The sequence below is a fragment of the Streptomyces sp. NPDC014801 genome (genome assembly GCF_043082085.1).
Taxonomy (GTDB): Bacteria; Actinomycetota; Actinomycetes; order Streptomycetales; family Streptomycetaceae; genus Streptomyces.
In genome coordinates, this window is the sequence record NZ_JBIBXG010000005.1 from 229,215 (window position 1) to 343,991 (window position 114,777).

The following is a 114,777-nucleotide window of genomic DNA, read 5'->3' on the forward strand; positions in this document are numbered from 1 at the left end:
ACGGTTGGCCCGGGGGGGGGTGGGGTTCTGTTTTTTGTGGGGGGGGGGGGGGTGCTCGCCCGTTACCGGGCCCGTTCCCCACCGCGCCGGGGCGGCGCCCGCCGGGGCCCCCCCCACGACCCGGTTTCCCCTGTTGAAACGCGACTTCACGCGACTTCACTATTCGGGCGGGTGTGCGGCAACAACTGAGAAGAGTGAATGCGACGATACGCTCGTAGCCTCATTACTCCCTCCTCGTTACAGGTGATGCGATCCGCAACGCTGGGATCGCTTTTGCCAACAAGGAGGAATAATGATCAAGAAGGTCGTCGCTGCTGCGGCTGCCACCGGTGGGCTGGTTCTCGCGGGCGCGGGCCTGGCCGTCGCCGACTCCGGTGCCCAGGGTGCCGCCGTGCAGTCCCCGGGCGTCGTGTCCGGCAACGTCATCCAGGTGCCCGTGCACGTCCCGGTGAACGTGTGCGGCAACACGATCAACGTGATCGGGCTCCTGAACCCCGCCTTCGGCAACACCTGCGTCAACAACTGACGTCCCCGTCCCAGGGGTTGGTCCCGTGCGGGCCGGCCTCGGAGGGTCGTCCACACCGCCGGTCCCGGAGCGCGTGCCATGCGCTCCGGGACCGTCCGGTCTTTTGCGCGTTAGACGGTTGCGACTTCAGTTGCTTGTTGATGTGTGAGTCATCGCGGAAGGCAGGGATTTCAGTAATGCGACAGGTCACCCGCAAAGGCCTCATGACAGTGGCGGCCGCGACCGGTGTGCTCGCCGCCGCCGGCGGATACGCGCACGCCGACTCGGGCGCGAGCGGTTCCGCCACGAACTCGCCGGGCGTGCTGTCCGGCAACTCCGTCCAGGTCCCGGTGAACGCGCCGGTGAACGTGTGCGGCAACACCGTCGACGTCGTCGGGGCGCTCAACCCGGCGATGGGCAACGCCTGCGTCAACCACGGCGGCGGCCACGGGGGCTCCGGGGGTCACGGAGGCTCCGGTGGCCACGGGGGCTCCGGCGGCCAGAGCGGCTCCGGGGGCTCCGGGGGCGCGCACGCCGGCGGACACACCGGCGACTCGGCCGGTGTCGGCTCGGGCAACCACGTCGAGGTGCCCGTCGACGCACCGGTGAACGTGTGCGGCAACAGCGTCGACGTCATCGGGGCGCTCAACCCGGCCTCCGGCAACGACTGTGCCAACGGCGGCGGCCACACCACGCCTCCCGGCAACCCCGGCACTCCGGGCCACCCCGGCAACCCGGGCACTCCGGGCCACCCCGGCACCCCCGGTCACCCGGGACACCCGGGCACGCCCGGCCACCCCGGTACGCCGGGCCACCCGGGCACGCCGGTCACCGAGACCCCGGGCACGCCCGGGCACCCGAGCCACCCCGGCACCTCGTCGGTCACCCGCCCCGCGGGCTCGGCCCAGCTCGCCCACACCGGCAGCGAGCTGCCCATGGGCGTCGTCCTGCCCGCGGGCGCCGGAGCGCTGCTCGCCGGCGCGGTGATCTACCGCAAGGCCCGCCGCGCCTCGGTCTGACCCCCGCGCTCCTCGGCGCGAACGACACAGCGGGCCCCGCGTCGGCGGGGCCCGCTCGGTCTGCCCGGCGTCACCACGTGGCGCGCACCTGGCGGATGATCCTCACCACGTGGCGCGCACCTGGCGGATGATCCGCCGCCGCAGTCGCACCCTGCGGCTGCCGTCGCGCATCAGGCTCAGGCGGTACAACTCCCAGTGTCCGTACTCGGCATGGTCGGTCAGCAGACGTGCCGTCTCCTTGCGGGAGAGCCCGCGCGGTACATACACGTCGACAAATTCGTATTCCGGCATCGCATCTATTGTGCGGGCTGGGGCCCGGTACGGATAGCGTCTGCACTATGTCTGATGCTGCGCAGCCCACCGCTGCCGAGGTACGCGCCGCCGCCGAGGCGGTCAAGACCGCGCTCGACCGCCACCTGGCCGCGGTCGAACGCAGGTCCGGCGAGGACGACCCGGATGTCTACGAGGCCTTCAACCAGCTGGCCGCGGCCGCCGAGGCGTACGACGAGCTGCTCTACGACCGCTACGACGAGGTCACGCCCTTCGAGATCCCGGGGGCGGAGGACTCCCTGCCGCCCTACACGGGCCCCGAGGAGCCGAACGCGCTGAGCGTGCTGATCCGCCGCGACTACGCCGTCGCGCAGCCGCAGCGGCTGCGGGCGCAGGCCCAGCGGATCGAGACGGCGGACGACGACAGCGCGGGCGAGGGGGTCTCCGCGACCGTGCACGGCGCGCTGGGCATCCTGTTCGGCGAATTCGAACCGGACGAGATCGCCTCCCGGCACAAGGAGTTCGGCCTGGAGGAGGGCGACTCCACGCTGTGGGTGGTCGCCGCCGACGAACCGGCCGAGCCCGGCGAGTGGCTGGAGGCGCCGTTCGAGCAGGCCGACCCGCAGCGGGTCGTCTGCCGGTTCGACGTCAGCGCGGTGTTCGACGACGACCTCGACGAGGACGACGACGAGGACACCGACGTCCGCCACCCAAACCTCGACGGGGACGACGACGAGGACCTGGAGCCGCTGGACGCCGACCGCTGAGGCGAGAACGCCCACGGATGATCCGCCACCGGCCCGGGACGAGACGTCCCGGGCCGTGTGCGTTCCCCGCGCTCAGCCCGCCGAGCGCGTTCCCGGCGCTCAGCCCGCCGGCGGGACCTGGCCGCGCAGGAGGACCGGCAGCCGGGTCGTGCGGGGCTTGGGCGGTACCTCGGCGACCGCCCTCGGCAGGGCCTGCTCCACCCCGTGGACCACGGACAGATGGCGCTCGGCCCGGCCGAAGGCCGTGTAGACCCACGGCCGGCTGAGCACCTGCGCGGCGTCGCCCGGCAGCACCACGACCGCCGCCGGCCACCGGCTGCCCACCGCCTGGTGCGCGGTCAGCGCCCACCCGTGCCGCACGCTCTGCTCCACCCGCTCGCGCGGTACGACGACGGGGGCGCCCGCGCACGTCAGGTGCAGCCCGTCGGCGTCGGCCCCTGTCACCTGGCCCGGCACCGTACGGCCCGGGGCGGGGGAGTAGGCGATCCGGTCGCCCGGGTCGAAACCGCCGAACCGCCCGGGACCGGGGTTCAGCCGCTCCTTGAGGGCGGCGTTCAGCGCCCGCGTCCCGGCCGCGCCGCCGTGACCCGGCGTGATCACGACCGTCTGCTCGGCGGGCACGCCCAGGGCCCGCGGCACCGAGTCCGCCACCAGCTGCACGGTGCGGTGCACGGCCTCGCCGGCGTCCCGCACCGGCACGATCACGAGCTCCTTGCCGGGCGCGTCGACCTGGTTCAGCTCGCCCACGCCGATCCCCGAGACCAGCTCGCCGAGGGGGCCGGGGTCCGGGGTGCGGGAGGCGACCTGCGGGCAGGTGCGCGCGGCCAGCAGATCGGCGAACACCCGCCCGGGCCCCGCCGACCACAGCACCGCCGGGTCGCCGCTGAGCACCAGCCGCGCCCCGTCCGGCAGCGACTCCACCACCATCGCCGCGCTCTCCACGTCCAGTTGCGGTGCGTCCAGCACCACCAGCAGGTCCAGGGCGAGCGCGCCGTCGGCGTCCCGGCCGGGGCCCTCGGCGCCGGAGAGCAGCCCGGCCAGCGTGACGGCGGCCTCCGGGGCCGCGTCCTCGGGGAGCAGCGCGGCGAAGCGGCGCCGGCCGTCGGGCGTGTGGCAGGCGGCGACGGCCCGCAGACCGAGCGCGCGGGCGGCGGCGACCAGGGCCGCGGGCTCCGCGCGGGCCGCCTCGCCGCCGGTGTGCAGCACCAGGCCGTGCCCGGCGACGGCGCGGATCAGCTCGGCCGCGCTGCCGGACGCCGACGCGGCGGCCGGGGCCCAGTCCACGCCGTCGTCCTTGGCCAGGGAGTTGACCACCCGGGCGAGACCGTCGGCGAGGCTCTCCTCGGCGAGCGCGTACCGCTCCAGGCCGATGAGGACCCGTACCGGACGCTCCGCCTCCTCCTCGTCGCCCTCCTCGGCACCGGCGGCGGCGCCGGGGGCGGCAGGGGCAGCGGCGGCGGCCGGCGGCTCGTCGAGCGCGTCCTGGAAGGCCAGCGCCTCGCCCTCGGCGATCGCGCTCTGCAAGGCGGCGTCCGGGTCGGGCACCCCGCGCTGGGCCAGCGCGGCGGTGAGCGCGGCCGGTTCCAGGGCGGTGTGCCCGGCCACGGCGGCCTGCTCCAGCAGCCAGCCGGTCAGCGCCCGGCCCCGCCGTTCGTCGCCGGGACCGCAGTCCGGGCCGAGCAGGGCGCGGGCGAAGGTGTCCGCCTGCTCCGGGCGCACGCCGGTGATCCGCAGCAGCTGCCAGGGGTCGGCGCGCAGCACCTCGGCCGCGCCCTCGCCGAGCGCCGTGGCGGCCTGCGGGGCCAGCGCCTCGGGGGCGCCCGCGTCGGCCAGCAGCCGGGCCACGGCGGCGACGGTCTCCGCCGGGGCGGGCGCGGGAGCCGGCGGCGCGGCCTCGGCCGGCACCGGCTGCGGCCGCCGTACCGGCTCGGGGGCCGGGCGGCGCGGGGCGGCCGGTTCGCTGAAGACGGTCTGCGGGGGCTTCTGGCCGCTCTCCACGGCCCGTACGGCGGCGAGCAGGTCGGCCGCCGTGCCGCTCAGCTTTGCCCCGCTGTCGATCGGCGCCTTCTTCTCGGCCTTGCGCCGCTCGATCCGCTCCCGCTCCAGGCGCTGCGCCAGCAGCTCGGCCTCCGCCTCGGACAACTCACCGGCAGCCTTGTCACCACCGGCGTCACCACCGGCGGCATCGCCCCCGGCAGCCTCACCGCCCTCGCCGCCCTCGCCGCCCTCGGCCCCGGCAACGACGTCCCCGTCACCGGCCGCGCCCGCCGAGCCGTCCTCGCCGTCACCGGCCGGCCCGTCACCGGCCGGCCCGTCACCGGCCGGCCCGTCGCCGTCCGCGCCCGCCGTGCCGCCGCCGACGCCGGAGCCCGCGGCCCCTGCCGGACCGTCCGCACCGCCGGTGTCCGGGGCTCCCGTGTCCCCGCCCCCGGCGGCCGATGCCGTGCCCCCCTCGGGGGCGGTGGTCTCCGCCCCGGTGTCCGGCGTCCCCGGCTCGGCGTCCTCCGTGGTCTCCGGCTCCGTGCTCACAGCGTGCTCCAGTCGTGATCGGGATAGCGGTGCACGGGCGCCGACACATCGTCCAGCGCCCGGCAGATCTCGTCAGGAAGACTAAGCGTCTCCACTGACAACGCCGCCGTGAGCTGCTGCGCCGTGCGCGCGCCGACGATCGGCGCGGTCACCCCGGGCCGGTCGCGCACCCATGCCAGGGCCACCTGGAGCGGGGTGACCGCGAGCCCGTCGGCGGCCGTGGCCACGGCGTCCACGATCCGGCTCGCGGTGTCGTCCAGGTAGGGCGCGACGAAGCGCGCCATGTGCTCGGAGGCGCCCCGGGAGCCGGCCGGCAGGGCGTCCCCCCGGTACTTGCCGGTGAGCACCCCGCGGCCCAGCGGCGAGGAGGGCAGCAGCCCGATGCCCAGGTCTCGGGCGGCCGGCAGCACCTCGCGCTCGACGCCGCGCTGCAGCAGCGAGTACTCCATCTGCGTACTGGCCAGCCGGGTGCGCGTGCCCGGCGCGGCCAGCTGCCAGGTGCCCGCCTTGGCGAGCTGCCAGCCGCAGAAGTTGGACACCCCGGCGTAGCGCGCGCGGCCGCTGCTCACCGCGATGTCGAGGGCCTGCAGCGTCTCCTCCAGCGGTGTGTGCGGGTCGTAGGCGTGCAGGTGCCACACGTCGACGTGGTCGGTGCCGAGCCGGGCCAGCGAGGCGTCCAGCGCGGACAGCAGGTGCCCCCGCGAGCCGTCGAAACGCCGGTCGGGGTCGGGCACGCTGCCCGCTTTCGTGGAGATGACCAGATCCCGGCGCGGGACCAGCCCCTCCATCAGCCGCCCGAGCAGATACTCGGCCTCCCCGTCGCCGTACACGTCGGCCGTGTCGACGAGGGTGCCGCCCGCCTCCCAGAACGTCTTCAGCAGGTCCGCGGCGTCGTGCTCGTCGGTGTCCCGGCCCCAGGTCAGGGTGCCGAGCCCGATCCGGGACACACGCAGGCCGGTGCGGCCGAGATGCCTCTGCTCCATGGACGCCGAGATTACTGGCCAGGGATGCGCCGTGGGTTGCCTGTGGACAACGGATTTCCCGCTTGTCCACAGGGGTTGCGGCGGGCGCGCGGGCGATGCTCGCCACACCGCCGCCCCACCACCCTGCCCCTGCCGGGAACCCCGCGCTAAGGTCGGCGCACACGGGACATTACTGATCGGTAAGGGGAGCGGGCATGCAGCTCGGGATCAACCTCGGTTACTGGGGCGCCGGGATGGACGCGGACAACCTGGCCGTCGCCCAGGAGGCCGACCGGCTCGGCTACGCGGTCTGCTGGGCCGCCGAGGCCTACGGCTCGGACGCGGCGACCGTGCTCAGCTGGGTCGCCGCCCAGACCGAGCGCATCGACGTCGGCTCGGCCATCTTCCAGATCCCGGCCCGGCAGCCGGCGATGACCGCGATGACGGCCGCGACGCTCGACTCGCTGTCCGGCGGGCGCTTCCGGCTCGGCCTCGGCGTCTCCGGCCCGCAGGTCTCCGAGGGCTGGTACGGCGTCAAGTTCGACAAGCCGCTGGCCCGCACCCGCGAGTACGTCGAGATCGTGCGCCGGGCGATGAGCCGCGAGCGGCTGTCCTTCGAGGGCGAGCACTGGACGCTGCCGCTGCCCGGCGGCCCCGGCAAGCCGATCAAGCTGACCGTGCACCCGGAGCGCGAGCACATCCCGCTGTACATCGCGGCGATCGGCCCGAAGAACCTGGAGCAGACCGGCGAGATCGCCGACGGCGCCCTGCTCATCTTCCCCTCCGCCGACCACCTGGAGGAGACCGCGATCCGCCATCTGCGCGCCGGACGCGAGAAGGCCGGCCTGACCATGGACGGCTTCGACGTCGCCCCCACGCTGCCGCTCCACCTCGGCGACGACAAGGACGTGGCCGCCCTCGCCGACGCCTTCCGGCCCTACACCGCGCTGTACGTGGGCGGCATGGGCAGCGCCAAGCAGAACTTCTACAACCAGCTCGCCCGCCGCATGGGCTACGAGCAGGCGGCCGCCGAGGTCCAGGAGAAGTACCTCTCCGGCGACAAGCAGGGCGCCGCGGCCGCCGTACCGCACGACCTGATCGACGCGACCACGCTGCTCGGGTCCGTGGACCGGATCGCCGACCGGATGAAGGCCTACGCGGCGGCCGGGGTCACCACCCTCAACCTCAACCCGGCCGGCTTCACCCTGGACGAGCGGGTCGCCGCGCTGCGCGCCGGCGTCGAGGCGCTGGAGCGCGCGGGCCTGGCGTAACCGCGAAGAAAGTCACCACGGCCGTGGTGGGGGCTCGGGGGTCTTCCCCGCCACGGCCGTCACCGGGAACAACGCGCCGCGCCCGCCCCGGGTTACGGCCGGTGCGCGAGCCGCGCCGTCCTCCTTTCGGCGCAGCGGTCCGACACCCGTGTTGCGGCACCCCTCCGGTGGCATTTGACTCGTTCTTTGCGGAGTCCTGCAGAGAGGTGTCCCAGATGCTTTCGGCGAAGAGTCTGTTCCAGGAGATCCTCGACAACGACGAGTCGTTCGCGCTGTTCTGCTCGATCGCCGCCGGTGGGGAGTCGCAGGGCGGCTGGGAGAACGGCCGTATCGCCGCGCTGGTGCCGGAGAGCGAACGCGCCCTCGCCCCCAAGATCACCCGGCACGGGGCCGACGAGGACAAGCACGGCCGCATCTTCAACGCCCTGATGCGCAAGCGCGGCCTCCGACCGGTCCCGGTCCCGCCGGAGACCGACTACACGATGCTGCTGGAACGGCAGGGCATCGGCCTCGCGCACGACAAGCTCAAGGCCGACCGGACGCTCACCGTGCGGGACATCGTCGTCTACCTCGCCCACAGCCGGGTCACCGAGCAGCGCGCCGCCGAGCAGATGCAGCTGCTGCGCCGCTGCTTCGCCGACCACCCCGAGGTCGGCAAGGCCGTGCGGATGATCTCCGCCGACGAGGACAACCACCTGGCGTACGCCCACGAGGAGCTGCTGCGGCTCGCGGCCGCCGGACACGGCCGGCTCATCCAGCGCACCCTGCGCGAGTGCGCCCTCGCCGAGATCCGCGTCTACCGCGACGTCAGCCTCGCCGTCATGGCGCACATGGGCCGCATCCTCGGCTGGTCCCGCGCCAGGGCGGCCCTGCTCGCGGCCGGCATCCACGCCGTGTACGCCTGGGAGCGCCTCGCGGGCTGGCACCGGATGGTCTCGCTGCGGATGCCCCAGCGGCGCGACGCCCTCGGCGGCCCCGCCACCACGGCCCCCGAGTTCGCCTGACGACCCGGCACCCGGCCCTCACCCGCGGGCGGCCCACGGCCCGCCGGGTCACATCCAGCCGCGCCGTTTGAACAACCGGTACAGCAGGAGCACCAGGGAGACCATCAGCGCGATCACCACCGGGTACGACCACACCCAGTGCAGCTCGGGCATGTGGTCGAAGTTCATGCCGTAGATCCCCGCGATCATCGTCGGGACCGCCGCCATGGCCGCCCACGCCGAGATCTTCCGCATGTCGTCGTTCTGCCGCACGCTCATCTGCGCCAGATGCGCCGACAGGATGTCCGACACCAGCCGGTCCAGGCCCTCCACGGACTCGTTCACGCGCGTGAGGTGGTCGCTGACGTCCCGGAAGAAGGGCCGCGCCTTGTCGTCGACGAACGGGACGCTCACGCCGAACGGGCCCGTCCCCGCGAGCTTGCTCAACGGCATCGCCAGCGGCACCGTCGCCCGCCGGAACTCCAGGATCTGCCGCTTGAAGGAGTAGATCCGCGACGCCGTGTGCCGCGAACCGCCGCTCGTGGGGGAGAACACCTCCGCCTCCAGCTCCTCCAGGTCGGTCTGCAGCTCCGTCGACACGTCCAGGTAGTGGTCCACGACGGCGTCGGCTATCGCGTACAGCACCGACGTCGGCCCCTTGCCGAGCAGCTCCGGCTCGTGCTCCAGCCGCTTGCGCACCGCCCCGAGCGGCGAGCCCTCGCCGTGCCGCACGGTCACCACGAAGCCGTCGCCGAGGAAGACCATGACCTCGCCGGCCGAGACCGTGTCCCCCTCCGGCTCGTACACGACCGGCTTGAGCACCAGGAACAGCGAGTCGTCGTACACCTCCAGCTTCGGCCGCTGGTGCGCCTTCAGGGCGTCCTCCACCGCCAGCGGGTGCAGCCCGAACTCCTCGGTGACATGGTCGAACTCCCGCTCGGTCGGCTCGTACAGGCCCACCCACACGAAGCCGCCCGCGGCCCGCGCCTCGTCCAGGGCCTCGGAGAAGTCGCCGGGGCCCTCCGTCCGGCGGCCGTCGCGGTAGATGGCGCAATCGACGATCACGAAGCGCATTCTCCTTCCTGGGGGCCGCCACCGCAGCCCTCCGTACGCCTACCCTGGTGCGCATGCCCACGCTGATCCTCGTAAGGCACGGACGTTCCACCGCCAACACCGAGGGCCTCCTCGCCGGCTGGACCCCGGGCGTCGCCCTCGACGAACGCGGCGCCGCGCAGGCCGCCGCTCTCCCCGGGAGGCTGGCGGGGCTGCCGCTCGCCGAGGTCGTCACCAGCCCGCTGCAGCGCTGCCAGGAGACCCTGCGGCCGCTGCTCGACGCCCGCCCCGGCCTCACCGCCCACGTCGAGGAGCGGATCGGCGAGTGCCACTACGGCGACTGGTCCGGCCGCAAGCTCGCCGAACTCAAGGACGAGCCGCTGATGGAGGTCGTCCAGGCCCACCCCTCCGCGGCCGCCTTCCCCGGCGGCGAGTCCATGCGCGCCATGCAGACCCGCGCCGCCGAGGCGGTGCGCGAGTGGAACGCGCGCGTGGAGCGCGACCACGGCCCCGACGCGGTGTACCTGATGTGCTCCCACGGCGACATCATCAAGTCGCTCGTGGCGGACGCCCTCGGCCTGCATCTGGACCTCTTCCAGCGGATCTCCGTCGAACCGTGTTCCATCACCGCGATCCGCTACACCCGCCTGCGCCCCTTCCTCGTGCGCCTCGGCGACACCGGCGACTTCGCCTCCCTCGCGCCGCGCGAGGAGCCGCCGGGCGACGACGCGACCGTCGGGGGTGGTGCGGGCGCACCGTGATCGTCGACCGCAGTAGGGTGAAGCGGTCGCAGCAGCACCGCGACTGCCCACCACGATTTCTCTGGAGCTGGACGTGTCCCGTCAGGTGTTCCTCTACGACCAACCGGACCGCTTCGTGGCCGGTACGGTCGGACTGCCCGGGCGCCGTACCTTCTTTCTGCAGGCCAGCGCCGGCTCCCGGGTGACCAGCGTGGCCCTGGAGAAGACCCAGGTCGCCGCGCTCGCCGAGCGCATGGACGAACTTCTCGACGAGGTCGTGCGGCGCAGCGGGGGCAGTGCCTCCGTCCCGGCCGTCGCGCCCGCGGAGATCGCCGACACCGAGCCGCTGGAGACCCCCGTCGAGGAGGAGTTCCGGGTCGGCACCATGGCCCTGGCCTGGGACGGCGAGGATCAGTGCATGATCGTCGAGGCGCAGGCCCTCGTGGAACTCGACGCCGAGTCCGAGGAGGACCTCGCCGAGGCCGAGGAGCGGCTGCTCCAGGACGAGGAGAACGGGCCCCCGATGCTGCGGGTCCGCCTCACCGGCGCCCAGGCTCGGGCCTTCGCCAAGCGCGCCCTCGACGTCGTCAACGCCGGCCGGCCGCCCTGCCCGCTGTGCAGCCTGCCGCTCGACCCGGAGGGACACGTATGTCCGCGCCAGAACGGATACCGCCGCGGAGCATGACCTCCGCCCGGCTCCTCGCCGAGGGGGAGCTGACCGTGCGGGGCCGCATCCGGGAGGCCTCCAACGCGGCCCTGTACTGCACGGTGTCGTACGACGGCCAGGAGGCCGCCTGCGTCTACAAGCCGGTCGCGGGGGAGCGCCCCCTGTGGGACTTCCCCGACGGCACCCTCGCCGCCCGTGAGGTCGCCGCCTACGAGGTCTCGGAGGCGACCGGCTGGCAGCTCGTCCCGCCGACCGTGCTGCGCGACGGGCCGTACGGCGAGGGCATGTGCCAGCTGTGGATCGACGTCGAGCCCGAGGGCGCCGAACTCCTCGCCCTCGTCGACGGCGACGAACCGGAACCCGGCTGGAAGGCCATCGGCTTCGCCGAGGTCGGCGAGGGCCGCACCGCCCTGCTCGTGCACGCCGACGACCCGCGGCTGCGCCGGCTCGCCGTCCTGGACGCCGTCATCAACAACGCCGACCGCAAGGGCGGCCACCTGCTGCCCGCCCCCGGGGGCCGGCTGTACGGCATCGACCACGGCGTCACCTTCAACGTCGAGAACAAGCTGCGCACCCTGCTGTGGGGCTGGGCGGGCGAACCGCTGACCGAGGAGGCCGTGGAGGTCCTCACCCGGCTGCGCGCCGAGCTGAAGGAGGGCGCGACGCTCGCCGAGCGGCTCACTGGGCTGATCACACCGGCCGAGCTCGACGCCACACGCGCGCGTGTCGAGGCGCTGCTCACCTCCGGCCGGCATCCCGAGCCGGGCGGCGAATGGCCGGCGATTCCGTGGCCACCCGTGTAGGAGACGCCGCCGCACGGCCCCCGCGCCACCGGCGGACACCGGCCGCGCCCACCGGCCCGCACGGGCCGTACCGGCCGCGCGCGGCCCGCACCGGCCGCGCGAGCGCACCCTGCACACCGGCCGGGAAGACGCAAGAGCGCCTTCCCGGCCATCCGGCCCGCTCCGGTTCGTACACCGAACCCCGGTCCGGTTAGGCTCATGACATGCATGCCTGGCCCGCTTCCGAAGTCCCCGCCCTGCCCGGTCAGGGCCGCGACCTGAGGATCCACGACACCGCGACCGGCCAGCTGGTCACCCTCCAGCCCGGTCCCGTCGCCCGCATCTACGTCTGCGGCATCACCCCGTACGACGCCACCCACATGGGGCACGCGGCCACCTACAACGCGTTCGACCTCGTGCAGCGCGTGTGGCTCGACACCAAGCGGCAGGTCCACTACGTCCAGAACGTCACCGACGTCGACGACCCGCTGCTGGAGCGCGCGGAGAGGGACGGCGTCGACTGGGTCGCCCTCGCCGAGAAGGAGACGGCCCTCTTCCGCGAGGACATGACCGCGCTGCGCATGCTCCCGCCGCGGCAGTACATAGGCGCGGTCGAGGCGATACCCGGCATCGTGCCGCTCGTCGAGCGGCTGCGCGACCTCGGCGCCGCCTACGAGCTCGACGGGGACATCTACTTCTCCGTCGAGTCCGACCCGCACTTCGGCAAGGTCTCCGGCCTCGACGCCGCCGCCATGCGGCTGCTGTCCGCCGAGCGCGGCGGCGACCCGGACCGCCCGGGCAAGAAGAACCCGCTCGACCCGATGCTGTGGATGGCCGCGCGTGAGGGCGAGCCCAGCTGGGACGGCGGCACGCTGGGCCGTGGCCGGCCCGGCTGGCACATCGAGTGCGTCGCCATCGCCCTGGACCACCTCGGCATGGGCTTCGACGTCCAGGGCGGCGGAAGCGACCTCGCCTTCCCGCACCACGAGATGGGCGCCTCGCACGCCCAGGTGCTCACCGGCGAGTTCCCCATGGCCAAGGCGTACGTCCACGCCGGCATGGTCGCCCTGCACGGCGAGAAGATGTCCAAGTCCAAGGGCAACCTGGTCTTCGTCTCCCAGCTGCGCCGCGACGGCGTCGACCCGGTCGCCATCCGGCTCGCGCTGCTCGCCCACCACTACCGCGCCGACTGGGAGTGGACCGACCAGGTCCTCGCCGACGCCCTGGCCCGGCTCGGCCGGTGGCGCGCGGCCGTCTCCCGGCCCGACGGCCCGTCCGCGGACGCGCTCGTCGAGGAGATCCGCGACGCCCTCGCAAGCGACCTCGACGCCCCGGCCGCGCTGGCCGCCGTCGACCGCTGGGTGACGCTCCAGGAGGAGCAGGGTGGCACGGACACCGGCGCCCCCGGCGTCGTCTCCCGCGCGGTGGACGCGCTGCTGGGCGTGGCGCTCTAGTGGCGCTCTGAGCGTCGAGAAGGGGCGCTTCCCCACGCGGGAAGCGCCCCTTCTCCGTACCTCGGTCGTGCCGTGCCTCGGTCCCCGGCGTCGTCGCTTCGGACCTCAGTCCTCGGTGTCGTCCTCGTCGTCCTTGGCGCCGCCGCCCGCAGCCGGCGGTCTCGGCTTCCCGCCCGGAGGGCTGACGTCCCGGCGCCGCAGATACCGCTCGAACTCCCGGGCGATCGCCTCGCCCGACGCCTCCGGCAGCTCCGCCGTGTCGCGGGCCTCCTCCAGGGTCTGGACGTACTCGGCGACCTCGCTGTCCTCCGCGGCCAGCTGATCCACCCCGACCTGCCAGGCGCGCGCGTCCTCGGGCAGCTCGCCCAGCGGGATGCGCACGTCGATCAGGTCCTCCAGGCGGTTCAGCAGGGCCAGCGTGGCCTTCGGGTTGGGCGGCTGCGACACGTAGTGCGGCACGGCCGCCCACAGCGACACCGCGGGGACCCCCGCGTGCGTGCAGGCCTCCTGCAGGACGCCGACGATCCCGGTGGGACCCTCGTACTTGGTCTCCTCCAGATCCATGCGGCGCGCCAGGTCCGGATCCGACGTGGTGCCGCTGATCGGCACCGGGCGCGTGTGCGGGGTGTCCCCGAGCAGCGCGCCCAGGATGACCACCAGCTCCACGCCCAACTCGTGCGCGAAGCCCAGCAGCTCGTTGCAGAACGAGCGCCAGCGCATGGACGGTTCGATGCCGCGGACCAGGACCAGGTCGCGCGGCTTGTCGCCGCCGACGCGGACCACGGACAGCCTCGTCGTGGGCCAGGTGATCTTGCGCACGCCGCCGTCCATGAACACCGTGGGGCGGTTCACCTGGAAGTCGTAGTAGTCCTCGGCGTCCAGCGCCGCGAACACCTCGCCCTTCCACTCCCTCTCCAGATGCGCGACCGCGGTGGAGGCGGCGTCGCCGGCATCGTTCCAGCCCTCGAACGCGGCCACCATGACCGGGTCGATCAGCTCGGGAACCCCCTCGAGCTCGATCACCCAGTGCCTCCTTCCGACGTGCCCTCGCTTGACCACCCAACCTTACGGCGTGCGGCGGGGGCGCCCGCAGCCCCCTTGCACGGGGGATGAACGGATCACTGCCCCGTTCCCCACCCCCGAACACCCGGACTTCACGTACCCGGGGCGTCGAACCACTCCTTGCCGGCCGCCCAGTGCCGCACCCAGCCGGTGAAGCCCGACGTGGCGGTCGTATGGCCGAACTCGGCCCCGAAGGGCAGCGCGCCCACGTCCGTGACCTGCCAGACATGACCGCGGTGGGGTCCGCTGACCACCAGGTGCCAGTCCATGGCACAGCCGTCCGTGCCGAGGACGACCGAGCCGTGGTGGAGGACCCGGTCGACGGCGGCGTCCCGCTCGGCGTCGTCCTCGCCCTCGTCCTCCTCCCACAGCCAGGCCTCGGTCAGCGGGAACGGCTTGCCGAGGTCACGCTCCGCCGCCTCGCCGCCCCAGTCGCCGGGCAGCTCGGCCAGTCCCAGCAGCCCGTAGGCGGGCGGGCCCTGGCGGGAGCCGTCGGTGATCTCCGCGACGAAGGTGCGGTACGGCTCGGGCAGGACGATCCCGTGCTCCGCCTCGAAGGCGTGCACGGCCTCCCAGCCGAGCGCCGGGGCACCGCCCTCGCCGACTCCGAAAGCGGCCCGCAGGAAGGCGAGTTCGGCCGGGTCCGCGTGATCGTTGTTCATGTCCCCTGCATATCAGCCGGCACTGACAACGCCGACGACAGGCGAAAGGGGCGGCTCTGTGCGGGGAGCCGCCCCTTGCGCGTCGTAGGACCGTCCGGCCGTCGATTCCTGCCGGTCCTACTTCTTCTCGAGCAGGTCCTGGACCTTCGTGCGCACCTCGTCCGTGGCCAGGCCCCGGATCGTCAGCGTGGTGCGGCGGCGCAGCACGTCGTCCGCCGTCTCGGCCCACTCGTGGTCACGGGCGTAGACGACCTGCGCCCAGATCTCCGGGGCGTCGGGGTGGACGCGCTCGGCGAGCTCGGGGTTGTCGTTGGCCAGGCGGGCGATGTCGAAGGCCAGCGAACCGTAGTGCGTCGCCAGGTGCCTGGCGGTGTCCGCCGCCATGCGCGGGCCCGGCGCCGGACGGTCCACCAGCAGCCGGTGCGCGACCGCGCGCGGGTTGGCGACGCCCGGCAGCGGCAGCTTCTTCGGCAGCGAGGAGATCGGCTCGAAGTCGTCGCCCAGCGGGTGGCCCGGCAGCGACTCCAGCTTCTGCATCACGGTCCGGCCGATGTGGCGGAAGGTGGTCCACTTGCCGCCCGCGACGGACAGCATGCCGCCCTTGCCCTCGGTCACCACCGTCTCGCGCTTGGCCTTGGCGGTGTCGCCGGGGCCGCCGGGCAGCACCCGCAGGCCCGCGAAGGAGTACGTGATCAGGTCCCGGCTCAGCTGCTGGTCCCGGATGGAGAACGCGGCCTCGTCCAGGATCTGGGCTATGTCCTTGTCGTTGACCGCGACGTCCGCCGGGTCGCCCTCGTACTCCTCGTCGGTCGTGCCGAGCAGCAGCATGTCCTCCCAGGGGAGGGCGAAGGTGATGCGGTACTTGTCGATCGGGGTGGCCAGCGCGGCCTTCCACGGCGAGGTGCGCTTGAGCACCAGGTGCGCGCCCTTGGACAGACGGATGGAGGGCGCCGCGTTCGGGTCCTCCATCTTGCGCAGGTGGTCGACCCACGGGCCGGTCGCGTTCAGCACCAGGCGGGCGTTCACGCCGAACTCGTCGCCGCTCAGACGGTCCTTGAGGTCGGCGCCGGTCACCCGGCCCTTGGTGAAGCGCAGGCCCGTCACCTCGGCGTGGTTGAGGACGACCGCGCCCGCGTCGACGGCCGCGCGGACCGTCATCAGCGCCATGCGCGCGTCGTTCATCTGGTCGTCGCCGTACACGGCCACGGCCTTGAGGTTCTCGGTGCGCAGCTCCGGCACGTCCTGCGCCGCCTTGGCCGGCGAGAGCAGGTGGCCGACGCCGTCACCGAACGCGGAGAGCGCGGAGTAGGCGAAGACGCCCGCGCCCAGCTTCGCCGCGCCGTGCGGCCCGCCCTTGTACACGGGGAGGTAGAAGGTGAGCGGGTTCGCCAGGTGGGGGGCCACCTGACGGGAGACCGCACGGCGCTCGAAGTGGTTCTCCGCCACCAGCTTCACCGCGCCGGTCTGCAGGTAGCGCAGACCGCCGTGGAGCAGCTTGGAGGAGGCGGAGGAGGTGGCGCCGGCGAAGTCGCCGGCGTCGACCAGAGCCACCCTGAGGCCGGACTGCGCGGCGTGCCAGGCCGTCGAGATGCCGAGGATGCCGCCGCCGATCACGAGCAGGTCGTACGACGCCTTGGAGAGCTGCTCCCGGGTCTCGGCTCGGCTCGGGTTCGAGCCGGAGGCCGGGTGGGTGCCCAGGGCAGGGACGGAACTCAGGGTGGACTGCGTGGTCATAACGGGTCTTACTCCTCGTCCTCGAGCCAGCCCATGGTCCGCTCGACGGCCTTGAGCCAGTTCTTGTACTCACGGTCGCGGGTTTCCGCGTCCATGCGGGGGGTCCACTCGGCGGCCCGGCGCCAGTTGGCGCGCAGGTCGTCGGTGCTGTTCCAGAAGCCGACGGCGAGGCCGGCGGCGTAGGCGGCGCCGAGGCAGGTGGTCTCGGCGACCATCGGGCGCACCACGGGTGCGTCCAGGACGTCCGAGAGCGTCTGCATCAGCAGGTTGTTGGCGGTCATGCCGCCGTCGACCTTGAGGGTCACCAGCTCGACGCCGGAGTCCTTCACCATGGCGTCGGCGATCTCCCGCGTCTGCCAGGCGGTGGCCTCCAGGACGGCGCGCGCGAGGTGCGCCTTGGTGACGTACCGGGTCAGGCCGGCGATCACACCGCGGGCGTCGGAGCGCCAGTGCGGGGCGAACAGGCCGGAGAAGGCCGGCACGAAGTACGCGCCGCCGTTGTCCTCGACGGACAGCGCGAGCGTCTCGATCTCGGCCGCGGTCGAGATCAGGCCCATCTGGTCGCGCATCCACTGCACCAGCGAGCCGGTGACGGCGATCGAGCCCTCCAGGGCGTAGACCGTGTCCTGTTCGCCGATCTTGTAGCCGACGGTGGTGAGCAGACCGGCGTAGGAGTTGATGATCTTGTCGCCGGTGTTCATCACCATGAAGGTGCCGGTGCCGTAGGTCGACTTGGTCTCGCCCTCGGCGAAGCAGGTCTGGCCGAACAGGGCCGCCTGCTGGTCGCCGAGCGCCGAGGCCACCGGGATGCCACCGAGCAGGTCGCCCAGCTTGCCGCCCGTGATCTCGCCGTAGACCTCGGCGGAGGAGCGGATCTCGGGCAGGATCTGCAGCGGCACGCCGATGGACTCGGCGATCTTCTCGTCCCACTCCATGGTGTGGAGGTTCATCAGCATGGTGCGGGAGGCGTTGGTGACGTCGGTGACGTGCTTGCCGCCGTCGACACCACCGGTCAGGTTCCAGATGACCCAGGTGTCCATGGTGCCGAAGAGGATGTCCCCGGCCTCGGCGCGCTCCTTGAGGCCCTCGACGTTGTCGAGCAGCCAGCGGGCCTTGGGCCCGGCGAAGTAGGAGGCGAGGGGGAGACCGGTCTCGCGGCGGAAGCGGTCCTGGCCGACGTTGCGGCCCAGCTCGCGGCAGAGGGCGTCGGTGCGGGTGTCCTGCCAGACGATGGCGTTGTGGACGGGCTCACCGGTGTTCTTGTCCCACAGCACGGTGGTCTCGCGCTGGTTGGTGATGCCGATGGCCTTGATGTCGTCGCGGGTGATGCCGGCCTTGGCGACGGCGCCGGCGACGACCTCCTGGACGTTGGTCCAGATCTCGGTGGCGTTGTGCTCGACCCAGCCCGGCTTCGGGAAGATCTGCTCGTGCTCCTTCTGGTCGACGGAGACGATCCGGCCGTCCCGGTCGAAGATGATGCAGCGGCTCGAGGTGGTGCCCTGGTCGATGGCGGCGATGAAGGGGCCGGCGGTGTGGGCGTCGGTCACTGTGTGCTCCTGGAAGATCCGTCGTTGGGGGGCTGCTGGATACGGCGCGTGCGGTGCTCGATGCCGGTCGGGAGCCGTGTGGTGCTCCCGGACAACATCCTGAGCTGGCTGCTAGGCGAATGCGACGTTGTAGAGGCCTGCGGCGATCGCGCCGCCGATCAGCGGGCCGACCACCGGGATCCAGGCGTAGCCCCAGTCGGAGCCGCCCTTGTTGGGCAGCGGCAGCAGGGCGTGCACGATGCGCGGACCGAGGTCGCGGGCCGGGTTGATGGCGTAACCCGTGGGACCGCCGAGGGACAGACCGATCGAGACGACCACCAGCGCGGTGATCAGACCGCCCAGGATGCCCAGGCCGTTGCCCTTGTCGTTGAGGCCCTGCGTGAGGACCGCGAGGATCAGCACGACCGTGCCGATGATCTCCGTGAGCAGGTTCTGCACCGTGTTCCGGATCTCCGGACCGGTGGAGAAGACGCCCAGGACCGGGCCGGCCCCCTTCTCCTGCGCCTCGACCGCCTTCGCGCTGGTGGCCTGCGCGCCCGGACCGCCGACGATCTCCTTGTCGGTCAGGTGCGCGTGGAACTGGCCGTAGTAGGCGACCCAGACCAGCGCGGCGCCGATCATCGCGCCCAGCAGCTGGCCGGCGAAGTAGACCGGGACGTTCGTCCAGTCGCTGTCCTTGATGGCCAGGGCGACGGTGACGGCCGGGTTGAGGTGGGCCCCGGAGAGCGGGCCGGAGATGTAGACCGCCGTCATCACGGCGAAACCCCAGCCGAAGGCGATGGCGAGCCAGCCGGCATTGCGGGCCTTGGAGGCCTTCAGGGTCACGGCGGCGCAGACGCCGCCGCCGAGGAGGATGAGTATGGCGGTACCGATGGTCTCGCCGATGAAGATGTCGGAGCTGGACACCCGCGACTCCTTTGTCCTTCGTCCAGGGGGGAAGCCGAACGCCCGGGTCCCGCCGGGGTTGCGGCGCCCTCGGGGGTGAGAGCGAATCCGGTCCCTTGGCGTTGTCACACTCTAACGCTTATTGCCGGTAGGTGTTCGACAATGCCGACCGATGGACGGGAGTCTTGCTTTGGCCCGAGCTACCCGTCAAGAGGTCTGTTATCGAAAGCACGATCGTTATTGATCGCTTGCGGCTATCACAGGTACGCGCGGGTGCGGCGCGCCTCCGTGCGGGGGTGCCGACGGGCCTGGGGACGGCGGCGCACAGGGGTGCCGACGGGCCTGGGGACGGCCGCGCACAGGGCTGCGACGGGCCTGAGGGCGGTCGCGCACAGGGCTGCGACGGGCCTGAGGGCGACCGCGCGCCCGTCCGGGGGCGGACACGGCACAGGGCCGGGACGCCGCCACGGCGTCCCGGCCCTGTGCCGTGTGTCAGAAGCGCCCGGCGCCCAGGTCGCGCGAGACCGCGCGGGCGCAGTCCCGCACCGCCGCGATCAGCTCCGGGCGCAGCTCCCCGTCCCGGCGCACCCGCTCCACGGCCCCGGTGATGCCCACCGCGCCCACCGGCATCCGCCGCCGGTCGTGGATCGGCGCGGCGATGGACGCCACGCCCTCCCAGGTCTCCTCCACGTCGGCCGCGTAACCCCGCGCACGGGTGATGTCGAGGATGTGTTCGAAGGCGTCCAGGTCGCACACCGTGCGGTCGGTGAAGGCCTTGCGGTCGGACTCCAGCGCCTCGCTGTGCGCCACCGGGTCGTACGCCGACAGCACCTTGCCCAGGGCGGTGGAGTGCAGCGGCTGCATGGCGCCGATCTCCAGCACTTGCCGGCTGTCGTCCGGCCGGAAGACATGGTGCACGATCAGCACGCCCTGCTGGTGCAGCACGCCGAGGTAGACGCTCTCCCCGCTGGAGCGGGCCAGGTCGTCCGTCCACACCAGGGCACGCGCCCGCAGTTCGTGCACGTCGAGGTAGGTGGTGCCCAGGCGCAGCAGCTCCGCGCCCAGCTGGTAGCGCCCCGAGGCCTCGTCCTGCTCCACGAACCCCTCCTGCTGGAGGGTGCGCAGGATGCCGTGCGCGGTGCCCTTGGCGAGGCCGAGCGCCGAGGCGATGTCCGACAGGCCCAGTCGTCGCTCGCCGCCGCCGAGCAGCCGCAGCATCGCGGCCGCCCGCTCGAGCGACTGGATGTTCCGTGCCATCGCCGTCCTGCCTCCGTCCCCATCGACCGCTCACGCACGGTGTATCACCGGCGTTCGGCAATGTCGAACACTACCGGTCCATGCCGACCTCTCGCCAATGGTCGGACGGTACTTGTTACGTCATGCGCGGTGTATCGGTCACCCGGGGGCCCTGTGCAAGGGCACCCGTCCGGCCCGTGGACTGCCTGCCCATCCTCGCCGAGTCCCGGTTACGCTGGCGCCGTGCGCCTCGCCGGGAACGGCCGGGAAGCCGCATAGCCGACAGCCGTCGCATCAAAGGGAGCCCCTTCATGGCCTCGTCGCCGCTGACCCCTTCCGCCGACAGCCGGACCCGTGTGTCCGCGCTCCGAGAGGCGTTCGCCACCCGTGTGGTGGTCGCCGACGGAGCGATGGGCACCATGCTCCAGGCACAGGAGCCCACCCTCGAGGACTTCCAGAACCTCGAGGGCTGCAACGAGATCCTCAACGTCACCCGCCCGGACATCGTCCGTTCGGTCCACTCCGCCTACTTCGACGCCGGTGTCGACTGCGTCGAGACGAACACCTTCGGCGCCAACCTCACCGCCCTCGGCGAGTACGACATCCCCGAACGCATCGCCGAGCTGTCCGAGGCCGGGGCGCGGATCGCGCGGGAGACGGCGGACGAGTTCGCGGCGCGGGACGGCAGGCAGCGCTGGGTGCTGGGCTCGATGGGCCCGGGCACCAAGCTGCCCACCCTCGGCCACACCACCTTCGACGCCATCCGCGACGCCTACCAGGCCAATGCCGAGGGGCTGCTGGCCGGCGGCGCCGACGCGCTGCTCGTGGAGACCACCCAGGACCTGCTGCAGACCAAGGCGTCCGTGATCGCGGCCCGCCGGGCGATGGAGACGGCCGGCTACGACGTCCCGCTGATCGTGTCGGTGACGGTGGAGACCACCGGGACGATGCTGCTGGGCTCGGAGATCGGTGCGGCACTGACCGCGCTGGAGCCGCTGGGCATCGACATGATCGGCCTGAACTGTGCGACCGGTCCGGCGGAGATGAGCGAGCACCTGCGCTACCTCGCCCGCCACGCGCGCATCCAGCTCTCCTGCATGCCGAACGCCGGCCTGCCCGTCCTGACCAAGGACGGCGCCCACTACCCGCTGACCGCGCCCGAGCTGGCCGACGCCCAGGAGAACTTCGTCCGCGACTACGGGCTGTCCCTGGTGGGCGGCTGCTGCGGCACCACGCCCGAGCACCTGCGGCAGGTCGTCGAGCGGGTGCACGGCCTCGCCCCCGGTGAGCGTGATCCGCGTCCGGAGCCGGGTGCGGCGTCGTTGTATCAGTCGGTGCCGTTCCGGCAGGACACGTCGTATCTGGCGATCGGTGAGCGGACGAACGCGAACGGGTCGAAGAAGTTCCGTGAGGCGATGCTGGAGGGCCGCTGGGACGACTGTGTGGAGATGGCCCGCGAGCAGATTCGTGAGGGCGCGCACCTGCTGGATCTGTGTGTGGACTATGTCGGCCGGGACGGTGTGGCGGACATGCGGGAGCTGGCGGGCCGGTTCGCGACGGCCTCGACGCTGCCGATCGTGCTGGACTCCACCGAGGTGGAGGTGATCCAGGCGGGGCTGGAGAAGCTGGGTGGTCGTGCGGTGATCAACTCGGTGAACTACGAGGACGGTGACGGCCCCGAGTCCCGCTTCGCCCGCGTCACCCGGCTGGCCCGGGAGCACGGCGCGGCGCTGATCGCGTTGACGATCGACGAGGAGGGCCAGGCCCGCACGCCTCAGAAGAAGGTGGAGATCGCCGAGCGGCTGATCGGGGATCTGACGGGGAACTGGGGCATCCGTGAGGAGGACATCCTCATCGACACCCTGACCTTCACCATCTGCACGGGTCAGGAGGAGTCCCGCAAGGACGGTGTGGCCACGATCGAGGCGATCCGTGAGCTCAAGCGCCGCCACCCGGCCGTGCAGACCACGCTGGGGTTGTCGAACATCTCCTTCGGGCTGAACCCGGCCGCGCGGATCCTGCTGAACAGTGTGTTCCTGGACGAGTGTGTGAAGGCGGGTCTGGACTCGGCGATCGTGCACGCCTCGAAGATCCTGCCGATCGCCCGGTTCAGCGAGGAGGAGGTCGCCACCGCCCTGGACCTGATCTACGACCGCCGCGCCGAGGGCTATGACCCGCTGCAGAAGCTGATGCAGCTGTTCGAGGGGGCGACGGCGAAGTCGCTGAAGGCGTCCAAGGCGCAGGAGCTGGCCGCGCTGTCTTTGGAGGAGCGGCTCAAGCGGCGCATCATCGACGGCGAGCGCAACGGCCTGGAGGCCGACCTGGACGAGGCCCTGTCCCAGCGGCCGGCGTTGGAGATCGTCAACGAGACGCTGCTGGACGGCATGAAGGTGGTCGGTGAGCTGTTCGGCTCCGGGCAGATGCAGCTGCCGTTCGTGCTGCAGTCGGCGGAGGTGATGAAGACCGCGGTGGCCTATCTGGAGCCGCACATGGAGAAGACCGACGAGGCCGGCAAGGGCACCATCGTGCTGGCCACCGTGCGCGGCGACGTGCACGACATCGGCAAGAACCTGGTCGACATCATCCTGTCCAACAACGGCTACAACGTGGTCAACCTGGGCATCAAGCAGCCCGTCTCCGCGATCCTGGAGGCCGCCGAGGAACACCGGGCGGACGTGATCGGCATGTCCGGGCTGCTGGTGAAGTCCACGGTGATCATGAAGGAGAACCTGGAGGAGCTCAACACCCGCAACCTGGCCGGCAAGTACCCCGTCATCCTCGGCGGCGCCGCACTCACCCGCGCCTACGTCGAGCAGGACCTGCACGAGATCTACCAGGGCGAGGTCCGCTACGCCCGCGACGCCTTCGAGGGCCTGCGGCTGATGGACGCCCTGATCGGCATCAAGCGCGGCGTGCCCGGCGCGAAGCTGCCCGAGCTGAAGCAGCGCCGGGTGCGGGCCGCCACCGTCCAGGTGGAGGAGCGGCCCGAGGAGGGGCACGTCCGCTCCGACGTGGCCACCGACAACCCGATCCCGGAACCGCCGTTCTGGGGCACCCGCGTCGTCAAGGGCATCCAGCTCAAGGAGTACGCCTCCTGGCTCGACGAAGGCGCCCTGTTCAAGGGTCAGTGGGGGCTGAAGCAGGCCCGGACCGGTGAGGGCCCGACCTACGAGGAACTGGTCGAGACCGAGGGCCGGCCGCGGCTGCGCGGCCTGCTGGAGCGGCTGCAGACGGAGAACATGCTGGAGGCGGCCGTCGTCTACGGCTACTTCCCCTGCGTGTCCAAGGACGACGACCTGATCATCCTCGACGAGGCCGGTCACGAGCGCACCCGCTTCACCTTCCCCCGCCAGCGCCGGGGCCGCCGCCTGTGTCTGGCCGACTTCTTCCGCCCGGAGGAGTCCGGCGAGACGGATGTCGTGGGCCTGCAGGTCGTCACCGTCGGCTCGCGCATCGGCGAGGAGACCGCCCGGCTCTTCGAGGCCAACGCCTACCGCGACTACCTGGAGCTGCACGGCCTGTCCGTCCAGCTCGCCGAGGCCCTCGCCGAGTACTGGCACGCCCGCGTGCGCGGCGAACTGGGCTTCGCCGGGGAGGACCCGGCGGAGATCGAGGGCATGTTCGAGCTGAAGTACCGAGGGGCCCGCTTCTCGCTCGGCTACGGCGCCTGCCCCGACCTGGAGGACCGCGCCAAGATCGCGGACCTGCTCCAGCCGGAGCGGATCGGCGTCCACCTGTCCGAGGAGTTCCAGCTGCACCCCGAGCAGTCCACGGACGCCATCGTGATCCACCACCCGGAGGCGAAGTACTTCAACGCCCGCTGAGCCCGGCTCCGGGCGCCACCCCGGGCCCCGCGGCACGCCGAAGCGCCGCCCCGACCGGCCCTCTCGGGCCCGGGGTGTGCCGAAGCGCCACCCGGTCTGCGCCGGGGGTGTCTGGAGGGGCACTCCGGCGCACGAGGGATAAAGGAGGCGCTTCGGGCGTCGGCGACGTACACTGGTCGGTCCACTGCAGGCCGGTTCCCGTCCGGGAACCGGCCTGATGGTCCCCAAGGAGGTGCGCCCGTGACCAGTACGGTCCCCGCGCTCGGTACCCGCACGGCCGAGGGCTCCGCCCTGCAGGCCGTACTCCTCGACATGGACGGAACCCTGGTGGACACCGAGGGCTTCTGGTGGGACGTCGAGGTGGAGGTGTTCGCCTCGCTCGGCCACACCCTCGACGACTCCTGGCGCCATGTCGTGGTCGGCGGCCCCATGACCCGCAGCGCGGGGTTCCTGATCGAGGCCACGGGCGCGGACATCACCCTCGCCGAGCTGACCCTGCTGCTGAACCAGGGCTTCGAGGCCCGGATCGGCACTTCCCTGCCGCTGATGCCGGGCGCCGCCCGGCTGCTGGCCGAGCTGCACCGGCACGGCATCCCCACCGCCCTGGTCTCCGCCTCGCACCGGCGGATCATCGACCGGGTGCTGACCACGCTCGGCCCGCACCACTTCTCCCTGAGCATCGCGGGCGACGAGGTCTCCCGGACCAAGCCGCACCCCGACCCCTATCTGCTCGCGGCGGCCGGCCTCGGCGCCGACCCGACCCGCTGCGCGGTGATCGAGGACACCGCCACCGGTGTCGCGTCGGCCGAGGCGGCGGGCTGCCAGGTCGTCGCCGTGCCCTCGGTCGCCCCGATCAGCCCGGCCCTGCGGCGCACCGTCGTCGGCTCGCTGGAAGAAGTCGATCTCGCCTTTCTGCGGGGTCTGATGACCGAAATGCTGTAACCGTTCACCCTGCGTGTCCCGCCCATTGGCCGGAATTCCACGATGCCGCGACACGGCCCCCGGACGCGGAATTCCGGCCGTGCGGCCCGCCGAATTCCGGCCTGCCCGCCCACCCGCACGGGTGTGACGTTCCCCACCCCGGGCGGGCTCGACACGTGCGGGGCGATGTGCTGAACGCCCCCGAGGCGGCCCCCGGGGCACACCCTTGTGTCCCGATTGATGAAACCCTGCACGAATCCTTCCGGTGTCGGGTTTTCGTTGCGTCCCCGCCCGGTTTCGCTGCGTGATGGGGGCTCAACTCCGGTGCCTGTGAACCCGGCTGCGGGCGCGGACTAATCTCATCGCGAGAACATCGCCCCTTACCCCCGTGATCCGCCGCGACACCCCTGCATGCCGGATACACGGAGTCAGACGCTCTGGAGAAACTCGAGCATGAACCGCAAGACTCTGGTGCTGCCGGCCATGGCCGGCCTGCTCGCACCCGTGCTCGCCGCCTGTGGCGGGACCGACAGCGGCAGCGGCGGCGGGAACACCATCGCCGTCGGCACCACCGACCGGTTCACCGCCACGAAGGACGCTCCGGCACCGCTCGACCCCGCCTACGCCTACGACGTCGGCAGCTGGAACATCCTGCGCCAGACCGTGCAGACCCTGATGACGCTGCCCAAGGGCGGCGGCCAGCCGGTGCCCGAGGCGGCCCAGAGCTGCGGCTTCACCGACAGCGGCAACGAGCGCTACGCCTGCAAGCTGCGCGACGGACTGAAGTTCGCGAACGGCGACCCCGTCACCGCGAACGCCGTGAAGTACTCCATCGACCGCGCCCGCGCCATCCAGGCGGACTCCGGCGTCGCCGCCCTGCTCTCCACCATCGACACCGTCGAGACGCAGGGCGACAGCGAGGTCGTCTTCCACCTCAAGACCGCCGACGCGACCTTCCCGTACAAGCTGTCCACCCCGGTCGCCGGCATCGTCAACCCGGCCGACTACCCCAAGGACAAGCTGCGCGACGGCTTCGACGTCGACGGCTCCGGCCCGTACACCCTCAAGGCCGAGACCAAGGGCGACGCCATCGTCAAGGCCGTGTTCACCAAGAACCCCTCCTACAAGGGGTCCCTGACCGTGAACAACAGCAAGGTCGAGCTGGTCTCCTTCGACGACGCCGACGCCATGGGCGCGGCGCTGGAGAAGGGCGACATCGACCTGATGACCCGCACCATGACGCCGGACCAGGTCCGCAAGCTCTCGGGCGGCTCCGTCAAGAACATCGACCTCGTCGAGTCGCCCGGCCTGGAGATCCGCTACCTCGCCTTCAACACCGACGCGCCGTCGGTGAAGAGCAAGGCCGTGCGCCAGGCCGTCGCCCAGCTCGTCGACCGCCCCGCCCTGGTCTCCCAGGTCTACGGCACGCAGGCCGAGCCGCTGTACTCGCTGGTCCCGGCGACCGTCACCGGCCACTCCAACTCGTTCTTCAACAAGTACGGCGAGCCCAGCACCGCGAAGGCCAAGTCGCTGCTGGAGAAGGCCGGCGTCTCCACCCCGGTCAAGCTGACGCTGCACTACACCACCGACCACTACGGCGCCGCCACCAAGCGGGAGTTCGAGGTCCTGCAGCAGCAGCTCAACGCGAGCGGCCTGTTCGACGTCCAGATCCAGGGCACCCCCTGGGACGCCTTCGTCCCGGCCGAGCGCAAGGGCGCCTACGACGTGTGGGGCATGGGCTGGTTCCCGGACTTCCCGGACGCCGACAACTACCTCGCGCCGTTCCTCGACAAGGACAACTTCCTGAAGTCGCCGTACCGCAACAGCGACGTCATCGACAAGCTGATCCCGCAGTCCCGGCGGGAGGCCGACCGACTGGCCGCCTCCTCCAGCCTGACGGACATCCAGGACATCGTGGCCGCCGACGTGCCCGTCCTGCCGCTGTGGCAGGGTAAGCAGTACGTCGCCGCGCGGGACGACGTCACGGGCACCGCGTACGCGCTGAACAACACCTCGACCCTGCAGTTGTGGGAGCTCGGCCGCGGTGTGAGCGGCTGACGCACCCTTGCCCGGGGCCCGTCGACGGGCCCCGGGTCGTTCGGAGAACCGAAGACAAGGCACACGTAAGTGAACATGCGCAACCAGTGGCCGGTCCTGCCCCTCGTGGCGGGGCTGGCCTCCGGCCTGTTGACCGGATGTGGAACGGAGAACGGCGATTCCGGGGGGACCGGCTCCGCCGTGGTGATGGGGATGTCCGACGACGTCCTGGCCACGGACCCCGCCTCCGGATACGACCCCGGCTCCTGGCTGTTGTTCAACAACGTCTTCCAGTCGCTGCTCAGCTTCCCCGAGGGAGCGACCGAGCCGCAGCCGGAGGCGGCGAAGAGTTGCGGCTTCACCGACACCCAGGCCCAGGTCTACCGGTGCACCCTGAAGGACGGCCTGAAGTTCAGCAACGGTGACGCCCTCACCTCGAAGGACGTGAAGTTCTCCTTCGACCGCATGCTGAAGATCAACGACCCGGCCGGCCCGGCGATCATGTTCCCCTCGCTCGGCTCGGTCGAGACGCCGGACGACAAGACGGTCGTCTTCCAGCTCAAGACCTCCGACGCGACCTTCCCCAGCAAGATCGCCTCCGGTGCCGGCTCGATCGTCGACCACCGCCAGTACGACGCGAACGGCCTGCGCAAGGACGGCAAGGCCGTCGGCTCCGGCCCGTACAAGCTGGACTCCTTCAACGACGAGGAGGCCGTCTTCTCGGTCAACGGCAACTACCAGGGCACCGCCAAGGTGAAGAACTCCGGCGTCACGCTGAAGTTCTTCCACGGCGACCAGAGCGCCCTGAAGATGGCCCTCCTCGACGGCCAGGTGGACGCCGCCTACCGAGGCCTGAGCGCCACCGACGTCGCCGACATCGAGAAGAACGGCACCGGTTCGGGCGTCGACGTCGTCGAGGGCAGCAGCGCCGAGGTCCAGCACCTGGTGTTCAACATGAACGACCCGGTCGCCGGCAAGGCGGGCGTGCGCAAGGCCATCGCCTACCTGCTCGACCGCGACGCCCTCATCCGGGACGTCTACCAGGGCACCGCTACGCCGCTGTACTCGATCGTCCCGGCCGGCATCGCGGGCCACAACACGGCCTTCTTCAACACCTACGGCGCCCGACCCTCGCAGGCCAAGGCCAAGCACGCCCTGCGCGAGGACGGCATCACCGGCAAGGTGAAGCTCACCCTGTGGTCCACGCCGTCCCGTTACGGCCCCTCCACCGACCAGGAGCTGAAGGCGATAGCCGGCCAGCTGAACGCCAGCGGGCTGTTCGAGGCCGATGTGAAGTCCGTGGCGTTCGACCAGTACGAGAAGGACATCGAGGCCGGCAAGTACGGCGTCTACGTCAAGGGCTGGGTGCCCGACTACCCGGACGCCGACAACTTCACCGCGCCGTTCTTCGGCAAGGACAACGTGCTGGGCAACAACTACACCAACAAGACGATCACCGGCACGCTCATCCCGCGCACCGCGGCGCAGAGCGACCGCTCCTCCACCGGCAAGGAGTACGGCGAGCTGCAGGACATCGTCGCCGACGAGGTGCCGATCCTGCCCATCTGGCAGGGCAAGCAGTACGCGGTGGTCCGCGACGGCGTCTACGGCCTGGAGTACTGCCTCGACGCCTCGACGGTGTTCCGCTTCTGGGAGCTGCACAAGGGCTGAGCGGCCCGCTCCCACGGCACCACGCACAAGGGCGCCCCTTCCCCCGGATCACCCGGGAGGAGGGGCGCCCTCGCGTCCTGCCTGCGTCTACTGGGCGCCGGGGCGCACCAGACCGCTCTCGTACGCGTACACCGCGGCCTGCACACGGTCGCGCAGCCCCAGCTTCGTCAGCACATGGCCCACATGCGTCTTCACGGTCGTCTCGCTGACGAACAGGTCCGCGGCGATCTCGGCGTTCGACAGGCCACGGGCGACCAGCTTCAGCACCTCGACCTCACGGTCGGTCAGCGTGTGCAGCGTGTCCGGGACCGGCTCCTCCCCGGAGGGCAGATGCGTGGCGTACTTGTCCAGCAGCCGCCGGGTGATGCTCGGCGCCAGCATCGCCTCGCCGCCCGCCACCACCCGGATCGCCTGCACCAGTTCGTTGGCGGGCGCGTCCTTCAGCAGGAAGCCGCTGGCCCCCGCGCGCAGCGCCTCCACCACGTACTCGTCCAGATCGAAGGTGGTCAGCACCAGCACCTTCGCCGGGCCGTCGCGCTCCGGCCCGGTGATCTGCCGGGTCGCCTCCACACCGTCCATCCGGGGCATGCGGATGTCCATCAGCACCACGTCGGGCTGCAGGGCGCGCACCTGGTCGAGCGCCTGCAGGCCGTCCCCGGCCTCGCCGACGACCGCGATGTCCTGCTCGGCCTCCAGGATCATCCGGAAGCCCGTGCGCAGCAGCGGCTGGTCGTCGACCAGTAGGACACGGATGGCCACGTCAGTCTCCTTCGCTCGTCCGGCCCCATTCTGCCCTGAGCCGCCGCACCGGTCCGCCTCCGGGGCGATCCGGAAGGATCACGCGTCGCCGGGCCCGGCCACGCGCACCGGCAGTGGATACGGCGGGGGAGTGCCGCCGAACTCCGGGCAGTGCGCCTGGTGGTCGCACCAGCCGCACAGCTTCGTCGGCCGGGGCCGCCAGTCGCCGGTCTCGGTGGCATGGCGGATCGCCTCCCACAGCGCCAGCAGCTTGCGCTCCACCCGCTCCAGGTCCGCGCGGACCGGGTCGTAGGTCAGCACGTCACCGCTGCCGAGGTAGACCAGTTGCAGCCGTCGCGGGATCACCTGCTTCAGACGCCAGACCACGAGGGCGTAGAACTTCATCTGGAACAGGGCGCCCTCGGCGTACTCCGGCCGCGGTGCCTTGCCGGTCTTGTAGTCGACGATGCGCACCTCGCCGGTGGGCGCCACGTCCACCCGGTCGATGATGCCGCGCAGGGTCAGCCCCGACTCCAGCTCCGTCTCCACGAAGAGCTCCCGCTCGGCGGGCTCCAGGCGCGTCGGGTCCTCCAGCGTGAACCAGCGCTCCACGAGCTGCTCGGCCTCCGTCAGCCACTGCGCCAGCCGCTCGCCTTCGGGATCGTCGGCGAACAGCTCGGCGACCTCCGGCCGGCTCTCGCGCAGCCGCTCCCACTGGCCGGGGATCAGCGACTTGGCGCGCGGCGCGGTCCGTTCGGCGGCCGGGGCGTCGAAGAGCCGCTCCAGCACGGCGTGCACGAGCGTGCCCCGGGTGGCCGCCGCGCTCGGCTTCTCCGGCAGCCGGTCGATGACCCGGAACCGGTACAGCAGCGGGCACTGCATGAAGTCACCGGCCCGCGAGGGCGACAGGCTCACCGGCCCGCCGCGCTCGGCCCGCGCCACGACGGCCACGGCGGCGGCCTCGGGGTGCCCGTCCTCCGCGGAGGCGACGGACGTCTCGACGACGGCGGGGTCGACCGCGGCGTCGGCTGCGGCGTCGGCTGCGTCTGAAGCGGGGTCGTCCGTGACGGGTTCGGCGTCCGCGGCGGAGTCGGCGTTCGTGGCCGAGTCGCCCGGCGTGCCGGTCGCCGCCGAGGGCGCGGACGCCTCGGGCGAGCCGGTGGTGGCGGGGGAGGGGGATGCCTGCCCCGCGGGCTGCGCGGGCGCGGCGCCCGCGGACCCGGACGGGGCGGCGGCCGCGGGGGCGGAACCGCCGGTGGGCAGGCCGGCCGGAGCCGAGCCGGGCACGGGCCGTATCGACGGCGTGTCAGCCGTCGCGCCGGTCTCCTCGGCGTTCGCCGTCGCGGCCTCGCGCACCGGCTCCTGGCCCGGCACGCGCGCGGCGAGCGGCTCCCGTGCCGTCGCCACGCCCCCGGCCGCGGACGCCGCGGGCACCTCCTCGGTGCCGGCGCCGTCCGGCTCGGCCGTACCCTCGCTCCTCGTCTCCATGTCCCCAGACCTTACGGCCCGGCACTGACAGAGCCCCAACCCGTCGCCGCGCCGGGTGGGCCACGGCACGGAGAACACGGGGGGTGCCGGGGCGGAACGCGCCCCGACGGACGCATACCATCGACCACGAGACCGCTTCCGGCCGGCCGGCTCGGAAGACGCTTCGAACGAGGGGACACCGTGGACGAGAGCGGCCGGAGCGCGCAGCCGCGGTCGGGCGACGACGAGGCGGCCGAGCAGCGCGCCGCCCGTCCGCCCCGACCCACCGCCCCCGCACACCCCGACCCGGGCGAGCCCACGACTCCCGCCACCGGCCCCGACGACCGGACGGCCGCCGGCGACCCCGAGCCCACCGGTGACTCCGCCGCGCCCACGGGCGACACCCCCGGCCCGGCCACCCCGGCACCCTCCGTCCGCCCCGCGGCTGACGCGGAGCAGCCGGCCGCCGAGGGCCCTTCCGGCCGCACGGCCCCGACCGGCGAGCCCACGCCCCCCGGCGAGCCCGCGGCTACCGGAAAGCCCTCCGTCCCGGGCGACACCCCCACCCCGGACCGGCAGCAGGCCGCCCCCGACCGGCAGGCCCCCGCCGACCACCCGACCGCCCCCGCCGAGCCCCCCGCGCCCCACGAGAGCGCGCACCCGCACGCCGACGCGCCCCGCGAGAGCGCTCCCGAGCCCCCGCACCCTCGCCCGCACGATCAGCATCCCGACCGCAGCGTCGCCCACTCCGGAACCGGAGCGGGTACCGGCGGCGGACCGGGGACCGGAACCGGCGGACGCCCCCCGCGCCCCCCGGAGCCGCGCAGCGGCCTGTTGATGGGCCGCCCCTTCGGCGTCCCCGTGTACGTGGCGCCCAGCTGGTTCCTGGTCGCCGCGCTGATCACCTGGGTGTTCGGCGGCCAGCTCGACCGCGTGCTGCCCGAGCTCGGCGCCGCCCGCTACCTCGTCTCCCTCTTCTTCGCGGTCGCCTTCTACGCCTCCGTGCTGGTGCACGAACTGGCCCACACCGTCGCCGCGCTCCGCTTCAAGCTCCCGGTGCGCCGCATCCAGCTGCAGTTCTTCGGCGGGGTCAGCGAGATCGAGAAGGAGGCCGAGACCCCCGGACGGGAGTTCGTGCTGGCCTTCGTGGGCCCGCTGCTCTCCCTGGTCCTGGCCGGCGTCTTCTACCTCGCCATGCAACCCGTGGAGCCCGGCACCGTCCCCGGTGTCCTGCTCGCCGGCCTGATGATCTCCAACCTCATCGTGGCGATCTTCAACCTGCTGCCCGGCCTGCCCCTGGACGGCGGCCGCATGCTCCGCGCCGTGGTCTGGAAGATCACCGGCCGGCCCATGAGCGGCACCGTCGCCGCCGCCTGGGTCGGCCGCGCCCTCGCCGTCTCCGTCCTCATCGGCCTGCCGCTGCTCACCCAGTCCGGCGCCCTCGGCTCCACCGCCGAGGACAGCGTCGGCATGGACACCGTCACCGACGCCCTGCTCGCCGCGATCCTCGCAGCGATCATCTGGACCGGCGCCGGCAACAGCCTGCGCGTCGCCCGCCTGCGCGAGCACCTGCCCGAGCTGCGCGCCCGCACCCTCACCCGGCGCGCGGTCCCCGTGCACACCGAGACCCCGCTCTCGGAGGCGCTGCGCCGCGCCAACGAGGCCGGTGCCCGCGCCCTCGTCGTCGTCGACACCGACGGCGCGCCCCTGTCCCTGGTCCGCGAGGCCGCCATCGTCGGCGTCCCCGAGCACCGCCGCCCCTGGGTCCCGGTGAGCAGCCTCGCCCAGGACATCACCGACGGCATGCGGGTCTCCGCCGAGCTGGCCGGCGAGGACCTCCTGGAGGTGCTGCGCGCCACCCCCGCCACCGAGTACCTGGTGGTGGAGGAGACCGGCGAGATCTACGGCGTGCTGTCCGCGGCCGACGTCGAGCGGGCCTTCGTCAAGGCCATGGCCCGCCCGAGCTGACCTCGGGGGTGGTCCGAGGGCCCGGCAAACCCCGGTAGGCTGGTCACATGTCCGAACCGACCGGTGCCGCCCGCCGCCGCGGGCCCTTCAAGGTCGGGGACCAGGTACAGCTGACCGACCCCAAGGGCCGCCACTACACGTTCACGCTCGAGGCCGGGAAGAACTTCCACACGCACAAGGGGAGCTTCCCGCACGACGAACTGATCGGCGCTCCCGAGGGCAGCGTTGTCCGCACCACCGGCAACGTCGCCTACCTCGCGCTGCGCCCCCTGCTCCCCGACTACGTCCTGTCCATGCCCCGCGGGGCAGCCGTCGTCTACCCGAAGGACGCGGGGCAGATCCTCGCCTTCGCCGACATCTTCCCCGGCGCCCGCGTCGTGGAGGCCGGCGTCGGCTCCGGCTCGCTCAGCAGCTTCCTGCTGCGCGCCATCGGCGACCAGGGCATGCTGCACAGCTACGAGCGGCGCGAGGACTTCGCCGACATCGCCCGGCAGAACGTGGAGCGCTACTTCGGCGGCCCGCACCCGGCCTGGCAGCTCACCGTCGGCGACCTGCAGGACAACCTGTCCGACACCGACGTCGACCGCGTCATCCTCGACATGCTCGCCCCCTGGGAGTGCCTGGAGGCCGTCTCCAAGGCGCTGGTGCCCGGCGGCATCGTCTGCTGCTACGTGGCCACCACCACCCAGCTCGCCCGGACCGTGGAGTCCATCCGGGAGATCGGCTGCTTCAACGAGCCGACCGCCTGGGAGACCATGATCCGCAACTGGCACATCGAGGGCCTGGCCGTGCGCCCGGACCACCGGATGATCGGCCACACCGGCTTCCTCCTCACCGCCCGCCGCCTGGCCGACGGCGTCGAGCCGCCCATGCGCCGCCGCCGCCCCGCCAAGGGCGCCTACGGCGAGGACTACTCCGGACCCAACGCCGACGGCGGCCTCGGCCGCTGAGCCGGGCCACCACCGCGTCAACGTTTCGGCGCCGCGCCCAAGTTCCCGCACCTCACGGGGAACTCGAGCGCGGCGCCGCCGTCTTGAGCCCCCGTCGCGCCGTCCGGGCGGCAAGGCGTACCCCGCCGTTCCCTCGCACTGTGACGTGTGGCACCATGCAGGCCACCCCCACCGGCACAGCCCTCACAGGAGACACTCCTCGTGCAGCAATCCGCCGTCCCGGAACTGGCCCACACGCACACCCGCCCCATCCACTGGCTCGCGACCGCCACGGCCCTCGCCGGCGTCGTCGCGCTCTCCTCGCTGCTGCAACCCCGCACGGCCACGGCTGCCCCGACGCCCGGCGCGGAAACCACCACCGTCGCCGCCCCCGCCACCACCGGCGTGGACTTCCCCCTGGACTGCGGCCCGGTCAAGGCCGTCGTCGTCAAGCGGGCCACCGGCGACCTCGACGGCGACCACCGGCCGGAGACCGTCGCCGTCGTCCACTGCGACGCCCCCATGGGCACGCCGCCCGACGGCGTGTACGTCCTCACGCGCGCGTCCGACGGCCGGCCCCGGATCGTGGCCACCCTGGCCGACCCCAAGGACCGCACCAACGTCAGCGACATCGCCGTACGCGACGAAGCCGTGCACGCCACCCTGCTCGGCTACTCCTCCGACGACGTGCCCGCCTGCTGCCCCGACGTACGGGACAGCGTGAAGTGGCAGTGGAAGGACGGCGCGTTCGTGCGTTCCACCCCCGCCCAGGCGCGCAGCGTGTGACCCGCGTCACGTCGGTGTGAGATATCGGACAGCAGAATCCGGACAGAACGGAGGGCGGTCACGCGCGGCAGGCGCGTGACCGCCCTCGAAAGCGTCTTGAAGACGACTTAACCCCGGGCGCCCGGACGGTCACCCGGCGTCCGGGCCGTACACCTCCACCCGGTCCGCGACCCGGCGGACATGGATGCACTCGCCCGGGCACTCCCGCGCCGAGTCCACCACGTCCGTGAGCAGCGGCAGCGGCACCGGCGTCGTCGCGCCCGGGGCCTGCAGCAGCTCGTCGTCGGCGCCCTTGACGTAGGCCAGACCGTCGATGTCCAGCTCGAACACCTCGGGCGCGTACTGGGCACAGATGCCGTCGCCGGTACACAGGTCCTGATCGATCCAGACCTCCAGCGCCTCGCCGCCGGACGCGGCCTCCTGCTGCACGACTCACCTCTCCTGCCGTTTACGGTCGAGCCGCACGGGAACGATGCAGGCTCTGACGGGTGTTGAACACTTCGACCCTACCTGGGCCCGCTTCCCCACCGTGTTCGGTGGGTATTCCCCTGGCGTGAGGGAGAGCGCAAGGGTGAAGATCGGACACACCCCGACCGTCTTTGTGATCTAGGGGTTTCAATCGACACCCGCCCAGGTAGGGTCTGGAAGCGTCCAGCTCCCCTTGGAGGAGGTGAGGACCGTGGCAGCCCACGACGACGACATTGACCGCGGCATCCGCCCGGGACGCGGGTCCGAAGACCCGTCCGGGCAGATTGCCTACCTTGAGCAGGAGATCGCCGTCCTGCGACGCAAGCTCGCCGACTCTCCGCGACACACGAGGATTCTCGAAGAGCGGATCGTCGAGCTGCAGACCAACCTGGCCGGCGTCTCCGCCCAGAACGAGCGGCTCGCCAACACGTTGCGCGAAGCCCGCGACCAGATCGTGGCCCTCAAGGAGGAGGTCGACCGGCTCGCCCAGCCGCCGGCCGGCTTCGGCGTCTTCCTGCAGGCCAACGAGGACGGCACCGCCGACATCTTCACCGGCGGGCGCAAGCTCCGCGTGAACGTGAGCCCGAACGTCGAGCTCGACGACCTCCGGCGTGGCCAGGAGGTCATGCTCAACGAGGCGCTCAACGTGGTCGAGGCCATGGAGTTCGAGAGCGTCGGCGACATCGTCACCCTCAAGGAGATCCTCGAGGACGGCGAGCGCGCCCTGGTGCTCGGGCACACCGACGAGGAGCGGGTGGTGCGGCTCGCCGAGCCGCTGCTGGACGTGACCATCCGCCCCGGCGACGCCCTGCTGCTCGAACCCCGCTCCGGCTACGTCTACGAGGTCGTGCCGAAGAGCGAGGTCGAGGAACTCGTCCTCGAAGAGGTCCCCGACATCGGTTACGAGGCCATCGGCGGCCTCGGCAACCAGATCGAGGCCATCCGCGACGCGGTCGAGCTCCCCTACCTGTACCCCGACCTGTTCAAGGAGCACGAACTGCGGCCGCCCAAGGGTGTGCTGCTCTACGGACCTCCTGGATGCGGTAAGACGCTGATCGCCAAGGCCGTCGCGAACTCGCTGGCCAAGAAGGTCGCCGAGGTCACCGGCCAGGCCGCCGGCAAGAGCTTCTTCCTCAACATCAAGGGCCCCGAGCTGCTGAACAAGTACGTCGGCGAGACCGAGCGGCAGATCCGCCTGGTCTTCCAGCGGGCCCGGGAGAAGGCGTCCGAGGGCACCCCCGTGATCGTCTTCTTCGACGAGATGGAGTCCCTCTTCCGCACCCGTGGCTCCGGCGTCAGCTCGGACGTGGAGAACACCATCGTCCCGCAGCTGCTCGCCGAGATCGACGGCGTGGAGGGCCTGCAGAACGTGGTCGTGATCGGCGCCTCGAACCGCGAGGACATGATCGACCCCGCCATCCTGCGCCCCGGCCGGCTCGACGTGAAGATCAAGATCGAGCGACCGGACGCCGAGGCCGCCAAGGACATCTTCGGCAAGTACCTCACCGAGCGCCTCCCGCTGCACGGCGACGACCTCGCCGAGCACGGCGGCGACAAGGGTGCCACGGTCCAGGCCATGATCCAGACCGCGGTCGAGCACATGTACGCGGAATCCGAGGAGAACCGCTTCCTGGAGGTCACCTACGCCAACGGTGACAAGGAAGTCCTGTACTTCAAGGACTTCAACTCCGGCGCCATGATCGAGAACATCGTGGGCCGGGCCAAGAAGATGGCGATCAAGGACTTCCTGGAAAAGAACCAGAAGGGTCTTCGCGTCTCCCACCTGCTCCAGGCATGCGTGGACGAGTTCAAGGAGAACGAGGACCTGCCGAACACCACCAACCCGGACGACTGGGCCCGGATCTCCGGAAAGAAGGGCGAGCGGATCGTCTACATCCGCACCCTCATCACCGGAAAGCAGGGCGCGGACACCGGACGCTCCATCGACACGGTGGCGAACACCGGGCAGTACCTGTAAAAACCAGGGTGGCTGCGGGTGCCCTCGCCGGGTACCCGCAGCCCGCTGTTTTTTCCGGACACATCCGGGGCACAGCACACTAGGCAATGACGCAAATGATCTCCCCACCAGCGCAAAGGCGTTCTAGGCTCTTCCGTACCGCCCGGTCGCGCAGTGCGGGGAGGGGCACCGCACACCACCGGAGCAATCGCGGTACTTGAGCGGCGCCCACGACCGAGGGTGCCGCCGGGCAAGGAGGGCCGCATGACCGTACGGCGAGTAATGGGCATCGAGACGGAGTACGGCATCTCCGTCCCCGGCCACCCCAATGCCAATGCCATGCTCACCTCGTCCCAGATCGTGAACGCCTACGCGGCGGCGATGCACCGGGCCCGCCGCGCCAGGTGGGACTTCGAGGAGGAGAACCCGCTGCGGGACGCGCGAGGCTTCGATCTCGCCCGGGAGGCCGCCGACTCCAGCCAGCTCACCGACGAGGACATCGGCCTGGCCAACGTGATCCTCACCAACGGCGCCCGCCTCTACGTCGACCACGCGCACCCCGAGTACAGCGCCCCCGAGGTCACCAACCCGCGGGACGCCGTGCTCTGGGACAAGGCGGGCGAGCGGATCATGGCCGAGGCGGCGGAGCGGGCCGCCCAGCTCCCCGGCGCCCAGCCGATCCACCTCTACAAGAACAACACCGACAACAAGGGCGCCTCCTACGGCACGCACGAGAACTACCTGATGAAGCGGGAGACCCCCTTCTCGGACATCGTGCGCCACCTGACGCCCTTCTTCGTCTCCCGCCAGGTCTTCGCCGGCGCCGGTCGCGTCGGCATCGGCCAGGACGGGCACGAGCACGGCTTCCAGCTCAGCCAGCGCGCGGACTACTTCGAGGTCGAAGTGGGTCTGGAGACCACCCTCAAGCGCCCCATCATCAACACGCGCGACGAGCCGCACGCCGACGCGGAGAAGTACCGCCGCCTCCATGTGATCATCGGCGACGCCAACCTCTCCGAGATCTCCACCTACCTCAAGCTGGGCACGACCGCCCTGGTCCTGTCCATGATCGAGGACGGCTTCATCGCGGTCGACCTGGCCGTCGACCAGCCGGTGCGCACACTGCACCAGGTCTCCCACGACCCCTCCCTCAAGCGCCTGGTCACGCTGCGCAGCGGCCGCACGCTCACCGCGGTCCAGCTCCAGATGGAGTACTTCGAGCTGTCCCGCAAGTACGTCGAGGAGCGCTTCGGCGCCGACGCCGACGAGCAGACCAAGGACGTCCTCTCCCGCTGGGAGGACACCCTCACGCGCCTGGAGCGGGACCCGATGAGCCTGGCCGGCGAGCTGGACTGGGTCGCCAAGCGCGAGCTGATGGAGGGCTACCGGCGCCGTGACGGCCTCGACTGGGACGCGGCGCGGCTGCACCTGGTCGACCTGCAGTACGCCGACGTACGGCCCGACAAGGGCCTGTACAACCGTCTCGCGGCGCGCGGCCGGATGAAGCGGCTGCTGGACGAGTCCGAGGTCGAGCGGGCCATGCTGAAGCCGCCGGAGGACACGCGCGCGTACTTCCGCGGCCGCTGCCTGGAGCAGTACGCCGACGACGTCGCCGCGGCCTCCTGGGACTCGGTGATCTTCGACCTGCCGGGCCGGGACTCCCTCCAGCGGGTCCCAACCCTGGAGCCGCTACGCGGAACGCGAAATCACGTCAAGGAGCTGCTGGACCGCTGCCGCACGGCGGAAGACCTGGTCAGGGTGCTCTCCGGCGGCTGAGGGGTACTCGTCGGCCGCCCGGCCGGAACAGGGTGGAAATCCCCCCGGCCGGGAATCATCGAGGTGGTCCCCGCACGTTGAGGAAACTGCGGGGCCGATGTCGGACCCGGCTTGTAGGGTCTGATCATCACCGATCGGCAGGAATGCCGACCTGCCGACCCATGTCGGGCGAAAGAGCGGGGTGAGGGTTATGGCAACCAAGGACACCGGTGGCGGCCAGCAGAAGGCCACGCGCTCCACGGAGGAGGTCGAGGAGCAGGCGCAGGACGCGCAGGCATCCGAGGACCTCAAGGAGCGCCACGAGAAGCTGAGCGACGACGTGGACTCCGTCCTGGACGAGATCGACGACGTCCTCGAGGAGAACGCAGAGGACTTCGTGCGGTCCTTCGTGCAAAAGGGCGGACAGTAGGACGGCTCTGCCTTCACTTCGAAGGCGGGGGAGCGGGGGTGTGAGTGACCGGTGGGCCCGCGACCCTGTCGTGGCCCCACCGGTCTTCGCACTCCGCAGGACGTGCCGGGTGGTCCCGTCCGAGGGCTTCGGCCGGGGATGTGGATCACCGCCGCGAGCCGGGTAAGGTCCGTGGCATACCGAGCTTCAACCGTTAAGTCGGCCTATCCGGAAGGAACCTCGTGGAAGCCAACTCTCGTGGCACCGGGCGTCTACCTGCTGCCTTCCTGACGCCAGGATCCTCCTCCTTCATGGACTTCCTCGCCGAGCACCAGCCGGAGCTGCTGCCGGGCAAGCGCCGGCTGCCTCCGGTGCAGGGTGTGATCGAGGCACCGCACGGGACGACCATCGTGGCCGTGACCTTCCCGGGCGGCGTGGTGCTCGCCGGTGACCGCCGCGCCACCATGGGCAACGTCATCGCGCAGCGCGACATCGAGAAGGTGTTCCCGGCCGACGAGTACTCGGCCGTCGGCATCGCCGGCACCGCCGGTCTCGCCGTGGAGATGGTCAAGCTCTTCCAGCTGGAGCTGGAGCACTTCGAGAAGGTCGAGGGCGCCCAGCTGTCGCTGGAGGGCAAGGCCAACCGCCTGTCGACGATGATCCGCTCCAACCTCGGCATGGCCATGCAGGGCCTGGCCGTGGTGCCCCTCTTCGCGGGGTACGACGTGGACCGCGCCAAGGGCCGTATCTTCTCCTACGACGTCACCGGCGGCCGTACCGAGGAGCGCGGCTTCGCGGCCACCGGTTCGGGTTCCGTGTTCGCCCGGGGCTCGATGAAGAAGCTGTTCCGCGAGGACCTGACCGAGGCCGACGCCACGACCCTGGTGGTGCAGGCCCTGTACGACGCGGCAGACGACGACTCGGCGACCGGTGGTCCCGATGTCGCCCGCCGGATCTACCCGATCGTCACCGTGATCACCGAGGACGGTTTCCGCCGGCTCACCGACGACGAGTCCTCCGAGATCGCCCGCTCGGTGCTGCAGCGGCGCCTGGAGCAGCCGGACGGCCCGCGCGCCGCCCTGCTCTGAGGGCCGGGCCCGGATTTGTTGTCAAGGTGATCCAGTGACTTCCACAGAAAGGGACGGATAACCGGTGTCGACGCCGTTCTATGTCTCACCCCAGCAGGCGATGGCCGACCGCGCCGAGTACGCCCGCAAGGGCATCGCGCGCGGCCGCAGCCTGGTCGTCATGCAGTACGCCGACGGCATCGTGTTCGTCGGTGAGAACCCGTCCCGCGCGCTGCACAAGTTCAGCGAGATCTACGACCGGATCGGTTTCGCCGCGGCCGGCAAGTACAACGAGTACGAGAACCTGCGCATCGGCGGTGTCCGCTACGCCGACCTGCGCGGCTACACCTACGACCGCGACGACGTCACGGCGCGCGGTCTCGCCAATGTCTACGCCCAGACGCTGGGCACGATCTTCTCCTCGGCGGCGGAGAAGCCGTATGAGGTGGAGCTCGTCGTGGCCGAGGTGGGGGAGACCCCGGAGGGCGACCAGATCTACCGGCTGCCGCACGACGGCTCGATCGTGGACGAGCACGGCTCGGTCGCGGTCGGCGGCAACGCCGAGCAGATCAGCGGCTTCCTCGACCAGCACCACCGCGACGGCATGAGCCTGGCGGAGGCGCTCCAGCTCGCGGTGCGGGCGCTGTCGCGGGACACCAACGGCACGGAGCGGGAGATCCCCGCCGAGCGCCTGGAAGTGGCGGTGCTGGACCGTACGCGGCCGCAGCAGCGCAAGTTCAAGCGGATCGTCGGCCCGCAGCTGGGCCGGCTGCTGCAGGCGGGCAGCACGGCCACCGAGGCCGAGAGCAGCGACGAGGAGTAATCCCGAAGCGCGAGCGACTGCGCCCCGGCCGGGTGACGGCCGGGGCGCAGTGGCGTTCAGGAGGCCTTGGGCGGGGCCGTGGAGCCCCGTACGACGAGTTCGACGGGGATGTCCCCGGCCTCGGGTGCGCGGCCCTCCAGGACCGCCAGGAGGGCGTACATGCCCTGCTCGCCGAAGCGTTCGGCGTCCAGCCGTACGGTCGTCAGTTCGGGGTCGATGGCGGTGGCCAGGCCGAGGTCGTCGAAGCCCGTGACGGAGACGTCCTCGGGGACGCGCAGGCCGAGCCGGCGCAGCGCCTTGTAGGCGCCGGCGGCGAGCTTGTCGTCGTCGCAGACGATCGCCGTGGGCGCGGGGCCCGGTGCGCGCAGCGCGGCCTCGGTGGCGGCGAGGGCGCCCTCGATGGAGATGGGCGCGGGCGCGGTGCGCAGTGAAATGCCGGGCCGGGCGGCGACGCGTCCGGCGAGTTCCCGCGCGCGGATCTCGAACGTCCACGAGGGCACGTCGGCCGCGAGGTGCAGGAAGCGGCGGTGGCCGAGGTCCAGCAGGTGGGCGGCGACCTGGCGGACGCCGTCGGTGATGTCCAGGTTGACGGTGGCGGCGCCGAGGCTGCCCGCGGGGTCGCTGTCGAGCATCACCAGGGGCAGCTGGTCGCCGCGGATGGCGGTGAGGGCGTCGGCGGCCATGGAGGAGGCGATGACGCCGTCCAGGGCGGCCTGGGCGGAGGCGAAGGGGTCGCGGGCGGGGCCGATGCCCTCGGGGGAGGGGTAGAGCACGACACCGAAGCCGTGGTCGGCGGCGACCCGGGCGGCCCCGGTGTAGACCCCGGCGAAGAACTCGGTGGTCAGCGCGGGGACGACGAGCAGGACGGTGCGGGTGCGGCCGAGGCGCAGATTGCGCGCGGCGAGGTTGGGCCGGTAGCCCAGGTCGCGCGCGGCCTCGCGGACCCGCTCGGCGGTGGTTTCGGAGACCCGGCCGCGCCACTTCTCGCCCAGGACGAGGGAGACGGCGGCCTGGGAGACGCCGGCCGCCTGGGCGACGTCCCGGCTGGTGGGGCGGGTGCTGCCTCGTACCACCTGGTCCGCTCACTTCCCGTCGTCTGGACTGCCGAACAGCGCACATGGTACGTATGACGCAGGACGTTATACGTAAAACCTGAGCCGGAGGGCGGACATGGCCACGGGATACCTGGAGATCCTCAGGGCGCGGCACGCCGGCCGCCTGCTCGCGGGCACGCTGGTGGGACGGCTGCCCAACGCCACCGCCGCCATCGCGATCGTGCTGTTCGTGCGCGCCGAGGGCGGCACCTACAGCCTCGCCGGCGCGCTCGCCGCCGTGTACGGCGTCGCCAACGCCGTCGGGCAGCCGGTGCTCGGCCGCCTCGTCGACCTGCACGGGCAGCCGCGGATCCAGCTGCCCGCCGCGATCGCCTCGGCGCTCGCGATGACCGTCTTCGCCGCCGTCGGCGTCTCCCCGGCGCCCCTCGCCTACGCCGCCGTGGCCGCCGCCGGTCTGCTCACCCCGCCGCTGGAGGGCGGCCTGCGGGCGCTGTGGCCGAGCGTGCTGCGCCGCGAGGACCAGGTGCACACGGCGTACGCCATGGACGCGATCGCCCAGGAGGTCATGTTCACCGTGGGCCCGCTGCTGGTGACGCTGTGCGTGTCGCTGTGGTCGGCGCAGGCCGCGGTCCTCGTGCTGAACGTGCTCGGCGTCCTCGGCGCCCTCTCCGTCGTCCTGTCGCCGCCCTCGCGCGCGTGGCGCTCGGCGCCCCGCGAGGCGCACTGGCTGGGCGCCCTGCGCTCGCCCGGGCTGCTGGCGCTGCTCGCCGCGTTCCTGTTCATCGGGATGGCGCTGGGCTCCATCACGGTGGCCGCGGTGCCGTACGCGGACGGGCACGGCGGCGACGCGGTGTACGGCTGGCTGATGGCCGCGCTGGGCCTCGGGGCGCTGGCCGGCGGCACGGTGTACGGCGCCCGGCGGTGGGCCGGGGCGCCGGAGCGGCGACTGCGCGTCCTGGTGGCGTTTCTGGCGGTGTGTTACCTGCCGCTGATGCTGATGCCCGGAGCGGTCGCCATGGTGGCGCTGACGGCCCTGGCCGGGGTGTTCCTGGCGCCCTCCATCGCCTGCGCGTTCGTCATCGTCGACCGGCACGCGCCGAGCGGCACGGTCACCGAGGCGTTCTCCTGGCTGGTCACCACGTTCACCGTCGGCGCCTCCGTCGGAACGGGCCTGGCCGGGCCGGTCGTCCAGGCGGGCGGCGCGCTGTGGGGATTCGCCCTACCCGGTGCCGCCGGAGCGGTTTCGCTGCTCGTCCTGCTGGGTACGGGCAGGGTCCTCGCAGTTCCCGCCGTCACGGGGGTTGTTGCGGCGTCACCGGAAAATGATCCAAATCGTGCCGCCGAACCCCGTTTCAGTTCCGGGGATCGGGCGTAATGTTCCCTCATGGACCGCCGCATTTTCGGGCTGGAGAACGAGTACGGCGTCACGTGCACGTTCAGGGGACAGCGCCGCCTGTCACCTGACGAGGTGGCGCGGTACCTCTTCCGCCGTGTCGTGTCATGGGGCCGCAGCAGCAATGTGTTTCTGCGGAACGGTGCCCGCCTCTATCTCGATGTGGGCTCCCACCCGGAATACGCGACACCAGAATGTGACAACGTGATCGAGCTGGTCACCCACGACAAGGCCGGAGAGCGCATTCTCGAAGGCCTTCTGGTGGACGCGGAACGACGCCTGCACGAGGAGGGAATCGCGGGCGACGTCTACCTCTTCAAGAACAACACCGACTCGGCGGGAAACTCCTACGGATGCCATGAGAACTACCTCGTGGCGCGGCACGGGGAGTTCTCGCGGCTCGCGGACATCCTCATCCCCTTCCTGGTGACGCGGCAGCTGCTGTGCGGTGCGGGCAAGGTCCTGCAGACCCCGCGCGGCGCCGTCTACTGCGTCAGCCAGCGGGCCGAGCACATCTGGGAGGGCGTCTCCTCGGCGACCACCCGCTCGCGGCCCATCATCAACACGCGCGACGAGCCGCACGCCGACGCCGAGCGCTACCGGCGCCTGCACGTCATCGTGGGCGACTCCAACATGTCCGAGACGACCATGCTGCTCAAGGTCGGCGCCACCGACCTGGTGCTGCGCATGATCGAGGCCGGCACGGTGATGCGGGACCTCACCCTGGAGAACCCGATCCGGGCGATCCGCGAGGTCAGCCACGACATCACCGGCCGCCGCAAGGTGCGCCTGGCCAGCGGCCGCGAGGCCTCCGCCCTGGAGGTCCAGCGCGAGTACTACGAGAAGGCCGTCGACTTCTGTGAGCGCCGCGGCATCCGCACCGGCACCGTGGAGCAGGTGCTGGAGCTGTGGGGCCGCACCCTGGACGCGATCGAGTCCGAGGACCTCGACCGCATCGGCACCGAGATCGACTGGGTCATGAAGTACAAGCTCATCGAGCGGTACCGGGCCAAGCACAACATGACGATGTCGCATCCGCGGGTCGCGCAGATAGACCTCGCCTACCACGACATCCACCGTCGTCGTGGCCTGTACTACCTGCTGGAGAAGAAGGGGCAAGCCGCCCGGATCTGCAACGACTTGAAGATCTTCGAAGGCAAGTCGGTCCCCCCGCAGACCACTCGGGCCCGGCTGCGCGGCGATTTCATCCGCCGGGCACAGGAGCAGCGGCGCGACTTCACCGTCGACTGGGTGCACCTGAAGCTCAACGACCAGGCACAGCGGACCGTGTTGTGCAAGGACCCGTTCCGGTCGGTGGACGACCGGGTGGAGAAACTCATCGCGGGCATGTGAGCGACACGTTCCGCACACCCTGCCGGAACGCCACACGGGCGCCGTACGTTCACCGTACGGCGCCCTTCTCACGCCGTAGAGTTGCGCGCACGCCATCCACAAGATCGACCGATTACGAGGCCCTATCGTGCGCCGACGCTCCCTGATGATTGCCGTACCCGCCGGACTGGTCACCCTCGCCGGCTGCGGCGACGACAAGTCCGACTCGAGCAAGGCCAGCGACAGCGCGTCGCCCTCGGCGTCGCAGCCGTCGGCCGCGCCCAGCCCGAAGATCACCGACGGCCCGCTCCCGGCGATCACCGCGGGCACGAAGTTCGGCGAGAAGCCGACGGTCGCCAAGGGCAGCGGCGAGCCCTCGAAGGACCTCGCGGTCAAGACGGTGATCACGGGCAGCGGCCGCACCGTCGTGGAGAACGACTACATCCAGGCCGACTACCTGGGCCAGATCTGGAGCACCGGCAAGGTGTTCGACAACTCCTACGACCGCAAGACCCCGCTGCTGATCCAGCTCGCGCAGGGGCAGATCATCGACGGCTGGCGCTACGCCCTGACCGGCAAGAAGGTCGGCAGCCGCGTGGAGTTCTCCGTCCCGCCCACCTGGGGATACGGCACGCAGGGCAACGCCCAGGCGGGCATCAAGGGCACCGACACGCTGGTGTTCGTGGTGGACCTGAAGGACACGTTCAACGCCAAGAGCTCCGCCCAGGGCAAGAAGGTCCCGCAGGACGACTCCGCGCTGCCCAAGGTCGGCACGAACACCGACGGCAGCGCGCCCTCCATCGAGGTCCCCAAGACCAAGCCGCCGGCCAAGCTGGTGGCGACCTACGTCCTGGAGGGCGACGGCGAGGAGGTCAAGGCCGACAACACCGTCCTCGTGCAGTACAAGGGCGTGCTGTGGGACACGGGCAAGGAGTTCGACTCCACCTACAGCCGCAAGGCGCTGACCTCCTTCTCGCTCCAGCAGGTCGTCAAGGGCTGGTCCGAGGGCCTGACCGGCAAGAAGGTCGGCAGCCGCGTGCTGATCGTCGTCCCGCCGGCCCTCGGCTACGGCGACAACCCGCCGCAGGGCAGCGGGATCAAGAAGGACTCCACGATGGTCTTCACGGTGGACATCCTGGCCAAGATGTAGCGGCCGCGTCGCCGGTGCCGCCCGCCGCGGGCGCGGGCCCGGCGGGGATGACAGACTGTCCACGTTCCGTGTCGTAGATATGCAGGAGCTTCAAGACGTGAGCATCGACAAGCCCGAGATCGACTTCCCGGGCGGCGAGCCCCCGGCCGACCTCGAGATCAAGGACATCTGGGAGGGCGACGGCCCGGTCGCGCAGGCGGGCCAGACGGTCACCGTCCACTACGTGGGCGTGGCCTTCAGCACGGGCGAGGAGTTCGACGCCAGCTGGAACCGCGGCACTCCGTTCCGCTTCCCGCTCGGCGGCGGCCGGGTCATCAAGGGCTGGGACCTGGGCGTGCAGGGCATGAAGGTCGGCGGCCGCCGCCAGCTGACCATCCCCGCCCACCTCGCCTACGGCAACCAGAGCCCGACCCCGGCGATCAAGCCCGGCGAGACGCTGATCTTCGTGGTGGACCTGCTCGGAGTCTGATCCTCACACGATCACAGCTGATCACATGGGGTCCATGCCCGCACGGGCATGGGCCCTCGGCTTTGTCATCGCACCGCGGAGCGGTACGGTCATCGATCGTAAGGACCCTAGGGAGGCGAAGGGCTCGATGGCCATTGCCAAGGCCGAGCGGCTGATGAACCTGGCGCTGTGTCTGCTCGGGACGCGGCGGCCGCTCAGCAAGCGTGAGCTGCGCGAGTCCATCGAGGCCTACCTGGAAGCGGGCAGCGACGACTCCTTCAACCGCATGTTCGAGCGGGACAAGGACGACCTGCGCGAGCTCGGGCTCGTCATCGAGACCGTGGAGAGTTTGGACGGCGAGGTCGGCTACCTCGCCCGCCGCGACTCCAACCGCCTGCCGCCCATCACCCTCGACGCCGAGGAGGCCGCCGCCCTGGGCCTGGCCGCCAAGGTCTGGCAGCAGGCCCGTCTCGCCGGCGCCGCCAGCGGCGCCCTGCAGAAGCTGCGCGCGGCCGGGCTCCCCGAGGACGTCGACCCCTACGAGGCGCACAGCGCCCTCGAGCCGCGCATCCCCGTCCACGAGGCCGCCTTCGAACCGCTGATGCTGGCCTGCCGCGACCGCCGCACGGTCGTCTTCGACTACCGCAAGGCCAACGCCGCCCACCCCGAGACCCGGCACGTCGAGCCGTGGGCGCTGGAGTGCTGGCGCGGCCACTGGTACCTGGCCGGCTTCGACCGCGACCGCGGCGCCGAGCGGGTCTTCAGGCTGTCCAGGATCACCGGCAAGGTGCGCTCCCGCGGCGGGAGGTTCACCGCTCCCGTCCCCGACGTCGTCACCGTCCGCGAGACCGTCGCGAGCTGGGCCGGCGAGACCGCCGACCGCAGCGCCCTGATCCGGCTGCGCTCCGGCGCCGGGTACCCCCTTCGGGCGAAGGCCACCGCGGTGCGGGAACTCGGCGACGGCTGGGACGAGTTGGAGATTCCGTACGGGCACGGCCTGGACGCCTGGCTGGTGGAGTTCGGCCCGGACGTGGTGGTGCTGGAGCCCGCCGAGCTGCGGGCCGACGTCGTGGACCGGCTGCGCGCCGTGGCCAAGGGCTGAGGGGGAGCGGAGCGAGACGTGGCAGGCAAACCGGTCAGGCCCACGAGCGCCATCGACCAGACCCGGCGGATGCTGTCCCTGGTGACGTATCTCCGGGAGCGTCCCGGCGCCCGGATCGAGGACGTGGCGCGCGCCTTCGGCATCACCGAGGACGAGCTGGTCTCCGACCTCGACGTGCTGCCCATGTGCGGCACCAGCTTCCGCGGCGGCGACCTGCTGGACATCGACACCGACGGCGAGCGCATCTGGTGGCACAATCCGGCCGCCCTGGGCGCCGAGGCCGCCGAGCCGCTGCGGCTGGCCGCCGACGAGGCGACCGCGCTGCTGGTCGCCGCCCGCGCGGTGGCCACGCTGCCCGGGCTGCGCGAGAGCGACCGGCAGGCCCTGCTGCGGGCCACGGCCAAGGTGGAGACCGCGGCCGGCGAGGCGGCCGGCGCCTCCTCCCGGCTGTCGGTGACCTTCGAGTCCGAGGGCGGCGTCTTCGCCGACGTCGACCGGGCGATCTCCGAGCGCCGCCGGCTGTGGATCCGCTACTACTCGCCCGCGCGGGACGAGGTCACCGAGCGCGAGATCGACCCCATCCGCCTGGTCAGCGTCGGGCACACCTACGTCGAGGCGTGGTGCCGCCGCTCCGAGGCGCGCCGCACCTTCCGGCTCGACCGGGTCGCCGAGATCCGCATCCTCGACGAGCCGGCCGCCCCGCCGGAGATAGAGCTGCGCGACCTGTCGGAGGGCCTGGTCCAGCCGGCCGCCGAGGACCCGGAGGTCGTCGTCGAGGTCGCCCCCGGCGGGCGCTGGGTGGCGGAGTACTACCCGCACGACAGCGCCGAGGAGCTTCCCGACGGCGGTCTGCGGATCACGCTGCGCACCCCGGACCCGGCCTCGCTGCGCCGGCTGGCGCTCCGGCTCGGCCGCGACGGGCGCATCGTGTCGCCGCCGGACCTGGCCGACAGCGCCCGCCGCGCGGCCCGCGAGGCGCTGGCGGCGTACGACGGCATCGAGGCGGACGGGGCGCACGTCCAGGCCCCGCACGAGCGGGCCCCGCAGGATCTGATCCCGCACGGACAGCAGGCCCCGCAGGAGCGGCCCGCCCCGCACGGGCAGGCGTCGCACGGGTCGCAGACCTCGCACGGGCCGCAGGACCCGCACGGGCAGGCCCTGCACGAGCAGTACACAGCCCCGGTGGCCGGGGCGGCGGGCGAGGCGCAGGACGACAGGCAGGAGCAGCGGCTGTGAGCGAGTCGGTGTCGCCGGGTGGGCCGGGCATGACCGTGGCCTCCGCGTTCGCGGGGATGCGCAGTGTGGCTCCGGTGCTCTTCCGGGCGGGCTGCCCGGACTGCCGGGGCCGCTTCGAGCTCGCCGCGAGCGCGCTGCGCCTGGCCATCGGCGCCTCCAGCCGCACCACGTTCTACTCCTTCACCTGCCCCGAGTGCGGCGCGGCCGTACGCAAGCCGGCCGGCGAGCGGATCGTGGAACTGCTCACCGGCGGCGGCGTGCGCACCCTGCGCCTGCACTCCACCGTCTGACCGGACGGCCGGCCACGCGCCACCCCCGGCCCGGCCCGGCCGGCCACGCGCCACCCCCTGACCGGCCCGGCCGGCCCCGCACCGCCCGGACCCGCCGGATCGCCCCGCACCGCCCGGACCGGCGGGAATCGCCCCGCACCGCCCGGACCGGCCCGGGCGCCGCGCACCCTCTGGACCCCGGGCCGGCCGCGCACCGTCCGGGCGGCCCCCGGCCGGTTCCGCCCGTCGCAGGGTCTAGGCTCGTCGGCATGTTCTGGCCGATGTTCGCGGTAGCAGTGGGTTTCCTGGGTCTCGCCGTCCTCGGCGTGCTCGCCGTCCGGGTGTTCGTGGAGGCGCAGCGTCTGGGCCGGCAGGTGGCGGATTCCACACGCCGTATCAACAGGGCGGCCGAGGACCTGGAGCGGGCCACGGTGAGCGCGGCACGGGCCGTGGATTCGCTGTAACCGCACGGGTAGGCTGGCTGATCGCGGGGCGGAGAACGAGGCCCGTTCCGCGGACCGGGAGTACGCACGGGGATTGCCTCACGTTTACCCCTGGGCGTTACGATCGCTGCCAGAACGGCTGATCGGACACGTGTCCGACCAGTCGGACAGCACCCCACCCTGCCGCCTCGGTGAGAAGGTAAAGACTTATGTTCGGAAGGCTCGGAGCCCCCGAGATCATTCTCATCCTCGTCGTCATCATCCTGCTGTTCGGCGCGAAGAAGCTTCCGGACATGGCCCGCTCGCTCGGCAAGTCCGCACGCATCCTCAAGAGCGAGGCCAAGGCCATGAAGGAGGAGGGCAGCGGCGGCGGCTCCGCCCAGACGCCTCCCTCCGACGAGCAGCCTCCCGCGCAGCGCACCATCCAGGCGGCCCCCGGCGACGTGACCAGCGCCCGCCCGGTCAACGAGCCGACGGACACGACCAAGCGCTGACGCAGGGCCGGTGACCTCCGGCCCGCCGCACGAGATGGGAACGTGGGTTGCTGAAGCCTGCCCGCAAGAAGGAGAAGGATCCCGAGGGGCGGATGCCCCTCGCGGAGCACCTTCGTGAGCTCCGCAACCGGCTCGCGAAGGCCATGCTGGCCATCGTCGTCGTCACGGTCGTCGCCGCCTTCTTCTACAACGACATCATCAACTTCCTCACCCAGCCGATCCTCGACTCGGTGGGCTGCGGGAAGACCTTCGAGGAACTGGCCCGGTCCTCGAACGACAACCAGCAGTGCGCGCGGATCACCATCAACGGTCTGCTCGCCCCCTTCACGCTGGCCCTGCAGGTGTCCCTCATGGCGGGTGTCGTCTTCGCCTCGCCGATCTGGCTCTACCAGCTGTGGGCCTTCGTCGCGCCGGGTCTGCACCGGCACGAGAAGAAGTACGCCTACGCCTTCGTCGGGACCGGCGTCCCGCTCTTCCTGGGCGGCGGCTACTTCGCGTACCGGGTGCTGCCCACCACCGCGAAGGTGCTCATCGACTTCACGCCGAACGGCGTGGACAACCTGCTGCCGCTGGACGACCTGCTCCAGCTGGTCACCCGCATGGTGATCGTCTTCGGGCTGTCCTTCGAGCTGCCCCTGCTGCTGGTCATGCTCAATCTCACCGGCGTGATCACCGGCAGGCGCATGCTCGGCTGGTGGCGCGGCATGATCCTCGGCATCACCGTCTTCGCCGCCGTCGCCACGCCCAGCACGGACCCGCTGTCCATGCTGGCGCTCTCCGGGCCGATCTGGGTGCTGTACTTCGGCGCGGTCGCCTTCTCCCTGCTCAACGACCGCCGCAAGGCCCGTCGCGAGGCCGAGGCCCTCGACGACGACGAGGCCTCCGAGCTGGACCTCACTCCCGAGGACATCGGCGAGGTCGAGCCGGTCAACGCCAGCCGCGCGCTGCCCGAGCAGGCGAGCACGGAACGCGTCAACGGCTACGACGACGTGACCTGACGAAGCCTGTCGGAACCGGCCGTCTCCCCACGGGGGAGGCGGCCGGTCCGCTTGTCCGGGGCCGCTCCCGCCGCACCCTGCTGAGCTGCGCGGACGCCGGGATTCACAGCAGGAGATCCGGTTAATGATCGTCCTGTTGTCAGTGCGGCCCGGTACGGTGGAAGGCACGATGACACAGGACCTCTCACCGGCCGAGCGGTACGCGGCAGCACGCAGGCGAGCTGCCGAGCAGGCCACCGCACTCGCGTCCTTCCGCGAGATGTACGACTTCGGCCTCGACCCCTTCCAGATCGAGGCCTGCAAGGCCCTCGAGGCGGGGAAGGGCGTGCTGGTCGCCGCGCCCACCGGCTCCGGCAAGACGATCGTCGGCGAGTTCGCCGTCCACCTCGCCCTCCAGCAGGGCAAGAAGTGTTTCTACACCACGCCCATCAAGGCGCTGTCCAACCAGAAGTACGCCGACCTGTGCCGCCGCTACGGCCAGGACAAGGTCGGCCTGCTCACCGGCGACAACAGCGTCAACTCCGACGCCCCCGTGGTCGTGATGACCACCGAGGTGCTGCGGAACATGCTCTACGCGGGCTCCCAGACCCTGCTGGGCCTCGGGTACGTGGTGATGGACGAGGTGCACTACCTCTCCGACCGCTTCCGCGGCGCCGTCTGGGAAGAGGTGATCATCCACCTGCCCGAGTCGGTGACGCTGGTGTCGCTGTCGGCGACCGTGTCCAACGCCGAGGAGTTCGGCGACTGGCTGGACACCGTCCGAGGCGACACCGAGGTGATCGTCTCCGAGCATCGGCCCGTCCCGCTCTTCCAGCACGTGCTGGCCGGGCGCCGGATGTACGACCTGTTCGAGGAGGGCGAGGGCCACCGCAAGGCCGTCAACCCCGACCTGATGCGCATGGCGCGCATGGAGGCGAGCCGGCCGTCCTTCCAGGACCGCAGACGCGGCCGGAACATGCGCGAGGCCGACCGGGAGCGGGAGCGCCGTCAGCGCTCGCGCATCTGGACGCCGGGGCGGCCCGAGGTCATCGAGCGCCTGGACGCCGAGGGCCTGCTGCCGGCGATCACGTTCATCTTCTCCCGCGCCGCCTGCGAGGCGGCCGTCGAGCAGTGCCTGTACGCGGGCCTGAGGCTGAACGACGACGAGGCCCGCGAGAAGGTGCGCGCGCTCGTCGAGGAGCGCACGGCGTCCATCCCGGCCGAGGACCTGCACGTCCTCGGCTACTACGAGTGGCTGGAGGGCCTGGAGCGGGGCATCGCCGCCCACCACGCCGGCATGCTGCCGACCTTCAAGGAGGTCGTGGAGGAGCTGTTCGTGCGCGGCCTGGTCAAGGCGGTCTTCGCCACCGAGACCCTCGCGCTCGGCATCAACATGCCCGCCCGCTCCGTCGTGCTGGAAAAGCTCGTCAAGTGGAACGGCGAGCAGCACGCGGACATCACCCCGGGCGAGTACACCCAGCTGACCGGGCGGGCCGGCCGGCGCGGCATCGATGTCGAGGGCCACGCGGTCGTGCTGTGGCAGCGCGGCATGAACCCCGAGCACCTCGCCGGGCTCGCCGGCACGCGTACGTACCCGCTGCGCTCCAGCTTCAAGCCGTCGTACAACATGGCGGTCAACCTGGTCGAGCAGTTCGGGCGGCACCGCTCGCGCGAGCTGCTGGAGACCTCGTTCGCGCAGTTCCAGGCCGACAAGTCGGTCGTCGGGATCTCCCGGCAGGTGCAGCGCAACGAGGAGGGGCTGGAGGGCTACAAGGCCTCCATGACCTGCCACCTCGGCGACTTCGAGGAGTACGCGCGGCTGCGGCGCGAGCTGAAGGACCGCGAGACGGAACTGGCCCGGCAGGGCGCCAACCAGCGGCGCGCCGAGGCCGCCATGGCGCTGGAGAAGCTCAAGCCGGGTGATGTCATCCACGTCCCCACCGGCAAGTACGCGGGCCTGGCGCTGGTGCTCGACCCCGGTCTGCCGGCCGGCCGCTCCAACGGCCACCGCGGCTTCGACCACCACGACGGCCCGCGCCCGCTGGTGCTGACCGCCGAGCGCCAGGTCAAGCGGCTGGCGTCGATGGACTTCCCCGTGCCGGTCGAGCCGCTGGAGCGGATGCGCATCCCGAAGTCCTTCAACCCGCGCTCCCCGCAGTCCCGCCGCGACCTGGCCTCCGCGCTGCGCACCAAGGCGGGGCACATCCCGCCGGAGCGGCACCGCAAGAAGCGTTCGCAGGCCGCCGACGACCGGGAGATCGCCCGGCTGCGCAAGGCGCTGCGGGCGCACCCCTGCCACGGCTGCGACGAGCGCGAGGACCACGCCCGCTGGGCGGAGCGCTACCACCGGCTGCTGCGCGACACCCGGCAGCTGGAGCACCGTATCGAGGGCCGTACGAACACCATCGCGCGCACCTTCGACCGGATCGTGGCGCTGCTGACCGAGCTGGACTACCTGCGCGGTGACGAGGTCACCGAGCACGGCAAGCGGCTCGCCCGGCTCTACGGCGAGCTGGACCTGCTGGCGAGCGAGTGCCTGCGCGCGGGCGTCTGGGAGGGCCTGTCACCGGCCGAACTCGCGGCGTGCGTCTCGGCGTTGGTCTACGAGGCGCGGCTCAGCGACGACGCCATGGCGCCCAAGCTGCCCTCGGGCAAGGCGAAGGCGGCGCTCGGCGAGATGGTGCGGATCTGGGGCCGGCTGGACGCCCTGGAGGAGGACTTCCGCATCAGCCAGACCGAGGGCGTCGGCCAGCGCGAGCCCGACCTGGGCTTCGCCTGGGCGGCCCATCAGTGGGCGTCCGGCAGGGGTCTGGACGAGGTCCTGCGCGAGGCGGAGATGCCGGCCGGCGACTTCGTCCGCTGGTGCAAGCAGGTGATCGACGTGCTGGGCCAGATCCAGGCGGCGGCTCCCGCCGAGGGCTCGACCGTGCCGAAGGCTGCCCGCAAGGCCGTCGAGGGCCTGCTCCGGGGTGTGGTGGCCTACTCGTCGGTGGGCTGAGTCGGCGGGCTGAGAAACAACCGACCCGGCGACGGGCCCCACCGCCACGGCGGTGGGGCCCGTTCCGTTCCGCGTGACGCCCGCGTCGGCCGCGCGTCGTGCGCCGCCTCCGGGGGGCGTCCCTTCCATGTGACGTTCCGTCACCCGTTGCGGTGAGTGACACCGCACACCCGTTCGCCCTCACCGACTGTGTGCGAACGCCTGCTCACCGTGCAAATGGAGTCGAGGGTACTCCTGTCGCGCAAGGGAATGCAGAGGCTTCCCGAAGATGTCCCGGCGATGATCCGCTCGCCACTAAGCTCGCCCGCAGCGCACCGAGTTGAGGCGTATTCGCGCCTTTGTTCCCCCTTGCTCGGTTGTTCCCCGATATCCTTAGATTCAAGGACCTGCATGGTGAGCGTCCAATCCCCTCCCCGTCGCCGTGAACTCCCGTCCGCCGGGGCGCTGTTGCTGCCCGTCATAGCGATGGCCGCGGCGACCGGGGCCGCCGTCGCCCTGGTCACCGGACCGGCCCGGCCGGCCGTGGGTGTGTGCGGCGGCATCGCCACCCTCCTGGTCGCCCTGACGGCCGCCGAAGCGGTGCGCCGCGGCCGCCGGTTGCGTGCCCAGCAGGCCGAACACGCCCGTCACACCGCGTATCTGGAACAGCGCCTCGCCGGTCACGACGCGGACAACCACCGCCTCGCGCACGAACTCCTGCCGGTCGCCGTCGAGTACCTGCGCCGCGGGAATTCACTCTTCGACACGACCCGTGACATCCTCGACGGCGATTCACGCTTTCGGGGGCTGGGCGAGGCCGGCCGCGAAGTCATCCTCACCGTGCTGCGGTTCCTCGATCACGAGGAGAACATGCGCGACTCGCAACAGCGCGCCTTCGTCAGCGTCGCCCGGCGCGTGCAGGCCATCGTCCACCAGCAGTTCAAGGAACTGCGGGAGATGGAGGAGGACCACGGCCGCAGCCCCGAGGTCTTCGACGACCTGCTGCGCATCGACCACGGCACCTCGCTGATCGGCCGTCTCGCCGACTCCATCTCCGTCCTCGGCGGCGGCCGCCCCGGCCGCCAGTGGCCCGAGCCCGTGCCGCTGTACAGCGTGCTGCGCGGCGCCATGTCGCGCATCCTGGAGTACCGCCGCATCTCCCTGGACAACATCGCCAAGGTCAACGTCCGCGGCATCTCCGTCGAGCCGGTCATCCACGCCTGCGCCGAGCTCCTCGACAACGCCACCCGCTACTCGCCGCCGCAGACCAAGGTGCACGTCACCGCCACCGAGGTGCAGACCGGCGTCGCCATCGAGATCGAGGACTCCGGCGTCAGCCTCACCGAGGAGTCCCGCGCCCGCCTCGAGGGAATCCTGGACCGCGCCATGCGGGGCGTCGACCTGAACGTCCTCGGTGAGGCACCGCGCCTCGGCCTCGCGGTCGTCGGCCGGCTGTGCACCGCGTACAACATGCAGATCTCGCTGCGGTCCTCCGCGTACGGCGGCGTCCGCGCCGTACTGGTCGTGCCGAGCGAGATGCTCACCAGCCATCCGGCACCCGGCTTCGCGCACGGCATCGGCGCGACCTCCCTGCCCGAGATCGGCCCCGACGTCGCCGAGGGCCCCAAGCGCCCGCCCAAGAAGCGCCGCCCCACCAACCCGCGCATCCCGGAGAACCTGTCGCTGGAAGACGACGTCCCCGTGATCACCGAGTGGACCGAGAAGGGGCTGCCCCAGCGGCGCAGCAAGGCCGCCATCCCGATCACCGAACTGCGCCGCCAGCAGTACGCCGAGATGTACGCCGAGCAGGAACGCGAGGAGCGCGAGCGCCAGGAGCGTGAGCGCCGGGGCACCGTCCACGCGCAGTCCCGCACCGAGCCCGAGCCGCGGCCCGCGCCGCAGGAGCCGCCGGGCCAGTGGGTCGCGGCCTTCTGGGACGGGCTGAAGAAGGACCTGCCGCCCGGCACCCACCCCACCGAGTTCACGCGCAACCCCAGCGCGTTCACCTACCTGCTCAACGACACGGCCCGCCCCGAGGGCGACGACGAAGGGGATCTGACGTGATCCAGCAGCGACAGAACTTCGACTGGATGCTCAAGGAGCTCTACGACAGCGTCCCGGGCATCGAGATGATCGTGGTGCTGTCCGCCGACGGCCTGCGCATCGCCCGCTACAGCGGCGACCCGGACGCCGCCGACCGCGTGGCCGCCGCCTGCGCGGGCCTGCAGAGCCTCGCCGGGGCCGTCGCCCAGGAACTGCCCGCCTCCACCGGCGACATGAAGATGGTGCTCGTCGAACTCGACAAGGGCTACTTCTATCTGATGGCCGCCGGCGCCAACGCCTACCTCGCGGTGCTCTCCGACATCCGCTGCGAACCCGGCGCGATGAGCCACTACATGCGCGACCTCGTGCTGCGCATCGGGGACCACCTGACCTCTCCGCCCCGGCGCAACGGGCAGACCGTATGACGCCTCCGCAACGCCAGAGGCGGCAGCGCGCCCAGACACCGCCCCCGCCCCTCCCGCGGCCCCAGCCGCAGCAGCAGGAGGAGGAGGGCGAGGGGAAGGCGCCGGAACGGCTGTACATCATCACCGGCGCCGAGGGCGACCGGGCCAAGCTCGACCTCGTCACGCTGATCGTGGCGCACGCCGACCCGCCGTCGTCCGCCACCCCCGAGCAGACCGCGGTGCTCCGGCTGTGCGCCGCCCCCCTGTCCGTGGCCGAACTCTCGGCCTATCTGCAGCTGCCGTTCAGCGCGATGACCGCGCTGCTCACGGAGATGCTGGCCGCCGAACTGGTGCACGCGCGCGCCCCGATCGTCCGCCAGCAGCTGCCCGACCGATCCCTCCTCGAAGCGGTGATGCATGGACTTGAAAGGCTCTGACACCCTCCCCGGCCCACGGGTGGAGGACCATCTGCCGCAGTCCACCCAGGCGGCGGCGAAGATCGTGATCGTGGGCGGCTTCGGTGTCGGCAAGACCACCATGGTCGGCTCGGTCAGCGAGATCAGACCGCTGACCACCGAGGAGACCATGACCCAGGCCGGTGTCGGGGTCGACGACAACTTCGGCTCCGACAGCAAGACCGCCACCACCGTGGCGATGGACTTCGGCCGGATCCGCATCTCCGACGAGGTCGTGCTCTACCTGTTCGGCACCCCCGGCCAGGAGCGCTTCTGGTTCCTGTGGGACCGGCTCTTCGACGGAGCCCTGGGCGCCGTCGTCCTCCTCGACACCCGCCGTCTGGAGGTCAGTTACGAGGTCATGGGCCGGCTGGAGGAGCGCGGCGTGCCGTTCGTGGTCGCCGTCAACACCTTCCCCGACGCGCCGCGCTACCCGGTCGAGGACCTGCGCCAGGCGCTCGACCTGGTGCCGGACATCCCGATCCTCGAATGCGACGCCCGCCGCCGCGCCTCCAGCCGTGACGTCCTGCTGACCCTCATGCGGTTCCTGAGCACCCTGTCGGCGAACGGCAGGCTCACCTGACCTTCGCGGCCCCCGCGCGCCCCACCCCCGTACCTTTTCGCACTGTTCCCCCCTGACCGGAGCGACCCCGTGACGCCTGAACCCCTGTCCACGACCGGAACGGACGATCCCGCCCTCAGTCCGCCGCCCGGCTGCCCCGCCCACGCCAAGGGCCCCGGCGGGCTGCACCGGCTCTACGGCCCCGGAACCGAGGACCTGGGCGAGCTGTACGAGCACCTGCGCGAGGAGTACGGCCCCGTGGCGCCGGTCCTGCTGCACCAGGACATCCCCATGTGGATCGTCCTCGGGCACGCCGAGAACCTCCAACTCGTGCGCTCACCCGGGCAGTTCTGCCGCGACAGCCGCATCTGGGGGCCGCTCGTCGACGGCATGGTCAAGCCCGACCACCCGCTGATGCCGCACATCGCCTGGGAGCCCATCTGCTCCTACGCCGAGGGCGACGAGCACCTGCGGCTGCGCGGCGCGGTCACCGGCGCCATGACCACGATCGACCACCGCAGCCTGCGCCGCCACATCACGCGCTACTCGCAGATCCTCGTCAACAACTTCTGCGAGACGGGGGAGGCCGACCTGGTCGGCCAGTTCGCCGAGCACCTGCCGATGGCCGTGATGTGCGAGATCTTCGGCATGGCCGAGGAGTACAACGACCGGATCGTGCAGGCCGCCCGCGACATGCTGCGCGGCTCCGACACCGCCATCGCCAGCCACGCCTACGTCATGGAGGTGCTGCAACGGCTCACCGCGCGCCGCCGCGCCGAGCCGAAGGAGGACTTCGCCAGCCATCTGATCCGCCACCCGGCCGGGCTCACCGACGACGAGGTCACCAAGCACCTGTGGCTGGTCCTGATGGCCGCCTACGAGGCCACCGCCAACCTGCTCGCCAACGTGCTGCTCATGGTCATCACCGACGACCGCTTCTACGCCAAGCTCAACGGCGGCCAGATGACCGTGCCGGAGGCGGTGGAGCAGTCCCTGTGGGACGAACCGCCGTTCTCCACCGTCTTCGCCTACTACGCCAAGCAGGACACCGAACTGGGCGGCCAGCGCATCCGCCAGGGCGACGGACTGCTGTTCGCGCCCGCCGCCGGCAACATCGACCCCCGGGTGCGGCCCGACCTGAGCGCCAACATGCAGGGCAACCGCTCCCACCTCGCCTTCGGCGGCGGCCCGCACGAGTGCCCCGGCCAGGACATCGGCCGCGCCATCGCCGACGCCGGTGTCGACGCGTTGCTGATGCGGCTGCCGGACGTCCAGCTGGCCTGCGACGAGGACGAGCTGCGATGGACGGAGTCCATCGCCTCCCGGCACCTGGTCGAGCTGCCGGTCCACTTCGAGCCCAAGGCGCCGCAGGACGTCCGGGCCGCGCCCAGCCCGCACGGGCTGCCGCAGCCGCAGCGGCCCCCGGTGTGGCAGGTGATCGCGCCTCAGCCGCAACCCCAGCCGCAGTCCGGCCCGTCGGCGCCCCCGGCGGGCGCGGCGGCCCCGGGCGCGGTCACGGCGGCCGGCTCCGCGGCCACGGCCGTGACGGCCCCGTCGGGCCTGCCGCCCCAGCAGCAGGCCCCGGCCGCTCAGCCGCCGGCCCCGCAGCCGATGCCGGCGCCTCAGCCCGCTCAGATCCCGCAGCCAATGGCCCCGGATGCCGCGGTCACTGCGGCGGCACCGGCCCGTCCGCGTGGGCTGTGGCGGCGCCTGCTGCGCTGGTGGCAGGGGAACTGACCGCCCCCGCCCAGTCGTCGTACGACGCCCAGGCCGCGAGGGTGCGGCCGCTGCGGAAGCGGTGCTCCGCCCCCGTGACCGGATCGGTGAAGGCCAGCTCCCGCGCGAGCAGTTGCAGCGGGCGCCGGAAGTCACCGGGCGCCACGGGGGCGGCCACCTCCGGGTACAGCGGGTCGCCGAGGATCGGGACGCCGAGCGCGTTCATGTGCACCCGCAGCTGGTGGGTCTGGCCGGTGGCGGGCAGCAGCCGGTACCGGCCCAGGCCGCCGCGGTGCCCGGCCGCCTCGATCCGGCTGACCGCGTTCGGCTCGCCCGGCACCTCCCGCGCCGCGAGCACGCCGCGCTCCTTCACGATCCGGCTGCGCACGGTCACCGGCAGCTCCAGCTCCGGGTCGTACGGGGCGACGGCCTCGTACGCCTTGTGCACCCGCCGGTCGCGGAACAGCGTCTGGTAGGCGCCGCGCTCCTCGGGCCGCACCGTGAACAGCACGATGCCGGCGGTGAGCCGGTCCAGCCGGTGCGCGGCGGTCAGCGTCGGGATCCCGAGGTCCCGGCGCAGCCGCGCCAGCGCGGTCTCGGCGACATGGCTGCCGCGCGGGGTGGTGGCGAGGAAGTGCGGCTTGTCGGCGACGACGATGTGCTCGTCGCGGTACACCACGTCCACCGCGAACGGCACCGGCACTTCCGGGGCGAGCTGCCGGTGGAACCAGACGTACATCCCCGGCACGTACGGAGCGTCCGGCGCCACCGGCCGCCCGTCCGCGCCGACGACCTCGCCGGCGTCGAACATCGCCTCGATCAGTCCCGCCCCGGCTCCGCTGAGCCGGGCCACCAGATATGCGCGGACGGTGGGCGACGACCCGGTCGCCGGCAGCCGCACCCGCACGGGGTCCACCCCGTCCCGCTGGGGGAGGGGCGAGGGCGGGGGAGGGGTACGGCGTCTCATCGCCAGCCAGCGTACGAGGCCCCCGGTCCCGGCGGGAAACCGCTGGTCCCGGGGACGTGCGTCGCACATCCCCGGGCCTTCGGGGCGTTCGCCGAAATCGCTGGATGTTCGCGGCGCCCGTTGAAAAGCGCTGGGTGTTCGCGGCGCCCGTTGAAAAGCGCTGGGTGTTCGCGGCGCCCGTGGAAAACCGCTGGGTCTTCCGGGCGCTCGCGGGCACGATGGCGGGCATGCCCGATCTGACGCAGCCGGTCCTGCCCGCCGGCACCCTGTCCCGTATCCCGCAGCCCACCCTTCCCACCGGCGACGGCCTGGTGCTGCGCCCCTGGCGCGCCGAGGACGCCCCGGCCGTGCACGAGGCCTTCCAGGATCCGCTGATCCACCAGTGGCACATCCGCCGCGCCGACTCCGAGGAGGAGGTCCGCGGCTGGATCGCCGAGTGGCAGGGGGACTGGACCGGGGAGCGCACAGCGCAGTGGGCGGTCGCCGACGAGGCGAGCGGACGGCTGCTGGGCCGGGTCGGGCTGCGGCAGATCGAGCTGCTGGACGGGGCCGCCGAGGTCGCCTACTGGACGCATGCGGCCGCCCGCGGCCAGGGGGTCGCCGTGCGCGCCACGACGGCGCTGACCCGCTGGGCGCTGGAGGAGATCGGGTTCGAACGCCTGGAGCTGTTGCACTCCGTCTTCAACGAGGCGTCCTGCCGGGTGGCGGCCAAGGCCGGCTTCGCCCTGGAGGGGACGAAGCGGCGGGCCCTGCTGCATCCCGACGGCTGGCACGACATGCACCTGCACGCGCGCGTACGGGGCGACTGACCGGCCCCCGAGGCTGAAGCGGCCCACGGCCGGCGCGTCGGCCGGGAGCGGCCCACGGCCGGCCGTCGATCGGTCAGGCGGCCGGCACGCCCTCCTGCTCGGCCTCCACGCGCGCGTTCCACTCGCGCTTGGAGGCCTGCCAGCCGTCCTCGTTGTGGCCGAGGCGCCAGTAGCCGGAGATCGACAGGTCCTCGCGCGGGAGGGCGTGCTCCACGCGCAACAGCCGGCGCAGCTCCTTCACGCAGCCCGCCTCGCCGTGCACGAAGGCGTGCACGCGGCCCTCGGGGAAGTCCAGCGCGCGCACGGCCTCGACGAGCCGCTCGCCGACCGGCCGATCACCGCGGTGCAGCCAGACGACGTCCACCGAGGAGTCGATCTTCTGCTCCTCCTCGGGCCCGGCGACCTCGATGAACGCGTGCGCCACGGCGCCGTCGGGCAGCGCCTCCAGCGCGGCCGCGATGGCCGGCAGCGCGCTCTCGTCACCGGCGAGCAGATGCCAGTCGGCGGCCGGGTCGGGGCCGTAGGCGCCGCCGGGGCCCATGAAACGGACGGTCTCGCCGGGCCGCACCCGGGTCGCCCAGGGGCCGGCCAGGCCCTCGTCGCCGTGGATGACGAAGTCCAGGGTCAGCTCGCGGTGCTCGGGGTCCCAGGCGCGCACGGTGTAGGTCCGGGTGACCGGCCACTGCTCGCGCGGGAACTCCGCGCGGATGCGCTCCATGTCGAACGGCTCGGGATAGCGCACGCCGTCGGCCGGGAAGAGCAGCTTGACGTAGTGGTCCGTGCAGCTGCCCGCCTCGAAGCCGGCCAGGCCCTCACCGCCGAGCACCACACGCTGCATGTGCGGGGTGAGCCGTTCGGTGCGGACGACGCGAGCGGAGTGGACCCTGCGCGGCTTGCGCCCCGGACGTTCTGCCATCACGGCCTCCCTGATCACTGCTTAGGCTTACCTAAGCTAGCACCTCACGCGGGTGGACACTCCTCACTGGGCCAGTGTGGTGAGCAGTCGCTGCAGTGAGCCGCCCAGCCCCCAGCGCACCGCCAGCTTCTCCAGCGCCGCCGCGTCGCGCGGGGCGTGCGGCAGGGCCGTGTCGACGTCCGGCAGCGGGACGTCGCCGGCGACCCGGACCACCTTGGGTGCCACCGCGAGATACGGCTTGGCCTCGGTGAGCCGCTTGCGCTGCGTGGGCGTGAGCCTGGCGCGCGGGTCGTCCACGGCCGCCAGGATGCCGGCCAGGTCGCCGAACTCCGCCAGCAGCTTGGCCGCCGTCTTCTCCCCGACGCCCGCCACGCCCGGCAGCCCGTCGCTAGGGTCGCCGCGCAGCAGCGCCAGATCCGCGTACCCGCTGCCGTCGACGCCATACTTCTCGCGCAGCAGCGACTCGTCGGTCACCTGCAGCGTGCCGACGCCCTTGAGCGGATACAGCACGCGCACGTCCCGCGCGTCGTCGACCAGCTGGTAGAGGTCGCGGTCGCCGGTGACGATGTCGACCGGGCCCTCGGCGCGGGCGGTGAAGGTGCCGATGACGTCGTCCGCCTCGTACCCCGCGACGCCCACGCGCGCGATGCCGAGCGCGTCGAGGACCGCCTCGATGACGGGCACCTGCGGTGAGAGGGTGTCCGGCACCTCCTCCTCGTCGGGGCCGCCCTCGTGCTCCTCGGCGACCCGGTGCGCCTTATAGGAGGGGATCAGCTCGACCCGCCACTGCGGCCGCCAGTCGGCGTCCATGCAGGCCACCAGGTGTGCCGGCCGGTGGTCCTTGACCAGGCGGTCGATGAAGTCGAGCAGCCCGCGCACGGCGTTCACCGGGGTGCCGTCCGGGGCCTTCACGGAGTCCGGCACGCCGAAGTAGGCGCGGAAGTACAGCGAGGCGGTGTCGAGGAGCATCAGTCGTCCGGTCACGCTCGCATCATGCCGTACCCCACCGACAGCGGCCGACCGCCGCGCACCGTGCAACGTGTTGCGCCCTTCAGTGACGTGGCCCACTTGTGCGTTTGCGCCCGGGCAATCAGGGGAGGCGCGCCTTCGGAGCGATGCCGGTTGCATGTTCAACCTTTGTGTGGTGCATGCGACCGCTCGCTCCTGTCCCTGCCGTCCAGACGAGAAGGTACGCGTGTCAGCCAGGCTTGAGGCCGAACATCTCTTCAAGGTGTTCGGCAGACGACCAGATCAGGCGGTGGAGCGGCTCCGGGGCGGAGCCGACCGGGAGGAACTGCGCGCGGACGGCACCACGGCCGCCGTCATCGACGCCTCCTTCACCGTGGACCCCGGCCAGATCTTCGTCGTCATGGGCCTGTCCGGCTCCGGCAAGTCCACCCTGCTGCGCATGCTCAACGGACTGCTGGAGCCCACCGCCGGCCGCGTCCGCTTCGACGGCCAGGATCTGACCTCGCTCGCCGGCAAGGAGCTGCGCGAGGTGCGCGCCAAGAAGATCAGCATGGTCTTCCAGCACTTCGCCCTCTTCCCGCACCGCAGCGTCCGCGAGAACGCCGCCTACGGTCTCGCCGTCCAGGGGGTGCCCCGCGCCGAGCGCGACCAACGCGCCGCCGAGGCGCTCGCCCTGTGCGGCCTGGCCGGCTGGGAGGACTCCTGGCCGGACGAGCTGTCCGGCGGCATGCAGCAGCGCGTCGGCCTCGCCCGCGCGCTCGCCACCGACGCCGACCTGCTGCTGATGGACGAGTCCTTCAGCGCCCTGGACCCGCTGATCCGCCGCGACATGCAGGACCAGCTGCTGGAACTGCAGCGGACCCTGAAGAAGACCATCGTCTTCATCACCCACGACCTCAACGAGGCCATGCGCCTGGGCGACCGCATCGCCGTCATGCGCGACGGCCGCATCGTGCAGAACGGCACCGCCGAGGACATCCTGCTGCGGCCCGCCAACGACTACGTCGCCTCCTTCATCCAGGACGTCGACCGCTCCCGCGTGGTCACCGCCTCCGCCGTCATGGACACCGACGGCCTGCGCGGCGACGAGGCCGACTGCGGCTGCGCGACCGCGACGCCCGACACGCCGTTCACCGAACTGTGCGCGATCAGCGCGCGCGTGCCGCACCCGGTCGCCGTGCTGAACGCCGACCGCGCGCTCGTCGGCGTCGTACCCCGGCAGCGCCTGGTCGGCTTCCTCGGCGACGCGGAAGGAGAACCCGCCGCCTGCGACGGCCGGCGGGACAAGGGCGGGGAGAAGGTGATGGCCCGTGCCTAGGATCCCGCTCGGCGACTGGGTCAACAGCGCGGTCGACTGGCTCCTGAACCACGTCTCCTGGCTGTTCGACTTCTTCAAGACCGTCTTCACCGGCGCCTACGACGGCATCGATGCCGTCCTCCAGGCGCCCGAGCCGCTGCTGCTCGCCGGCATCTTCGCCGTGCTCGCCTTCTGGCTGCGCGGCACCCTCGCCGGTGTCCTCACCTTCGCGGGCTTCGCCTTCATCGACTCGCTGCAGCTGTGGGACGACGCGATGGTGACCCTGGCGCTCGTGCTCGTCGCCACGATCATCGCGCTGGTGATCTCGGTGCCCGTGGGCATCTGGGCCGCCCGGTCCAGCCGCGTCAGCAGCCTGGTGCGGCCGGTGCTGGACTTCATGCAGACCCTGCCCGCGATGATCTACCTCATCCCGGCGATCCTGTTCTTCGGCACCGGTGCCTCCGCGGGCATCGTCGCCACCCTGATCTTCGCGCTCGCCCCCGGCGTGCGCATGACCGAGCTGGGCATCCGCCAGGTAGACAAGGAACTGGTGGAGGCCGCCGAGGCCTTCGGCACCACGCCCCGCAACACCCTGCTGCGGGTCCAGCTGCCGCTCGCGCTGCCCACCGTCATGGCCGGCGTCAACCAGGTCATCATGCTCGGCCTGTCCATGGCCGCGATCGCCGGCATGGTCGGCACCGGTGGCCTCGGCGGCGACGTCAACGAGGCCATCGGCCAGCTGAACGTCGGCCTCGGCTCCGAGGCGGGCGTGGCGATCGTCATCCTCGCGATCTACCTCGACCGGATGACGAGCGCGCTGGGCACCCAGGTCTCGCCGCTCGGCCGGCGCGCCGCGGCACGCGCGCGTGCCGCGCGGGGCCTGAAGATCTGGTCGTACCGGCCCCGGCCGCAGATCGCCGTCATCGGCGTGGTGATCCTCGGCCTGGTCGCCGGCGGCATGGGCGTCTTCGGCGGCAAGGGTGCCGGCACGGCCGTCGCCGACGGCACGGACGTCGGCCAGGGCAAGAAGATCACCATCGGCTACATCCCCTGGGACGAGGGCGTCGCCTCCACCTACCTGTGGAAGGAGATCCTGGAGCAGCGCGGCTACCAGGTGGACGCCAAGCAGTTCGACGCCGGACCGCTGTACACCTCGCTCGCGGCCGGCAACGTCGACTTCCAGACCGACGCCTGGCTGCCGACCACGCACGCGCAGTACGTCAAGAAGTACGGCGACCGGCTCGACGACCTGGGCACCTGGTACGGCCCGACCTCGCTGGAGCTGAGCGTCCCGGCGTACATGAAGGACGTCGACACGCTCGCCGACCTCAAGGGCAAGGCGGCCGAGTTCGGCGGGAAGATCACCGGCATCGAGTCCGGCGCCGGCGAGATGGCCCTGCTCAAGAGCAAGGTCCTCAAGGCGTACGGCCTCGACAAGGAGTACAAGGTCGTCGACAGCTCCACCCCGGCCATGCTGGCCGAGCTGAAGCGGGCCTACAGCAAGAAGGAACCGATCGCGGTCACGCTGTGGTCGCCGCACTGGGCGTACAACGACTACCGGCTGAAGAAGCTGAAGGACCCCCGGGGCGCCTGGGGCAAGGGCGACGCCCTGCACACGCTCGCCCGCAAGGGCTTCGCCGGCGACAACCCGCTCGTCGCCAAGTGGCTGAAGGCCTTCAAGCTCGACGAGAAGCAGCTCACCGGCCTCGAAGCAGAGATCAACAAGGCGGGCAAGGGCCGCCAGCAGGACGCCGTGCGCGCCTGGCTGAAGAAGAACCCGGGCCTGGTGGACAAGCTCGCCCCCGTGCAGAACGCCAAGGCCGCCGAGACCAAGCGCCCGGTGAACGTGGCCTGGTTCCCCTGGGACGAGGACATCGCCGTCACCCACCTGTGGAAGAACGTCCTGGAGCGGCGCGGCTACCGGCTGAACCTGAAGCAGATGGACGTCGGCCCCGTCTACACCGGCCTCGCCTCCGGCGACCTCGACCTCAACTTCGACGCCTGGCTGCCCTACGCGCAGGCCAACTACTGGGACAAGAGCAAGGACCGGCTCAAGGACCTCGGCACCTGGTACCGGCCCACCTCGCTGGAGATCGCCGTGCCGTCCTACGTCAAGGGCGTGACCTCGCTCGAGGACCTCAAGGGCAAGGCCGGGACCTTCGGCGGGAAGATCATCGGCATCGAGCCCGGCACCGGTGAGATGAACCTGCTCAAGACCAAGGTCCTGCCCGGCTACGGCCTGGACAAGGAGTACCAGGTCGTCGACGGCTCCACCCCGGCGATGCTCGCCGAGCTCAAGCGCGCCTACGCCAAGAAGCAGCCCGTCGCCGTCGTCCTGTGGTCGCCGCACTGGGCCTACAGCCAGTACCACCTGACCAAGCTGAAGGACGACAAGAAGCTCTTCGGCGAGGGCAACACCATCCGCACCATCGCAAGCGAGCGCTTCCCCGAGCAGTACCCGCAGCTCACCCGGTGGATCAGGAACTTCCGGATGAGCGAGGCCGAGCTCGGCAGCCTCGAGGCGGAGATCAACCGGCGAGGCCAGGGCCACGAGGACGACGCCGTCGCCGCCTGGCTCGCCCAGCACCCCGGCATGGCCGACCGCATGACACCGCGGTAACCGCCGTCCCCGCACCCCCGAGGGGTGGGCCGCCACGCCACCTGACCGCGTGCCGGCCCACCCCTCGGGCATGTCCGGCCACCGTCACGATCCGGCCAACCACACAGCGCCATCCCCCCGCCAGAACCTTTGACCCGGTCCCGGGAACACCTGGGACAGCCACCGCATTGACCATGACACCGGCGTCGCGGTACGCCGAACGCCCCGTCCGCCGACCGTCCGGGCAGGTGATGCACTGGCGCGAACCATCAGGTCGGAGCCGACGCAGTAGGTCCCCGTTGTGACGGCCGCGTGAAACGGTTTGCCGAACATGCGTAGGGTGCAGAGAAGTCATCAGGCGCCGTGCACCCGCCGACCGGGACACGACGACGCAGGCGACGACCGGGACGACGAGCGAAGGAGGGAGCCGGAGCGATGGGCGACCACAAAGAGCAGCCCCTGCGGGTCGGTGCGGCCGTACGGCGGCGCCGCCGGGCCCTGGACCTCACCCTCGCCGTCGTGGCCGAGCGCAGCGGCCTGTCGGTGCCCTTCCTCAGCCAGGTCGAGAACGACCGGGCGCGGCCCAGCCGCAGCTCCCTGGAGAAGGTGGCCGACGCCCTGCGCACCACCGCGGTCGAGCTGCTGGCCGCCGCCGACCCGGCGTGCAGCGTCGACGTCGTCCGCGCCGAGGACCCCGAGCCCGGCCCGCTGCCCCACTCGCGGTCCCTGGTACGCGGTCACCACCAGATGCACGCCTCGGAGTTCACCGGCGACCACGACGCCGGACGCGAGTTCCAGTACCGCAACGACCAGTTGATGTACGTCGCCGACGGCGCCGTCGAGATCGAGGCCGAGGGCCGTGCCTACCGCCTCGGCCGCGGTGACACCCTGTACCTCACCGGCGGGGTGCGCCACCGCTGGCGGGCCACCGTGCCCGACACCCGGCTGATCGTCGTCGCCGTCGCCGAGCACATCGAAGCCGTACGGGACCGGCCCGGCCGGTGAGGGTCGTCTCGCTCGTGCCGTCGCTCACCGAGGCGGTGGCCGCGTCCGCGCCCGGCGTGCTCGTCGGCGCCACCGACTGGTGCACCCACCCCGCGGGCCTCGACGTCGTCCGCGTCGGCGGCACCAAGAACCCCGGTCTCGCCCGCGTCCTCGACCTCGCCCCCGACCTGGTCGTCGCCAACGAGGAGGAGAACCGCGCCCCCGACCTGGCCGCGCTGCGCGCCGCCGGCCTGGAGGTGCTGGTCACCGAGGTGCGCGACGTGCCCCAGGCCTTCGCGGAACTGGACCGGGTCGTCGCCGCCTGCGGGGTGCGACGGCGGCCGCGCTGGCTGGACGAGGCCGAGGCGGCCTGGCGGACACTCCCCGAACCGGCCGCGCGGCGCACGGCCGTCGTGCCGATCTGGCGCCGGCCCTGGATGGTCCTCGGCCGCGACACCTTCGCCGGGGACGTCCTGGCCCGGCTCGGCGTCGACCACCTCTACGCCGGGCACGCGGAGCGCTACCCGCGCGTGCCGCTCGACGAGCTGCGGGGGGCCGGCCCGGATCTCGTCGTCCTGCCGGACGAGCCCTACCGCTTCACCGCCGACGACGGCCCCGAGGCCTTCCCCGGCCTGGCCTGCGCACTGGTCAGCGGACGGCACCTGACGTGGTACGGGCCGTCACTGGCCGAGGCGCCACGGGTGCTGGGCGCGGCGCTCGCAGCAGCTCACCCCTGAGCAGCCCGCGCACCGTCCCGGCGGCGGCCGCCAGCCAGCCGGCCAGCAGCAGGCCGTACAGGGCGAGCGCCAGCACGTCGAAGGCGACCAGGCCGGTGTGCCGGGCGAGCGCCTCCGCCCCGGTCACACAGGTCCCCACCGGGAACGTGAACGCCCACCAGGTCATCGCGAACCCCATGCCGTGCCGCCGGGCGCGCACCACGTGGGCGCCGGCCAGGCACAGCCACAGCAGCGCGAACCCCGTCACCGGCACGCCGTACAGCACGGCGAACACCGCGAAGCCCGACGCGTACCGCGGCAGCACCCCGGGCGCGGCGTCCGCGAACTTCCCCACCGCGGTCGTCGACTGGCCGAGCGGCCCCAGCACCAGGAACAGCGTCGGGGCCAGCACCACGGGCAGCGGCCCGCCCAGCGTCCGCGCGAACACCAGCGGCAGCATCAGCAGCGTCGCCAGCAGACTCAGGCCGAACAGGGCGACACAGGCCAGCAGCAGCGTCTCGCGCGGCTGTCCCGGCGGCAGGTGCGGCACCAGCAGCGGACCGGTGGCGGCCGACACCATCGGCGCCACGAGCGGCAGCAGCCACACGGGCGTGGCCTGCTCCACCGCCACCCGATGGCGTACGGCCATGAGGTACGGCACCGCGACCGCGGCCGCCAGGCCGGTCACCGTGCCGGCGGTGAACAGCACGGCGTCCAGCGCGACCGCGGCCGTCGTGCCGATCAGGGCGGGCCCTGCGGTCACCGCGCCGGCGCCGACCGCGAGCAGCGCCATCGCCAGGCAGCCGTAGAACGGCGCCACGGCCGGGTCCAGGAGGTGGGCGCGGGCCTGGTCGCGGTGGTGCCGCCAGTGCAGGGCGCGGGCGGCGAGCAGGAGCAGCAGCAGTGCCAGGGCGAGGGCCCACGCCGCCGCGCAGGCCGTGCGCAGGCCGGGGAGGTGGACGGGGAGGCCGAGGCCGGCCGTGGTGAGCACGGCGGTGCCCATCACGGAGGCGTACCAGTTGGGGCCGAGATGCCGGACTGCGGTGATCATGCGACCACGGTGCCGTTGCCGGGCCGTCCCCACCAGGGAGGATGTCTCTATGAGGGCATAAGCTGGGTTTATGGCAGAGGTGACGGGGAGCGAGAGCGGGAGCGGGGCCCAGGCGGCGGGCGGGTCGCCGGCGGCGGGCGGGTCGCTGGCGCACCGGGTGCCCGACCTGGGCGCGCTGGAACTGCTGCTGGCCGTGGCCCGGCTCGGCAGCCTCGGCGCGGCGGCCCGGGAACTGGGCATCACCCAGCCCGCCGCGAGCAGCCGGATCCGCTCCATGGAACGGCAGCTCGGCGTGGCCCTGGTCGACCGCTCGCCGCGCGGATCGCGGCTGACGGACGCCGGGGCGCTGGTCACGGACTGGGCGCGGCGGGTCGTCGAGGCCGCGGAGGCCTTCGACGCGGGGGCGCAGGCGCTGCGCGACCGGCGGGACTCGCGGCTGCGGGTCGCGGCGAGCATGACCATCGCCGAATACCTGCTGCCCGGGTGGCTGATCGCGCTGCGCACGCGGCGGCCCGACACGGCGGTGTCGCTGCTCGCGGGGAACTCCGCGGTGGTCGCGGAGCGGCTGCTCGCCGGAGAGGCCGACCTCGGGTTCGTGGAGGGGCTGACGCTGCCCGGCGGGCTGGACTCCGTGGTCATCGCCCGCGACCGGCTGATCGTGGTCACCGCGCCGGGGCATCCCTGGGCGCGGCGGCGCAAGGGGGCGGTGTCGGCGGCGGAACTCGCGGCCACGCCGCTGATCCTGCGGGAGAAGGGGTCGGGGACGCGGCAGGTGCTGGACGCGGCGCTGGGCTCGCCGGCGGTGCCGCTGATCGAACTGTCGTCGACGACGGCGGTGAAGGCGGCGGCGGTGAGCGGGGCGGGGCCGGCGGTGCTGAGCGAACTGGCGGTGGGGGACGAGCTGGCGCTGCGGCGGCTGGTGCGGGTGCCGGTGGAGGGGGTGGCGCTGGCGCGGGCGCTGCGGGCGGTGTGGACGGCGGGGCACCGGCCGGCGGGGCCGGCGCGGGACCTTCTGTCTCTGACCCGGTCGGCCTCCCGGCCGGGGGGTTCTGTGGCGTAGGGGGCCGGTCCCTGCGGGGCTTCCGGGGTGCCGGGTGCGGGTGGCTCCGGGTGCCGGTCCCCGGGGCTCCGCCCCGGACCCCGCCAGGGGCTCCGCCCCTGGACCCCGGGGGGTTTCCCACCCACCCACCCGACTCGGTCGGGCAAGAGGAGCCGCCACGGGGCTCCGCCCCGGACCCCGACTGGGGCTCCGCCCCCTGCCCCCCGCGGAGGCTCCGCCCCGTACCCCCGCGGTGGCTCCGCCCCCTGTACCCCGCGGAGGCTCCGCCCCGTACCCCCGGCTCAGCGGAGCTCTTCCGTCGCCTTCACCAAGCCCCGCATCACTCTCTCGTCCTCGCCCATCTCCGGGTGCCACTGGACTCCCAGGGCCCAGTGGTCCGGTAGTTCGATGGCCTCCACCGTGCCGTCCTGGGCGTGGGCCGAGGGGATCAGGTCGCGGCCCAGGGTGGCCACGCACTGGTGGTGGTACGTCGGGACCGACGTCCGTTCCGGGACCAGCGTGGCGTAGCGCGTGCCGGGGACCGGGGTGACCGGGTGGTGGGCGAAGGTGCCGGGGCTGATCGCGTGGCCGTCGAGGTGCTGGGTGAGCGTGCCGCCCAGGGCCACGTTCAGCAGTTGCATGCCGCGGCAGATGCCCAGCAGCGGGGTGCCGGAGGCCAGCGCGGCCTCGGTCAGGGCCAGTTCCCACGCGTCGCGTTCGGTCGCCGGCGGGCCCGTGCGCGGGTCGCGCGGGGCGCCGTAGCGGGACGGGTCGACGTCCGGGCCGCCGGCGATGACCAGGCCGTCGAGACGCGCGACCACGTCGGCCGCGTGACGGGGCTCGTCCGGCGGCAGCATCGCCGCGATGCCGCCCGCCCGCTGCACCAGACGGGGATAGCCGGCCGGCAGGAGCGCCGCCTCCAGCGCCCACACGCCCCAGCGGGTCTCACGCTCCAGATAGGTGCTGATGCCGATCACCGGCCGCCGGCGCCGCGTCACGTGACCTCCCTGTGCCTCACCCAATGGGTCGAACTCCTACCTTTGCGAGGCTGCCCGCCGCGCGCTCATGTCAGGAAGCCGCGCAGCAGCGCCGCCGTACCCGCGCAGTGCTCGCGCATCATCTCCCGCGCCCCGTCCGCGTCGCCGTCCAGCACCGCCTCCACCAGCGCGGTGTGCTGGCGCTGGGAGTGCTCCAGGTTGCGCACCAGCAGCGGGATGCAGTCGAGGAGGTCGTTCACCGTGGCCCGCACCGCCGCGTACCGGGCGGTGAGGGACGGGGAGCCGCTCAGCTCGGCCAGCGTGAGGTGCAGCAGGGTGTCGCACCGCCGGTAGTCCTGCAGCGGCGCGTCCCGGGTGGCCGCCAGCGCCGCGCGCAGCCGCCGTACCCCGTCCGGCTCCAGGCCGTGCTGCGCGCACAGCCCGGCGGCCCCCACCTCCAGCACCTCCCGGAAGCGCAGCACGTCCTCGACGTCCACCTCGGCGACGCGGCGCCGCAGTGCGTCCTCGCCGCCGGCGTCACTGCGCGGCAGCACGAACGTTCCGCCGTAGCGGCCGCGCCGGGACTCCACCAGGCCCTGCTCCTGGAGCACCTTCAGCACCTCCCGCAGCGTCACCCGGCTGATCCCGAGCCGCTCCGCCAGGTCCCGCTCCGCGGGCAGCCGCCCGCCGGCCGGCACCAGGCCGAGCCGTACGACCTGCAGGATCTGCTCCAGGGCCTCCTCGAAGCCGTTGCCCGCCCGCACCGGCCGCAGCAGCGGGGCGAGGCGGTCCGGGGTCCCCATCCGGCCGTTCCCCTCCTCCGTCCGCGCCATCCGGTCGCGTCCCCTTCCCAAGCAATGGTCGTCGGCCATACCTTATGGCTTCCGGGGCCGGACGAGAACGCCGCAGACGCCCAAGGAGGCTCTCCCGTGGCAGACCGCACACCCCCGCTGAGCGTCGAGGAGCTGCACGCCCTCGTCGCGAGCGGAGAGATCGACACCGTCGTCCTGGCCTTCCCCGACATGCAGGGCCGGCTCCAGGGCAAGCGGTTCGCCGCCCGCTTCTTCCTCGACGAGGTCCTCCACCACGGCACCGAGGGCTGCAACTACCTCCTCGCCGTCGACGCCGACATGAACACCGTCGACGGCTACGCCATGTCGTCCTGGGATCGCGGCTACGGGGACTTCGCCCTGCGGCCCGACGTGCGGACGCTGCGCCGCGTGCCCTGGCACCCCGGCACCGCGCTGCTGATCGCCGACCTCGCCTGGGAGGACGGTTCACCGGTCGCCGCCGCACCCCGCCAGATCCTGCGCCGCCAGCTGGAGCGGCTCGCCGCACTCGGCTACACCGCGCGGGTCGGCACCGAGCTGGAGTTCATCGTCTTCCGCGACAGCTACGAGCAGGCCTGGGACGCCGGCTACCGGGGCCTGACCCCCGTCAACCAGTACAACGTCGACTACTCCATCCTCGGCACCGGCCGCATCGAGCCCCTGCTGCGCCGGATCCGCAACGAGATGGCCGGCGCCGGGATGACCGTGGAGTCCGCCAAGGGCGAGTGCAACCCGGGCCAGCACGAGATCGCCTTCCGTTACGACGAGGCCCTGGTCACCTGCGACCAGCACGCGATCTACAAGACCGGCGCCAAGGAGATCGCCGCCCAGGAGGGCGTCTCGCTCACCTTCATGGCCAAGTACAACGAGCGCGAGGGCAACTCCTGCCACATCCATCTCTCCCTCGCCGACACCGACGGCACCAGCGTCATGGCCGCCGGCGACGGCATGTCCGACGTCATGCGGCACTTCCTCGCCGGGCAGCTCGCCGCGCTGCGGGACTTCTCGCTGCTGTACGCGCCGCACATCAACTCCTACAAGCGGTTCCAGCGCGGCTCCTTCGCGCCCACCGCCGTCGCCTGGGGCCACGACAACCGCACCTGCGCCCTGCGCGTCGTCGGCCACGGCCGCTCCCTGCGCTTCGAGAACCGCCTGCCCGGCGGCGACGTCAACCCGCACCTCGCCGTGGCGGGCATGGTCGCGGCCGGGCTGTACGGCATCGAGCAGCGGCTGGAGCTGCCCGAGCCGTGCGCCGGCAACGCCTACGCCGCCGACTACGCGCACGTCCCGACCACCCTGCGCGAGGCCGCAGAGCTGTGGGAGAACAGCCCGCTGGCCAAGGCCGCCTTCGGCGACGAGGTCGTCGCGCACTACCGCACCATGGCCCGCGTCGAACTGGACGCCTTCGACGCCGCCGTCACCGACTGGGAGCTGCGCCGCTCCTTCGAACGCATGTGAGGCCCCGCGTGAGCCACCGGACCGACCCGAACGTCCTCGACGTCCTCAACCCCGCCACCGAGGAGGTCGTCGCCACCGTCCCCGCCGCGACCGCCGCCGACGTGGACACCGCCGTCGTCCGCGCCGCGCAGGCGCAGGCGAAGTGGGCCGCCTTCCCGCCCGGCGACCGGGCCCGGCTGCTGCGCCGCTTCGCCCGGGTCGTCGACGAGCACCTGGAGGAGCTGGCCCTGCTGGAGGTCCGCGAGGCCGGGCACACCCTCGGCAACGCCCGCTGGGAGGCGGGCAACGTGCGCGACCTGCTCGACTACGCCTCCGGCGGGGTGGAGCGGCTGACGGGACGCCAGATCCCGGTGCCCGGCGGGCTCGACGTGACCATCCTGGAGCCGCTCGGCGTGGTCGGCGTCATCGCGCCGTGGAACTTCCCCATGCCGATCGCCGCCTGGGGCACCGCGCCGGCGCTCGCCGCCGGCAACGCGGTGATCCTCAAGCCCGCCGAGACCACCCCGCTGACCGCGCTGCGCCTCGCCGAACTCGGCCTGGCCGCCGGGCTGCCCGAGGGACTGTTCCAGGTGCTGCCGGGGCACGGGCCGGTCGCCGGCGCCGCCCTCGTCGAGCACCCCGGCGTCGCCAAGATCGTGTTCACCGGGTCGACGGCCGTCGGCAAACAGGTGTGGGTCAAGGGCGCCGACCGGCTCAAGCGGATCACCCTGGAACTGGGCGGCAAGAGCCCCAACATCGTCTTCGCCGACGCCGACCTCGAACAGGCCGCGGCCGCCGCGCCCATGGCCTTCCTCGACAACAGCGGCCAGGACTGCTGCGCCCGCACCCGCATCCTCGTGCAGGCGTCCGTGTACGAGCGTTTCCTCGCCCTGCTCGCCCCGGCGGTCGAGTCGGTCGTCGTCGGCGACCCGGCCGACGAGTCGACCCAGATGGGTCCGCTGATCTCCCGCGCCCAGCTGGAGCGCGTGCGCTCCTACGTCCCCGACGGGGCCGAGGGCATCCGCGGCAAGGCGCCCGAGGGACCCGGCTTCTGGTACCCGCCGACCGTCCTCACCGGCGTCGACCCGCACGCGCGCGTGGCCGTGGAGGAGGTCTTCGGGCCGGTCGCCGTCGTCCTGCCCTTCAAGGACGAACGCGAGGCCGTCGCCCTCGCCAACGCCACCGACTACGGCCTGTCCGGCTCCGTGTGGACCCGGGACGTCGGCCGCGCCCTGCGCGTCTCCCGGGCCGTGCGCGCGGGCAACCTGTCCGTCAACTCCCACTCCAGCGTCCGCTACTGGACCCCCTTCGGCGGGTTCAAGCAGTCCGGCGTCGGGCGCGAGCTCGGCCCGGACGCGCTGGCCGCCTTCACCGAGACCAAGAACGTCTTCATCAGTACGGAGGGCCCCGCACAGTGACCGAAGAGATCGTGTGCCGCCGCCTCGTCGGCCGGACCGCCGTCGTCACCGGAGCCGGCAGCGGCATCGGCCTCGCCTCCGCCCGCCGCCTCGCCGCCGAGGGCGCCCACGTGGTGTGCGGCGACATCGACGAGGCCCGCGGCAAGGCGGCCGCCGAGGAGACCGGCGGACTGTTCGTGAAGGTCGACGTCACCGACCCCGAGCAGGTCGAGGCCCTGTTCCGGGCCGCCCACGACACCTACGGCAGCGTCGACATCGCCTTCAACAACGCCGGCATCTCCCCGCCCGACGACGACTCCATCCTGGAGACGGGCCTGGAAGCCTGGCGGCGCGTCCAGGAGGTCAACCTCACCTCCGTCTACCTGTGCTGCAAGGCCGCGATCCCGTACATGCGCCGGCAGGGCAGGGGATCCATCATCAACACCGCCTCCTTCGTGGCCCGGATGGGCGCGGCGACCTCCCAGATCTCCTACACCGCCTCCAAGGGCGGCGTGCTCGCCATGTCCCGGGAGCTGGGCGTGCAGTTCGCCCGGGAGGGCATCCGGGTCAACGCCCTGTGCCCCGGACCGGTCAACACCCCGCTGCTGCAGGAGCTGTTCGCCAAGGACCCCGAGCGGGCCGCGCGCCGGCTCGTGCACATCCCGGTCGGCCGGTTCGCCGAGGCCGAGGAGATCGCCGCCGCCGTCGCGTTCCTCGCCAGCGACGACTCCTCCTTCGTCAACGCCACCGACTTCCTGGTCGACGGCGGCATCTCCGGCGCGTACGTCACCCCGCTGTAGGGGCGAAACGGTACGGTCCGGGCGTATGCGACAGCTCCTCGCGTGGACCCTGGCCGCGGCCGCCGTCCTGGCGGCCGCGCCCACCGCACACCCCGACGGCCGCGCCGCCTGCCCCCGCCTCACCGGCACCTGGTACGGCGACAACCGCGCCCACCTCCAGCAGGCGATCGACACGCGCGGCACCTGCTCCGGCCGGCCCGGCCGCCCCCGCCCGGTCGCCGCCTTCGACTGGGACAACACCGTCGTCAAGAACGACGTCACCGACGCCACCCTCGCCTGGGCGCTGCGCCACGACGCGCTCCTGCGCCCCGCCCGCTGGACGGACACCAGCGCCTGGCTCACGGCCACCGCCGAGCGCGCCCTGACCCGCGCCTGCGGCACCGGCCCGGCCGGCACCGCGCTGCCCACCTCCCGCAACGCCCGCTGCACCGACGAGATCCTCGAGATCCGCGAGCGGGGCACCACCATGAGCGGCGCCCCCGCCTTCGCCGGCCACTGGAACCACCGCCGCACGGTCCCGCAGTACGCCTGGGTGCCCCAGCTGTTCACCGGCCGCACCCCCGCCGAACTCGCCTCCTACGCCCGCGCCGCCCGCCGCGAGGCCCTCGCCGCCCCGGCCGGCTCCACCCGCCGCGTCGGCACCCACACCCTGCCCGCCTCCGTCCGCTACTACGACCAGCAGCGCGACCTGATCCGCACGCTGCGCCGCGCCGGCTTCGACGTCTACATCGTCTCCGCGGGATCCGAACCCGTCACCGAGGTCTGGTCCCGCGGCGTCGGCGTCGACGCCGCGCACACCCTCGCCATCCGCTCCGTCCTCGACCGGCGCGGCCGGATCACCCCGTGGAACGAGGGCTGCGGCGGCGTCCCCGCCACGCGCGGCGCCGTCATCCCGTACATCGACGGCAAACGCTGCTGGATCAACCAGGAGATCTACGGCGTCCACGGCCCCGCCGCCTGGCAGCGGCAGCCCTGGCCGCACCGCCCCGCGATCGCCGGCGGCGACGCCGACACCGACGTCACCTTCGTCGGCGACGCGACCGCCGTCCACCTCGTCGTCAACCGCAACAAGCCCGAGCTGATGTGCCGGGCCTACGACGACGCCGACGGACGCTGGCTGGTCAACCCGATGTTCCTGGAGCCCCTGCCGCGCCGCACCGCCCCCTACCCGTGCTCCACGACCGCCTTCACCGCGCCCGACGGCACGAGCGGGCCGGTGCGCCGGGACGACGGATCGGTGGTGCCCGACCAGCGGGACACCGTGTACTGACCGTCAGTCCGCGTCCTACAGTGCCGGGATGAGCATGACGCCCTCGCCCGGCTGGTACCCGGACCCGACCGCCGAGCACCTGGAGCGCTGGTGGGACGGCACGTCCTGGACCGAGCACCGGCGCACCCGGGAGACGCCGCCGGCCCCGCCGCAGCCCGCCGTACCCGCGCCGCAGCCGCCGCCGGGGTTCCCGGGGCATCCGGCGGCGTTCCCCGCGCAGCCGGTGACGGTGCCGCAGCCGGTGGTCCGCTCGGGGCGCGGCAGGGCCGTCGCGCTCATCGTCGCCGGTGCCGTGCTGGTCGCCGCGATCGCCACCGGCGCGCTCCTGCTGGGCCAGGGCGACGACGGCGGCGACCCGACGGCCGGGACGACACCGCGCCCCGCCCCGGCCGCCACGGCGACCGCCGAGCCGTCCACGGCCCCGCCGTCCTCCGCCGCGCCCACCGGCGACCCGTCCGTCGTCGTCGACCAGCTCAACGGCATCACGCTGAGGATGCCCGACGGCTGGGTGAAACCCGAGTTCGTCGCCGACGACTCCGTCGTCATGACCACCGACGGCACCTACGACTGCCCCGGCGACCCCGGGATGTGCCGGCACGGCCTGGTCACCACCCACACCGCCACCTCGACCGACGACACCTCGCCCGAGGCCATCGCCGAGGCCGACATCGGCGAGGCGGCGCAACTGGCCTTCGACCACGACTCCATCGGCCGGCGGCCCTACGGCGGCATGACCGGGCACCAGGTCGTCGCCCAGGGACCGGTGGCCGTCGCGGGCCGCGCCGGGTACTACGTGCGCTGGCGCGTCACCACCGCCAAGGGACCGGGCGGCTACGTCCAGTCCCTCGCCTTCCCCTCCAGCGTCGGCACCGAGGCCCCCGTCGTCGTCCGCTACGTCTTCGACACCGGCCGGGGCGCGCCGCCGCTCGCCGACATGGACCGCATCACCTCGGGCATCCGGCCCGTGGGCGACGCGGCCACCGGCGGCGGCGTGGGCAGCAGCATCGGCCCGACGCCGTGAGCGTGCGCCGTCACAGGAACGTGTGACCCTCGCCCCGGTACGTCGGCACGGTCGCGGTCACCCGGTCGCCCTCCACCAGGTGCAGGCTGTCGAACCGCTCGCACAGCTCACCGGCCTTGGCGTGCCGGAACCACACCTTGTCGCCGACCAGCAGATCGTCGGCGGGCGAGCCGAGCAGCGGCGTCTGCACCTCGCCGGCACCCTCCTGCGGGTCGTAGCGCAGCCCCTCGGGCAGATACGGCACCGGCAGCCGGTCCGGGCCGGCCGCGCCGGAGGCCGGGTAGCCGCCGCCCAGCACGGTGACGACGCCGACGCCCGGCCGCCGCACCACCGGCTGCGCGAACAGGGCGGCCGGACGGCCGCTGAACGACGTGTAGTTGTCGAACAGCCGCGGCACGTACAGCCCCGACCCGGCCGCCACCTCCGTCACGGCGTCCTCCGCGACCGTGTGCTGCACGCTGCCGGTGCCGCCGCCGTTGACGAACTCCAGCTCCGGCACGACGGCCCGAACCGCGCGCACCACCGCGGCACGCCGCTCGGCCAGTTCGCGGCGGGCGGCGGCCTGCATCAGGCGGATCGCCCGCGACCGCAGCGGCCGCCCGGCGACCGCGTCCCCGACACCGGCGATGTGCCCCTCGTACGCCATGATGCCCACGACCCGGAACCCCGGCCGGCGCGCCACCGCCCGCGCCAGCGCGGCGACGTCGGCGGGGGAGTGCAGCGGCGAACGCCGGGCCCCCACCCGGACCCGGCCGCCGAGGAGCTTGAGCGAGGTGTCCAACTCCAGGCACACCCGCACCACTTCACGTCCGTCGCCGCGCGCCGCGTCGATGAGGTCGAGCTGCGCGATGTCGTCGACCATGACGGTCACCGCGGCCGCGAGCTTGGGATCGGCGGCGAGTTCGGCGAAAGCGGCGCGGTCGGCGGACGGGTAGGCCAACAGGACGTCGTCGAAGCCGGAACGGGCCAGCCACAGCGACTCGGCGAGCGTGAACGACATGATCCCGCGGAAGCCGTCCTTCGCCAGGACCCGCTCCAGCAGGGCGCGGCAGCGCACGGACTTGCTGGCGACCCGGACCGGCTTGCCCCCCGCGCGGCGGACCAGATCGTCCGCGTTGGCGTCGAAGGCCTCCAGATCCACGATGGCCACGGGGGCGTCGAGATGGGCGGTGGCCCGGTCGTAACGGGCCCGGTCGGCGGCGCGCGCAGTCATGACGGCAGCCTGCCAGACGTGATTACCGCAGGGTAGGGGGACGTTCCGGGCAGATGCCCCGGGCTCGTGCACTGGTTCCCGTCGGGCCAGGTCCAACCCGTAGAGTGACGCGCAGCGCAGGCGACACGACGGTCCGGGGCCGAGGAAACGGGGGGTGCATGAGCACGGAGGCACGCCACGGCGCCAGGCCCCTGCCGGGGCATCCGGCGACCGCCAGGACGGACTCCGGCGCGGATTCCGCTTCCGACGCGGACCCCGGTTCCGCTTCCGGTTCGCGCTCCTCCTCGTCCGTGCCTCGGGTGATCCCGCCGCGTTTCCCGCTGCTGCGCCCCGGCGCTTCGGGCGGCGACGCCGCGGACGCCCCGCCGCCGGCCGCCTCGGCCCGCTTCCCGGACGACCCGCCTCCACCGCCCGCCTCGGCGCGTTTCCCCGACGGCCCGCCTCCGCCGCCCGCTTCGGCCCGTTTCCCCGACACGCCGCCGACGGTCGGCCGGGGCTCGGGCGCCGCGCGCGCGGGCGCGCGGGTGCCGGACGAGTCGCCCGAGGAGACGACCGCCCGGCTGCGCCCCGTCCCCGCCGCCCCGACCGCCTCCAGCGAGCCTGCCGGTGGCGCGTCGACTGGTTCCGTTTCGTGCGCCGATAGTCCTTCGGCGGCTTCCGCTTCGGTCGCCGGCGCTGACGGTCCCGCCGCCTCCGACACCTGCGACCGCGCCGAGCGGCGCCTCGACCTGGACGCGGAGCGGCCGGCCCCCGCCGGATTCCCGTCCCGGCCGGGCGCGCGGGCGCAGGGGACCTGCGGCGCGGGGAGCGGCCTCGGTGACACCGGGGCGTCGGCCGCGTACCGCGGGGACCGTCCGGGCCCCGATCCCTTCGCCCGCCCGGGCACCGGCGGCCGCGTCCCCGGCGTCGGCGCCGGGCGTCCCTGGGCGCCGTACACCCCCGCCGCCCGCAGCGGCCCGGCCGACGCCACGACACCCGGCGGCCCACCCGGCCGTCCCCGCTCCGGTGCTCCGGACGGCGGCCCGGAGGCCTCCGGCCCCGACCGCTCCTTCGGCCCCGACGGCTCCTTCGGCCGGGGCTCGGCACGGGGCACCGCCGACGACTCCTCCGGGTACGACGGCCGCCTCGGCCGTGCCTCGACGCCCGGCGCCTCCGCGTCCGGCGCCTTCGACGACCGAGAAGCGTCCCGCGCCTTCGGCGATCGCTCCGCCCCGCGCGCCTTCGGCGACCCCGGGGCATCCGGCGCCTCCGTTCCCCGCCCCCACGGCGGCAGCCCCGGGGCACCCGGCGCCCCCGGTGACCCCGCAGTCCCCGGGCACGCACCCGACCCCGCCCTGTCCTGGACCTCGGAGGCCGGGACGGCCCGGCCGCGGGTGTCGCTCGGGCAGCCGGAGTTCTTCGACGACCACGCCCACCGCGGGCCGGCCCGGCTGCGGCGGCACTCCGTCGCGGCCGCCGTCTGCCTCGTCCTCGGCCTCGGCCTCATCGGCGGCGCCGTCACCGGGGCCTGGCTGACCGGGGACTCCGACGAGGCGGGGACGGCGGGGAGCTTCGCCGCGACCGCCGGACTGTGGCACAACGTGCCCGTCGACCAGCTCTTCCCGCCCACCGTGTCCGGCCCCGGCGCCGGCCCCGGCGGCGCCGACCGCACCTGGACCCGGGTCGCCGTCGCACCCGACGGCGGCTGCGCCGACGCCTTCGACCCGCTGCTGCGCAAGGCCCTCGCCCCCGTCGGCTGCGCCCGCCTGCTGCGCGCCACCTACACCGACGCCACGCAGAGCTACGTCACCACCGTCGGCCTGCTGTTCACCAAGGCCGACCCGGCCGGCATGCGCGCGCTGAACACCCGCTTCCGCACCGAGGCGCTCGGCACCCGCCCCGATCTGATGCCCCGCCCCTACGCGGCCGCCGACACCCCCGCCGCCGGCTTCGGCGACCCGCAGCGCGCGAGCTGGACCATCCACGTGCTCACCGACGCCCCCGTCGTCGTCTACGCCGTCACCGGCTGGGCCGACGGCCGCAGCGTCGACGCCCCGCAGCCCGCCGGGTCCCGGTCCGGCGCCACCACCGCCCCGCTCCAGGCCGGCCTCGGCAACGAGGCGCAGGGCCTGGCCGACCGCATCGAGAACAACCTGCGCCGCACCGCGCACGCGCCCACGGAGACCTCCTCATGAGCCGCCCCGCCACCGTCGCGCGCGCCGGCCGCGCCGGGCTGCTGTCCTGCCTGCTCGCCGGCTCCCTCGCGCTGCTGCCCGCGGTCCCCGCGCACGCCGACGGCATACGCGGCCAGCAGTGGGCGCTGGACGCCCTGCACGCCCAGCAGATCTGGCGCACCACCCGCGGCGAGGGCGTCACCGTCGCCGTCCTGGACACCGGTGTCGAGGCCGACCACCCCGACCTCGCCGGCAACGTCCTGACCGGCACCGACCTCGTCGGCTTCGGCGCGAGGGAGGGCCAGCGCCCCTGGGCCCGGCACGGCACCGCGATGGCCTCGATCATCGCCGGGCACGGCCACGGCCCGGGCGGCGCCGACGGCGTCATGGGCATCGCCCCGAAGGCGCGGATCCTGCCGGTGCGCGTGATCCTGGAGGACAGCGACCCGGACCGCGACCGCGCCCGCCGCACCCGCGGCAACGCCCTCGCCGAGGGCATCCGCTGGGCCGCCGACCACGGCGCCGACGTCATCAACCTCTCCCTGGGCGACGACTCCGCCTCCGCGCACCCCGAGCCCGCCGAGGACGAGGCCGTGCAGTACGCCCTGAAGAAGGGCGCCGTCGTCGTCGCCTCGGCCGGCAACGGCGGCGAGAAGGGCGACCACATCTCCTACCCGGCCGCCTACCCGGGCGTCATCGCGGCCACGGCCGTCGACCGGTTCGGCACCCGCGCCTCCTTCTCCACCCGCCGCTGGTACGCCACGGTCAGCGCGCCCGGCGTCGACATCGTGATCGCCGACCCCGACCACCGCTACTACCAGGGCTGGGGCACCTCCGCGGCCTCCGCGTTCGTCTCCGGCTGCGTCGCCCTGATCAAGGCCGCGCACCCCGGGCTGACCCCCGCGCAGATCAAGGCGCTGCTGGAGCGGACCGCCCGCAACGCGCCCACCGGCGGCCGCGACGACTCCCGCGGCTTCGGCTTCGTCGATCCCGCGGCGGCGATCAAGGCCGCGGCCGGACTGAAACCGGAAGGCCTGCGCTCGGCGGCGTACGGCGAGAAGTACTTCGGCGACGGCCCCGAGACCCCGCACGCGCAGGACGACACCAGCGACTGGGCGGCCCCGCTCGCCGGCAGCGCCGGGGGAGTGCTGCTGGTCGTCGCCGTCGTGCTGTGGCGCGGGCGGCGCGAGGAGGACGACGGGCGCGGGCGGCGCGAGCCGTACGACGCCCTGTGAACGCCGCCCCGCACCCACCGCGTAGGGTCGGAGCGTGGCGAACAAGAACATTCCCGACCCCGGCTTCTCCGACGACGACGGCTCCGCCGACCCGCGGCTGAGCGCCGCGCTCGCCGCCTGGGCGCAGGACCGCACGGCCGTCGGACCCGTCCTGGCCGCGCTCAAGGGTGCCCGGCTGCTGGTCCCGGTGGTGGCTGTGCTGGGCGAGGTCGAGGAGGACGAGAACGGGCTGCGCCGCGAGAAGACCTCCGACATGGCCGTGCCGACGCTGAAGGCCGGGAACCGCACCGCGCTGCCCGCCTTCACCTCCACCGACTCCCTGGCCCGCTGGGACCCGGCCGCCCGCCCCGTCGCCGTACCGCTGCACCAAGCGCTGCAGGCCGCCGCGCACGAGAAGGCCGACACGGTCGTGCTCGACCTGGCCGGGCCCGTCCCCTTCGAGCTGACCGGCCCCGCGCTGCTCGCGCTCGCCGAGGGCCGCACCACCACCGATCCGCTCACCGACCCGGCGGTCGTCGAGGCCGTGCGGGCCGCCGTCGCCGCCGAGCCTCGGGTGCTGCGCGCCCACCTCGGGCCGGGGCAGGCCGACGGCACCCTGGCCCTGGTCCTCGACCCGGACGCCGTGGCCGCCGACGCCGCCCGCGCGGTCGCCGAGCGGCTGGCCGCCGACGACACACTGAGGGCCCGCCTGGTGCGCGGCCTCGACCTGGCACTGCTGCCGGCGTCGGCCACGCCTCCGGGCGAGCCCCTGTACGTGCGCGGATGACCTGCCTGCCGGGGACGGCCTACTTGCCGTAGACCGGGCCGGTGTACTTCTCGCCCGGCCCCTGGCCCGGCTCGTCCGGGACGATCGACGCCTCGCGGAACGCCAGCTGCAGCGACTTCAGGCCGTCGCGCAGCGGCGCCGCGTGGAAGGAGCTGATCTCGGTCGCGGACGCGTCCAGCAGACCGGCGAGGGCGTGCACCAGCTTGCGGGCCTCGTCCAGGTCCTTGTACTTGTCGCCCTCCTCGGTCAGGCCGAGCTTCACGGCGGCGGCGCTCATCAGGTTGACGGCGACCGTCACGATCACCTCGACGGCGGGGACCTCGGCGATGTCGCGGGTCATCTCGTCGAAGGCGGGAGCCTCGGACGATGCGGTGGACTCAGGAGGGGTGTCACTCATGCCCACACGATAAGCGGTTCCGGGTGGCGTCCTTTCGATTAGGCCTTGTCAAGCGATGCTGCTAGGCTTGATGACGACCGGCCGGACATTCTCATGTGTACGGCCCACAAGTGGAGGCTCCGAACTCCCACCTGACCGTCCCCCGGGACGGCGGGTCATCCGGTCAGGCGGCCACCATCGTTCCGTACGGACGATGGAGTCGCCCGATAGTGCGCCCCGCGGTCACCGCGGCGGTGCTCCGGTAGTGCGAGGAGCCCCGCCTGTGATCGTCCGGGGCATTTTTTCTGCTTCGGCGCGGTTAGGTCTTGTGAAAACAGACATACGCGGCTGTCCGCCAGACGGTCGTGTGGTGCTACCGAGGAGGATCCATCAGCGCCGAGCCCCGCATCAACGACCGGATTCGCGTTCCCGAGGTGCGACTTGTCGGTCCCAGTGGCGAGCAGGTCGGCATTGTGCCGCTCGCGAAGGCACTGGAGCTTGCTCAGGAGTACGACCTCGACCTGGTTGAGGTCGCGGCGAACGCCCGTCCGCCCGTGTGCAAGCTCATGGACTACGGGAAGTTCAAGTACGAGTCGGCCATGAAGGCCCGTGAGGCGCGCAAGAACCAGGCGCACACGGTCATCAAGGAGATGAAGCTCCGGCCGAAGATCGACCCGCACGACTATGACACCAAGAAGGGTCACGTCGTCCGGTTCCTCAAGCAGGGCGACAAGGTCAAGATCACGATCATGTTCCGTGGTCGCGAGCAGTCCCGGCCCGAGCTGGGCTACCGACTGCTGCAGCGCCTCGCGGAGGACGTCCAGGACCTCGGTTTCGTCGAGTCGAACCCGAAGCAGGACGGCCGCAACATGATCATGGTCCTCGGTCCGCACAAGAAGAAGACCGAGGCGATGGCCGAGGCCCGCCAGGCGCAGGAGGCCCGCAAGGCCGAAGCGAAGGCCAACCCCGGCCGTTCGCAGAACCCCGCGGACGTCCAGGCCGACGACGAGGCGTCCGCCGAGGAACCTGCCGAGGCGTGATCCCGGGGACCACGGCCCGGGGTGACACCCGGGACGCACGTCCCATGGAAGTAACCGAAACAAGAGCGACGCTCCACCGTGCCCGGTTTTCGCGACCGGGCACCGGAGCGCCACCGACGAGGAGAGAACGGCGCTATGCCGAAGAACAAGTCGCACAGCGGTGCCAGCAAGCGCTTCAAGGTCACCGGCTCCGGCAAGGTGCTCCGTGAGCGCGCCGGCAAGCGCCACCTGCTCGAGCACAAGTCGTCCCGCGTGACGCGTCGCCTCACCGGCAACGCCGAGATGGCCCCGGGCGACGCCGCGAAGATCAAGAAGCTTCTCGGCAAGTGACGTCCGCGGCGCTCCCCGTGAGCGCCGGACGCCAGGACCGGGACCCATTCGAACCCGGGCCGTGTGACGACACCCACGGCCCCGCTACAAGGAGTTAACAAGTGGCACGCGTCAAGCGGGCAGTCAACGCCCACAAGAAGCGCCGGGCGATCCTCGAGCAGGCCTCCGGCTACCGCGGTCAGCGTTCGCGCCTGTACCGCAAGGCCAAGGAGCAGGTCACCCACTCGCTGGTCTACAACTACAACGACCGCAAGAAGCGCAAGGGTGACTTCCGCCAGCTGTGGATCCAGCGCATCAACGCCGCTGCCCGCGCCAACGGCATCACCTACAACCGCTTCATCCAGGGTCTGAAGGCCGCGAACATCGAGGTCGACCGCAAGATCCTGGCCGAGCTGGCGGTCAACGACGCGAACGCCTTCGCGGCGCTCGTCGAGGTGGCGCAGAAGGCGCTGCCGTCGGACGTCAACGCGCCCAAGGCCGCGTGACGCTGCGCTGGCTTTAGCCGTTCATTGCAGGACCCGCAGGCCGAGAAGCCTGCGGGTCCTGCTGTTGAGGCGGTTCGGCCGTCGTTCGGCCGCGGGCCCGTTGTGGCTGGTCGCGCAGTTCCCCGCGCCTTTCAGGGGCGCTGCTCCGCCGACGTTCACAAGAAACAAGACTCTCCCGAAAGCGAAGAACAGCATGCCTCCCGTCAGCCCCGAGCTGATCTCTGCCCGGTCGCCCCGTGTCGTCGCCGCGCGGCGGCTGGCCAAGCGGAACTTCCGGGGGAAGGAGCGGCTGTTCCTCGCGGAGGGGCCGCAGGCCGTGCGGGAGGCCGCCGGGCACGCGGACACGCTGACCGAGCTCTTCGCCACCGTCGAGGCCGCGGAGCGGTACGCCGACATCGTCGGGGAGGCCCGCACCGCCGGCGCCCGGATCCACCTGGCGTCCGAGCAGGTCATCGAAGACATCTCCACCACCGTGACCCCGCAGGGGCTCGTCGGGGTGTGCCGGTTCCTCGACACGCCCTTCGAGGAGATCCTGCGGCGCCGGCCGAAGCTCGTCGCCGTGCTCGCCCACGTCCGCGACCCCGGCAACGCCGGCACCGTGCTGCGCTGCGCCGACGCCGCCGGCGCCGAGGCCGTCGTGCTCACCGACGCCTCCGTCGACCTGTACAACCCCAAGGCCGTGCGCGCCTCCGTCGGCTCGCTGTTCCACCTGCCCGTCGCCGTCGGCGTCCCCGTCGAGCAGGCCATCGACGGGCTGAAAGCGGCGGGTGTGCGCATCCTCGCCGCCGACGGGGCCGGCGACCGCGACCTCGACGAGGAGCTGGACAAGGGCACCATGGGCACCCCCACCGCCTGGGTCTTCGGCAACGAGGCCTGGGGCCTGCCGGAGGAGACCCGCGCCCTCGCCGACGCCGTCGTCCGCGTCCCCATCCACGGCAAGGCCGAGAGTCTGAACCTCGCGACCGCCGCGGCCGTATGTCTGTATGCGTCCGCGCGCGCACAGCGCGCCTACGGAGGGTGCCGCTCCGTCACCGGAAACTAGTAGGGTGACCAGCTCGGGGGCCTACTCAGCTCTCAGAAGAGGTGGGATGACGGGGATGAGCGTCGGCACCAGCAGCGCACCGGGGGAACGGGACGTGCGGCGAGCGCCCGCGCCCCGGTCGCCGGGCGACCCCGCCGCACCCGGCCTGGACCCGGACGACCTGCCCGACGGCCTGGTGGTCGCCGACGAACACGGTCGTGTGGTCTGCTTCAACGCCGCCGCCGAGCGCATCACCGCCCTGCCCGCCGCCCAGGCCCTGGGGCAGCCCCTGGAGAAGGCGCTGCCCTTAGAGGATCTGGAGGGGCGGCGCTGGTGGCAGCTGAGCGACCCCTACGGGGGCCTCGCCACCCGCACCCGGCAGCCCGAGCGCAACCTGCTCCTGCCCGGCGGCCACGAGGTGCTGGTCACCGCGCGCTATGTGCGCAGCGAGCCCACCGGGCCCGTCCAGCGCGTCGTCGTCTCGCTGCGGGACACCGAGGCCCGCCGCCGCACCGAGCGCAGCCACGCCGAGCTGATCGCGACCGTCGCCCACGAGCTGCGCTCCCCGCTCACCTCCGTCAAGGGCTTCACCGCCACCCTGCTCGCCAAGTGGGAACGCTTCACCGACGACCAGAAGCGGCTGATGCTGGAGACCGTCGACGCCGACGCCGACCGCGTCACCCGGCTGATCGCCGAGCTGCTCGACATCTCCCGCATCGACTCCGGCCGGCTGGAGGTGCGCCGCCAGCCCGTCGACATCGGCGCCGCCGTCGGGCGCCACATCCAGGCCTACGTCGCCGCGGGGCAGCCCGCCGACCGTTTCCTGCTGCGCCTGGAGCAGCCGCTGCCCGACCTGTGGGCCGATCCCGACAAGATCGACCAGGTGCTCAGCAACCTCATCGAAAATGCCGTGCGTCACGGCGAGGGAACCGTCACCATCGACATCACGGCCACGGCGTCCCCCCGCGAAGGGGAGGAGACCGGCACGTCGGTCACGGTGAGCGACGAGGGGCCCGGCATCCCGGAGGAATCCATGAACCGCGTCTTCACCCGCTTCTGGCGGGGCAGCAAGCGCGGCGGCACGGGCCTTGGGCTGTACATCGTCAAGGGCATCGTCGAAGCCCACGGCGGCACCATCACGGTCGGCCGCGCCCCGCAGGGCGGCGCCGAGTTCCGATTTACGTTGCCCGTGGCGGCCCCGGCGTATCTCGCCTGACGGCCCACGGGCTCTTCGCATACCTCCACCCCGTTAGACTCGGCCTTTGGCACCTTTGTGTCCTTGACACGGCCCACCCGAGGTCACGGGGACCATCCGCCAGCCAATCGGAAGCACGGGAAGAGATGTCGGCACCGAATAAGTCGTACGACCCTGTCGAGGTCGAGGCGTTGAAACCGGAAGAGATCGAGCGCATGCGGGACGAGGCGCTCGCCGCCTTCGCCGCCGCGGACTCCCTCGACGCGCTCCAGGAGGCCAAGGTCGCCCACACCGGCGGCGCCTCCCCGCTGGCGCTCGCCAACCGGGAGATCGGCGCTCTGCCCCCGCACGCCAAGGCGGCCGCCGGCAAGCTGGTCGGCCAGGCCCGTGGCGCCGTCAACAAGGCCCTCGGCGTCCGCCAGGCGGAGCTGGAGGCCGAGCGGGACGCGCGCGTGCTGGTCGAGGAGAACGTGGACGTCACCCTGCCGTACGACCGTGTCCCGGCCGGTGCCCGCCACCCGCTGACCACGCTCTCGGAGCGCATCGAGGACATCTTCGTGGCCATGGGCTACGAGGTCGCCGAGGGCCCGCAGGCCGAGGCCGAGTGGTTCAACTTCGACGCGCTCAACATCGGCCCGGACCACCCGGCCCGCGGCGAGGCCGACACCTTCTTCGTGGCCGGCCCCGAGGGCGGCACCGAGTCCGGTGTCGTGCTGCGCACCCACACCTCGCCCGTGCAGATCCGCTCCCTGCTGGAGCGCGAGCTGCCGGTCTACGTGATCTGCCCCGGTGTCGTCTACCGCACCGACGAGCTGGACGCCACGCACACCCCGGTCTTCCGCCAGGTCGAGCTGCTCGCCGTGGACGAGGGCCTGACCATGGCCGACCTCAAGGGCACCCTGGACCACATGGTCCAGTCGCTGTTCGGCGAGGGCATGAAGACGCGGCTGCGGCCGAACTTCTTCCCCTTCACCGAGCCGTCCGCCGAGATGGACATGGTGTGCTACGTCTGCCGCGGCGAGTCCGTCGGCAACCCGGACCGCCCCTGCCGCACCTGCTCCTCCGAGGGCTGGATCGAGCTCGGCGGCTGCGGCATGGTCAACCCGCGGGTGCTGACCGCCTGCGGCGTCGACCCGGAGAAGTACAGCGGCTTCGCCTTCGGGTTCGGCATCGAGCGGATGCTGATGTTCCGCCACAACGTCGAAGACATGCGAGACATGGTCGAGGGTGACGTCCGGTTCACCCGGCCCTTCGGGATGGAGATCTGATGCGGGTCCCGCTTTCTTGGCTGCGGGAGTACGTCGACCTGCCGGCCACCGAGACCGGCCGTGACGTCCAGGCCAAGCTCATTTCGGCCGGTCTGGAGGTCGAGACGGTCGAGCAGCTCGGCGCCGACCTCAAGGGTCCCCTGGTCGTCGGCCAGGTGCTGACCATCGAGGAGCTGACGGAGTTCAAGAAGCCGATCCGCTTCTGCACCGTCGACGTCGGTCAGGCCAACGGCACCGGCGAGCCCCAGGAGATCATCTGCGGCGCCCGCAACTTCCAGGTCGGCGACAAGGTCGTCGTGGCCCTCCCGGGCGCGATCCTGCCCGGCGACTTCCAGATCGCCGAGCGCAAGACCTACGGCCGGATGTCCCGCGGCATGATCTGCTCCAGCGACGAGCTGAACATGGGCGACGACGGCACCAAGGGCATCATCGTCCTGCCGCCGGAGACCGAGGTCGGCCGGGACGCCGTCGAGCTGCTGGAGCTGGTCGACGAGGTCCTCGACATCGCCGTCACCGCCAACCGCGGCGACTGCCTGTCCATCCGCGGCGTCGCCCGCGAGACCGCCATCGCCTACGGCCTGCCGCTGCGCGACCCGGCGCTGCTCGACGTGCCCGCCCCGAACGCCTTCGGCTACCCGGTGCAGGTCGGCGACCCGATCGGCTGCGACCGCTTCACCGCGCGCACCGTGACCGGCCTGAGCCCCGAGGCGCGCTCCCCGATCTGGCTGCAGCGCCGTCTGCAGAAGGTCGGCATGCGCCCGATCTCGCTCGCCGTCGACGTCACCAACTACGTGATGATGGAGCTCGGCCAGCCGCTGCACGCCTACGACCGGTCGCTGGTCCAGGGCACCATCGGCGTGCGCCGCGCGGAGCAGGGCGAGAAGATCGTCACCCTCGACGGTGTGACCCGCACCCTCGACGCCGAGGACCTCGTCATCACCGACGAGCGCGGCCCCATCGGCCTGGCCGGCGTCATGGGCGGTGCCAACACCGAGATCGCCGACCACGACGCCGGCGAGGACGGGGCGAACGGCACGACCGACGTGGTGATCGAGGCCGCGCACTTCAACGCGGTGTCCATCGCGCGCACGGCCCGCCGCCACAAGCTGTCCTCCGAGGCCTCCCGCCGCTTCGAGCGCGGCGTCGACCCGGCGGCCGCCGCAGCGGCGGCGCAGCGCACGGTCGACCTGCTCGTGATCCTCGCGGGCGGCACCGCCGAGGCCGGCGTCACCGAGGTCGTCGCCCCGTCCGCGCCGCGCACGATCGCCATCCCGGCGGACCACCCGGACAAGGTCGCGGGCGTCACCTACGGCCGCGAGACCGTCGTGCGCCGTCTGCAGGAGATCGGCTGCGACGTCTACGGGCAGGACGAGCTGATCGTCACCGTCCCGTCCTGGCGGCCCGACCTCACCGACCCCAACGACCTCGCCGAAGAGGTCATCCGCCTGGAGGGCTACGAGAACCTGCCCTCCACGCTGCCCAAGCCGCCGTCGGGGCGCGGTCTCACCCACCGCCAGCGTCTGCACCGCCGCGTCGGCCGGGCCCTGGCCGGGGCCGGCTACGTCGAGGCGCCGAACTACCCGTTCGTCTCCGAGCAGGTCTTCGACCAGCTCGGCCTGGAGGCCGGCGACCCGGCCCGCCGTGTCGTCAAGCTCACCAACCCGCTCAACGACGAGGAGCCCGCCCTCCGTACGTCGCTGCTGCCGGGCCTGCTCGGTGCCCTGCGCCGCAACGACGGCCGCGGCTCGCACGACCTCGCCCTCTTCGAGACCGGCCTGGTCTTCCACCCGCGCGCCGAGCAGAAGACCGCCGCCGCGCTGCCCGTGGACCGGCGTCCCACCGACGAGGAGATCGCCGAGCTCGACGCCGCGCTGCCCGAGCAGCCGCGCCACGTCGCCGTCGTCCTCGCGGGCGCCCGCGAGCAGGCCGGCTGGTGGGGCAAGGGCCGCCCGGCCGACTGGGCCGACGCGGTCGAGGCCGCCCGGGCCGTCGCCCGTGAGGCCGGCGCCGAGCTGATCGTCCGCAAGGGTGCCTACGGCCCGTGGCACCCCGGCCGCTGCGCCGAACTCGCCGTCACGGTCGACGGCGAGGAGCAGGTGATCGGTCACGCGGGTGAGCTGCACCCGCGCGTGGTGAAGACCCTCGGCCTGCCCGAGCGCACCTGCGCGATGGAGCTGAACCTCGACGCGGTGGAGCAGGCCGGCGACGACACCCCGCAGGCGCCCCGGATCTCCACGTTCCCGGTCGCCACGCAGGACGTCGCCCTCGTCGTCGACAAGCCGGTCCCGGCCGCCGAGGTCGAGGCCGCGCTGCGCGAGGGCGCGGGTGAACTCCTGGAGTACATCCGGCTGTTCGACGTGTACGAGAACGCGGAGCAGCTGGGCGACGGCAAGAAGTCGCTGGCGTACGCGCTGCGTTTCCGCGCGGCCGACCGGACGCTGACCGTCGACGAGGCGTCGGCGGCCCGGGACGCCGCGGTGGCCCTGGCCGCCGAGCGGACGGGCGCTGTCCTGCGCGGCTGATCCCCGCGGGGCTCCCACCTCACTCATACGGGTGAGGTATCCGGCGGACCCGGCCGTTGCGGCTCAAGCGGCGACACAATCGGACCGGCCTTTCGAGGCCGGTCCGTTTGCGCTGTCAGGGCCTGATAGGGGGGCCGACGACATGTTCCGCATCAGGCTGCCGCTGCGCCGGGCCGCCGCATTCGGGCTGCCCACGGCCTGGGGTGCCGCGGCGGTCACCTACAAACTGGCCTGCCCGCTGGCCCAGCAGGACGGTCTCGGCGCGCGCATCGCCACCAGCGCCGTCTTCTTCGCCGTCGGCACCGGCATCGTCGCGCACGTCCGCGGCACCCTGCTGAAGGAACTGACGCGGATACGCCGTATCGCCCGGGCCGCCCAGCGGGTCCTGGTCCGCCCGCTCCCGCCCCGCATCGACGGGCTGCACCTGGCCGCCGCCCAGCTCCCGGCCGAACGGGGTGCCTGCGTCGGCGGCGATCTGTACGAGGTCGTCGCCACCGAGCACGGCGTGCGGGCGGTCATCGGCGATGTGCGCGGGCACGGGCTCGCCGCGCTCGACACCGTCGCCGCGGTCCTCGGCAGCTTCCGCGAGGCCGCGCACGACGAACCCGACCTCGGCGGAGTCCTGCGCCGCCTGGACCGGACGCTGGCCCGGCACCTGCGCGAACGGGCGCGCCGCGAGCACCCGTCGGCCGGCCCCGCGGTCGCCGACAGCCCGGTCGCCGAGGAGTTCGTGACCCTGCTGCTCCTGGAGATCGCCCCCGACGGGAGCGTGCATGCCCTGAACTGCGGCCACCCGTGGCCGTACCGCGTCACCGGTCCCCGCGTGGAGCCCCTGGAACACGCGGATCCGCTGCCCCCGCTGGGCCCGTTCCCGCTCCCGCCCGCACTGCCGCCCGTGTCCTGCGGTCACCTGCCGGCCGGCGGGATGCTGGTGCTCTTCACCGACGGCGCGGAGGACGCCCGCGACCGCCGGGGCCGCTTCTTCCCGCTGCGCGCGGCACTGGCCGGGGCGGCGAGGGGCTCGCCGCTCACCCCGGAGACCATGCTGCGCACGCTGCTGACGGCACTCCTGCGCCACACGGCGGGCCTGCCCACGGACGACATCGCCCTCCTGATCCTGCGCAACGAGCGTGCGTGCCGACGCCCCGAAGGGGCGCGGGGAACCGCGCGAGCGACCACGCCGCACCCGCAGCCGACCCAGCACCTCTAGGGGGTGTCTCGTCGATCACGCCGGATCAGGGAGCGGCGTCTGGTGCCGTGCATCGCAAGGCGGAGGAGGGAGTCGATGCGGAGCATCGGGGACCGACGACAACGCGGCGAGGTGCGGTGCCAGGCGTCGCGAGCCCGGCGTGATCGACGAGACACCCCCTAGCCCCCTGGCGCCGTCTCGCCCCCGCCAAGCCGCCGGAGGCGCTCGCCGCCGGCCGGGCACCGCACTTATGAGGGGGAGCCGGGGCCCGGCCGGGCCTCTTGCGAGGGGGCCCATTCAAGCCGACGGACACGCGGAGCGACACCGCGTGCACGCGGCGGATGCGCGTACTCCGTTCACACCCCGTGTGAAGCGGGACACACTACTCTGTCGGGCACCGAGCCACCCGGGGGGCCAACCCATGCAGCCCAACACACTGCTCGACGCGATCCTGGACGAGGCGGGGATCTCGCACGCCGGCCTGGCCGCGCACGTCAACCAGGCGGGACGCGCCCGTGGACTCGCCCTGCGCTACGAACACACCGCCGTCGCCCGCTGGTTGAAGGGGCAGCGCCCGCGCGGCCAGGTGCCCGACCTGATCTGCGAGGTGCTCGCCCGGCGCCTGCACCGCCCCGTCACCCTGGACGACATCGGCCTCGGCGTCCCCGGCGAGCCGCAGACCCCGCACGGCACCTCCCTGTCCGGTTTCGTGGAGCGCGCCACCGCGCTGTGGCGGTCGGACGAACAGCAGCGCCCGCACGTGCTGGGCGCCCCCGCGGTGACCGGGACACCCGCGGTGATGCCGGTGTGGGAGTGGGAGAACCCGCCGGAGGACGTCGACGTCTCGCGCGGGGGCCGGCACCGGGTCACCCCGGCCGACATCGAGATGCTGCGCGCCGCCCGGGCGCACTACGAGCAGATGTACCGCAAGACCGGTGGCGTCGCGACCCGGTCGCGGATCGTGGGATTCCTCAACGCCGAGGCCGCGCCGCTGCTGCGGGGCGGCTACACCGACGCCACCGGCCGCCAGCTGCACCGCGCGACGGGCGGGCTGGTGGCCGTAGCGGGCATCTGTGCGTACGACTCGGACGCGCACGGGCTGGCCCAGCGCTACTTCCACCAGGCGCTGCGGCTCGCCAAGGCCAGCGGGGACCGGGGACTCGGGGCGTATGTGATAGCGCTGCTGGTCAACCAGTCGCTGTTCATGAAGGAGTACCGGCAGGCGGTCGCCTTCGCCGAGGCCGCGGTGCGCGCCGCCGACCGGCACATCACCCCCGCGCTCGCCTCCGACCTGTACGCGATGCAGGCGAAGGCGTACGCCCACCTCGGCGACGGCGGCAGCGCGCTGTCCTGCATCCGGCGGGCCGAGCAGGCCGCCGAACGCATCCGGCGCGGGTACGAACCGGACGAGACCGGCTATGTCCAGCCCGGGTTGGTCAACGTGCAGGTGGCGGAGGCGCTGTTGAGCCTCGGCGATCTGCAGGGGGCCGGGGAGCACGCGGCGGCGGCCGTGGACAACCCCGCCCACGACCGCGGCCGGGTGCACCGGCTGGCGATGCTGAGCACGATCGAACTGCGCCAGGGCAACGCGGACAAGGCGGTGGCCACGGCGGTGCAGATGGCCGAGCAGGCCCGCGGGATGGAGTCCCAGCGGCTGCGCGACCGGCTCCGCGCGGTGCGCGAACACCTGGCGCGCAGCGGCTGCGCGGGGACGGCCGAGGCGGCCGAACTGATCGACGGGGCACTGCGCGTGCCGCTGTGAACCCCGGCGCCGAACCGGCGGCACGGTGGGCCCGGCTCGTCCCTGCTGCGATATTGCCACTGACCCGACGGAAGGTGGCAGAACCGTGCAGTGGACGAAACAGAACGAACAAACTGTGTACGCAAACCGCTGGTTCAGCGTCAACCTGGCCGATGTCGAGCTGCCGGACGGCCGGCATCTCGACCACTTCCTGATCCGGCTGCGCCCCGTGGCGGTGGCGACCATCGTCAACGAGGCGGGCGAAGTACTGCTGTTGTGGCGGCACCGCTTCATCACCGACAGCTGGGGGTGGGAACTGGCCGCCGGTGTGGTGGAGGACGGCGAGGACATCGCCGCCGCGGCCGCCCGTGAACTCCAGGAGGAGACCGGCTGGCGGCCGGGGCCCCTGCACCACCTGATGAGCGTGGAGCCGTCCAACGGCCTCACCGACGCCCGGCACCACATCTACTGGTCCGGGACGGGGGAGTACGTCGGGCATCCCGTGGACGACTTCGAGTCGGACCGCCGGGAATGGGTCCCGCTGAAGGTCGTCCCCGACCTGATCGCCCGTGGGGAGGTCCCGGCCGCCAACATGGCGGCCGCGTTACTCCTGCTGCACCACCTCAGGCCCGCCTAGGCCGCGCGCCGCACCGCCCCGGGCCCGGCCCCGTCCTCGGCCCCGCCGGATCCGACGAGACACCCCCTAGCGGGCGAGCACCTGCCAGACGGCCACGATCAGCGCGCCCAGGGCGGTGAGCGCGGCCAGCGAGGGCAGCGGCCAGCGGGCGTGTTCGAGGGTGGCGAGCCGGCTGTTCAGCTCGTCCAGTTCCTTGGCGGTCTCCTCGGTGCGATGACTGAGCAGGGCCAGCCCGCCCTCGACGCGGGCGTACGCCACGTCGAGCCGGCGTCGTAACTCTGCGAGGTCTCCCGGGGCGACGGAACGGCCGGAGTCGGCGCTCACGTGTCCACTCCTTTCCGGTGGGCGAAGGGAGCACGGTGCGTCCCTTGCATGTGCATGAAGAGTCAACTCGCCTGGTCGGCGCCTGGGGAGAGTGTGCGGCGGGCATATGCGTGCCCGGCGCGCACACGGTGTGTGAAACGGAAGGGCCCGGCACTTTGTGGGTGCCGGGCCCGTCCGGATGTCGCGCTGCGTGATCGGCTCCGGGTCGCGCGCCGCCGGATCACACGAAGGGGGCGTGGTGTGCTCAGCCGTAGGTGTAGAAGCCCGAGCCGGTCTTGCGGCCGAGCCGGCCCGCCTCGACCATGCGCTGCAGCAGCGGGGGAGCGGCGTACAGCGGCTCCTTGTACTCGGCGTACATCGAGTTGGCGATCGACACGACGGTGTCCAGGCCGATCAGGTCCGCGAGCTTCAGCGGGCCCATCGGGTGGGCGCAGCCCATCTCCATGCCGTTGTCGATGTCCTCGCGGCCGGCGATGCCCGACTCGAACATGCGGATCGCGGACAGCAGGTAGGGCACCAGCAGCGCGTTGACGATGAAGCCGGAGCGGTCCTGCGCACGGATCGTGTGCTTGCCGAGGATCTTCTCCGCGAAGATCTGGGCGCGGCTGAGCGTGCCCTCGGAGGTCGTCAGCGCCGGGACCAGCTCGACCAGCTTCTGCACCGGGGCCGGGTTGAAGAAGTGGATGCCCACGACATGGTCGGGCCGGGAGGTGGCGACCGCGAGCTTGACCAGCGGGATGGAGGACGTGTTGGACGCCAGGATCGCGTCCGGGCGGGTCACGACCTGGTCGAGCACCTGGAAGATCTCCATCTTCACCTGCTCGTTCTCCACGACCGCCTCGATCGTGAGGTCGCGGTCGGCGAACTCGCCGAGATCGGTGGTGAAGCTGAGGCGCGCCTGGGTCGCGTCCCGCTCCTCCTCGCTGATCTTGCCGCGCTCGGCGGCCTTGGCCAGGGAGTTGAACAGCCGGGTACGGCCGATCTCCAGGGCCTCGCCGTTGGTCTCGGCGACCTTCACGTCCAGACCGGCGCGCGCACACACCTCGGCGATCCCCGCGCCCATCTGGCCGCAGCCCACGACTCCGACGCGCTCGATGTCGGTCACATCGTCCCCTTCGCTGATCCACGGGCACTCACAGGGCCTCCGGGTTCGGACGCCTGCTCCGATCGTGCACGTTACCGCGAAGTATCGATGATCGATCGGCGGGGTGCGGCATCCTGAACTCCCGGTGACGATCCGTGACCGAGCGGATCCATGACGTAGGGGGTTGAGGCGATGGGACGACTGACCAGGCGGGCGTTCGCGGCGGCCGCGCTGTCGACGCTGGCGCTCGGCGCGACGCCGGCGCGGGGCCACGGCCGGGCCGCCGCCGAGCTGCGCGGCGTCTGGCTGGCGACCGTGGAGAACCGCGACTGGCCCTCGCAGCCGGGGCTGAGCGCGGCCGAGCAGCGCGCGGAGCTGCTCGGCCACCTGGACACGGCGGTGCGGCGGCGGCTGAACACGGTGATCTTCCAGGTGCGGCCGACGGCCGACGCGCTGTGGCCCTCGCCGTACGAGCCGTGGTCGCAGTACCTGACCGGCACCCAGGGCAAGGATCCCGGCTGGGACCCGCTCGGCACAGCCGTCGCCGAGGCGCACGCACGCGGCCTGCAGCTGCACGCCTGGTTCAACCCCTACCGCGTCGCCAACCACGACGACCCGAGCCGCCTCGTCGCCACGCACCCGGCCCGCCGGCATCCCGACTGGGTGGTGAGCTACGGCGGCCGGCTCTACTACAACCCCGGGCTGCCCGAGGTGCGCACCTTCGTCGAGGACGCCATGCTCGACGCGGTGCGCCGCTACCCCCTCGACGGGGTCCACTTCGACGACTACTTCTACCCCTACCCGGTGGCCGGCCAGACCTTCGACGACGACGAGGCCTACGACACCTACGGCGGCGGCCACCCGAGCCGGGCCGCCTGGCGCCGGCACAACATCGACAGCCTGATCCGCGAGATGGGCGCCCGCACCAAGGCGCTGCGCCCCACCACCCGGTTCGGGGTCAGCCCGTTCGGGGTGTGGCGCAACTCCTCCACCGACACCCGGGGCTCGGACACACGGGCCGGGGTGCAGTCCTACGACGACCTGTACGCGGACACCCGGACCTGGGTGCGCGAGCACTGGGTCGACTACCTGGTGCCGCAGCTGTACTGGAACATCGGCCTGGAAGCGGCCGACTACGCCACGCTGGTGCCCTGGTGGGCGCAGGTCGCGCAGGGCACGCCGACGCGGCTGTACGTGGGGGAGGCGCTGTACAAGGTGGGGGACCCCGCCCAGCCGGCGGCCTGGCAGGACCCGGCGGAGCTGTCCCGGCACCTGACGCTGGCGAAGAAGTACCCGCAGGTGTGCGGGCACGTCTTCTTCTCCGCCAAGGAGGTCGCCGCCGATCCGCTCGGGGCGATGTCACGGGTGGTCGCCGACCACTACGGGCAGCCGGCGAATCCCCCGCGCTGACCTACTGCATCTTCGGCATGTCCGGCATGCTCGACGCCCGGTGGCGGATCTCGGTGTCCGGGCCGGGCGAGCACACGCCCTCGTGGCCGTCGTCGAAGCGGACGCGGTAGGGCGGGTTGCCCTCCTGGCCCAGCACTTCCACGATCTCGCCGACCTTGTCGTGCTGACCGACCACCCTGCCGTGCTGGACAAGCTGGTCGCCCACGGTTGCTCGCATCAGTGGGGCCTCCTCACCATGTGCGGGAGCAGCGGCGCCGACGACACCAGTGTGGGCAGCGCCCGGTCCGACTGCAACCGGCTCGGCGGCGGCCGGCGCACGGCGGCGGCGCCCCCGCCGCCGCGGGCCGAAAATGCCGGGTGGGTGCCCGCGCGGGTCTGCGAGGATCCGGCCATGACCGACACCGACACCCCGCCGCTCGCCGACGGCTACGAGCTCTCCACCGATCCCGCCCGCCTCGACGTCGCCCGCGTCCACCACTGGCTGTCCACCGACGCCTACTGGGCGCTCGGCCGTCCGCGGGAGAAGCAGGAGAGCGCCATCGCGGGCTCGCTCAACTTCGGCGTCTACGACACGGCCTCGGGCGAGCAGGTGGCCTACGCCCGGGTCGTCACCGACCGGGCCACCTTCGCCTGGCTGTGCGACGTCTACGTCGACCGGTCGGTGCGCGGCAAGGGCATCGGCACCGCGCTGGTGGCCGCCGTACGCGAGCATCTGCGGCCGCTGGGGCTGCGGCGCCTGCTGCTCGCCACGCACGACGCGCACGGGGTGTACGAGAAGGCCGGTTTCGCGCCACTGGAGCGGCCGGACCAGTGGATGGCGCTGAGTTTCGGGTGAGACACCCTCGGTGACCCTCCGGTAACACCTCTTGACCAGGGGCCTTGCGCGGCTCACGATCCCGGCATGCCACTTCGGGTCACGTTCGTCGCGGCCGCCCGCAGCACTGCGCTGCTCGCGGAGCGTTTCCAGGACGACCGGCCGCTGGACCAGGCCGGCTGGGAGGAGGTGGGCCGCGTCGCGGGAGATCTGCTGCCGCTGGCCGCCGCCGAGCTGCGCTACTGCTCGCCGACCCCGCGCAGCCGTGCCACCGGCGACGCCCTCGGCTACGCCCCGCTGGTGCAGCTCGCGCTGCGGGACTGCGACATGGGCCGCTGGCGCGGGCTGACCCTCGGGGAGGCCATGGCCCGTGAGCCGGAGGCGGTGGACCGCTGGCTCGCCGACCCGCGCGTCACGCCCCACGGCGGGGAGTCCCTGGTGGCCTTCATCACCCGGGTCGGCGACTGGCTGGACACCCGGCCCGTCGAGGACGGCTGCCGGATCGTCGCCGTGGCCGAGCCGTCCGTGATCCGTGCCGCGCTGGTGTACGCCCTCAAGGCGCCGCCGTCGACGTACTGGAACCTCGACGTCCGCCCGCTGTCCACGACCACGGTGTCCGGCCGGTCGGGCCGCTGGAACCTGCGCTTCGACGCCGAGCCCGTGCGGTCCGCGCGCGTGTAGGACCGGGGACGGACCGACGCGCGGGGGAGAGGGAAAACCGGGATGCGCTGACATACGGCCCGGTCAGGTGCCGTCCGTCCGCGTGTAGTCCGTCGTGAGCAGCAGGTCCTTGGCGGGGCCCCGCACCCGCCACACCGTCCGCCAGTGCTGCGCGTCTCGGACGGTGAACTCGCCCCGGTAGAGATCGGCCGCGCACGGGTGGTCGGCGACATACCGCCCCGTGCCGAGATCCAGGTCGTGGAAGGGGCGGCCGTCCGCGAACCGCACGTCCGCGGTCCCCGGCGCCGCCCCCGGCAGGAACCGCAGCGTCCGTTCGGCGGGCCGCGCCACGCCCTGCCAGACGAACGTGCCGGACTCCAGGTGCAGCAGTCCGCCGCCGTCCAGGGCGTCGAAGTCGGTCGTCCCGGTGAACCGGCCCTCGTCACCGCTCGCCAGGTCCCGCACGGTCCGCTCGACCCGCCAGGTTCCGGCGAGATAGCCCAGCGTGTCCGGAACCGGCCAGAACTCACCCATCACGTCGTTCTCCGTGGTTGCTGCGCGACCCATTGACGCGTACCCGCCCCCTCTCTATCTTGCCGTTCGAAGTGCTGACCAATGTCCGGTATTTCGAACAACGCTCCTCCGGAGCGCAGAGCCGCGGAGTATCCATGTCACGCACCCGCCTCGGACTCGGTCTGAGCGCCACCGCCCTGCTGACCGCGACCGCCGTGCTGCCCGCCCCCGCGCACGCCGCCACCGTCGCCGACTACACGATCACCGTCGACCCCACCGCGCGGGGCGCGGCGATCGACGACACGATGTACGGCGTCTTCTTCGAGGACATCAACCGCGCCGCCGACGGCGGGCTGTACGCCGAACTCGTGCAGAACCGGTCCTTCGAGTACTCCACCGCCGACAACCGCTCCTACACCCCGCTCACCGCGTGGACCGTCGACGGCACCGCGCGGGTCATGGACGACGACGGCCGCCTGAACGACCGCAACCGCAGCTACCTGTCCCTCGGCGCCGGTTCGTCGGTCACCAACGCCGGCTACAACACCGGCATCCGCGTCGAGGCGGGCAAGACCTACGACTTCTCGGTGTGGGCCCGCGCCGCGGGCGGCACCACCCTCACCGTCGGCCTGCGGGACGCCGCCGGGCCGCTGGCGGCCACCCGCGAGGTCGCGGTCCGGGGCGGCTGGACCAAGTACACCGCCACCTTCACCGCACGCCGCACCAGCAGCTACGGCCGGCTCACCGTCGCCTCCTCGGCCGACGCCGCGCTCGACATGGTCTCGCTCTTCCCCCGCGACACCTACCGGCACGAGCCCAACGGGCTGCGCAAGGACCTCGCCGAGAAGATCGAGGCCCTGCACCCCGGCTTCGTCCGCTTCCCCGGCGGCTGCCTGGTCAACACCGGCTCCATGCAGGACTACAGCGCCGCCTCCGGCTGGCAGCGCGCCCGCGCCTACCAGTGGAAGGACACGATCGGCCCCGTCGAACAGCGCGCCACCAACGCCAACTTCTGGGGCTACAACCAGAGTTACGGCCTCGGCTACTACGAGTACTTCCGTCTCGCCGAGGACATCGGCGCCATGCCGCTGCCCGTGGTCCCGGCGCTGGTGACCGGCTGCGGCCAGAACAAGGCCGTCACCGACGACGCCCTGCTCGAACGGCACATCCAGGACACCCTCGACCTGATCGAGTTCGCCAACGGCCCGGCCACCTCCACCTGGGGCAAGGTACGCGCTGCCATGGGCCACCCGAAGCCCTTCCACCTCACCCACATCGAGGTCGGCAACGAGGAGAACCTGCCGGACGAGTTCTTCGCCCGCTTCCAGCGGTTCCGCGCCGCGATCCAGGCGAAGTACCCGGACGTGAAGGTCATCTCCAACTCCGGCCCCGACGACAGCGGCACCACCTTCGACACCGCCTGGAAGCTGAACCGCGAGGCCGGCGTCGACCTGGTCGACGAGCACTACTACAACAGCCCGCAGTGGTTCCTGCAGAACAACGACCGCTACGACTCCTACGACCGAAGCGGCCCCAAGGTCTTCCTCGGCGAGTACGCCTCCCAGGGCAACGCCTGGAGCAACGCCCTGTCCGAGGCCGCGTACATGACCGGCCTGGAGCGCAACGCCGACGTCGTCAAGCTCGCCTCCTACGCCCCGCTGTTCGCCAACGAGGACTACGTCCAGTGGCGGCCCGACCTGGTGTGGTTCAACAACCACGCGTCCTGGGGCTCGGCCAACTACGAGGTCCAGAAGCTGTTCATGAACAACACCGGCGACCGGGTCGTCCCGTCCCGGGCGTCCGGCACGCCGAGCGTGAGCGGGCCGATCACCGGCGCCATCGGCCTGTCGACCTGGGCGACCAGCGCGGCGTACGACGACGTGTCGGTCACCGCGGCCGACGGCACCGCCCTGTTCGGGGACGACTTCTCCGCCGGCGCCTCGCGCTGGACCCACACCGGCGGCGGCAGCTGGAGCGTCCAGGACGGCCAGTACGTGCAGACGGACGCCACGGCCGAGAACACCATGGTCCAGGCCGGCGACCCCGCCTGGCACGACTACGACCTGCACGTGAAGGCCACCAAGAAGTCCGGCAAGGAGGGCTTCCTCGTCGCCTTCGGCGTCAAGGACACCGGCAACTACTACTGGTGGAACCTCGGCGGCTGGAACAACACCCAGTCCGCCGTCGAGCAGGCCGCCGACGGCGGCAAGAGCACGCTGCTCGCCAAGGCCGGATCGATCGAGACGGGCCGCGCCTACGACATCGACATCAAGGTGCGCGGGCGCCAGGTCACCCTCTTCCTGGACGGGCAGCAGTGGGGCAGCTTCACCGACGACAAGCCGGCCGAGCCGTTCCGCCAGGTCGTCACCCGGGACCAGGCCACCGGTGAGCTGATCGTGAAGGTGGTCAACGCCCAGGACACCGCGGCCCGCACCGCGATCGACCTGGGCGGCGCGAAGGTCGCCTCCCGCGCCACGGCGACGACGCTGGCCGCCGCCGCGGACGCCGTCAACAGCGAGACGAACACACCGGTCACCCCGGTGACGTCGACCGTGACGGGGGTCGCCCCGAGGTTCACCTACACCTTTCCCGCGAACTCGGTCACCTTCCTGCGGATCAGGCAGAGGTAGCCGGGGGCTCCTTTCCGGCGGGGGTCTTTCAGGCAGGGGTGGCCGGGGGCTCCTGCGAGGACTCCTGCGGGGGCTGCTGTCCGACGGGCAGCAGCCCCCGTTCCGCGAACACCTTCTTCGCGACGAACGTGGCGTTCAGGGCCCGGGGGAAGCCGCAGTACCCGGCGGAGTGCAGCAGCGCCTCCACGATCTGCTCGGGGGTGAGGCCGACGTTCAGGGCCGCGTTGACGTGCACCTCCAGCTGCGGTTCGCAGCCGCCGAGGGCGGTCAGCATGCCGAGGGTGACCAGCTGGCGGTCGCGCGGGGCCAGCTGCGGGCGGGCGTAGATCTCGCCGAAGCCCCAGGCGACGACCTGGTGCCCCAGCTCGGGGCTGATGTCGGCGAGGGAGTCGACGACCCGCTGCCCGGCCTCCCCGTCGATCCTCTTGAGGACCTCCAGGCCCTGGGCGTAACGCTCGTCACGGGTGGTGCTCTGCTGGTCGGTCATGTGGGGAACGGTAGAAGCTGGAGCGCACTCCACCACAAGCCCCGCCACGCGAGACCACGGATCGCCCCGCGCGGCCCCCCTCGCCGCCCGTCCGCATAGTGATTCATGGCGTTGCATAAACGTGCAGCGCTGCGTATAGTCATGCCATCCACGAGGAGGATTCCATGGCAGTACGCGCGGCGGTCGCCGGAGCGAGCGGATACGCAGGCGGGGAGCTGCTGCGCCTGCTCCTGGCCCATCCCGAGGTCGAGATCGGTGCCCTCACCGGCAACTCCAACGCCGGCCAGAAGCTGGGCGCCCTGCAGCCGCACCTGCTGCCGCTGGCCGACCGCACTCTCGCCGAGACCGGCGCCGAAACCCTCGCCGGCCACGACGTCGTCTTCCTCGCGCTGCCGCACGGCCAGTCCGCCGCCGTCGCCGAGCAGCTCGGCCCGGACGTGCTCGTCGTCGACATGGGCGCCGACTTCCGGCTGAAGGACGCCGCCGACTGGGAGACGTTCTACGGCTCCCCGCACGCCGGCACCTGGCCCTACGGCCTCCCCGAACTTCCGGGTGGCCGCGCCGCGCTGGAGGGGTCCAAGCGCATCGCGGTCCCCGGTTGCTACCCCACCGCCGTCTCCCTCGCTCTCTTCCCGGCCTACGCCGCCCAGCTCGCCGAGCCCGAGGCCGTGATCGTCGCCGCCTCCGGCACCTCCGGCGCGGGCAAGGCCCCCAAGCCGCACCTGCTGGGCAGCGAGGTCATGGGCTCCATGTCGCCGTACGGCGTCGGCGGCGTCCACCGGCACACCCCCGAGATGATCCAGAACCTCAGCGCGGCCGCCGGGGAGCGGGTGAGCATCTCCTTCACGCCGACCCTCGCGCCGATGCCCCGCGGCATCCTCGCCACCTGCAGCGCGAAGGCCCGCCCGGGCGTCACCGCGGACTCCGTCCGCGCCGCCTACGCCAAGGCCTACGCCGACGAGCCCTTCGTGCACCTGCTGCCCGAGGGCCAGTGGCCGGCGACCGCGTCCGTCCACGGTTCCAACGCCGTCCAGGTCCAGGTCGCCCACGACGAGGCCGCCGGGCGGATCATCGCGATCAGCGCCATCGACAACCTGACCAAGGGCACCGCCGGCGGTGCCGTCCAGAGCATGAACATCGCCCTCGGTCTCGACGAGAGCACCGGGCTGACGACGATCGGAGTTGCGCCGTGAGCGACGCGCGTGCAGCCACCGGCCCGCAGACGACCATGATGCCCGCACCTCTGCGCTGCACGGGCGGAGAAGCGAACGAGGAGACACAGTGAGTGTGACGGCAGCGAAGGGATTCACGGCGGCGGGCATCGCCGCCGGGATCAAGGAGAACGGCAACCCCGACCTGGCCCTCGTGGTCAACACCGGCCCCCGCCGCGCCGCCGCCGGCGTCTTCACCTCCAACCGCGTCAAGGCCGCTCCCGTGCTGTGGTCGGAGCAGGTCCTCAAGAGCGGGCAGCTCACGGCCGTCGTCCTGAACTCCGGCGGCGCCAACGCCTGCACCGGACCCAAGGGCTTCCAGGACACCCACGCCACCGCGGAGAAGGTGGCGGAGGTGCTGAACATCGGCGCCGGCGAGGTCGCCGTCTGCTCCACCGGCCTCATCGGCACCCTGCTGCCCATGGACAAGGTCCTGCCCGGCGTCGAGTCCGCCGCCGCCCAGCTCTCCGAGCACGGCGGAGAGAAGGCCGCCATCGCCATCAAGACCACCGACACCGTCCACAAGACGTCCGTCGTGACGAAGGACGGCTGGACCGTCGGCGGCATGGCCAAGGGCGCCGGCATGCTCGCCCCGGGCCTCGCCACCATGCTCGTCGTGATCACCACCGACGCCGACCTCGACAGCGAGACGCTGGACAAGGCCCTGCGCGCCGCCACCAAGGTCACCTTCGACCGGGTCGACTCCGACGGCTGCATGTCCACCAACGACACCGTGCTGCTGCTCGCCTCCGGCGCCTCCGGTCTCACCCCGGAGTACGCCGACTTCGCCGAGGCCGTCCGCACGGTCTGCGACGACCTCGGCCGGCAGCTCATCGGCGATGCCGAGGGCGCCAGCAAGGACATCAAGGTCGAGGTGGTCAATGCCGCGACCGAGGACGACGCCGTCGAGGTCGGGCGCTCCATCGCCCGCAACAACCTCCTCAAGTGCGCCGTCCACGGCGAGGACCCCAACTGGGGCCGTGTGCTCTCCGCGATCGGCACGACGAAGGCCGCCTTCGAGCCGGATCGACTCAACGTCGCCATCAACGGCGTCTGGGTCTGCAAGAACGGCTCGGTCGGCGAGGACCGCGAGAAGGTCGACATGCGCTACCGCGAGGTGCACATCGTCGCCGACCTCGCCGCCGGCTCCGAGACCGCCACCATCTGGACCAACGACCTCACCGCCGACTACGTCCACGAGAACAGCGCCTACTCCTCATGACACCCACCCGCAAGCACACCGCGCTGCCCAAGGCGCAGATCCTCATCGAGGCGCTGCCCTGGCTGACCCGGCACAACGGCAAGACCGTCGTCATCAAGTTCGGCGGCAACGCCATGGTCGACGAGGAATTGAAGGCCGCCTTCGCCCAGGACGTGGTCTTCCTCCACCACGCCGGCCTCAAGCCGGTCGTCGTGCACGGCGGCGGCCCGCAGATCAGCGCCGCCCTCGACCGGCACGGCATCGTCAGCGAGTTCAAGGCCGGCCTGCGCGTCACCACCGAGGACGCCATGGACGTCGTACGGATGGTGCTCGCCGGGCAGGTGCAGCGCGAACTGGTCGGGCTGCTCAACCAGCACGGCCCGCTCGCCGTCGGCCTGACCGGCGAGGACGCCCACACCATCACCGCCACCAAGCACACCCCCGAGATCGACGGCGAGCAGGTCGACATCGGCCGTGTCGGCGAGATCACCGACATCGACACCGGCGCGATCGAGGCGCTGCTCGCCGACGGCCGCATCCCGGTCGTCTCCTCGATCGCCCGCTCCCAGGACGACGGGCACGTCTACAACGTCAACGCCGACACCGCGGCCGCGGCCCTCGCCGCCGCCCTCGGCGCCGAGACCCTCATGGTCCTCACCGACGTCGAGGGCCTCTACGAGGACTGGCCGAACTCGGACGAGGTGATCAGCCGCCTCACCGCTTCCCAACTGGAGAAGCTGCTGCCGGAGCTCAGCTCCGGCATGGTCCCGAAGATGGAGGGCTGCCTGCACGCCGTGCGCAACGGCGTGACGACCGCCCGCGTCATCGACGGCCGGGTCCAGCACTCGATCCTGCTGGAGATCTTCACCGACGAGGGCATCGGCACGATGGTCGTGCCCGACGCAGACACCGAGGGGGAGTCATGAGCAACGAGGAACTGACCGCGCGGTGGCAGAGCGCGCTCATGAACAACTACGGCACCCCCCGTCTGCCCCTGGTGCGCGGCGCGGGCAGCACGGTGTGGGACGCCGACGGCCGCGACTACCTCGACTTCGTCGGCGGCATCGCCACCAACGCCCTCGGCCACGCCCATCCCGCGATCGTCGAGGCGGTCAGCCGGCAGATCGGCTCCCTCGGCCACATCTCCAACTTCTTCCTGGCCGAGCCCACGGTCGCCCTCGCCGAGCGGCTGCTGCAGCTCTTCGGGCGCGAGGGCCGCGTCTTCTTCTGCAACTCCGGCGCCGAGGCCAACGAGGCCGCCTTCAAGATCGGCCGGCTCACCGGACGCACCCACATGGTCGCCACCACCGGCGGCTTCCACGGCCGCACCATGGGCGCCCTCGCCCTCACCGGCCAGCCCGCCAAGCAGGACCCCTTCCGGCCGCTGCCCGGCGACGTCACCCACGTGCCGTACGGCGACGCGCAGGCCCTCGCCGCGGCCGTGACCGAAGAGACCGCCCTCGTCGTCCTCGAACCCATCCAGGGCGAGAACGGCGTGGTCGTCCCGCCCGCCGGCTATCTGAAGGCCGCCCGCGCGATCACCGCGGCGACCGGTGCGCTGCTGGTCCTGGACGAGGTGCAGACCGGTATCGGCCGCACCGGCGACTGGTTCGCCTACCAGGCCCACGAGGGCGTCCTGCCCGACGTCGTCACCCTCGCCAAGCAGCTCGGCGGCGGCCTGCCGCTCGGCGCGACCGTCGCCTTCGGGCGCGCCGCGGACCTGCTCGCGCCCGGCCACCACGGCACCACCTTCGGCGGCAACCCGGTCGCCTGCGCCGCCGGCCTCGCCGTCCTCGACACGATCGCGAACGAGGGCCTGCTGGAGAACGTCAAACGGCAGGGCGAGAAGCTGCGCACCGGAATCGAGGCCCTCGGCCACCCCATGATCGGTCATGTCCGGGGCGCGGGGCTTCTCCTGGGTATCGTGCTCACCGGACCGCACGCGCAACAGGTGCAGCAGGCGGCCCAGGAGGCCGGGTTCCTGGTGAACGCGCCCGCCCCCGACGTCGTACGGCTGATGCCGGCGCTGAATCTGGGCGACGACGAGGTGGAGGCGTTCCTCGGGGCGCTGCCCGGCATCCTCGCGCAGGTCGACGGGGACGGACGAGCCGGAGAATGAGACGACGATGAGCCAGGCGCAGGACCACGGGAACGGGATCGCCGGACCTGCCGTGCCGCAGACGCGCACCGCACGCCACCGCCGGATCGTGGACATCCTCAACCGGCAACCGGTGCGATCGCAGAGCCAGTTGGCGAAGCTGCTCGCGGACGACGGGCTGAGCGTCACCCAGGCGACGCTCTCCCGCGACCTCGACGAGCTGAACGCGGTGAAGATCCGCAACACCGACGGCGACCTCATCTACGCGGTGCCCAGCGAGGGCGGCTTCCGCACCCCGCGCGCCCCGCTCGGGGAGTCGGCGAAGGAAGAGCGGATGCGGCGGCTGTCGCAGGAACTGCTGATCTCCGCGGAGGCCTCCGCGAACCTCGTGGTGCTGCGCACCCCGCCCGGGGCGGCGCAGTTCCTGGCGTCGGCGATCGACCAGGCCGAACTGCACGACATCCTCGGCACCATCGCCGGCGACGACACGCTGCTGCTGATCAGCCGGGACCCCACGGGCGGGCAGGCGCTCGCCGACCATCTGCTGCGACTCGCACAAAACGGTCACTGACCGGGCAATCCGACGGGGCCCCTCATCCGTATAGAGGGGTATGTCGGCTGTGCAGTTTCCCGTGGGGCGCCTCCCGGACGACGCGCTGTTGTCCGGGCTGGCCACCGGGGACCCGGAACTGGCGGTCGGTTTCGTCCGCAGGTTCCAGCACCGGGTCTTCGGGGTCGCCCTGGCCGTCACCCGGGACGAGCGGCTGGCGGAGGACGTCGCCCAGCAGACGTTCGAGCGTGCCTGGCGGCACGCGCAGATCTACGACTCGCGCCGCGGCTCGGTCACCACATGGCTGACGACCATCGCGCACAACCTCGCCATCGACGCCGTCCGGGCGCGGCGCAGTGAACCGGTGGCCCCCGAGGACCTCGACGTCCTGCTCGGCGCCGTCACCGAGACGCCCGAGCAGTGGGCGCTCGCCGACGAGGCGTCCGCCCAGCTGAGGGCCGCCGTGGCCCGGCTGCCGCGGGGCCAGGCCCGCGCCCTGGTACTGGCCGGCGTCTACGGGATGACCGCGCAGCAGGTCGCCGAGGCCGAACGGATCCCGCTGGGCACCGCCAAGACGCGGATCAGGGCGGCGATGGCGAAGCTCCGCACCACCCTGGCGGCGAAGCGAGGCGACCATGGCCGGTGACCTGACCTGCGAGCAGGTGCGGGAGCTCAGCGCCGAGCTGGCGCTCGGGGTGCTGGCCGGCCGCGAGCGTGCCCGGGCGATCGCCCATCTCGACCGGTGCGCCGACTGCCGGGAGCACGTCCGGCAGCTCACCCTGGTCGGCGACCGCCTGATCGGCCTGCTCCCCGACCGCGAACCGCCGGTCGGCTTCGAGACCCGTGTGGCGCGCCGCCTGGCCCACCAGGTCACGGCCGCGCAGGGGCCGGGACCGGTCCGGGCCACGGGAGCCGCGCGCCTCGGCTTCGGGGGCCGCGCCCGCCGGCGACGGCTGCGGACGGCAGCGGTCGCGACCGCCCTCACCGTCGCCGCCGGCTTCGCCGGCTGGGGCGTCGGCACCGCCGTCGAGGCGGCCACCGCCCCGCCCGCGCCGGCCGTCCGCTCCGAGCCCATGCTCGTCGGGTCCATGACCGCGGCCGGGCACCGCGTCGGCGAGGTCTACGCCCACCCGGGCAGCCCCGGCTGGGTCTTCGTCTCCCTGCGCCTGCCGGCCGGGGCCGGGTACACCGGCAAGGTCACCTGCGTCCTGCAGCGCGAGGACGGCACGACCGTCGTGGTCGGCGACTTCCACCTGCGCGACGGCCGCGCCGAGTGGGGCGCCGCCGTCCACGGCGGCGGCCTGTCCACGCTCTCCGACGCCCGGCTGACCTCTTCCGACGGCAGGGTCCTCGCCACGGCCGAGCTGCACACCGGCCGGGTGCTCACCCCGAGCGGGTCCGAGCCGTCCTGGGAGACGTGACCCTTCCGTAGGGAGGCAGACAGGGGCGGGGTCCGGTCAGTCGCCGGGCAAGGTCGCCTCCAAGGCCGCCGCCAGTGCGCCGACCGTGGGCCGGGCGGCGGGGTCGGGGTGCAGACAGGCGTCGACGGCGGCGGCCAGCGGCGGTGGCAGACGCCGCCGCGACCGTATCGGCGGCGCGGTCCTTGCCGCGCGCACCGCCTCGTCGACCCCGCCGCCGGTGGGGCCGTCGTCTCCGTCCGTGCTCCGCCCGCACGGGAACGGCACCTGCCCGCAGGCCACCTCGTACAGCGTGACGCCCACGCCCCAGACGTCGGCGGCCGGGGTGAGCGGACCGCCTCGGGCCTGCTCGGGGGAGAGATAGCAGCAGGTGCCGAGGCCCGCCGGCGCCGGTCCCGCGGGCCGCGCGACGCTCAGATCGAGCACCTTCACATGCCCGCGGTCCACCACCACGTTGGCCGGCTTCAGGTCCAGGTGCAGCAGCCCCCGGCCGTGCAGGTAGTGCACCGCCGAGCACAGCTGCACCCCGAGCAGCGCCAGGTCGGAGGCGGCCGGGCGGCGCCGCAGCCGGTCCACCAGATGGGACAGCGTCTCACCGGTGACGGTCTCCAGAACGACGAGCGGCTGCGGCCGGGTGAAGGCGGCGTAGCCCCGCACCAGGTGCGGGTGGGTGAACTCCCGCAGCCACCGGCCCTCCCGCAGCAGCCGGGCGGTGAGCCGCCCCTCGCCGCGGCGGTCCGGCCGCACCGTCTTGATCACACAGCGGCAGGCCCTCTCCTCGCTCCACGCGTCGTACACGTCGAGCCAGCCGGTGCGGGTCAGATGCGCCAGGATCTCGTAGCCCGGGGCGGGCCGGGCACCGGGCGGCAGGGGCGGGGAGGGTGCAGGCAGGGGCTCAGGGGCCTTCGGCGGGGCCGGGAGGATGGTCATGACAGCACTCCGTCCGCGGTGAGCCGGTGGAGCCGGGTGTACGTCCCGCGCCGGCCGAGCAGCTCCTCATGGGCGCCGTGTTCCACGACCCGGCCGTGGTCGAGCACCACGATGCGCGTGGCGTCCCGCACGGTGAGCAGGTTGTGGGAGATGACGATCGTGGTCCGCCCGGCCATGAGCCGGCGCAGCGGCTCCATGATCCGCAGGCCGGAGCGGGTGTCCAGCCCGGTGGTCGGCTCGTCGAGCAGCAGCACCGGCGCGTCCCTGATCATCGCGCGGGCGATCGCCAGCCGCTGGCGCTGACCGCCGGACAGGGTCCGCCCGCGCTGGCCGACCATCGTGTCGTAGCCCTCCGGCAGCCGTTCGATGAACTCGTGCGCGTCCGCCGCGCGCGCCGCCGCGACGATGTCCGCGTCCGTCGCGCCGGGCCGGCCGTAGGCGATGTTGTCCCGGACGGTGCCGTGCAGGACGAGCGTTTCCTGGAGCACCACCGCGACGCTCTCGCGTACGTCGGTCAGGGCCAGGTCGCGCAGGTCCGTGCCGTCGAGCCGGACCGCTCCCCGGTCGGGGTCGTAGAAGCGCAACTGCAGTTTCGCGACCGTGGACTTGCCGGCGCCGCTCGCCCCCACCAGCGCCAGCGTCTCGCCGGGCGCGACATGGAAGGAGACGTCCCACAGCGCGAAGGAGGAGGCTCCGGGATAGCGGAATCCGACGCCGTCGAACTCCACGGCGCCGCGTGCGCGGTGGATCCGGCGGGGGTGCGGGGCCTCGGTGACCTGCGGCCGCTGGTCGAGCAGTTCGATGATGCGCTCGGCCGAGGCGGACGCCGCGTAGAAGGTGGTGCCGAGACGGGACAGGCCGCGCACCGGGCCGTACAGCTTGCCGATCAGCGCCAGGAACACCAGCAGGCCGCCGAGCGTGAGCCGGCCCTGGGTCAGCTGCCAGGTGCCCAGGCCCATCACGGCGAGGCCGCCGGCCACTTCGATGGCCTCCACGACGGGGCCGTAGACGGCGCGGATGCGGGCCGAGGCCATCGCCGCGCGGAACCGGCCGAGGCTCTCCTGCTCGAAGCGGCGCTCCTCCCACCCCTGCCGGTTGTACGCCTGCACCAGGGCGACGTTGCCGAGCGACTCCTCGGCGATCGCGCTGACCGAACCGCTCAGCCGCCGGCGCTCGCGGGAGGCCTGTTTGACCAGCCGGGAGAAGTGCCGGGCGGCGGCCCAGAACAGCGGCACGATGACCAGGGCCAGCAGGGTCAGGTCCCAGCGCAGGCAGAACAGCAGGGCGAGGAAGACACCCATGCGCACCACGTAGTAGAGGGCGTCGGCCACCCCGGACAGCAGGAACGTCTCCACGGCGTCGACGTCTCCCGTGACCCGCGCCAGCACGTCCCCGAGCCGGCGGCGTTCGAAGAAGCCGAGGGACAGCCCCTGGACGTGCCGGAACACATCGGAGCGCAGCGTGAGCAGGAAGCGTTCGCCGACCCAGGTGGAGGTCACGTCGTCGGCGAAGCCGAGCACGCCGGAGCACACGACGAGCCCCAGGTAGGCGGGCGCGATCCACAGGAAGGGGTGCAGGTCGCGGGGGACGAGCACATCGTCCACGACGCTCTTGAAGAGCCAGATCTCCGCGGCGTCGACGGCGGGACCGGCCAGGCTGAAGACGGCGAGCGGTACGAGCCAGCGCCGGCCGCCCCGGGTGTAGGGCCAGAACCGGCGGAACACCTCGCGCGGCGGGACGGGGGGCGCGGCCGCGACCACGGTGTCGGGGGACTCGGCCACGGAGAGCAGACGCCGCAGGAGATGCGCCATGGCGTGGATTCCTCGGGGTCCGGCCGAGCGGACCGGGTCCAGAGGGGACCGGTCCGCTCGGCTCTCGGGTGCGCTCAGTAACCGCGGTGGCCGTGGCCGCTGCCGTGGTCGTGGCGGTGGGAGTCGCCGTGACCGCTGGTCTGGCGGCGGTGCCCGTGCCTGGTCGTGTCGTGGCGCGAGGTGTCCTTGCCGTTGCCGCGGTGCTTGGCGGGCATGAGATGACGGAAGATGGCCATGGTGTCCCTCCTGGAAACCCGTGGAACTCGGTCCACAAGGGATACGTCCCGGCCCCGCTTTCGGATGGCTCCCGGCGCAGAAATCCCGAAACACCTTCGCTGCGGCGCGGTGGCCGGCCGTGGGGTGGGGCCGGCCGGCGTCGGCCTCCGGCGTGGCGGGTCGGTGAGCGTGCCGGCGTCGGCCTCGGGCGTGGCCGGGCGGTGAGCGTGCCGGCGTCGGCGCGGCAGCACGGAGGTCGGATCGGCCCGGGCCGTGGGACGCCTTCATCGTCGCCCCCGTCGTCACCCCCCCGCGACCCCCGTCGTCAGCCCAGTCGTTCCGCCAATCCGCTTGTGCAGCGGACCTCGTCTCCTGCCGTGATGAGCAGGGCCTCCACCTCCGGCAGGGACTCCAGCCAGGGCAGGGCCGCCGTCGAGCCCATCGCGAAGGCCGCCGTGGCCCAGCAGTCGGCCCAGGTGAGGGAGGGGGCGGTGACCGTCACCGCGACGAGGTCCGTGACCGCCGGGCGGCGGGTGCGGGGGTCGATGATGTGCGTGCCGCGCTCCGCCGTGCCGGAGGTGGCGACCGCCAGCCGGTCCGTGCCCGCCGCGGAGATCACCGCGGCCAGGCCGCCGGGGCGCATCGGGTCCGCGATGCCGACCCGCCAGGGCCGCTGCGGGCCCGGGGTGCCGTACATCTGCACGTCCCCGCCGCCGTTGACGCTCACCCCACTGGCCCCGGCCAGCGCCAGGACCCGCGCGGCGCGTTCGGCCGCCCAGCCCTTGACCACGCCGGTCGGGTCGAGCCGGCCGCCGTAGCGGGGGCTGAACCAGCCGTCGCTGACCAGTTCCGCCTGCGCCGCGAGCTCCAGCACCTCGGCGACCTCCGGGTCGCAGGCGCCGACGGTCAGCTCCCCGCGCGCCAGCCGGGAGAGCTGGCTGTCGTCGCGGTAGGTGCTGAACACCGCGTCGGCGCGGTGCAGCCCGGCGACCGCCTCGTCGAGCGCGGCCCGCACGGCGTCGGGGTCCCCGCCGCGGACGTCGAAGGAGAAGACCGTCCCCATGACCTCCTCCACCCGGCGCTCCGCGGCGGGAGTCTGTTCGGCCACCGGGTCAGCCACCCGCCTGGTCCAGGGCGGACTGGAGGGACTGCCGGTAGCCCTCGCTGGTGTAGGTGGCGCCGGAGACCGCGTCGATGGCGGCGCTGCCCGCCGCGACCGCCTCCTGGTCGAGCTTCGGCACGGCCATCGCCGTCTTCTGGTCGCTGAGGCCGCCCTTGGGCGCCTGCACGGCCTCCGCCCGGGTGATCCGGCCGCCGCTCACCGTGATCCGCACCTGGACCGGCCCGTACTGCGTCCGCGCCACCGTGCCGGTGACGGTCCGCGCCCCCTGCGCGGGAGCCGAGGGCGGCGTGGCCGCCGGTCCCTTCGCCGCGCCGAGCTTGTCCAGCGCCGACTGCAGCGACTGCTTGTACCCGGCGCTCGTGTACGTCGCCCCGGACACCGCGTCGATGTCCGCGCCGCCCGCCGCGACCGCCTCCTGGTTCAGCTTCGGCACGGCCATCGCCGTGACCTCGTCGCTGTGGCCGCCCTTGGGCGCCTGCACCGCCTCCGCCCGGGTGATCCGGCCGCCGGCGACGGTGAGGCGGACCTGCACGGTGCCGTACTGGGTGCGGGCCGCGTCCCCGGTGACCGTGCCCGAGGCGGCGGCCGCGCTGCCGCCCTGCGCGGACTGCCGGGCCGCCCCGGGCGGCGGTGCGACGGCGCCGGCCTCGGCCGAGGCCGGGTCGGAGGCGGGCTTGAGCGTCAGCAGCAGGACGACACCGGAGACGGTGGCGGCGGTGGCCAGCACGGCACGCCGTACGGGGTGACTCTTCCTCATCGGTTCGCGGCTCCCGCTCACATCTCGAACGACTCGTGGTGGATACGCCGGGCGGGGACCCCCGCGCCGCGCAGCGCCTCGTACACGGACTGGGCGAACCCGGGCGGGCCGCACAGGAAGACGTCGTGGTGGTCGACGTCCGGGATCTTGCGGCGCAGCGACTCGGGGGAGATGTCGGGGCGTTCGCCGTCCGGGCTGTTCACGGCGTACATCAGGCGTGCCCCGCGCTCGTCGGCGATCTTCGCGAGTTCGTCCCACAGCGCGAGGTCCTGGGTGCTGTTGGCCC

General features: G+C 72.5%; 105 protein-coding genes (1 of these 105 cut by a window edge). 72 read left to right on the top strand and 33 right to left on the bottom strand.

The genetic code is table 11. The features are described from left to right. Nucleotides 1–292 precede the first annotated feature (292 nt). Nucleotides 293–526: a chaplin ChpH gene (gene chpH / locus ACF1AL_RS13305; protein ID WP_366836128.1), complete on the top strand. Its 234-nt coding sequence runs from the start codon at nt 293–295 to the stop codon at nt 524–526. Between the two features lie 176 nt (nt 527–702). After that, nucleotides 703–1,524, top strand: a complete 822-nt coding sequence (locus ACF1AL_RS13310) for a chaplin family protein (RefSeq protein WP_391821343.1) — start codon at nt 703–705, stop codon at nt 1,522–1,524. Nucleotides 1,525–1,626: 102 nt separating this feature from the next. On the opposite strand, the gene ACF1AL_RS13315 is transcribed toward ACF1AL_RS13310, so the two are convergent. Beyond that, nucleotides 1,627–1,815, bottom strand: a complete 189-nt coding sequence (locus ACF1AL_RS13315; protein ID WP_366836126.1) for a DUF5703 family protein — start codon at nt 1,813–1,815, stop codon at nt 1,627–1,629. A gap of 47 nt (nt 1,816–1,862) precedes the next feature. Between ACF1AL_RS13315 and ACF1AL_RS13320 the strand changes: the two genes are divergently transcribed. Next, entirely contained in the window at nt 1,863–2,561 is a 699-nt protein-coding gene (locus ACF1AL_RS13320; RefSeq protein ID WP_391780590.1) for a hypothetical protein, read from the top strand. Nucleotides 2,562–2,660: 99 nt separating this feature from the next. On the opposite strand, the gene ACF1AL_RS13325 is transcribed toward ACF1AL_RS13320, so the two are convergent. After that, the gene (locus ACF1AL_RS13325) at nt 2,661–5,090 is read right to left on the bottom strand and encodes a helix-hairpin-helix domain-containing protein (RefSeq protein ID WP_391825959.1); all 2,430 of its coding nucleotides are present in this window, start codon (nt 5,088–5,090) and stop codon (nt 2,661–2,663) included. Continuing rightward, complete coding sequence (locus ACF1AL_RS13330) at nt 5,087–6,073, bottom strand: aldo/keto reductase (protein WP_391662026.1); 987 nt, start codon at nt 6,071–6,073, stop codon at nt 5,087–5,089. The genes ACF1AL_RS13325 and ACF1AL_RS13330 overlap by 4 nt, the downstream gene beginning before the upstream one ends. Before the next feature lie 194 nt (nt 6,074–6,267). Between ACF1AL_RS13330 and ACF1AL_RS13335 the strand changes: the two genes are divergently transcribed. Together ACF1AL_RS13335 and ACF1AL_RS13340 are read left to right on the top strand one after the other, a co-directional pair. Beyond that, nucleotides 6,268–7,323 (top strand): LLM class F420-dependent oxidoreductase, encoded by a 1,056-nt coding sequence (locus ACF1AL_RS13335; protein ID WP_366836122.1) that lies wholly within the window; start codon nt 6,268–6,270, stop codon nt 7,321–7,323. Nucleotides 7,324–7,538: 215 nt separating this feature from the next. Further along, nucleotides 7,539–8,327 (top strand): ferritin-like domain-containing protein, encoded by a 789-nt coding sequence (locus ACF1AL_RS13340; protein ID WP_384214670.1) that lies wholly within the window; start codon nt 7,539–7,541, stop codon nt 8,325–8,327. A gap of 48 nt (nt 8,328–8,375) precedes the next feature. Here ACF1AL_RS13340 and corA read toward each other — a convergent pair whose 3' ends face one another. Further along, on the bottom strand, nt 8,376–9,371 hold the full coding sequence (corA, locus tag ACF1AL_RS13345; protein WP_391825960.1) for a magnesium/cobalt transporter CorA: 996 nt from the start codon (nt 9,369–9,371) through the stop codon (nt 8,376–8,378). Between the two features lie 62 nt (nt 9,372–9,433). Between corA and ACF1AL_RS13350 the strand changes: the two genes are divergently transcribed. From ACF1AL_RS13350 to mshC, 4 genes are all read left to right on the top strand, one after another. Next, a complete protein-coding gene (locus ACF1AL_RS13350) occupies nt 9,434–10,120 on the top strand; it encodes a histidine phosphatase family protein (protein WP_384214672.1) in 687 nt (228 codons plus the stop codon). Nucleotides 10,121–10,193: 73 nt separating this feature from the next. Next, entirely contained in the window at nt 10,194–10,784 is a 591-nt protein-coding gene (locus tag ACF1AL_RS13355) for a DUF3090 domain-containing protein (protein WP_366836119.1), read from the top strand. After that, nucleotides 10,748–11,569 carry an SCO1664 family protein gene (locus ACF1AL_RS13360; protein ID WP_384214674.1) on the top strand — a complete coding sequence of 274 codons (822 nt, stop codon included), beginning with the start codon at nt 10,748–10,750 and terminating at the stop codon, nt 11,567–11,569. The genes ACF1AL_RS13355 and ACF1AL_RS13360 overlap by 37 nt, the downstream gene beginning before the upstream one ends. Before the next feature lie 203 nt (nt 11,570–11,772). Beyond that, entirely contained in the window at nt 11,773–13,002 is a 1,230-nt protein-coding gene (gene mshC, locus ACF1AL_RS13365) for a cysteine--1-D-myo-inosityl 2-amino-2-deoxy-alpha-D-glucopyranoside ligase (protein WP_391825961.1), read from the top strand. Nucleotides 13,003–13,107: 105 nt separating this feature from the next. On the opposite strand, the gene ACF1AL_RS13370 is transcribed toward mshC, so the two are convergent. From ACF1AL_RS13370 to ACF1AL_RS13395, 6 genes are all read right to left on the bottom strand, one after another. Beyond that, on the bottom strand, nt 13,108–14,025 hold the full coding sequence (locus ACF1AL_RS13370) for a PAC2 family protein (protein ID WP_366836116.1): 918 nt from the start codon (nt 14,023–14,025) through the stop codon (nt 13,108–13,110). A 131-nt stretch (nt 14,026–14,156) separates the two neighbouring features. Then, nucleotides 14,157–14,726 (bottom strand): SMI1/KNR4 family protein, encoded by a 570-nt coding sequence (locus tag ACF1AL_RS13375; protein WP_391825962.1) that lies wholly within the window; start codon nt 14,724–14,726, stop codon nt 14,157–14,159. A 117-nt stretch (nt 14,727–14,843) separates the two neighbouring features. Further along, on the bottom strand, nt 14,844–16,460 hold the full coding sequence (locus ACF1AL_RS13380; protein ID WP_366836114.1) for a glycerol-3-phosphate dehydrogenase/oxidase: 1,617 nt from the start codon (nt 16,458–16,460) through the stop codon (nt 14,844–14,846). 8 nt (nt 16,461–16,468) lie between these two features. Then, complete coding sequence (gene glpK, locus ACF1AL_RS13385; protein WP_391662023.1) at nt 16,469–18,007, bottom strand: glycerol kinase GlpK; 1,539 nt, start codon at nt 18,005–18,007, stop codon at nt 16,469–16,471. A 111-nt stretch (nt 18,008–18,118) separates the two neighbouring features. Beyond that, nucleotides 18,119–18,913 carry an MIP/aquaporin family protein gene (locus tag ACF1AL_RS13390; protein ID WP_384214681.1) on the bottom strand — a complete coding sequence of 265 codons (795 nt, stop codon included), beginning with the start codon at nt 18,911–18,913 and terminating at the stop codon, nt 18,119–18,121. Nucleotides 18,914–19,384: 471 nt separating this feature from the next. Then, nucleotides 19,385–20,149, bottom strand: a complete 765-nt coding sequence (locus ACF1AL_RS13395; RefSeq protein WP_366836111.1) for an IclR family transcriptional regulator — start codon at nt 20,147–20,149, stop codon at nt 19,385–19,387. A gap of 290 nt (nt 20,150–20,439) precedes the next feature. On the opposite strand from ACF1AL_RS13395, the gene metH reads away from it, so the two are divergent. The 4 genes from metH (at nt 20,440) to ACF1AL_RS13415 (ending at nt 28,581) form a co-directional block, all read left to right on the top strand. Further along, a complete protein-coding gene (gene metH, locus ACF1AL_RS13400) occupies nt 20,440–23,952 on the top strand; it encodes a methionine synthase (protein WP_391825963.1) in 3,513 nt (1,170 codons plus the stop codon). 240 nt (nt 23,953–24,192) lie between these two features. Continuing rightward, the gene (locus tag ACF1AL_RS13405) at nt 24,193–24,894 is read left to right on the top strand and encodes an HAD family hydrolase (RefSeq protein ID WP_391825964.1); all 702 of its coding nucleotides are present in this window, start codon (nt 24,193–24,195) and stop codon (nt 24,892–24,894) included. A 432-nt stretch (nt 24,895–25,326) separates the two neighbouring features. Continuing rightward, nucleotides 25,327–26,931: an ABC transporter substrate-binding protein gene (locus tag ACF1AL_RS13410; RefSeq protein ID WP_391821537.1), complete on the top strand. Its 1,605-nt coding sequence runs from the start codon at nt 25,327–25,329 to the stop codon at nt 26,929–26,931. A gap of 69 nt (nt 26,932–27,000) precedes the next feature. Continuing rightward, a complete protein-coding gene (locus ACF1AL_RS13415) occupies nt 27,001–28,581 on the top strand; it encodes an ABC transporter substrate-binding protein (RefSeq protein ID WP_391825965.1) in 1,581 nt (526 codons plus the stop codon). 87 nt (nt 28,582–28,668) lie between these two features. Here ACF1AL_RS13415 and ACF1AL_RS13420 read toward each other — a convergent pair whose 3' ends face one another. Continuing rightward, nucleotides 28,669–29,340: a response regulator transcription factor gene (locus tag ACF1AL_RS13420; RefSeq protein WP_366838934.1), complete on the bottom strand. Its 672-nt coding sequence runs from the start codon at nt 29,338–29,340 to the stop codon at nt 28,669–28,671. A 78-nt stretch (nt 29,341–29,418) separates the two neighbouring features. Then, a complete protein-coding gene (locus ACF1AL_RS13425) occupies nt 29,419–30,675 on the bottom strand; it encodes a RecB family exonuclease (protein WP_391826115.1) in 1,257 nt (418 codons plus the stop codon). A gap of 312 nt (nt 30,676–30,987) precedes the next feature. On the opposite strand from ACF1AL_RS13425, the gene ACF1AL_RS13430 reads away from it, so the two are divergent. The 3 genes from ACF1AL_RS13430 (at nt 30,988) to ACF1AL_RS13440 (ending at nt 34,469) form a co-directional block, all read left to right on the top strand. Then, on the top strand, nt 30,988–32,754 hold the full coding sequence (locus ACF1AL_RS13430) for a site-2 protease family protein (RefSeq protein WP_391825966.1): 1,767 nt from the start codon (nt 30,988–30,990) through the stop codon (nt 32,752–32,754). A 47-nt stretch (nt 32,755–32,801) separates the two neighbouring features. Further along, complete coding sequence (locus ACF1AL_RS13435) at nt 32,802–33,704, top strand: tRNA (adenine-N1)-methyltransferase (RefSeq protein ID WP_391661694.1); 903 nt, start codon at nt 32,802–32,804, stop codon at nt 33,702–33,704. Between the two features lie 201 nt (nt 33,705–33,905). Then, nucleotides 33,906–34,469 (top strand): hypothetical protein, encoded by a 564-nt coding sequence (locus ACF1AL_RS13440; protein ID WP_391661693.1) that lies wholly within the window; start codon nt 33,906–33,908, stop codon nt 34,467–34,469. Between the two features lie 129 nt (nt 34,470–34,598). On the opposite strand, the gene ACF1AL_RS13445 is transcribed toward ACF1AL_RS13440, so the two are convergent. Then, complete coding sequence (locus tag ACF1AL_RS13445) at nt 34,599–34,898, bottom strand: ferredoxin (protein WP_366838929.1); 300 nt, start codon at nt 34,896–34,898, stop codon at nt 34,599–34,601. Between the two features lie 250 nt (nt 34,899–35,148). Between ACF1AL_RS13445 and arc the strand changes: the two genes are divergently transcribed. From arc to prcA, 5 genes are all read left to right on the top strand, one after another. Continuing rightward, complete coding sequence (gene arc / locus ACF1AL_RS13450) at nt 35,149–36,915, top strand: proteasome ATPase (protein ID WP_366838928.1); 1,767 nt, start codon at nt 35,149–35,151, stop codon at nt 36,913–36,915. Between the two features lie 243 nt (nt 36,916–37,158). Next, on the top strand, nt 37,159–38,670 hold the full coding sequence (gene dop / locus ACF1AL_RS13455) for a depupylase/deamidase Dop (protein ID WP_366838926.1): 1,512 nt from the start codon (nt 37,159–37,161) through the stop codon (nt 38,668–38,670). A gap of 190 nt (nt 38,671–38,860) precedes the next feature. Then, complete coding sequence (locus ACF1AL_RS13460; RefSeq protein ID WP_030608326.1) at nt 38,861–39,079, top strand: ubiquitin-like protein Pup; 219 nt, start codon at nt 38,861–38,863, stop codon at nt 39,077–39,079. 221 nt (nt 39,080–39,300) lie between these two features. Next, nucleotides 39,301–40,146 (top strand): proteasome subunit beta, encoded by an 846-nt coding sequence (gene prcB / locus ACF1AL_RS13465; protein WP_366838924.1) that lies wholly within the window; start codon nt 39,301–39,303, stop codon nt 40,144–40,146. A gap of 64 nt (nt 40,147–40,210) precedes the next feature. Beyond that, complete coding sequence (gene prcA / locus ACF1AL_RS13470; RefSeq protein ID WP_366838923.1) at nt 40,211–40,948, top strand: proteasome subunit alpha; 738 nt, start codon at nt 40,211–40,213, stop codon at nt 40,946–40,948. A gap of 56 nt (nt 40,949–41,004) precedes the next feature. Here the strand turns inward: prcA and ACF1AL_RS13475 are convergent, their stop codons facing one another. Further along, nucleotides 41,005–42,021 (bottom strand): LacI family DNA-binding transcriptional regulator, encoded by a 1,017-nt coding sequence (locus ACF1AL_RS13475; RefSeq protein WP_391780268.1) that lies wholly within the window; start codon nt 42,019–42,021, stop codon nt 41,005–41,007. A 97-nt stretch (nt 42,022–42,118) separates the two neighbouring features. Here ACF1AL_RS13475 and ACF1AL_RS13480 point away from each other — a divergent pair, with 97 nt between their 5' ends. The 16 genes from ACF1AL_RS13480 to ACF1AL_RS13555 all read left to right on the top strand — a co-directional run bounded on the left by ACF1AL_RS13480 (nt 42,119) and on the right by ACF1AL_RS13555 (nt 59,025). Continuing rightward, a complete protein-coding gene (locus tag ACF1AL_RS13480) occupies nt 42,119–43,378 on the top strand; it encodes an MFS transporter (RefSeq protein WP_391780267.1) in 1,260 nt (419 codons plus the stop codon). Nucleotides 43,379–43,387: 9 nt separating this feature from the next. Continuing rightward, nucleotides 43,388–44,749, top strand: a complete 1,362-nt coding sequence (pafA, locus tag ACF1AL_RS13485; RefSeq protein ID WP_019754142.1) for a Pup--protein ligase — start codon at nt 43,388–43,390, stop codon at nt 44,747–44,749. Nucleotides 44,750–44,876: 127 nt separating this feature from the next. Beyond that, on the top strand, nt 44,877–45,878 hold the full coding sequence (locus ACF1AL_RS13490) for an FKBP-type peptidyl-prolyl cis-trans isomerase (protein ID WP_391702108.1): 1,002 nt from the start codon (nt 44,877–44,879) through the stop codon (nt 45,876–45,878). Between the two features lie 97 nt (nt 45,879–45,975). Beyond that, nucleotides 45,976–46,347 (top strand): FKBP-type peptidyl-prolyl cis-trans isomerase, encoded by a 372-nt coding sequence (locus ACF1AL_RS13495; RefSeq protein ID WP_055709516.1) that lies wholly within the window; start codon nt 45,976–45,978, stop codon nt 46,345–46,347. Nucleotides 46,348–46,474: 127 nt separating this feature from the next. Continuing rightward, on the top strand, nt 46,475–47,428 hold the full coding sequence (locus tag ACF1AL_RS13500; protein ID WP_386419684.1) for a helix-turn-helix transcriptional regulator: 954 nt from the start codon (nt 46,475–46,477) through the stop codon (nt 47,426–47,428). An 18-nt stretch (nt 47,429–47,446) separates the two neighbouring features. Beyond that, nucleotides 47,447–48,664 (top strand): helix-turn-helix transcriptional regulator, encoded by a 1,218-nt coding sequence (locus ACF1AL_RS13505; RefSeq protein ID WP_391825967.1) that lies wholly within the window; start codon nt 47,447–47,449, stop codon nt 48,662–48,664. Between the two features lie 29 nt (nt 48,665–48,693). Beyond that, nucleotides 48,694–48,954 carry a hypothetical protein gene (locus ACF1AL_RS13510; RefSeq protein ID WP_384206447.1) on the top strand — a complete coding sequence of 87 codons (261 nt, stop codon included), beginning with the start codon at nt 48,694–48,696 and terminating at the stop codon, nt 48,952–48,954. A 248-nt stretch (nt 48,955–49,202) separates the two neighbouring features. Then, nucleotides 49,203–49,397, top strand: a complete 195-nt coding sequence (locus tag ACF1AL_RS13515; RefSeq protein ID WP_366838916.1) for a hypothetical protein — start codon at nt 49,203–49,205, stop codon at nt 49,395–49,397. A gap of 188 nt (nt 49,398–49,585) precedes the next feature. Continuing rightward, nucleotides 49,586–49,870 (top strand): Sec-independent protein translocase subunit TatA, encoded by a 285-nt coding sequence (gene tatA / locus ACF1AL_RS13520; RefSeq protein ID WP_366838915.1) that lies wholly within the window; start codon nt 49,586–49,588, stop codon nt 49,868–49,870. 47 nt (nt 49,871–49,917) lie between these two features. After that, complete coding sequence (gene tatC, locus ACF1AL_RS13525; protein WP_366838913.1) at nt 49,918–50,868, top strand: twin-arginine translocase subunit TatC; 951 nt, start codon at nt 49,918–49,920, stop codon at nt 50,866–50,868. A gap of 124 nt (nt 50,869–50,992) precedes the next feature. After that, nucleotides 50,993–53,845 (top strand): DEAD/DEAH box helicase, encoded by a 2,853-nt coding sequence (locus ACF1AL_RS13530; protein ID WP_366838911.1) that lies wholly within the window; start codon nt 50,993–50,995, stop codon nt 53,843–53,845. Between the two features lie 390 nt (nt 53,846–54,235). After that, on the top strand, nt 54,236–55,888 hold the full coding sequence (locus ACF1AL_RS13535; protein ID WP_391825968.1) for a sensor histidine kinase: 1,653 nt from the start codon (nt 54,236–54,238) through the stop codon (nt 55,886–55,888). After that, nucleotides 55,885–56,292, top strand: coding sequence for a roadblock/LC7 domain-containing protein (locus ACF1AL_RS13540; protein ID WP_366838908.1), 408 nt, complete (start codon nt 55,885–55,887; stop codon nt 56,290–56,292). The genes ACF1AL_RS13535 and ACF1AL_RS13540 overlap by 4 nt, the downstream gene beginning before the upstream one ends. Next, the gene (locus ACF1AL_RS13545; protein ID WP_391661688.1) at nt 56,289–56,708 is read left to right on the top strand and encodes a DUF742 domain-containing protein; all 420 of its coding nucleotides are present in this window, start codon (nt 56,289–56,291) and stop codon (nt 56,706–56,708) included. Before ACF1AL_RS13540 ends, ACF1AL_RS13545 begins: the two co-directional genes overlap by 4 nt. Further along, nucleotides 56,689–57,309: an ATP/GTP-binding protein gene (locus ACF1AL_RS13550; protein ID WP_366838906.1), complete on the top strand. Its 621-nt coding sequence runs from the start codon at nt 56,689–56,691 to the stop codon at nt 57,307–57,309. Before ACF1AL_RS13545 ends, ACF1AL_RS13550 begins: the two co-directional genes overlap by 20 nt. Before the next feature lie 69 nt (nt 57,310–57,378). Next, the gene (locus tag ACF1AL_RS13555) at nt 57,379–59,025 is read left to right on the top strand and encodes a cytochrome P450 (RefSeq protein WP_391825969.1); all 1,647 of its coding nucleotides are present in this window, start codon (nt 57,379–57,381) and stop codon (nt 59,023–59,025) included. Here ACF1AL_RS13555 and ACF1AL_RS13560 read toward each other — a convergent pair. After that, the gene (locus ACF1AL_RS13560; protein WP_391825970.1) at nt 58,955–59,971 is read right to left on the bottom strand and encodes an RluA family pseudouridine synthase; all 1,017 of its coding nucleotides are present in this window, start codon (nt 59,969–59,971) and stop codon (nt 58,955–58,957) included. The two genes, ACF1AL_RS13555 and ACF1AL_RS13560, sit on opposite strands and share 71 nt — an antisense overlap. 227 nt (nt 59,972–60,198) lie before the next feature. Between ACF1AL_RS13560 and ACF1AL_RS13565 the strand changes: the two genes are divergently transcribed. Next, nucleotides 60,199–60,780, top strand: coding sequence for a GNAT family N-acetyltransferase (locus ACF1AL_RS13565; RefSeq protein WP_391780262.1), 582 nt, complete (start codon nt 60,199–60,201; stop codon nt 60,778–60,780). Nucleotides 60,781–60,853: 73 nt separating this feature from the next. Here ACF1AL_RS13565 and ACF1AL_RS13570 read toward each other — a convergent pair whose 3' ends face one another. Next, complete coding sequence (locus ACF1AL_RS13570; RefSeq protein WP_384206150.1) at nt 60,854–61,696, bottom strand: siderophore-interacting protein; 843 nt, start codon at nt 61,694–61,696, stop codon at nt 60,854–60,856. Nucleotides 61,697–61,759: 63 nt separating this feature from the next. Continuing rightward, nucleotides 61,760–62,665: a 5'-3' exonuclease H3TH domain-containing protein gene (locus tag ACF1AL_RS13575; protein ID WP_391826116.1), complete on the bottom strand. Its 906-nt coding sequence runs from the start codon at nt 62,663–62,665 to the stop codon at nt 61,760–61,762. Between the two features lie 226 nt (nt 62,666–62,891). On the opposite strand from ACF1AL_RS13575, the gene ACF1AL_RS13580 reads away from it, so the two are divergent. The 4 genes from ACF1AL_RS13580 (at nt 62,892) to ACF1AL_RS13595 (ending at nt 68,282) form a co-directional block, all read left to right on the top strand. Beyond that, nucleotides 62,892–63,983, top strand: a complete 1,092-nt coding sequence (locus ACF1AL_RS13580; protein WP_386585785.1) for a glycine betaine/L-proline ABC transporter ATP-binding protein — start codon at nt 62,892–62,894, stop codon at nt 63,981–63,983. Then, nucleotides 63,976–66,582, top strand: coding sequence for an ABC transporter permease/substrate binding protein (locus ACF1AL_RS13585; RefSeq protein ID WP_391825971.1), 2,607 nt, complete (start codon nt 63,976–63,978; stop codon nt 66,580–66,582). Before ACF1AL_RS13580 ends, ACF1AL_RS13585 begins: the two co-directional genes overlap by 8 nt. Before the next feature lie 414 nt (nt 66,583–66,996). Further along, nucleotides 66,997–67,566: a helix-turn-helix domain-containing protein gene (locus ACF1AL_RS13590; protein ID WP_386585781.1), complete on the top strand. Its 570-nt coding sequence runs from the start codon at nt 66,997–66,999 to the stop codon at nt 67,564–67,566. After that, nucleotides 67,563–68,282 carry a helical backbone metal receptor gene (locus tag ACF1AL_RS13595; RefSeq protein ID WP_391825972.1) on the top strand — a complete coding sequence of 240 codons (720 nt, stop codon included), beginning with the start codon at nt 67,563–67,565 and terminating at the stop codon, nt 68,280–68,282. Before ACF1AL_RS13590 ends, ACF1AL_RS13595 begins: the two co-directional genes overlap by 4 nt. Here the strand turns inward: ACF1AL_RS13595 and ACF1AL_RS13600 are convergent. Further along, nucleotides 68,194–69,312: a TDT family transporter gene (locus ACF1AL_RS13600; RefSeq protein WP_391825973.1), complete on the bottom strand. Its 1,119-nt coding sequence runs from the start codon at nt 69,310–69,312 to the stop codon at nt 68,194–68,196. The two genes, ACF1AL_RS13595 and ACF1AL_RS13600, sit on opposite strands and share 89 nt — an antisense overlap. A gap of 70 nt (nt 69,313–69,382) precedes the next feature. On the opposite strand from ACF1AL_RS13600, the gene ACF1AL_RS13605 reads away from it, so the two are divergent. Then, nucleotides 69,383–70,372 (top strand): LysR family transcriptional regulator, encoded by a 990-nt coding sequence (locus ACF1AL_RS13605; RefSeq protein WP_391825974.1) that lies wholly within the window; start codon nt 69,383–69,385, stop codon nt 70,370–70,372. A 281-nt stretch (nt 70,373–70,653) separates the two neighbouring features. Here the strand turns inward: ACF1AL_RS13605 and ACF1AL_RS13610 are convergent, their stop codons facing one another. Further along, nucleotides 70,654–71,349, bottom strand: a complete 696-nt coding sequence (locus tag ACF1AL_RS13610) for a gamma-glutamyl-gamma-aminobutyrate hydrolase family protein (protein ID WP_391825975.1) — start codon at nt 71,347–71,349, stop codon at nt 70,654–70,656. A gap of 65 nt (nt 71,350–71,414) precedes the next feature. Next, a complete protein-coding gene (locus tag ACF1AL_RS13615; protein ID WP_391825976.1) occupies nt 71,415–72,131 on the bottom strand; it encodes a FadR/GntR family transcriptional regulator in 717 nt (238 codons plus the stop codon). 126 nt (nt 72,132–72,257) lie between these two features. Between ACF1AL_RS13615 and ACF1AL_RS13620 the strand changes: the two genes are divergently transcribed. Genes ACF1AL_RS13620 through ACF1AL_RS13640 form a run of 5 tightly spaced genes read left to right on the top strand, consistent with a single transcriptional unit; the run spans nt 72,258 to nt 78,083 of the window. Further along, nucleotides 72,258–73,616, top strand: a complete 1,359-nt coding sequence (locus ACF1AL_RS13620) for a glutamine synthetase family protein (protein WP_391821552.1) — start codon at nt 72,258–72,260, stop codon at nt 73,614–73,616. A gap of 8 nt (nt 73,617–73,624) precedes the next feature. Continuing rightward, complete coding sequence (locus ACF1AL_RS13625; RefSeq protein WP_391821553.1) at nt 73,625–75,013, top strand: aldehyde dehydrogenase family protein; 1,389 nt, start codon at nt 73,625–73,627, stop codon at nt 75,011–75,013. Continuing rightward, the gene (locus tag ACF1AL_RS13630; RefSeq protein ID WP_386419691.1) at nt 75,010–75,792 is read left to right on the top strand and encodes a 3-oxoacyl-ACP reductase; all 783 of its coding nucleotides are present in this window, start codon (nt 75,010–75,012) and stop codon (nt 75,790–75,792) included. The genes ACF1AL_RS13625 and ACF1AL_RS13630 overlap by 4 nt, the downstream gene beginning before the upstream one ends. A gap of 25 nt (nt 75,793–75,817) precedes the next feature. Then, a complete protein-coding gene (locus ACF1AL_RS13635) occupies nt 75,818–77,062 on the top strand; it encodes a haloacid dehalogenase-like hydrolase (protein WP_391821554.1) in 1,245 nt (414 codons plus the stop codon). A gap of 28 nt (nt 77,063–77,090) precedes the next feature. Continuing rightward, nucleotides 77,091–78,083: a DUF2510 domain-containing protein gene (locus ACF1AL_RS13640; RefSeq protein WP_391825977.1), complete on the top strand. Its 993-nt coding sequence runs from the start codon at nt 77,091–77,093 to the stop codon at nt 78,081–78,083. 10 nt (nt 78,084–78,093) lie between these two features. On the opposite strand, the gene ACF1AL_RS13645 is transcribed toward ACF1AL_RS13640, so the two are convergent. Then, complete coding sequence (locus tag ACF1AL_RS13645) at nt 78,094–79,296, bottom strand: amino acid deaminase/aldolase (protein WP_386419693.1); 1,203 nt, start codon at nt 79,294–79,296, stop codon at nt 78,094–78,096. 158 nt (nt 79,297–79,454) lie between these two features. Here ACF1AL_RS13645 and ACF1AL_RS13650 point away from each other — a divergent pair, with 158 nt between their 5' ends. The 3 genes from ACF1AL_RS13650 to ACF1AL_RS13660 are packed head-to-tail and all read left to right on the top strand — an operon-like array spanning nt 79,455 to nt 83,450. Continuing rightward, nucleotides 79,455–81,470, top strand: a complete 2,016-nt coding sequence (locus tag ACF1AL_RS13650; RefSeq protein WP_391825978.1) for a hypothetical protein — start codon at nt 79,455–79,457, stop codon at nt 81,468–81,470. Then, entirely contained in the window at nt 81,467–82,684 is a 1,218-nt protein-coding gene (gene mycP, locus ACF1AL_RS13655; RefSeq protein WP_366838885.1) for a type VII secretion-associated serine protease mycosin, read from the top strand. Before ACF1AL_RS13650 ends, mycP begins: the two co-directional genes overlap by 4 nt. A 34-nt stretch (nt 82,685–82,718) precedes the next feature. Continuing rightward, nucleotides 82,719–83,450, top strand: coding sequence for an SseB family protein (locus tag ACF1AL_RS13660; RefSeq protein WP_386419696.1), 732 nt, complete (start codon nt 82,719–82,721; stop codon nt 83,448–83,450). A 19-nt stretch (nt 83,451–83,469) separates the two neighbouring features. On the opposite strand, the gene ACF1AL_RS13665 is transcribed toward ACF1AL_RS13660, so the two are convergent. Beyond that, the gene (locus tag ACF1AL_RS13665; protein ID WP_366838882.1) at nt 83,470–83,847 is read right to left on the bottom strand and encodes a DUF1844 domain-containing protein; all 378 of its coding nucleotides are present in this window, start codon (nt 83,845–83,847) and stop codon (nt 83,470–83,472) included. 344 nt (nt 83,848–84,191) lie between these two features. Here ACF1AL_RS13665 and infC point away from each other — a divergent pair, with 344 nt between their 5' ends. From infC to ACF1AL_RS13715, 10 genes are all read left to right on the top strand, one after another. Further along, nucleotides 84,192–84,866: a translation initiation factor IF-3 gene (gene infC, locus ACF1AL_RS13670; protein WP_366838881.1), complete on the top strand. Its 675-nt coding sequence runs from the start codon at nt 84,192–84,194 to the stop codon at nt 84,864–84,866. A 135-nt stretch (nt 84,867–85,001) separates the two neighbouring features. Next, nucleotides 85,002–85,196: a 50S ribosomal protein L35 gene (rpmI, locus tag ACF1AL_RS13675; RefSeq protein ID WP_004933563.1), complete on the top strand. Its 195-nt coding sequence runs from the start codon at nt 85,002–85,004 to the stop codon at nt 85,194–85,196. Nucleotides 85,197–85,297: 101 nt separating this feature from the next. Further along, nucleotides 85,298–85,681, top strand: a complete 384-nt coding sequence (gene rplT, locus ACF1AL_RS13680) for a 50S ribosomal protein L20 (RefSeq protein WP_016642495.1) — start codon at nt 85,298–85,300, stop codon at nt 85,679–85,681. 193 nt (nt 85,682–85,874) lie between these two features. Continuing rightward, complete coding sequence (locus ACF1AL_RS13685; RefSeq protein WP_366838880.1) at nt 85,875–86,723, top strand: RNA methyltransferase; 849 nt, start codon at nt 85,875–85,877, stop codon at nt 86,721–86,723. 55 nt (nt 86,724–86,778) lie between these two features. Next, nucleotides 86,779–87,918, top strand: a complete 1,140-nt coding sequence (locus ACF1AL_RS13690; RefSeq protein WP_384206191.1) for an ATP-binding protein — start codon at nt 86,779–86,781, stop codon at nt 87,916–87,918. 125 nt (nt 87,919–88,043) lie between these two features. Further along, the gene (gene pheS, locus ACF1AL_RS13695) at nt 88,044–89,165 is read left to right on the top strand and encodes a phenylalanine--tRNA ligase subunit alpha (protein ID WP_391825979.1); all 1,122 of its coding nucleotides are present in this window, start codon (nt 88,044–88,046) and stop codon (nt 89,163–89,165) included. Beyond that, nucleotides 89,165–91,687: a phenylalanine--tRNA ligase subunit beta gene (pheT, locus tag ACF1AL_RS13700; protein ID WP_391702045.1), complete on the top strand. Its 2,523-nt coding sequence runs from the start codon at nt 89,165–89,167 to the stop codon at nt 91,685–91,687. Before pheS ends, pheT begins: the two co-directional genes overlap by 1 nt. Nucleotides 91,688–91,829: 142 nt before the next feature. After that, nucleotides 91,830–92,897, top strand: a complete 1,068-nt coding sequence (locus ACF1AL_RS13705; protein ID WP_391702042.1) for a PP2C family protein-serine/threonine phosphatase — start codon at nt 91,830–91,832, stop codon at nt 92,895–92,897. Between the two features lie 400 nt (nt 92,898–93,297). Then, nucleotides 93,298–94,638, top strand: a complete 1,341-nt coding sequence (locus ACF1AL_RS13710) for a transcriptional regulator (protein WP_366838872.1) — start codon at nt 93,298–93,300, stop codon at nt 94,636–94,638. 85 nt (nt 94,639–94,723) lie between these two features. Further along, nucleotides 94,724–95,254, top strand: coding sequence for an NUDIX hydrolase (locus tag ACF1AL_RS13715; protein ID WP_366838871.1), 531 nt, complete (start codon nt 94,724–94,726; stop codon nt 95,252–95,254). 66 nt (nt 95,255–95,320) lie between these two features. On the opposite strand, the gene ACF1AL_RS13720 is transcribed toward ACF1AL_RS13715, so the two are convergent. Continuing rightward, nucleotides 95,321–95,578, bottom strand: a complete 258-nt coding sequence (locus ACF1AL_RS13720; protein ID WP_366838870.1) for a hypothetical protein — start codon at nt 95,576–95,578, stop codon at nt 95,321–95,323. 244 nt (nt 95,579–95,822) lie between these two features. Further along, nucleotides 95,823–96,683, bottom strand: a complete 861-nt coding sequence (locus ACF1AL_RS13725; protein WP_366838869.1) for a 3-hydroxybutyryl-CoA dehydrogenase — start codon at nt 96,681–96,683, stop codon at nt 95,823–95,825. Nucleotides 96,684–96,854: 171 nt separating this feature from the next. Here ACF1AL_RS13725 and ACF1AL_RS13730 point away from each other — a divergent pair, with 171 nt between their 5' ends. Continuing rightward, complete coding sequence (locus ACF1AL_RS13730; protein WP_391825980.1) at nt 96,855–98,072, top strand: glycoside hydrolase family 10 protein; 1,218 nt, start codon at nt 96,855–96,857, stop codon at nt 98,070–98,072. A 1-nt stretch (nt 98,073) separates the two neighbouring features. Here the strand turns inward: ACF1AL_RS13730 and ACF1AL_RS13735 are convergent, their stop codons facing one another. Then, nucleotides 98,074–98,289, bottom strand: a complete 216-nt coding sequence (locus ACF1AL_RS13735) for a DUF1918 domain-containing protein (protein WP_366838867.1) — start codon at nt 98,287–98,289, stop codon at nt 98,074–98,076. Nucleotides 98,290–98,463: 174 nt separating this feature from the next. Here ACF1AL_RS13735 and ACF1AL_RS13740 point away from each other — a divergent pair, with 174 nt between their 5' ends. Next, nucleotides 98,464–98,907, top strand: coding sequence for a GNAT family N-acetyltransferase (locus ACF1AL_RS13740; protein WP_366838866.1), 444 nt, complete (start codon nt 98,464–98,466; stop codon nt 98,905–98,907). Between the two features lie 66 nt (nt 98,908–98,973). Then, nucleotides 98,974–99,567 carry a histidine phosphatase family protein gene (locus tag ACF1AL_RS13745; RefSeq protein WP_391825981.1) on the top strand — a complete coding sequence of 198 codons (594 nt, stop codon included), beginning with the start codon at nt 98,974–98,976 and terminating at the stop codon, nt 99,565–99,567. Between the two features lie 63 nt (nt 99,568–99,630). Here the strand turns inward: ACF1AL_RS13745 and ACF1AL_RS13750 are convergent, their stop codons facing one another. Further along, a complete protein-coding gene (locus ACF1AL_RS13750) occupies nt 99,631–100,080 on the bottom strand; it encodes a DUF6314 family protein (RefSeq protein ID WP_391705567.1) in 450 nt (149 codons plus the stop codon). Between the two features lie 134 nt (nt 100,081–100,214). Here ACF1AL_RS13750 and ACF1AL_RS13755 point away from each other — a divergent pair, with 134 nt between their 5' ends. Next, nucleotides 100,215–102,689 carry an alpha-L-arabinofuranosidase C-terminal domain-containing protein gene (locus ACF1AL_RS13755; protein WP_391825982.1) on the top strand — a complete coding sequence of 825 codons (2,475 nt, stop codon included), beginning with the start codon at nt 100,215–100,217 and terminating at the stop codon, nt 102,687–102,689. Nucleotides 102,690–102,717: 28 nt separating this feature from the next. On the opposite strand, the gene ACF1AL_RS13760 is transcribed toward ACF1AL_RS13755, so the two are convergent. Continuing rightward, on the bottom strand, nt 102,718–103,176 hold the full coding sequence (locus ACF1AL_RS13760) for a carboxymuconolactone decarboxylase family protein (RefSeq protein WP_366838863.1): 459 nt from the start codon (nt 103,174–103,176) through the stop codon (nt 102,718–102,720). Between the two features lie 164 nt (nt 103,177–103,340). Here ACF1AL_RS13760 and argC point away from each other — a divergent pair, with 164 nt between their 5' ends. The 7 genes from argC to ACF1AL_RS13795 all read left to right on the top strand — a co-directional run bounded on the left by argC (nt 103,341) and on the right by ACF1AL_RS13795 (nt 109,657). After that, nucleotides 103,341–104,369, top strand: a complete 1,029-nt coding sequence (gene argC, locus ACF1AL_RS13765; protein ID WP_391821566.1) for an N-acetyl-gamma-glutamyl-phosphate reductase — start codon at nt 103,341–103,343, stop codon at nt 104,367–104,369. A gap of 88 nt (nt 104,370–104,457) precedes the next feature. Next, nucleotides 104,458–105,609: a bifunctional glutamate N-acetyltransferase/amino-acid acetyltransferase ArgJ gene (gene argJ / locus ACF1AL_RS13770; RefSeq protein WP_391825983.1), complete on the top strand. Its 1,152-nt coding sequence runs from the start codon at nt 104,458–104,460 to the stop codon at nt 105,607–105,609. Then, entirely contained in the window at nt 105,606–106,514 is a 909-nt protein-coding gene (gene argB / locus ACF1AL_RS13775) for an acetylglutamate kinase (protein ID WP_366838860.1), read from the top strand. The genes argJ and argB overlap by 4 nt, the downstream gene beginning before the upstream one ends. Further along, on the top strand, nt 106,511–107,707 hold the full coding sequence (locus ACF1AL_RS13780; protein WP_391780249.1) for an acetylornithine transaminase: 1,197 nt from the start codon (nt 106,511–106,513) through the stop codon (nt 107,705–107,707). Before argB ends, ACF1AL_RS13780 begins: the two co-directional genes overlap by 4 nt. Nucleotides 107,708–107,714: 7 nt before the next feature. After that, nucleotides 107,715–108,257, top strand: a complete 543-nt coding sequence (locus ACF1AL_RS13785) for an arginine repressor (RefSeq protein WP_391657746.1) — start codon at nt 107,715–107,717, stop codon at nt 108,255–108,257. 40 nt (nt 108,258–108,297) lie between these two features. Further along, nucleotides 108,298–108,882 carry a sigma-70 family RNA polymerase sigma factor gene (locus tag ACF1AL_RS13790; protein WP_366838857.1) on the top strand — a complete coding sequence of 195 codons (585 nt, stop codon included), beginning with the start codon at nt 108,298–108,300 and terminating at the stop codon, nt 108,880–108,882. Next, nucleotides 108,872–109,657 (top strand): zf-HC2 domain-containing protein, encoded by a 786-nt coding sequence (locus tag ACF1AL_RS13795; RefSeq protein WP_391825984.1) that lies wholly within the window; start codon nt 108,872–108,874, stop codon nt 109,655–109,657. Before ACF1AL_RS13790 ends, ACF1AL_RS13795 begins: the two co-directional genes overlap by 11 nt. Before the next feature lie 36 nt (nt 109,658–109,693). Here the strand turns inward: ACF1AL_RS13795 and ACF1AL_RS13800 are convergent, their stop codons facing one another. The 6 genes from ACF1AL_RS13800 to ACF1AL_RS13825 form a co-directional block, all read right to left on the bottom strand. Continuing rightward, nucleotides 109,694–110,584 (bottom strand): serine/threonine-protein kinase, encoded by an 891-nt coding sequence (locus tag ACF1AL_RS13800; RefSeq protein ID WP_391825985.1) that lies wholly within the window; start codon nt 110,582–110,584, stop codon nt 109,694–109,696. After that, nucleotides 110,581–112,395, bottom strand: a complete 1,815-nt coding sequence (locus ACF1AL_RS13805; protein WP_391825986.1) for an ABC transporter ATP-binding protein — start codon at nt 112,393–112,395, stop codon at nt 110,581–110,583. The genes ACF1AL_RS13800 and ACF1AL_RS13805 overlap by 4 nt, the downstream gene beginning before the upstream one ends. Before the next feature lie 74 nt (nt 112,396–112,469). Next, nucleotides 112,470–112,631, bottom strand: a complete 162-nt coding sequence (locus tag ACF1AL_RS13810) for a hypothetical protein (protein ID WP_366838853.1) — start codon at nt 112,629–112,631, stop codon at nt 112,470–112,472. A 305-nt stretch (nt 112,632–112,936) separates the two neighbouring features. Then, nucleotides 112,937–113,674: an FAD:protein FMN transferase gene (locus ACF1AL_RS13815; protein WP_391780276.1), complete on the bottom strand. Its 738-nt coding sequence runs from the start codon at nt 113,672–113,674 to the stop codon at nt 112,937–112,939. 49 nt (nt 113,675–113,723) lie between these two features. Continuing rightward, a complete protein-coding gene (locus ACF1AL_RS13820; protein WP_391780245.1) occupies nt 113,724–114,491 on the bottom strand; it encodes an FMN-binding protein in 768 nt (255 codons plus the stop codon). A gap of 17 nt (nt 114,492–114,508) precedes the next feature. Continuing rightward, a protein-coding gene (locus ACF1AL_RS13825; protein ID WP_366838851.1) for a ferredoxin reductase family protein crosses the window boundary here: on the bottom strand, nt 114,509–114,777 show its final stretch. It continues 1,114 nt past the right edge of the window; the window shows 269 of its 1,383 coding nt (coding positions 1,115–1,383); its start codon lies off the right edge, out of view; the stop codon is at nt 114,509–114,511.

Coding starts and splice junctions, on each gene's coding strand:
- chpH (WP_366836128.1), top strand. CDS start 293: ATGATCAAGAAGGTCGTCGCTGCTGCGGCTGCCACCGGTGGGCTGGTT.
- ACF1AL_RS13310 (WP_391821343.1), top strand. CDS start 703: ATGCGACAGGTCACCCGCAAAGGCCTCATGACAGTGGCGGCCGCGACC.
- ACF1AL_RS13315 (WP_366836126.1), bottom strand. CDS start 1,815: ATGCCGGAATACGAATTTGTCGACGTGTATGTACCGCGCGGGCTCTCC.
- ACF1AL_RS13320 (WP_391780590.1), top strand. CDS start 1,863: ATGTCTGATGCTGCGCAGCCCACCGCTGCCGAGGTACGCGCCGCCGCC.
- ACF1AL_RS13330 (WP_391662026.1), bottom strand. CDS start 6,073: ATGGAGCAGAGGCATCTCGGCCGCACCGGCCTGCGTGTGTCCCGGATC.
- ACF1AL_RS13335 (WP_366836122.1), top strand. CDS start 6,268: ATGCAGCTCGGGATCAACCTCGGTTACTGGGGCGCCGGGATGGACGCG.
- ACF1AL_RS13340 (WP_384214670.1), top strand. CDS start 7,539: ATGCTTTCGGCGAAGAGTCTGTTCCAGGAGATCCTCGACAACGACGAG.
- ACF1AL_RS13350 (WP_384214672.1), top strand. CDS start 9,434: ATGCCCACGCTGATCCTCGTAAGGCACGGACGTTCCACCGCCAACACC.
- ACF1AL_RS13360 (WP_384214674.1), top strand. CDS start 10,748: ATGTCCGCGCCAGAACGGATACCGCCGCGGAGCATGACCTCCGCCCGG.
- mshC (WP_391825961.1), top strand. CDS start 11,773: ATGCATGCCTGGCCCGCTTCCGAAGTCCCCGCCCTGCCCGGTCAGGGC.
- ACF1AL_RS13375 (WP_391825962.1), bottom strand. CDS start 14,726: ATGAACAACGATCACGCGGACCCGGCCGAACTCGCCTTCCTGCGGGCC.
- ACF1AL_RS13380 (WP_366836114.1), bottom strand. CDS start 16,460: ATGACCACGCAGTCCACCCTGAGTTCCGTCCCTGCCCTGGGCACCCAC.
- ACF1AL_RS13395 (WP_366836111.1), bottom strand. CDS start 20,149: ATGGCACGGAACATCCAGTCGCTCGAGCGGGCGGCCGCGATGCTGCGG.
- metH (WP_391825963.1), top strand. CDS start 20,440: ATGGCCTCGTCGCCGCTGACCCCTTCCGCCGACAGCCGGACCCGTGTG.
- ACF1AL_RS13410 (WP_391821537.1), top strand. CDS start 25,327: ATGAACCGCAAGACTCTGGTGCTGCCGGCCATGGCCGGCCTGCTCGCA.
- ACF1AL_RS13435 (WP_391661694.1), top strand. CDS start 32,802: ATGTCCGAACCGACCGGTGCCGCCCGCCGCCGCGGGCCCTTCAAGGTC.
- dop (WP_366838926.1), top strand. CDS start 37,159: ATGACCGTACGGCGAGTAATGGGCATCGAGACGGAGTACGGCATCTCC.
- ACF1AL_RS13460 (WP_030608326.1), top strand. CDS start 38,861: ATGGCAACCAAGGACACCGGTGGCGGCCAGCAGAAGGCCACGCGCTCC.
- ACF1AL_RS13480 (WP_391780267.1), top strand. CDS start 42,119: ATGGCCACGGGATACCTGGAGATCCTCAGGGCGCGGCACGCCGGCCGC.
- pafA (WP_019754142.1), top strand. CDS start 43,388: ATGGACCGCCGCATTTTCGGGCTGGAGAACGAGTACGGCGTCACGTGC.
- ACF1AL_RS13500 (WP_386419684.1), top strand. CDS start 46,475: ATGGCCATTGCCAAGGCCGAGCGGCTGATGAACCTGGCGCTGTGTCTG.
- ACF1AL_RS13510 (WP_384206447.1), top strand. CDS start 48,694: ATGACCGTGGCCTCCGCGTTCGCGGGGATGCGCAGTGTGGCTCCGGTG.
- ACF1AL_RS13515 (WP_366838916.1), top strand. CDS start 49,203: ATGTTCTGGCCGATGTTCGCGGTAGCAGTGGGTTTCCTGGGTCTCGCC.
- tatA (WP_366838915.1), top strand. CDS start 49,586: ATGTTCGGAAGGCTCGGAGCCCCCGAGATCATTCTCATCCTCGTCGTC.
- ACF1AL_RS13530 (WP_366838911.1), top strand. CDS start 50,993: ATGATCGTCCTGTTGTCAGTGCGGCCCGGTACGGTGGAAGGCACGATG.
- ACF1AL_RS13535 (WP_391825968.1), top strand. CDS start 54,236: ATGGTGAGCGTCCAATCCCCTCCCCGTCGCCGTGAACTCCCGTCCGCC.
- ACF1AL_RS13545 (WP_391661688.1), top strand. CDS start 56,289: ATGACGCCTCCGCAACGCCAGAGGCGGCAGCGCGCCCAGACACCGCCC.
- ACF1AL_RS13550 (WP_366838906.1), top strand. CDS start 56,689: ATGGACTTGAAAGGCTCTGACACCCTCCCCGGCCCACGGGTGGAGGAC.
- ACF1AL_RS13560 (WP_391825970.1), bottom strand. CDS start 59,971: ATGAGACGCCGTACCCCTCCCCCGCCCTCGCCCCTCCCCCAGCGGGAC.
- ACF1AL_RS13565 (WP_391780262.1), top strand. CDS start 60,199: ATGCCCGATCTGACGCAGCCGGTCCTGCCCGCCGGCACCCTGTCCCGT.
- ACF1AL_RS13570 (WP_384206150.1), bottom strand. CDS start 61,696: ATGGCAGAACGTCCGGGGCGCAAGCCGCGCAGGGTCCACTCCGCTCGC.
- ACF1AL_RS13575 (WP_391826116.1), bottom strand. CDS start 62,665: ATGCTCCTCGACACCGCCTCGCTGTACTTCCGCGCCTACTTCGGCGTG.
- ACF1AL_RS13590 (WP_386585781.1), top strand. CDS start 66,997: ATGGGCGACCACAAAGAGCAGCCCCTGCGGGTCGGTGCGGCCGTACGG.
- ACF1AL_RS13600 (WP_391825973.1), bottom strand. CDS start 69,312: ATGATCACCGCAGTCCGGCATCTCGGCCCCAACTGGTACGCCTCCGTG.
- ACF1AL_RS13605 (WP_391825974.1), top strand. CDS start 69,383: ATGGCAGAGGTGACGGGGAGCGAGAGCGGGAGCGGGGCCCAGGCGGCG.
- ACF1AL_RS13615 (WP_391825976.1), bottom strand. CDS start 72,131: ATGGGGACCCCGGACCGCCTCGCCCCGCTGCTGCGGCCGGTGCGGGCG.
- ACF1AL_RS13635 (WP_391821554.1), top strand. CDS start 75,818: ATGCGACAGCTCCTCGCGTGGACCCTGGCCGCGGCCGCCGTCCTGGCG.
- ACF1AL_RS13640 (WP_391825977.1), top strand. CDS start 77,091: ATGAGCATGACGCCCTCGCCCGGCTGGTACCCGGACCCGACCGCCGAG.
- ACF1AL_RS13645 (WP_386419693.1), bottom strand. CDS start 79,296: ATGACTGCGCGCGCCGCCGACCGGGCCCGTTACGACCGGGCCACCGCC.
- ACF1AL_RS13650 (WP_391825978.1), top strand. CDS start 79,455: ATGAGCACGGAGGCACGCCACGGCGCCAGGCCCCTGCCGGGGCATCCG.
- mycP (WP_366838885.1), top strand. CDS start 81,467: ATGAGCCGCCCCGCCACCGTCGCGCGCGCCGGCCGCGCCGGGCTGCTG.
- ACF1AL_RS13665 (WP_366838882.1), bottom strand. CDS start 83,847: ATGAGTGACACCCCTCCTGAGTCCACCGCATCGTCCGAGGCTCCCGCC.
- rpmI (WP_004933563.1), top strand. CDS start 85,002: ATGCCGAAGAACAAGTCGCACAGCGGTGCCAGCAAGCGCTTCAAGGTC.
- ACF1AL_RS13685 (WP_366838880.1), top strand. CDS start 85,875: ATGCCTCCCGTCAGCCCCGAGCTGATCTCTGCCCGGTCGCCCCGTGTC.
- ACF1AL_RS13690 (WP_384206191.1), top strand. CDS start 86,779: ATGAGCGTCGGCACCAGCAGCGCACCGGGGGAACGGGACGTGCGGCGA.
- pheS (WP_391825979.1), top strand. CDS start 88,044: ATGTCGGCACCGAATAAGTCGTACGACCCTGTCGAGGTCGAGGCGTTG.
- pheT (WP_391702045.1), top strand. CDS start 89,165: ATGCGGGTCCCGCTTTCTTGGCTGCGGGAGTACGTCGACCTGCCGGCC.
- ACF1AL_RS13705 (WP_391702042.1), top strand. CDS start 91,830: ATGTTCCGCATCAGGCTGCCGCTGCGCCGGGCCGCCGCATTCGGGCTG.
- ACF1AL_RS13710 (WP_366838872.1), top strand. CDS start 93,298: ATGCAGCCCAACACACTGCTCGACGCGATCCTGGACGAGGCGGGGATC.
- ACF1AL_RS13730 (WP_391825980.1), top strand. CDS start 96,855: ATGGGACGACTGACCAGGCGGGCGTTCGCGGCGGCCGCGCTGTCGACG.
- ACF1AL_RS13735 (WP_366838867.1), bottom strand. CDS start 98,289: ATGCGAGCAACCGTGGGCGACCAGCTTGTCCAGCACGGCAGGGTGGTC.
- ACF1AL_RS13740 (WP_366838866.1), top strand. CDS start 98,464: ATGACCGACACCGACACCCCGCCGCTCGCCGACGGCTACGAGCTCTCC.
- ACF1AL_RS13745 (WP_391825981.1), top strand. CDS start 98,974: ATGCCACTTCGGGTCACGTTCGTCGCGGCCGCCCGCAGCACTGCGCTG.
- ACF1AL_RS13750 (WP_391705567.1), bottom strand. CDS start 100,080: ATGGGTGAGTTCTGGCCGGTTCCGGACACGCTGGGCTATCTCGCCGGA.
- ACF1AL_RS13755 (WP_391825982.1), top strand. CDS start 100,215: ATGTCACGCACCCGCCTCGGACTCGGTCTGAGCGCCACCGCCCTGCTG.
- ACF1AL_RS13760 (WP_366838863.1), bottom strand. CDS start 103,176: ATGACCGACCAGCAGAGCACCACCCGTGACGAGCGTTACGCCCAGGGC.
- argC (WP_391821566.1), top strand. CDS start 103,341: ATGGCAGTACGCGCGGCGGTCGCCGGAGCGAGCGGATACGCAGGCGGG.
- argB (WP_366838860.1), top strand. CDS start 105,606: ATGACACCCACCCGCAAGCACACCGCGCTGCCCAAGGCGCAGATCCTC.
- ACF1AL_RS13780 (WP_391780249.1), top strand. CDS start 106,511: ATGAGCAACGAGGAACTGACCGCGCGGTGGCAGAGCGCGCTCATGAAC.
- ACF1AL_RS13785 (WP_391657746.1), top strand. CDS start 107,715: ATGAGCCAGGCGCAGGACCACGGGAACGGGATCGCCGGACCTGCCGTG.
- ACF1AL_RS13790 (WP_366838857.1), top strand. CDS start 108,298: ATGTCGGCTGTGCAGTTTCCCGTGGGGCGCCTCCCGGACGACGCGCTG.
- ACF1AL_RS13795 (WP_391825984.1), top strand. CDS start 108,872: ATGGCCGGTGACCTGACCTGCGAGCAGGTGCGGGAGCTCAGCGCCGAG.
- ACF1AL_RS13800 (WP_391825985.1), bottom strand. CDS start 110,584: ATGACCATCCTCCCGGCCCCGCCGAAGGCCCCTGAGCCCCTGCCTGCA.
- ACF1AL_RS13805 (WP_391825986.1), bottom strand. CDS start 112,395: ATGGCGCATCTCCTGCGGCGTCTGCTCTCCGTGGCCGAGTCCCCCGAC.
- ACF1AL_RS13810 (WP_366838853.1), bottom strand. CDS start 112,631: ATGGCCATCTTCCGTCATCTCATGCCCGCCAAGCACCGCGGCAACGGC.
- ACF1AL_RS13815 (WP_391780276.1), bottom strand. CDS start 113,674: ATGGGGACGGTCTTCTCCTTCGACGTCCGCGGCGGGGACCCCGACGCC.
- ACF1AL_RS13820 (WP_391780245.1), bottom strand. CDS start 114,491: ATGAGGAAGAGTCACCCCGTACGGCGTGCCGTGCTGGCCACCGCCGCC.